Raw genomic sequence first — 106426 nt, forward strand, 5'->3', positions numbered from 1 at the left:
GGTCAGGCGAGACACGCAACTGGAACCCTATCGGGACGGTGTATCTGAACCCTGAAAGGGAGCTGACCGTGGTAATAAAAGTCGCGTAGCACGACGGTGGACGCGACAACTAACTTGAAAAACGCCGCGCTCTTGATCTTGCTCTTGATCTGCTTTTGATCTTAGGCGCCCCGTTAAACCACGCTGGCCGAACACAGGCTTGAATTCGTGGGTAACCCGGCAGGACGCCGGGTTAGCCGCCCCGCGCCAGGGATGGCGCGTGGCGGCGGCCCACGGATTCAAGACTGTGTTCGGGCACACCGAGCCCTAGCGAGGTGCCGAGTGGTGGGGCAAGAGCCCTTTTGGTTACTTTTGGGGCTCTTTTCCAAAAGTGACCCGCTGTAAAAGCGGAACCCTAAGTGGCCGTTACCGCAGGAATGGATATGTACTCGGTATAACAGTGTCGACTGTGAGGGCGCCTTCGCGAGCAAGCCCGCTCCCACAGTTGGATCGTGGGGTGTCAGGTAGATAGGCGCTGGCTGTCAGGCCGTCTTCGCAGGCAAGCCAGCTCCCACATGGCTTCCATGCTCAGCTGAAAATGTGCCGAGGGCATGAGCTGATTCGACCCTCCCACCCCGTCATCCAACCGTCACATCCATCTGCTGTGCTGGCGCCCATTACTCATTTGCCCAAGGACCCGTGGTCATGTTTTCCGTGCTCAAACCCCACCGCTGGAAACTCGCGTTGCTACTGATCGCCGCCAACCTCGGGCTGATCCTGCACCTGGCCTGCGGCGAGCTCAAGAGCGTCAGCGAATGGGTATGGCTGGATATCGTCGGCGAAGGCGGTTCGGCGCTGCTCGCGCTGATCTGGTTGGGCCTGGTGTTGAAAAGTCGCCCCGCCGGACGGGTCACCCAATACCTGGCGCTGGGGCTGTCGTGCATCTTTTTTTCCTGGTGGATCGACAGCCTAGACGAATTCATCCGCCTGCCTGACAGCGTGTCCTGGGATCACTGGCTGGAGTCCGGGCCAATGCCGGTGGGCATGATCCTGCTAACGATTGGCATATATCACTGGCACCACGAACAACTGGCGATCAGCGCGCAGATGGAAAAACGCGAGCGGTTGTTTCGCGAGCACCGGCTATTCGACAAACTCACGCCCCTGGCCGGCGCCGACTACCTCAAGCGCCAACTCGCCGACAGCCTGCGCGACAGCCAAGCGCAGCAACAACCACTGTCGTTGCTGGCCCTGGACCTGGATAGTTTCGCCACCGTCAACCAGGCCTACGGGCATGCCGAGGGCGATGCGGTGCTACAGGCGGTCAGCCATGTGCTGTTGCTCAACCTGCGCCGCCAGGACCTGTTGTGCCGCCTGGCGGGCGATCGTTTTGTGGTGCTGCTGCCCAACACCGGCGAGCGCCAGGCCCAGGGCCTGGCGCTGGAGTTGCAACACGCGGTGCAGAGCCTCGCCCACAAGACCCGGCAACAGGGCGAACGCCTGCAACTGGCGGCGACCACGGCGGTGGTGATGGCCTTGCAGGAGTCACCCCACGAGTTGCTCAAGCGGCTGAATATGGGCCTGGCCCGGGCCAAGCAACCCCTTGCGAAAAGTGCCTGAAATGGCCGTGAAAACCAGCTGGTATGAAAACGACAGCCGCTTCATTCCCGGTCACTATCAACCCGCCACGTTGATCGACCTGGGCTTGTCCCGGGACATCGACAGCCATCGCCTGCTGCGCGGCACCGGCCTGTTCCACGAAGACATCCTGGCCGGCAACGCGCGGTTGAGCCCGCAACAGTTCCTGGGCTTGATCGGCAACAGCCGCAAACTACTGGATGCCGATGACAGCAGTTTCCTGTTTGGCCAACGCTTGCTGCCCGGCTACTACGGCGCCGCCAGTCATGCCCTGGGGCATGCACAGAATCTTCATCAGGCCCTGGATATCCTGATCCAGCAACAAGTGCTGCTCAGCCCGCTGGCCACGCTGCAACTGGAGCTGGATGAGCACCACGCTTACTTGTATTGGTTGGACAGCTGCGGCGCCGGCGAACACTGGCGCTTTCTGCTCGAAGCCAGCATGACTTCGCTGGTTGCCATGAGCCAATGGCTCAGCGGCCAGCGCTTGCCGTGGGTATGCAGCTTCAGCCATGCAGAACCTCGGTATGTCGAGCAATACTGGGTACATCTGGGCGAACACACGCGCTTCGAACGTCCGCTGGACATGATGTGCCTCCCCCGTGAATACCTCACCCACATCTGGCCGGGCGCTTCGGCCACGGCGGGCCAGGTCGCGCGCCAGCAAGCCCTTGAACAAATCGAGCAACTGGGCTTTGCCACAAGTTTTCTGGACTGCCTCTATGCCTACCTGCGCGAACACGTGCGCCAGCCACCAAGCCTGGAACAGGCCGCGCACACCTTCGCCATGAGCCCGGCCACGCTAAAGCGCAAGTTGCAACGGCACGACACCGGTTTTCAGCAACAGGTCGACCGGGTGCGCAAGCATGTGGCGTTGCACCTGTACCAGGCCAAGGGGTTGAGTAACGAGCAAGTGGCGGCGTACCTGAACTTCAACGATGCGGCGAATTTTCGGCGCTCGTTCAAGCGGTGGACGGGCAGCACGCCCAACCTGATCCGCCAACTATTCAGCAGCCGCTAGCCAGGCGTTCGCGCAGGAACTCCACCAGCGCTTGCACCGGGCGTGAACTCTGCCGGTGCTGCGGGTACACCGCCGACAGGGTCAATGCCTCAGGGGCGAAGTCTTCCAATACCTTGACCAAGCGACCGTCCTTCAAGGCATCGCTGACAATGAACGTCGGTAGGTAGGTAACGCCCAGACCGGCAATCGCGGTATCGCGCAGCAGGTCACCGTTATTGACGCGCATGCGTCCGCTGACGCTCAAAGCTTGCAACTTGCCTTTGAAACGCCATTGCACCTGGCGCCCGTGCCCGTAGGGCAGGCAGTCGTGCGCCGTTAAGTCCTCGGGTTTCAGCGGCGTCCCCCGCAGCGCCAGGTAGTCGGGGCTGGCGCAATACACCCTTTCGATAGCGGCGATCCGTCGGGCGATCAGGGTGGAATCTTCCAGGGTGCCGATGCGCAGCACCAGGTCGTAGCCTTCGCCGATCAAGTCCACCGGGCGGTCACTCAGGTCGACTTCAACGCAGACCTGTGGATGCTGGCGCAGGAACAACGGCAACAGGCAACCCAGGTGCGCCATGGCGAACGACAAGGGTGCACTGAGGCGAATGGTGCCTCGCGGCTCGCTGTTTTGGCCGGCGATGCCCTGCTCCACTTGTTCCACCTCACCGAGCAGGCGCAAGGCCGACTCGTAGTAACTCTGGCCCAGCGGCGTGACGTCCAGGCGCCGTGTGGAGCGGTTGAGCAAGCGTACGCCCAGGCGCTCTTCCAGTTGGATCAGGCGGCGGCTGACGAATTGCTTGGACAAGCCCAATTGCTCGGCGGCGGCGGTAAAACTGCCGGACTCCATGACCTGGCAGAACAGGCGCATGTCTTCGAAGGGGTTCATTGTCGCTTCTCGGGGGACGATGGGCTGTTTTATAGCCTGTCAGTGGTCACACCACAAACCAAAATGTGAACACCATTAAATGTGGGAGAGGACTTGCCCTAATGCCCTCTGTAGGAGCGAGCTTGCTCGCGAAAACCCCATAGACGCCGCGTTTATTCAGGAAACACGCGTTATCGTTGACGTTTTTCGCGAGCAAGCTCGCTCCTACAGAGCAGGTTACTTGGCAGCGAACGCCGAGTAGCTGTTCATCAGGTTGCGGTAGTTGGGAATGCGCGGCGAGAGCAGGTTGGCCAGGCCTTCCATGTCGTTGCGCCAGTCCACTTGCAGCTCGCAGGCCACCGAGAACCAGTTGACCAGTTGCGCACCAGCGGCGGTCATACGCGCCCAGGCGGCTTGTTGCACGGTTTCGTTGAAGGTGCCGGAAGCGTCGGTGACCACGAAGACCTCGAAGCCTTCGTCAAGGGCACACAGGGTCGGGAATGCCACGCACACGTCGGTCACCACACCGGCAATGATGATCTGCTTGCGGCCGGTCGCCTTGACGGCCTTGACGAAATCTTCGTTGTCCCACGCGTTGATCTGGCCAGGGCGCGGAATGTACGGCGCGTCGGGGAACAGCTCTTTGAGCTCAGGCACCAATGGGCCGTTGGGGCCGCTTTCAAAGCTGGTGGTGAGGATGGTCGGCAGGTTGAAGAACTTCGCCACGTCGGCCAGGGCCAGCACGTTGTTCTTGAACTCGTTGGGGGAGAAATCCTGCACCAGGGAGATCAGGCCGGTCTGGTGATCAACCAACAAAACAACAGCATCGTCTTTGTTCAAGCGCTTGTAAGTCATGGGTAACTCCTTTAGGGATGGGGTGTTCTTCAAAAGGCAAAGCAGGAGCAGCCGAACGCACCCCAGAAACCCTGGAAGTCGCTGACCGGCACGCTGGAAAGGCGCGCTTTTTCATGGCTGTGGGCATGCACGCCACAAGGGCCGCTGCACTGGTGAACCTGGGCCTGCATCGGCGACGTCGGGCGCCAGTGCCCCGGCACCTTGACCACCGGCGACCAGTCGGGCAGCACCGGCACCCGTGGCGGTGCGAAATCTTCGAAGTCGCCAGCGCCGTACACGACCTTGCCGCCAACCACCGTCAGCACCGATTCAATCCACTTGATGGCTTCTTCCTCGACACTGAAAAAGTCCGCCGACAACGCGGCGACATCCGCCAGTTGACCGACCTTGATCTGGCCTTTCTTGCCCTGCTCGGAGGAGAACCAGGCGCTGCCGTGGGTGAACAGTTCCAACGCGGTAAGGCGCGGCAAGCCCTCGGCGTGCAGCGCCAGGCCGCCGACGGTACGGCCGCTGACCATCCAGTACAGCGAGGTCCAGGGGTTATAGCTCGACACGCGGGTGGCATCGGTGCCCGCCCCTACCGGCACGCCTTCGGCCAGCATGCGCTTGATCGGCGGTGTGGCTTCGGCGGCCTTGGCGCCGTAGCGCTCGACAAAGTATTCGCCCTGGAACGCCATGCGATCCTGGATCGCAATACCGCCACCGAGAGCACGCACGCGTTCGATGTTTTTCGGGGTGATGGTTTCGGCGTGATCGAAGAACCACGGCAAGCCATTGAACGGAATATCGCGGTTGACCTTCTCGAACACGTCGAGCATGCGCGAGATGGACTCGTCGTAAGTGGCGTGCAGACGGAACGGCCAGCGCTGTTCCACCAGGTGGCGCACCACCGGTTCCAGCTCCTGTTCCATGGTCAGCGACAGGTCCGGGCGGGGTTCGAGGAAGTCTTCGAAATCCGCCGCCGAGAACACCAGCATCTCGCCGGCCCCGTTATGACGCAGGTAGTCATCGCCCTGATGCAGGGTGACGCTGCCGGTCCAGTTCTTGAAGTCGCTGAGCTCTTCCTTGGGCTTCTGGGTGAACAGGTTGTAGGCGATGCGCACCGTCAACTGTTGATCCTTGGCCAGTTGCTCGATCACCGCGTAGTCATCGGGGTAGTTCTGGAAGCCGCCGCCGGCATCGATGGCGCTGGTCAGGCCCAGGCGGTTGAGTTCACGCATGAACTGGCGGGTGGAGTTGACCTGGTATTCCAGGGGCAGTTTCGGGCCCTTGGCCAAGGTCGCATACAGGATCATCGCGTTAGGCCGCGCCACCAACATGCCGGTGGGGTTGCCGTTGCTGTCACGCACGATCTCGCCGCCCGGCGGGTTCGGCGTGTCCTTGGTGTAGCCCGCCACCCGCAGCGCTGCGCGGTTGAGCAAAGCGCGGTCGTACAGGTGCAGCACGAACACCGGGGTGTCCGGGGCGGCCTGGTTGAGTTCTTCCAGGGTGGGCATGCGCTTTTCAGCGAACTGGAATTCGTTCCAGCCGCCCACCACGCGCACCCATTGCGGCGTGGGCGTGCGGTCGGCCTGGTCCTTGAGCATGCGCAAGGCATCAGCCAGGGACGGCACGCCTTCCCAACGCAGTTCAAGGTTGTAGTTCAACCCGCCACGAATCAGGTGCAAGTGCGAGTCGTTGAGGCCGGGAATCACGGTGCGGCCCTTGAGATCGATGACCTGGGTGCCGCTGCCGCGCAGGGCCATGGCTTCGCCGTCGGTACCCACGGCGACAAAGCGCCCTTGGTGAATGGCCACGGCGGTGGCGCGTGGGTTTTCCCGGTCCACGGTGTGGAACTGGCCATTGAACAGAATCAGATCGGCGTTCATAGGGTTTCCTTTACAGAGGCTTCAAGCCAGGGAGCGAACAGGCGGGTGGCCGCCGGCATCAGCAGGTACACCACCAGCAACACGATGGTCAGGGTGACCAGGAAGGTGGAGACCACGTAATTGGACAAAAACGGGTGCAACCGCAGGATCGGCCCCCAGATAAACGGCAGCAGCAGGGTTTGCGGCAGGATCACAAACAGGCTGACCACCGCCTGCTTCCAGCGCGGCGGCTTGGCAACGCCCTCGGCCTGGGGCGCGAACCAGAATTCATTGGCCGCGCCGATTTCCGTCTGGTCGCCGTCCGCCAGCATGGGCGCGGCTTCGTCGATCAAGGCCTGGCGTTGCGGGGAGCCGAGCCACAGCTCAAGGGCGCTGGTGGAGCGATAGCGCAGCACGCAAGTGAACAGCGCCATGCCGCTTTGCTGGCTGCGCACCACGTCAACACCAAGGTGCCCAGGGCGTTCGCCCGCGATGCGCACGATGCGGCGCAGCCAGGCTTCGTACTTGACTTCAAAGCCGGGTTTGACCCGGTGCTTGACGACCAGGGTGACGACTTCGTCGGGGCTGGTGTTGGCGGTTGAATCCATGGCTGAGTGCTTCCCCGGGGTATTGAGCGATGGGGAGAGTCTGGCGGCTTGGCGGCTGGGGAGAATTGGATGTATGTGCTGTTTGGCTTTCAGTGAGCGCTGGCACGCCACAAGGGCCTGAAAACAAAACAGTAGCGGCCTCCCCCAGTACCGCCGGTGACCACGTGCGCCCTACCAACAGGCGGACAGGTCGCGGGGCGAATTTTTATTCGGTTGGCATTTGGGTTTTCCCCAGTGCAAGGTTTACCGATAGCCACCCATTCACGGCCGTCTCTCCGGCCTCGGCGAACACGTGCTCCAGTAACTTCACTTGCTCGCGACGCAATGACTGTTCCAGACGCAGCCCAGCATCGGTCAGTTCGAGCAACCGTTTACGCTTGTCGCTCTGCGACTCGACACTGTTTACCAGGCGCATTTCGATCACCTGGCGCAATGGCGTGTTCAGCGCTTGCTTGGTCACTCCGAGCAATGCGAGCAACTCCTTGACGCTCAAGTTCGGATAGCGGGAGATAAAAAACACAATGCGCTGGTGCACGCGACTCAAGCCGCGGCGCTCAAGCATACCGTCGGCCTTGGCAGTAAAGGCGCGGTAGCCGAAGAAGAACGCTTCCATTGCCTGCTGCTGGGAATCGCGATTTTTAAGGTCAATCATATTGACTTATCCTTTCAAGTCGTCGTAGTTTCGGTCAAGCAGTTTGACTAATTCTAATAAACCTTGCCAGCGGTGACCCTCATGGCTTTTTCCGAACGTGTTTCGCGCCTTAAAAGTTCTTTGATCCGTGAAATCCTTGCCGCTGCCCAGCGTCCGGAAGTGATGTCGTTCGCGGGAGGTCTTCCGGCTGAGGTCATGTTGCCAAAAGTCGAGTGGGCTCAGATGCCCGTCTCGATGGGCCAGTATGGTATGAGTGAAGGTGAGCCAGCTTTGCGTGAAAGGTTGGCCACTCAAGCGCGAGCGCTAGGGGTGCCATGCGAGGCAAGTCAGGTCTTGGTCGTCAGTGGTTCCCAGCAAACTCTCGATCTGGCTGCAAAGCTCTATCTCGACAAGGGCACCGAGATTCTGCTCGAAGCGCCAACCTACTTGGCCGCGCTCCAGATTTTTCAGCTATTCGGTGCTGATTGCATCACCGTCCCGCTGGAGGCTGATGGTCCGAATCTTGAGACACTGCGCGCCCGTCTGGAAAAACACCGACCGGCATTTATCTACTTGATCCCGACTTTTCAGAACCCGTCTGCCGTACGCTACAGTGAGACTAAACGTAACGCCGTGGCGACTTTGCTTGATGAATTTGGTGTGACGCTGATCGAAGATGAACCCTACCGGGACCTGACTTTCGACGGCGGCAGTGCCACGCCGATTGTAGGTCGCTTGAAAAAGGCCAGCTGGATTTACACCGGTACTGTATCGAAAACACTGTTGCCTGGTTTGCGGGTCGGTTACCTGATTGCCAGCCCTGATCTATTCCCGCATTTGCTACGGCTCAAACAGTCGGCCGACCTGCACACCAACCGCGTGGGACAATGGCAAGCGTTGCAATGGATCGGAACGGAACGGCTTGCGCACCACTTGGCTGAATTACGAGACTTCTACCGGCTTCGACGGAACGCTTTTCAGATAGCACTGGAAACCCATTTTTCTGATCTGGCCGATTGGAATGTGCCACAGGGCGGACTGTTTTTCTGGCTGACCTTAAAGCGGCCCCTGGATACTCGCACGCTGCTCAAGGCCGCGCTTGCAGCGGACGTGGCGTTCATGCCAGGCGAACCATTCTTTCCAGATCCGGACAATAATCCAGGGTATCTGCGGCTGAACTTCAGTCACATCGATCCAGCACGACTGGACGAAGGCCTCAAACGCCTGGCAGCTGTGGTGCACAACGCCCAGCAAGAGCACACACAACGCGCATAGCTGTATCGACTACACCTTATAAAAATGTAATGGATAGCCCACAGCTCGCTAGAGCACTCTAGCGCTGTGAGCGCGTTGGCTGGCAGGCCGCCGCCGGAGGAAGCTCTCCCGCCATATGCTCCGCAATCCTGCCCCTCAGCCACCGCTCCGCTGGGTCGTTGTCATGCACTCCGCTCCACACCATCGACAACTCCGCTGCATCAATCGCAAACGGCGGGTCCTCGGCGCGCAGGCGTGTGCCTTCGGTCAACGCGCACGCGGCGTAATCGGGCACGGTCGCGATAATCTGCGTCCCCGCCAGCAACGCCCGTAACCCGCTGAACTGCGGCACCGCCAGTACCACCCGGCGCGAGCGGCCGATGCGGGCCAGGTCCAGGTCGATATTGCCGCTCAGGTCGCCGGAGAACGACACCATTGCATGGGGCCTGGCGCAGTAATCATCCAGGGTCAGCGGCGCCTCGCCGTCATCGCCGCGCAGGACCTTGCAGGGGATATCCCGCAGCTTCTTGCGCTTGGCATTGGCCGGCAGGTCGGTGGTGTAGCTGACCCCCACGGAAATTTCACCGCTGGCCAGCAGCGAAGGCATCAACAGGTAATTGGCGCGGCGCACCACCACGATGATGCCCGGCGCTTCTTCGCGCAGGCGGCTGAGTAACGACGGAAACAGCCCGAACTCCGCATCATCGGACAGGCCGATGCGAAACACCGCGCAGCTGGTGGAGGGGTCGAAATCCTTGGCGCGGCTGACGGCGCCCGAGATGGTGTCCATGGCCGGTTGCAGCTCCTTGAGTATCGCCAGTGCACGTGCCGTGGGTTCCATGGCACGGCCGTTGCGCAGCAGCAACGGGTCGTCGAACAAATCACGCAAGCGGCCCAATGCGGCGCTCACTGCCGGTTGGCCGATAAACAGTTTTTCGGCGACTCGGGTCAGGTTTTTCTCGAACATCAAGGCTTCGAAAATCACCAGCAGGTTCATATCGACGCGGCGCAGGTCGTTGCGGTTCATGGGCGCTATCCAAACGTTTTCCAAAGGGGCCAGGGAAGCATGCACTGCACGCCTGGGATTGCATAGCTGTGCTGTCTTTTCCAGCACCGCACCTGGCGAAATTAACAACGATTAACTCGTCAGCCAGGCGCTCCGGCAACAAGATGAAGCCTGTCTACACTGCACCCATCCACCGGGAACGTTCCCATCGACTGCGGATATTTGTCATGGCCCGACTCGAGCAATATGCCCCTCGGTTGCCCGCCACCGGTGGCCTGTGCCCCCGGCGTGAGCGCATCGCCAAGCAACTGATCCTCGCCAACCTCGGCGAAAGCCTGGCGATCGCCGACCTGGCCCAGGCCTGCGCCTTGTCGCGCAGCCATTTTTCCCGCGCCTTCAAATGCACCACCGGGCTGTCGCCCCAGGAATGGATTCGCCAGCAACGCATCCAGCGCGCCAAGGAGTTGATTACCGGCTCGTCCCTGAGCCTCACCCAGATCAGCCTGGAATGTGGCTTTTGCGACCAGGCGCACTTCTGCCATATGTTCACCCGCAGCGAAGGTGTCAACCCGATGACCTGGCGAAATCACCACTCGCGCAGCAAACCTGATGTGATCGCTGCCTAGTGGTCTGCACGTACCTGGAATATGCTGGCCGTTCCCTTCCTCCAGAACCTGGGCAGCCATGAATGACTTGAGCGACCAAGCCGTGCATTTCGGCCCCTACCGCATCCACCCGCGCCAGCGCCTGGTGCTGGAGGCCGGTCGCCCGTTGCGCCTGGGGCGGCGGGCGGTGGACATTCTGCTGATCCTGCTGGAGCACGCCGGCAATGTGGTGAGCAAACAGGAGTTGATCGCAAGGGTCTGGCCCAAAAGCGTGGTGGAAGACGGCAACCTGCGGGTGCACATGGCTGCGTTGCGCAAGGCGCTGGGCGACGGCCAGGCCGGGCAGCGCTATATCGTCACGGTCGCCCAGCGCGGCTACAGTTTTGTTGCGCCACTGAGCATCGAACCCATGACGCTGCCCACCGACGGTGCTCCCCAACGCCCCAGCCATAACCTGCCCCTGCGGCGCACGCGCATGATCGGCCGCCAAGCGCTGATCGACGCCCTGGTACAACAACTGCCGCAGCAACGCTTCATCACCCTGACCGGCGCCGGTGGCATCGGCAAGACCACCGTCGCCCTGCGCGTCGCGGAATTGCTGATCGGGCATTACCGCGACGGTATTCACCTGCTGGACCTGGCGCCGCTCAGTGCCGCGTCCATGATCCTGCCCAACCTGGCCGCCCTGCTCGGCCTGACACCGGGCGAGAATGCGTCCCTGGCCAGCCTCGCCCGCAGCCTGCAGGCACGCCAGATGCTGCTGGTGATCGACAACTGCGAGCACCTGCTCGACGACATCGCCCTGATCAGTGAAACCCTGCTGCGCCATGCACCGCACCTACACATCCTCACCACCAGCCGCGAAGCCCTGCGCGCCGAGGGTGAATATGTGCAGCGCCTTGAACCGCTGGCCTGCCCGCCCGCCACCGGCAACCGCGCCCAGGCCCTGGGTTACCCGGCCATGCAATTGCTGATCGAGCGCGCCATGTCCCACCAGGAGAGCTTTGCCCTCAGCGACGCTGAACTGCCCCTGGCGATTGATATCTGCCAGCGCCTGGACGGCATTCCCCTGGCGATCGAACTGGTGGCCGCGCAAATCGAACGGTTTGGCTTGCCGGGCCTGCTGGTGCAGATGGAAGACAACTTTCGCCTGCTGACCCGCGGCCGACGTAGTGCCCTGCCCCGCCAGCAGACCCTGCGCGCCACGCTCGACTGGAGCTTTGACCTGCTCACCGCGTGCGAACAAATCTGCCTGCGCCGCCTGGCGGTCTTCCGTGGCGGCTTCAGCCTGGTCAGCGCAGCGGCGGTGATCGCAGGTGAACAAGTGGCCCCCGCCGAAGTGCTGGGCTCCATCACGCAACTGGTGGCCAAGTCGTTGTTGAATGTGGAAGCCAGCGATGACGAGATGGTCTATCGCCTGCTGGACATCACCCGCACCTACGCCCTGGAAAAGCTCAGCCAGGCCTGCGAACTGGATGCCACGCGAGAGCGCCACGCTGCACGCTGCCTGGCGCTGATGGAACAGGCCCAGGGCGACTGGGATTTGATCGCCACCCAGCCGTGGATCGACCGCTATGCGCCGCTGCGCGAAGACGTGCGTGCCGCCCTCGACTGGGGCTTTGCTGACGGCGGTGCGCAGTTGCTGGCTATCCGCCTGACGGTCAGCGCGATGCCACTGTGGCAAGAACTGTCGTTGCTGCGTGAGCACGGCGGCTATGTGGACCAGGCGCTGGCGCTGATCGACCGGGTCACCGCGCCCTGCACGCAATTGACCCTGCAACTGCAATTGGCCCTGGGCAGCCTCTCCTACCACGCCATGGGCGCCGCACCTCGGACCATTGCGGCATTCGAGGGGGCCGCACGTCTGGCCGAGGCAAACCAGGACCTTGGCGGCCAGTTGCGGGCAGTGTCCGGGCTGATGGCGGTGAACCTGTGCGCCGGGCGCTACGGCCCAGCGCAGGCGCTGAGTGTGCAGTTCGAACGCCTCGACCCACGCACCGAGCCGTTGCTGGACCTTAGCGCTCAGCGGCTGCGTGCGCTGGGCCAGCATTACACCGGGAACCAGACGCTCGCCCGGCACCACGCCGAGCAGGTGCTGCAGCGCATGTCCCAAAGCGGTCACGTGAACCGCTTTGCCCTCGGGGTTGGCGTGCAATACGACCAGGGCGTCGCCTCCTTGACCGTGCTGGCGCGAATCCTGTGGTTGCAGGGCTTTCCCGAGCGCGCCTGGCGCACCGCCAGCCAGGCACTGGAGTTGGCGCTGCAGATCAACCACGGCACCTCGATCTGCTACACCCTGGCCCTGGCTGGGGTGGTGATCGCCCGCTACAACGGCGCCGAAGACAACGCCCAAGCCCTGCAACGGCTGCTGCTGGAGCAGTCGCACAAGCACTCGGTGCAGTTGTTCCAGACCTGGGCCGGGCATTACGCCGGTATTCTTGGCCACCCGGATTGGCAAGGCCTGGGCCTGATCCAGGACACCTTGATCACCTTCGGCACCCATGCCGTGGATGCACCAACCCTGGAACGCGCGCGCAGTGGCGCGGCCGGCTGGTGCGCCCCGGAGATTCTGCGGGTGTACGCCTTGCAGCTAGACGATGAGCACGCCGCGCAAACCCTGCTGCTGGAGGCGCTGGGCCTGGCGCACCAGCAAGGCGCCCTGGCCTGGGAGCTGCGCTGCGGCGCATCCCTGGCGCAACTGTGGCAACAGCAGGGGCGCATTCAGCTCGCCAGGGACGTGCTCGGTTCAATCCATGCACGTTTCAGCGAAGGCTTCGCCACGCAGGACCTACTGCACGTGCGCTGCCTGCTCGATGAGTTGCAGGACAAACGGCCGGCCTGAGAACGCGCCCAGGCAAGGTACGTAGCTTTGCTGCAAACGCGCGACCTGGCGCGGGTCGCGCAGTTGCCCCAGGGCGTAGCTGCGCACACAGTTGAGCAGCCGATAACGCGCCGGGCCCAGGCCGGGCTCGACGCTCAGCAGCGAGACGTTGACCAGGCGCGCCAGCAGGTAAGACAGGTCGGCATGTTCGAGCTCGGTACCGGTCACCAGGTCACTCAGGGTGGGTAAGGTGACTGCCATCTTGAACAGACTCAATTGCAGAAACAGCCAGCACTCCGGCAGGCTCAAGCGCTCGTAGCTCCAATCCAGGGCCGCGGTCAGTGAGCGATGGCGCTCCACTGCCGTGCGGCGCCCACGGGCCAGCACTTGCAAGCCTGTGCGTACTTGCATCTGCACACCGCCAATGCCCAACGCATCCACCTGGGCGGCCGCCAATTCCAGGGCCAACGGCAGGCCGTCCAGGCGCCGACACAGGTCGCGCAGCGGCGCCAGGTCCTGGGGGCGCAAATAAAACCCCTGCTGATTGGCGCGCGCGCGCGCCACGAACAGTTGCACCGCAGGACAGGCCATCGCCTGCTCGACATTGGCCAACGCCTTTGGCGACGGCACTGCCAGCCGAGGCACGCGCACTACCCACTCGCCAGGGGCCAGCAAGGCTTCGCGGCTGGTGATCAGCATACTGATACCAGGCGCCGTCTCGCGCAGCGCACGCATCAGTTGTCGACACGCGCCCAGCATCAGGTCAGCGCCGTCGAGTACCAGCAACACGTGGCGCGAGGCCAGGCGCCGGCCCAGTTCGTTGAGGCTGGCGGGCGTCGAAGGCAACTGCAACACCCTGGCCAGGCTACCGAGCAGTTCGCTCGGGGTTTGCACAACGGCCATGTCGACCCACCATACGCCGTCGCGATAACGCGGCAATACCCGCTCGGCCAGGGCCAGGGCCAGCGTGCTCTTGCCAATGCCGGCCACGCCGGTGAGGGTCAACAACCGCTGCGCAGACAAACGCCGCGCCAGCACGCCCACCAGCTCATCACGCCCCCACACCGGGCTGAGCCGCGCTGCCAGGTTGTGCTGAGGCAGCAGCGTCGGCAGCGCGTCCTGCGCAGGCGCAGCGAAGCAGTAACCGCGCTGGGGGTGATTGAGGATCCAGCGTTGCCCGTCCAGGGCACGACGCAGCGCGGCGATATGCACGCGCAGGTTGCTGTCTTCAACGACGCTGTTGGGCCACACCCGTTCGATCAAGGTCGCCTTGCTGATGAAGTGCCCGGGCGCTTCGAGCAGTACCGCGAGAATATCCAAGGCTCGCCCGCCCAGTGGCACCGGCCAGCCCGCCTTGCTGACCAGGCGCTGCTGCCGATGAAAGGTGTAGGGGCCAAAGCTCACCGCCGTACCATTTTGCATGTCCGTCACAGCGCTGAAACACCCGTGCTTGAGTGCCTGCGCATCCTTTTTCCATGGGCTCGACGCTATCTTGCCAGTTGGCGATGACAGGACAATGCTGGCACGGGGAGCGATACGGACAATCGGGTGCCTGAGACGGACATTGTGTCGCTAACTGAACTGTTGTCGGTATTGGGTAGGGTTCAGCCCGAGCTTTTCGCTGAACAGAAAGCGCATATGCCGCACGCTGCCAAAGCCTGCGTGGAAGGCCACGGTCTTGAGCGGCAGGTCGGTGGTTTCCAGCAGGTGGCGGGCCCGGTCGATGCGCGCGCCTTGCAGGAACGCCATGGGCGTCATCAGCACGTCCTTGGCGAACAGCCGCGCGAAGTGGCGCGCGCTCATTCCGGCCAACTCAGCCATGGACTCGATGGTAAAGGGTTGATCCAGATGCGCCAGCACGTGGTTCTGCACGCGGGTGATCGGGGTTTCCTGGGGCGCCACGGCCGCGGTCATCGGGCTGAACTGGGCCTGGCCGCCCTGGCGTTTCATCACCACCAGCAGCACCTTGGCCACGTCCACCGCCACTTGCTTGCCGTGGTCCTGGGCAACGACCGACAGGGCCAGGTCGATACCCGCAGTGACGCCGCCAGAGGTGATCAGGCGCCCATCCTGCAAATAGATGCGGTCGGTCTCGACGATGGCGTTGGGGAATGCCTTGATCAACCGCTCGGTATAGTGCCAGTGGGTGGTCACGCGGTGCCCGTCGAGCAAGCCTGCGTGGCCGAGCACAAAAGCGCCGGTGCAGATCGAGCCAAAACGCCGAGCCCGGGGCGCCGCAGCTTTGAGCCAGGGCAACAGCGCGGGGTGGCATTCGTTATAGGCGCCGGGGCCGCCCGGCACCAACAGCAGGTCATAAGCCGCCTGGGCCTGTTCCAACAGCAGGTCGGTCTGCACGCTCACGCCATTGGAGGCCTGCAACGGGCCGGGCTCGGTTCCGATGGTCAGGATCTGGTAGTGATCGGCCGCTGGCAGGTAGCGGTTGGCAATCGAAAACACTTCCAGCGGCCCGGCCATGTCGAGCAGCAGGAAGTCCGGGAACAGCGCCATGGCCACGGTTTTCATAAGCGGGAAATGTCCATCGAGAAGGAGTGCGACGGGCATTATGGCACGACTTTTACTGTCAACTTGAACGAGACAGTTATTCTATTTTCATCTTCTTAATCAATCATTCGTTAACCATTAACCTTCTTCTCAACGCAAGCGCTCTGCATATCGCAGCCCGCGCTCACTTGAGGACTGGACCATGCTGACCCTTCGCAAAGCTTCCGAACGCGGCGCCGCCAATCACGGTTGGTTGAAGTCGTTCCACACCTTCTCTTTCGCCAACTACTGGAACCCCAAGGAACAGGGTTTTTCCGACCTGCTGGTGATCAACGATGACCGCGTCGCCGCAGGCAAAGGCTTCGGCCAGCACCCGCACCGCGACATGGAGATCTTCTCCTACGTGCTCGAAGGCGCGCTGGAACACAAGGACACCCTGGGCACCGGCTCGGTGATCCGCCCCGGCGATGTGCAACTGATGAGCGCGGGCAGCGGCGTAGCCCACAGTGAGTTCAACCACAGCCAGCGGCTTGGCGTGCACTTCCTGCAAATCTGGATCGTGCCCAACGAAGCCGGCGCCAAACCGCGCTATCAGCAGGAGCATTTCACACAAGCGCAAAAACGTGGGCGCTTGCAGTTGATCATCTCGCCGGAGGGCGCCAACGGTTCGCTGACAGTGCGCCAGGACGCACGGGTGTATGCCGGGCTGTTCGACGCTGACGAAAGTGCCCGCCTGGAGCTGGCACCGGATCGCTACGCCTACATCCATGTGGCGCGCGGCAGCGTTGAACTCAACGGCCAGCGCTTGCAGGAAGGCGACGGTGTACGCGTACGGGACGAACGCCAGATCCGCCTGAGCCACGGCGAAGACGCCGAAGTACTGGTGTTTGACCTGCGCCCCAACGAACTGCCGCAAATGCCATGACGGCCGCAGTGATGGTCCCGCCAGCGGGACCATCGTTGGCATCGATAGTCACCATCAGCGCAATGAAGTTCTCTAAAAAAATGCAACGCGTAACATCAAACCCATGCCAAACGGCACCCAACTAAAACACTCGGAGCACATCATCATGAAACGCCAACTCTTGCTTAGCCTCGCTTTCTCGGTACTCGCTGCAAACGCTTTTGCCCACCCGGTTGTCGCTGAAGGCGGCGCGGATCGCCTGATAGAAACCCGTGTCGCCGAAGGTGGCGCGGATCGTCTGCAAGAACGTGGTTTGGCTGAAGGCGGTGCTGATCGCCTGCAGGAACGTGGCCTGGCTGAAGGCGGTGCCGATCGTCTGCAGGAACGTGGCCTGGCTGAAGGCGGTGCCGATCGCCTGCAGGAACGTGGCCTGGCTGAAGGTGGTGCCGAGCGTCTGCTGAGCACCCACGTATAACCCCGCACTGTTGGCGGGACACCCCAAACCGGCCTGATCAGCCGGTTTTTTTTCGTCTTCGATTTGCCTGGGTATCCACACAATGTCGACTGAAGCGATAAGCCGTGCCTCAACCCGGCAGCGGGATCACTCGCAGCGGCCGCACCGACTTGTAGGAAAAACTCGAATAGATCTCCTTGACGCAAGGCAAGGTCTGCAAGACCTCTCGGGCAAACTCACCGAACGATTCCAGGTCCTTGGCCACCACTTCCAGCAAAAAATCATAGCGCCCAGAGACGTTATGGCACGCCACAATTTCTGGAATGGCCAACAGTCGTTGCTCGAACGCCCGGGCAATTTCCTGGGTGTGGCTTTCCATCATGATGCTGACAAACGCGGTCACCCCGTAGCCCAGTGCCTTGGGCGAGAGAATCGCCTGGTAGCCACTGATCACCCCACTTTCTTCCAAGGTGCGCACCCGACGCCAGCACGGTGAAGTGGTAAGAGCCACCCGCTCGGCCAACTCGGCCACGGTCAGGCGGGCATTGCCCTGCAACGCGTTCAAAAGGGCTTTATCGGTGCGGTCCAGTTTGATGGGCATAACGTGCCTCTAATCGTTATTTTTATCGGTGTTTGATCCACAAACGCGGGTTTTTCCGGGCTTTTTTGCAAGGTTCATCTGTGGTTATGAGCATAGCATTGTAGGAAATAAGGAGCGCCCGACATGCACAATAAACACACCACATTCGGCTTTTCCACCCGAGCCATACACCACGGCTATAACCCCCAGGACCACCACGGCGCACTCGTCCCGCCGATCTATCTGTCGGCCACCTTCGCCTTTCCCACCGTCGAATACGGCGCCGCCTGCTTTGCCGGCGAAGCCAGCGGCCACTTCTACACGCGCATTTCCAACCCGACCCTGGCCCTGCTGGAGTCACGCATGGCCAGCCTGGAAAACGGCGAGGCCGCCGTAGCGTTCAGCTCCGGCATGGGCGCGATTGCCGCGACGTTCTGGACCCTGTTGCGCCCGGGCGACGAGATCATCGTCAGCCAGACGCTCTATGGTTGTACCTTCGCCCTGCTGCACCACGGCCTGAGCGAATTCGGCATCAAGGTGCGGCATGTCGACCTGACCGACCTCACCGCCCTGCAAGCAGCGTTCTCCCCGGCCACCCGCATGCTCTACTGCGAGACCCCGGCCAACCCCAACCTGCGCCTGATCGACATCGCCGCCGTGGCCGAGTTGGCTCATCAGCAACCCAATATCACCGTGGTGGTCGATAACACTTATTGCACCCCCTATCTGCAACGTCCCCTGGAACTGGGCGCCGATGTGGTGGTGCACTCGGCCACCAAATACCTCAGTGGCCACGGCGACATCACCGCAGGTATCGCGGTGAGCAACCAGGCCCTGGCGCAGCGCATTCGCCTGCAAGGGCTCAAGGACCTGACCGGCGCGGTGATGTCGCCCCAGGACGCCGCGTTGCTGATGCGCGGCCTCAAGACCCTGGGCCTGCGCATGGACCGCCATTGCAGCAACGCCCAAGCGGTGGCTGAGGCGTTGCAGGCGCACCCTGCGGTGCAGTGGGTAACCTACCCCGGTCTGCGTTCTTTCCCACAATACGAACTGGCAAACCGGCAAATGAAACTGCCCGGCGGCATGATCGCCTTTGAACTCAAGGGCGGCATCGAAACCGGCCAGCGCTTCATGAACGCACTGCAACTGTTCACCCGCGCAGTCAGCCTGGGGGATGCCGAATCACTGGCCCAACACCCGGCGAGCATGACCCACTCCACCTACACCCCCGAGCAACGGGCGCAGCACGGTATCAGCGAGGGTCTGGTGCGTTTGTCGGTGGGACTTGAAGACGTCGCCGACCTGCTGGCCGATATCCAACAGGCCCTGGCCAAGTGCAGCGCGGCCGACCTGCGGCCCATTGCGACAGCGGCGTATGCGATGAAATAGCGTCCAACCCCATGGGTTATGCGGTGCCTGGGCGGCGGTCGGAAGGATCCGACTGCCGCTCTGCCTGTTTAATGTTTTTTTCGCAGATTGGATCCCCCTCCTTTAGCCAGCCTGTACTAGCATGTCAGCGGCGGGACGCACTATCACTGCAGGTTATTCACATTAGTTACCTTCTTAACCCCCGTCGCTATAAGGCCCAATACCTGCACGAAACTCATGGACGATATGATGAACTCACACCTGTTCCCACAGATAGGCAAGGTCATCGCCAGCACCGGCAGCCGCCATTTCCCACGCATGCTGCATGACCTGATCCTCACCCAATTGGCAGTAGACGCCACTCATATCACCCAATTGCAAGTCAGCCGCGAAGGCCTTGGCCGTCGCAAGATCAGCCCGGTGTACACCGATTCGGTGGCGGCCCTGGGCAGCGAGCAACTCGCCGCACAACTGCACCTCACGCGCCGCAAGGACGATGTGCGCTATGTACTGTCGGTGTATCGCTCGCACCCGTCCGACAGCTTTTCCGCGCAAGAACGCAGCATGCTCCAGGACTTCTCCACGCTGTTGCTGCCCATGGTGGAAAAACACATCACCGCGCTGCAGCCATCGCTCCCGGACAGCCCGTGCGCAGTGCCTCAACACCAGGGCATCGACACCTTGCGCCGACGCATCCAGGAGCGCCTGCTGCAATCGGGGCTGACCTTGTCCAACCGTGAACTGGAGGTGTGCGTAGGCCTGCTGGCCGGGCGCACCGCGCCGGAGTTGGCCGAGCAACTGGCGTTGAAGGTCAACACCATCGAGAGCTACCTCAAGCGTGCGGCGATCAAGTTGGGGATCAGCGGGCGGCATTCGTTGTTGCGGTGGATGTACTCGACCGAGTCTGACACGGCCCTGTAAGCCAAGCAAAAATGCCCTGTGGGAGCCGGCTTGCCAGCTCCCACAGATCAGTCCCGGGCCAATGCCTCTATCGGGTCCAACCGCGCCGCATTCCGCGCCGGTACAAAACCAAACACAATGCCGATCAACGTCGAACAGGCAAACGCGGTAATGATCGAGCCCACCGAAAACACCATCTCCCACTCCTTCACAAACAGCGAAAACAGGTAGCCAATGGCGTAGGACAACGAGATCCCGATGATCCCGCCGATCAGGCACACCATCACCGCCTCCACCAGAAACTGCTGACGAATATCCGATTGCCGCGCCCCCACCGCCATGCGAATCCCGATTTCACGGGTGCGCTCGGTGACCGACACCAGCATGATATTCATCACGCCAATGCCGCCCACCAGCAAGGAAATCACCGCAATCAACGACAGCAGCAGCGCCAGGGAGCGGCTGGTTTTCTGCACCGTCTGCATGATGCTGTCGAGGTTATTGGTGAAGAAATCCTTGGTGCCGTGGCGTTGCAGCATGAGCTTATTGACGTTGTCTTCCACCACCTTGCTCGGCTGGCCGTCCTTGATGCGCACGGTGATGCTGTCCAGATGACGCTGGCCCAGCAGACGGCCCGCCGCGGTTTCGTACGGCACCCACACGTTCAGGGCCTTGCTGGCGGCGAACATGTTTTTATTGTCCGCCGTCACGCCGATCACCGTGCACGGCAGGTTGCCTATCAGGATCACCTGGCCCAGCGGGTCGATGTTGGGCCCGAACAGGCGCTGGCGGGTATTGTGGTCGATCACCACCACCTGGGCCTGGCGCCGTGCATCGCTTTCGCTGAAGGCAATGCCGGCTTCAAGCTTGAGGCCCTTGACCTTGAAGTAGCGATCGCTGACGCCATTGACCTGGGCATCCAGGTCGATATTGCCGTAGCGCAACAACAGGTTGCGCCCCACCACCGGCGTGGCGCTGTCGACGTAATACAGCTGGTTCAGCGCCTCCACATCCGACGGCATCAAGGTCTCGATGGCCGAGGCACGGCTGTCGCCAAAACTGGTGCCGGAAAAGATATCGATGGTGTTGCTGCCGATCGCCTGGATGTCCTTGAGCACATAGCGCTTGGCGCCTTCGCCGATGGCCGAGATCGACACCACCGAGGTGATGCCGATGACAATCCCGAGCATGGTCAGCAAGGTACGCATGCGGTGGGAGATCAGCGCCACCCACGCCATGTTGAATGCTTCCTTGAACAACCCCAGGTTCGCCACCAGGCGCCGCGCCCCGCTGCGTCGGGGCTCGACCGGCGCCTCGACGGGCAATTCCAGGCCGACGCTGTCGTTGGCCTTGTCGCTGATGATCTCGCCATCACACACCTCGACAATGCGCTGGGCGTTCGCCGCGACCTTGGGGTCGTGGGTGACGATAATCACCGTGTGCCCCGCCGCATGCAGCTCGGCGAGGATGCGCATCACCTCCTTGCCGCTGTGGGTGTCGAGGGCGCCGGTGGGTTCATCGGCCAGGATCACTTCACCGCCATTCATCAAGGCCCGCGCAATACTCACCCGCTGCTGTTGCCCGCCAGACAGTTGGCTGGGCCGATGGCTGGTGTGGCCCGACAGGCCCAGGCGTGCCAGCAGTTCCCCGGCGCGGCTATGGCGCTGGCTTTGCGGGGTGCCGGCGTAGATCGCCGGCATTTCCACGTTGTGCAAAGCGCTCAAGTGCGCGAGCAAATGGTAACGCTGGAAGATAAACCCGAAGTAATCGCGCCGCAGCTCTGCCAGTTGCTCATCGCCCAGGGAGCGGGTTTCGATGCCATTGATCTTGTAGCTGCCGGCGGTGGCGTAATCCAGGCCACCGAGGATGTTCATCAGGGTCGATTTACCCGAACCGGAGGCGCCGATAATCGCCAGCATTTCCCCGGCATGGATGGTCAGGTCGATGCCCTTGAGCGCGATGAATTCACGCTCGCCGGCCATGAAGCTGCGGGTGATGCCCTTGAGTTCCAACAGAGGCTGGGTCATGACTCAACTCCCCGCCACGGCAGGTGTAGCATCGCCGATCACCACGGTGTCGCCCTCGGCCAGGCCGTCAAGGATCTGCACCTTGACGTTGTTATTGATACCGGTCTTCACCGTGCGGGCGACCGCCTTGCCCTTGGCATCCAGCACCCGCACTTCGTAGCGGCCATCGGCATTGCGCACGCCCAGCGCCGCCACGGGCACCATCAGCGCGGCCTGGGCGGTGTCGAGCACGATGCGCACCTGGGCGGTCATGGCGATGCGCAGGCGGTGGTCGGGGTTGGGTACGTCGAACAACGCGTTGTAAAACACCGCGGTGTTTTGCTTCGGCGTGCCGGCGGTCTGGGTTTCCAGGAAGTTCTGCGGCGCCGGCTCGGTGCCGCGCAGCTTGGCGTAATAGCGCTTGTCCGCCTCGCCAAGGATGGTGAAGTACACCTGCTGGCCGGGGCTGATATGAATCACATCCGCTTCCGACACTTGGGCCTTGACGGTCATGGTGTCCAGGTCTGCCAGCTTGAGCAGCACGGGCGCCAACTGGCTGGCGATCACGGTCTGGCCTTCCTGGGTGACAATGCCCACCACGTCGCCGTCGATGGGCGCGTTGATGCGGGTATAGGCCAGGTTGACCTTGGCGGTGTCGATCTGGATGTGCGCGCTTTTGATCTGCGCGTCCAGGGACAGCAGGTTGGCCTGCTGCACCTGGTAGGTCGACTCGGCGTCTTCGAAATCCTGGCGTGACACCGACTCATCGGCCTGCAAACCCTTGTAGCGCTCATACACGGACTTGGCCTGCTTGAGCTGCGCGGCTGTCGCCCGGCGTTGGGCCTGGAGGTTTTCTTCATCGACCTGGGCTTTGCGCAGGGTGTTCTGCAGGATCAAGGGGTCGATTTCGGCCAGCCATTGGCCCTTCTTTACCTTGTCACCGACTTTGACTTTCAGCGACTTGAGCTGGCCAGAGACCTGGGCGCCGACGTCGACTTGTTTGACGCCTTCGAGCAGGCCGGTGGCCAATACCGCGTTTTCGATATCGCCGCGTTCGGCGGTAGCGGTGAGGTATTGGGGGGCGTCGGCGGGGGCGTTTACGGTGTAGATGGCCAGGCCGATTACGACGGCCACTGAAGCCAGAATGCCGATTTTGCGGAATTTAGACGTTTGCATGGTTGGCTTCTTGATTGAGTACAAATATGGTTGCGCGCTGACGCTGGCCTGGGTAAAGACCTGACAGCCGACCCCTATCTACCTGACGCTCCTCGGTCCAAATGTGGGAGCTGGCTTGCCTGCGATGGCGACCTTCTGGTCGACCATTTAGTTGGGTTGGAATGAGTACATATCCATTCCTGCGGCAACGGCCGCCTATGGTTCCGCTCTTACAGCGGCTCACTTTTGAAAAGCGCAAAAGTAAGCAAAACGCTCTTGCCCCACCACTCGGCACCTCGCTTGGGCTCGGTGTGCCCGTAATCCGCCAGTGATTTGGGGGGCCGCCGCCACGCGCCATCCATGGCGCGGGGCGGCTAAACCGGCATCCCTGCCGGTTTACCCCCCAAATCCCTGTCGAATTCCGGCCAGCGTGGTTTAACGGGGCGCTTAAGATCAAAGGCAGATCAAGATCAAGAGCCGCTCGCTTCGCATCGTGGTTACGGGGGGCAGGTTTGCCCCCAAATATCTTACTGAGCTCACCCTCAAAAACCGGTCGGCTATAAGGCCGTCGCGCTCTGCTTTTGATCTGAAATCGCCCCGTTAAACCACGCTGGCCGAACGCAGGTTTTGCAGCGTGGTGGGGCGAAGGCCTTTTGGTTACTTTTGGGCCTTTCCAAAAGTGACCCGCTGTAAGAGCGGAACCATAAGTGGCCGTTACCGCAGGAATGGATATGTACGCAGACAGACCGCTATCGCAGCATAGGTATCTACACAACTTGGGTGCGACGCTGGACCTGTGGTGAGGGAGCTTGCTCCCGTGACGGACTGACAGCCGCCCCCTATCTACCTGACGCTCCTCGGTCCAAATGTGGGAGCTGGCTTGCCTGCGATGGCGGCCCGACAGCCGCCCCCCCTCTACCGGACACCCCGCGATCAAACTGTGGGAGCGGGCTTGCTCGCGAAGACGGCCTTCTGGTCGACCATTTAGTTGGGTTGGAATGAGTACATATCCATTCCTGCGGCAACGGCCGCCTATGGTTCCGCTCTTACAGCGGCTCACTTTTGAAAAGCGCAAAAGTAAGCAAAACGCTCTTGCCCCACCACTCGGCACCTCGCCCAGGCTCGGTGTGCCCGTAATCCGCCAGTGATTTGGGGGGCCGCCGCCACGCGCCATCCATGGCGCGGGGCGGCTAAACCGGCATCCCTGCCGGTTTACCCCCCAAATCCCTGTCGAATTCCGGCCAGCGTGGTTTAACGGGGCGCCTAAGATCAAAAGCAGAGCAAGAGCGGCTCGCTTCGCATCGTGGTTACCGGGGGCATGCCTGCCCCCACATTCATCTCCGAGCCCGATCGCACCACCCGGTCGGCTATAAGGCCGCCGCGCTCTGCTTTTGATCTGAAATCGCCCCGTTAAACCACGCTGGCCGAACGCAGGTTTTGCAGCGTGGGTAACCCGGCAGGACGCCGGGTTAGCCGCACTGGGCCAGGGATGGCCCATTGCGGCGGCCCACGCTGCAAAGCCTGCGTTCGGGCACACCGAGCCTAGGCGAGGTGCCGAGTGGTGGGGCGAAGGCCTTTTGGTTACTTTTGGGCCTTTCCAAAAGTGACCCGCTGTAAGAGCGGAACCATAAGTGGCCGTTACCGCAGCAATGGATATGTACGCAGACAGACTGCTATCGCAAGCAAGCCAGCTCCCACACTTGGATCGGTGCCCCCCCCTCAAGACACCACCTCCCCAACGCCAACGACTTCCAACCACCACCTCGCCAACCCCAAAACATTCGGCGCCTTGAGCAACGTAAAGTGATTCCCTGCGCCATACCAAACCTCCAACCCACCTCCCTGCCCTCGCCACCCCTCGATCATCACCCCATGCTCACGCTGGTTCCCCGCCGCATCCAACGCCGGATCCTGCGCCAACACCAAGCGCACCACTCCCTGATACCGCCCTTGCGGCTGATAAACCGTGCGCAACGCCGCCGCGTAAGTGCGCGCCGGCCCATCCATCGCCTCCACCGCCGCACGCGTCGGCAACAACCCCACACTCACCATCCCCCCATGCAACGCTTGCCGCTGCGCCACCTCATCGCGCCCGGCAAAGTCCGCAGGATCAATCCCCAGCGACTTCCCAGCCGCCAACTGCATCGCCTCGATCAACCGCAACAACGCCGCCGTCGAGGTATAAGCCTTGCCCGCACGCCCCGGCGACTCGCTGTCGATCACCGTCAACGACCCCACCTCACGCCCCATTGCCTGCAAGCGCAGCGCCATTTCCAGTGCCACCCAGCCACCGAACGAATGCCCCACCAGATGCACCGGCCCTTCGGGGCACTCCTGTTCCAGCGCCGTCAGGTAACACTGGGCCGCCGCTTCCACCTGGCTATGGGGCACCGCCTCACCATCCAGCCCCCGCGGCTGCAAGCCATACAGCGGCCAGTCGCGCCCCAGCGCTTCGCTCAAACCCACAAAGCCGGTGACGCTGTCTCCCGCGCCTGGCACGCAGAACACCGGCGCATAACCGGCGCGCCCGCTCTGGATACGCAGCAAGGGTGAGTGCGCCGCGCAACTCACCGGAGTGCTCGCCGCCAGTGCTTTGCTCATGGCCTGGCCAAGGCTCTGGATATGCGGCGCCTGCATCATGCTCTGGTGATCCCCCGAGACCTGCACCTGGCGCAGTTGCCCAGGCGCCAGGGCGGTGTCCCAACCCAGCGCGGCACTGCGCCGCGACAGTTCGGTAGGCCGCTGCTCGGCGCTGAACAAGTGAACCGGGATCGGCAACGGGAACAGGCTGTAGTGGGCCAGGGCATGCCCATGGCCGACTTCCCGTTGCAAAAAGCTCAGCAGGTCGGCGTCCGTCGCCGCTGCCATTTGCGCGTATAGCAAACCTTGATCGCGACAGCGTTGCAGCAGAGCCGCAATGTCCAGCTGTCCAAGGCCTGCCTCCAGTTGTTCCAGGCTCGCCAGCTCATCCACACCTCCCTGTGCCTTCCAATAGGCCGTGCACTGCAACAACAAATGCCGCTTGAGGGCGTCCGGCCCGCTCCAGCGCGCCTTGCCCTGGTCGGTCATGCGCGGCACGTAGCTGTCGATCAAGCCGAGAAACGCCACGGCCTCATCCTGCCCCAGCAACTGCATGGCAACTTCATAGGCCAGCACGCCACCAAAGGACCACCCCGCCAGCCGGTAAGGGCCGTGGGGCTGGATCTGGCGAATCAATCCGACCATGCGCGCAGCCAAGCCTTCCATGCTGTCCAGATGCGCCTCGCCCAGGGCCAGGCCCGGCAGGCCATATATCGGGTAGTCGCCAGGCAGGTGCTGGCCCAGCGCCGGGAAGTACACGTCCATGCCACTGAACTCATGCACCAGGAATAACGGTGCCTGCGACCCACGGCTGCGCACCGTGATCACCGCCGTCTCAGGCAGCACATCGTCACCGCGCAGGCGCAGCAGCGCCGCGACCGAGGCCACGCTGGCATGCTCGAACAGCTCGGCCAGCGACACCGGCAACCCGGCCTCGTCCAGCCGATTGACCAGGCGAATTGCCAACAAGGAATGCCCGCCCAGTTCGAAGAAACTGTCATGGCGCCCCACCTGCTCAAGCTTCAACACCTCAGCCCACAGCTGGGCCAAGGTCTGTTCCAGTGCATCAGTTGGCGCTTCGAATGTGCCGCTGGCCGAGGCGTCCCACACCGGCACCGGCAAGGCTTTGCGATCGACCTTGCCGTTGGCCGTCAACGGCAAATGCTCCAGTGCCACAAAGGCCGACGGCACCATGTAGGCCGGCAAGTGCGCCTGCAGATAAGCGCGCACCGGCTCGATGCCGACCGGCTCGCCCGTCCAGGTGAAATAGGCCACCAGGCGTTTGTCCCCCGGCACGTCTTCGCGGGCCAGCACCACCCCCTCGCGGATTCCGGCGAATGTCGCCAAGCGTGCTTCGATCTCACCCAGCTCAATGCGAAAGCCACGGATCTTCACTTGATCGTCATTGCGCCCGATGCACTCCAGCAGGCCGTCTGCGGTCCAGCGTCCGAGGTCGCCGGTGCGGTACAACAAGGCGCCTGGATTGAACGGGTTTTGCACGAACTTTTCCGCCGTCAGTTCAGGGCGGTTCAGGTAGCCCTGGGCGACACCGTCGCCGCCGATGCAGACTTCGCCGGTCGCCCCCAGGGGCAGCAGGTGCAACTGGGCATCCAGCACGTAGACCTGCGTGTTGGAAATGGGCCGGCCTACCGGCACGCTGTCGGCGTCAGCGGCAATGGCGCGCACTTCAAAAGTGGTGGCGTAGGTGGTGGTTTCCGTCGGCCCGTAGCAATGCACCAGGCGCAACCCCGGGGCCAGCGCCAGCAGGTTACGGAACGCTGCCGGGTCGGCACGCTCGCCGCCGCACAACAAAATACGCAAGCCGGCCAGGGCCTGGGGAATCAGCTGCACATACTGGTTGAACAGCGCCGTGGTGACGAACAGCACCGTCACTTTCTCAAGTGCCGCGCCGAACGCCAGCGGGTCAAGCAAAGTCGCGTGGTCGATCACCTGCACCTGGCCGCCGTTGAGCAATGGCCCCCATACGTCCATGGTGCTGGCATCGAACGCCGGGTTCGACGCAAACGCCACACGGTCATTGGGATTGAAATCGGCGTAGCCGTTGTTGAGCACCAGGCGCGTGATGCCACGGTGAGGCACCAATACGCCTTTGGGCATGCCGGTGGAGCCGGAGGTGTACATGATGTACGCCACGCTGTGCGAAGACTGCAGCAGGCCCGGGTTGTGATCGGGGTGCGAGTCGAGGGCCAGGGTGTCCAGGTCCAGGCGCTGCGCCGCGCTCTCCACGCTGCAGTCGCTGTGGGTCAACAGCCAGACCGCGCCGCTGTCTTGCAGCATGAAGCCCTGGCGTTCGGCCGGCGCGTTGATGTCCAACGGCACATAGGCGGCGGCGCATTTGAGAATCGCCAGTTGGCTGACCAGCAACGCCACCGAGCGTGGCAGCAGGATCGCCAGGTTATCGCCGGGGCGCACACCCAGGCCGAGCAGGCGATGGGCCAGGCGGTTGGCGCGGCGGTTGAGTTCGCCATAGCTTATCCGTTGTTCGCCGTGCAGCACCGCCACCGCGTCGGGGCGCGCCTGCGCCTGGGCTTCGAACACCTGCTGCACGCTGTGTTCACGGGGGAACGCACGAGCCGTGGCGTTGAAGCCCTCAAGCAATTGCTGGCGTTCAGCCTGGGGCAGGATCGGCAAGCAACTGAGGGCGATGTCGCTGCGCTCTTCCAGTGCCTGCACCACCTGCGCCAAGGCGTTATGCAGGTAGTCGCCCAAGCGTCGGGCCCCCTGCCCCATGGCCGTGAGGCTGAAACCTTCACCCAGGTCATCCACGCTCACCGACACGCCGTAGTGGGTGTGTTCCTCGGTCTTGAGCACCTCGATCCCCTGCCACGCCTCGGCCACGCCTCCGGCCTGGGGCGCACTGTGGCGGTAGTTGAACAGCACGCTGAACAACGGCGTGGCCATGGGTACGCCGCTGCAACGCTGGGCCAGCGCCAAGGGCGCGTGTTCATGGCTGAGCAGTTGGGTCAGGCGCCCATGGGTGGCGCGCAGCGCGGTCAGTACCGAGTGCCCACCCAGGTCGACCCGCAGCGGCAAGGTATTGATAAACACGCCCATGGCGCGCTCGGCGCCTTCGCCGCCTTGCAGGCGGCCGAGCATTACCGTGCCGAACACCACCTGCTCACGGGCGCAGACCGTGCCCAGCACATGGGCCCAGGCCAGGTGCATGAGGCTGGCGGCACTGACCCCCGCTTGACGCGCCTGATGGCGCAGGCGCCGACTCAACCCCAGGTCGAGGCTCACATGCGCATGCTCCTCGGCGCCCAGGTGCGGTACCTCGGTGGGCTCGTCGACCTGCGCGAGCATCTCGCGGAAAAACGTCTCGTGGTCCTCAACACCCAGACGGGTCTGGGCCACGTAGTTGCGGTACGGCACGGGCGCGGCCAAGGTGTCTTGCGTGCCCAACAGGAAGGCCTGCATTTCGTGCTGCAGGATGTCCAACGCGATGTGGTCCATCACCAGATGGTGGAACAGTAACGTCGCCACCACCCGTTGCGACTCCTCGGCATACACCAGGCGCATCAAGGGTGCCTGGGCGAGGTCCAGGCGTGGCGGCACCGGGCCATTTTCAACACGTAATGAGGCGGTGCGCCACACCACCTGCACCGGCTCCTCCAGCCCGTCCCAGTGGAAGGATGAACGCAGGATGTCATGGCGCTGGATCACCGCCTGCAAGGCATGGGCAAAGGCGTCCAGGCGCAGGCGGCTGTCGAAGGCAAACTGCGCCTGCAGCACATAGGCATCGTCACCTTGCACGGCGCGATGCTGATACAGGATGCCGGCCTGCAAGGGTGCCAGCGGATAAATATCCTGCACATTCGCCGCGCCGCCGGGGATGCTGGCGACGATGCGCTCGATGGCAGCGGGGTCCAGGGTGATCAGCGCAAGCATGTCCGGCGTAATCCGGGTGCAATCGGCCGCAATGCGATTGGCCGGCACCGCCACTTCACGCCCACCGCCCAAGGCCGCAGCCAGGGCGGACAAGGTCGGTTGGCCGAACAGCACTTTCACATCCGCCGACAAGCCCAGGCGGCGCATGCGCCCCATCAGGCTGACTGCCAGCAATGAGTGGCCACCCAATTCAAAGAAATTGTCATGCCGGCCCACGCGCTCCACGTTGAGCATTTCGGCCCACAGTGCCGCCAGGGTAATTTCCGTATCACCCACGGGCGCTTCATAGTCGCGCACACTCAACGCGTCCAGGCCCGGCGCCGGCAGCGCGTTGCGGTCGAGCTTGCCGTTGGGGCTAAGCGGCAGCGCCTGAAGGTGCATAAAGCTCGTCGGCAGCATGAATTCCGGCAGGTGTTGCAGCAGGTGGGCGCGCAGGCTTTCGACCTCGCTCGGCACGCCGGTGTAGTAGGCGATCAGGCGCTGCTCGCGGGCAATCACGGCGGCTTCCTGCACCGCTGGATGCTCGGTCAGGCGCGCCTGGATTTCCCCCAGTTCGATGCGCAGGCCACGAATCTTCACCTGGTCATCATTGCGCCCCAGATACTCGAGAGTGCCGTCGGGCAAGTAGCGACCCACGTCACCGGTGCGGTACATGCGCCCCGGGGTGAACGGGTCGTCGAGGAAGCGTTCGGCGGTCAGCTCGGGACGGTTGAGGTAACCCCGCGCCACCTGCACGCCGGCGATGAACAATTCACCGACCACCCCCAACGGCACCGGCTGCAACTGCTCGTCCAGTACATACAGGCGCGTATTGGCAATCGGCTTGCCGATGGGGGTGTTATCCGGCACCACGGCGCTTGCGCAGTCCCACGCGGTGACATCCACCGCCGCTTCGGTGGGGCCATACAGGTTGTACAAGCCAACCCCCGGCAATTGCTGTTTGAAGCGCCGTACCAGGCTGCCTGGCAGGGCTTCGCCACTGCACATCACCCGCACCAGCCCGGCGGCCTGGCTGACATCGCCATGGGCCAGGAACACGTCGAGCATCGACGGCACAAAATGCAGCGTCGTGACCCCCTCGGCCTCGATCACCTGGCACAGGTAGTCAGGGTCTTTATGCCCGCCAGGGCGCGCCATGACCAGGCGTGCGCCAGTGAACAGCGGCCAGAAGAACTCCCACACCGACACGTCGAAGCTGAACGGGGTTTTCTGCAAGACCGTATCGCTGGCGGTCAACGCGTATTCGTCTTGCATCCACAGCAGGCGGTTGACCACTCCAGGGTGTTCGTTGATCACACCCTTGGGCTGGCCGGTGGAACCGGAGGTGTAGATCACGTAGGCCGCCACGCTGGCCGCCTGGGGGTTATGGGTGGGCTGGTGCTGCCAGGTGGGCGAATCCAGGTTTACCACCGGCACCTCGCCCAGCAACGAAAGTGTGATGGCCTGGGCCAGCACCACCGTCGGCGCGCTGTCATGCAACATGTAGGCGATGCGTTCCAACGGGTAGGCCGGGTCCAGCGGCACATAGGCGGCGCCGGCCTTGAGGATCGCGTACAGGCCGATGACCATGTCCAGGCCACGCTCCACGCAGATCGCCACCCGCGCCTGGGGCTGCACACCCAGGGCTTGCAGGTGATGGGCCAGTTGGTTGGCGCGCGCGTTCAGTTCGGCATAGGTCAGTTGCTGCGCGCCCGCCTTCAGGGCAATGGCGTGGGGTGTACGCAGTACCTGGGCTTCAAACAGGCCGTGCAGGGTCTGGTCGAGGTTGTACTCAACGGCGGTGGCGTTGAAATCCACCAGCAGTTGCCGACGCTCGCGCGCATCCACCAGCGGCACCTGCGCCAGCACCGCCTGGTCGTTATCGACCATGGCCTGCAACACGCGGGTGAAATAGCCGACGTAACGCCGCATCGTCGACTCGTCAAACAGGGCCACGGCATATTCCAGAGCACCGAGGATGCTGCCCTGCACTTCCCCCAGGTTCAACGACAGGTCGAACTTGGCGAAATGGCTGTTCTCGACAATGCTTTCCAGGGCCAGGTCGCCCAGGGCCAGGGTCGGCGCGCTGCTGTCCTGCCAACTCAGCAAGGTCTGGAACAGCGGGCTATGGGCCAGGCTGCGCGGCGGCCGGGTGATTTCCACCACCTGCTCGAAGGGCAAGTCCTGATGGGCCTGGGCTTGCAGCGTCAGCGCCTTGACCCGCGCCAGCAACGCCTCGGTGCTCAGCTCGCCCGAGGTGTCGATACGCAGCGCCAGGGTGTTGACGAACAGGCCAATCAGCCCTTCGACTTCGGTGCGCATGCGGTTGGCCACCGGCGTGCCGATCACCAACTCGGGCTGCCCGGACAGACGCGCCAACAGCGAAGCCCAGGCGCTCATCAAGGTCATGTACAAGGTGGTGCCATGGCGCTGGCTCAAAGCCTTGAGCCCGGCAGTGAGGCGTTCATCCAGGCGCACTTCGACACTGCTGCCAGCGTAGTCCTGCTGTGCCGGGCGCGGGCGGTCGGTGGGCAAGGTCAGCAACGCCGGCGCACCGGCCAACGCCTGTTGCCAGTAGCTGCTTTGGCGCTGCAGCACCTCGCCGCTCAGCCACAGGCGTTGCCACACGGCAAAGTCGGCGTACTGGATCGGCAAGGGCGGCAGCGGGTCGGCGTGGCCGTGGCTGAAAGCCTGGTACAGCGCCATCAGCTCGCGGGTCAGCACGCCCATGGACCAGCCGTCGGAGACGATATGGTGCAGGGTCAGCAAGAGTACATGGTGATCATCGGCCATCACCACCAGGCGCCCGCGCAGCAACGGGCCGCGCTCAAGGTCGAACGGTGCCGAAGCTTCGCCGTGGATCAGCGCGTCCAGGGCCTGTTGCGGCTGCGGATGGCGACGCAGGTCCTGCACTTGCAGCGCCAACACCTCTTCGGCCGGCACGACCAGCACCTGGGCCTCGTCACCCTGCTGGGCGAAGCGGCTGCGCAGGGTTTCATGCCGCGCCACAATGCGCGCCAAGGCCCGTTGCAACGCTTGCACATGCAACTGCCCGCGCAACCGCAGCCCGATGGGAATGTTGTAGGCGGTGTTGGCCCCTTCCATCAAGGCCAGGAACCACAGGCGTTGCTGGGCGAAGGACAGCGGCAGGTCCTCATCACGGTTGGCCGGCAAGATATCCGGCAAGGTGCTGCGACCGGCCTGGGCCAGCACCTCGGCGACCGCCGCCAGTTCGGCGTTGGCAAACAGGTCGCCCAGCGCCAATTCGACGCCCAGCCGCTGGCGCACCTGGGACACCATGCGCATGGCCAGCAGCGAATGCCCGCCCAGCTCAAAAAAATGGTCATAACGCCCCACGCGCTGCACCTGCAACACATCGGCCCAGATCTGCGCCAGCACGGTTTCGATTTCGCCCAGGGGCGCGGCGTACTCGCGGGTAAATACTGCGGCCATGTCCGGCGCCGGTAGAGCCTTGCGGTCAAGCTTGCCATTGGCAGTCAGTGGCAGTGCGTCGAGCTTCATGAACGCGACGGGCACCATGTAGTCCGGTAGATGCGCCACCAGGTGGGCGCGAATCCGGGCCACCGTCAGCGGGTCCAGTTGTGGGTTTTCGGTAAAGTAGGCCACCAGCCGTTCTTCACGCACCACCGCCACCGCTTCCAGGATGCCGGGCAATTGATTGAGCTGGGTCTCGATTTCGCCCAGTTCGATGCGCACGCCACGGATCTTCACCTGGTCATCGTTGCGCCCCAGGTAGTCGAGCGTGCCGTCTGGCAACCAGCGCACCAGGTCGCCGGTGCGGTACATGCGCCCGGGGCTGAACGGGTCGCGCAGAAAACGCTCGGCGGTCAGCTCCGGGCGGTTGAGGTAACCGCGTGCCACGCCCTTGCCACCCACGTACAACTCCCCCGCCACTCCCAGCGGGACTGGGCGCTGGTGTGGGTCGAGTACGTAGACCTTGGCATTGGCGATGGGCTTGCCGATATGCAACGGCTGGCCCGCCTCGACCTTGCCGGAAGTGGCCACCACCGTGGCTTCGGTAGGCCCGTAGTTGTTGATCAGCTCAAAGCGCTGCGCCCGCCCGAACTGGCGCAGGCGGTCGCCACCGACCAGCAAGGTGCGCAAGGTCGGGTGCTCGATGTTCTGGCTGAAGGCGTATTCCGCCACCGGCGTCGGCAGAAAGCTCACGTCCAGTGGCTGTACGCACCACCAGGCCAGCAGTGCGTCAATATCTTCGCCGCCTTCATGGGCCGGTGGCAGGTGCAAGGTGGCGCCCACACAAAGCGCCGGCCACACTTCCCAGGCCATCGCGTCAAAGCCGAAACCGGCAACACTGGCGGTATGCCGCCCGGCGCGCAGGTCGAAGGCGCTGCAATGCCAGTCCACCAGGTTGGCGACGCTGTGGTGTTCCACCATCACCCCCTTGGGCAAGCCGGTGGAGCCGGAGGTGTAGATCACATAAGCCAGGTTCGTCGGGCCGACGGCGATTGTGGGGTTGCTCGCGCAGTGGTGCTGCCAGGTGAAGCGGTCCAGGTTGATCACCGGCACTTCCAGCACCGGCAGGCGCGTCAGCAACGCATGCTGGGTGAGGACCACCACTGGCGCGCTGTCACTGAGCAAATAGTGGAGGCGCTCGGCCGGGTGGGAGGGGTCCACCGGCACATAACCTGCACCGGCCTTGAGAATTGCCAGCAACCCGGCCAGGGTGTCGAGGCCGCGCCGCGCGACAATGGCCACGCGGTCGTCGGGCTTGACCCCCAGTGCCAACAGATGATGCGCCAACAGGTTGGCTTGCTGGTTCAGTTCGGCATAGGTCAGTTGCCGGCCCTGATGCACAGCGGCGATGGCGTGCGGCGTGAGCGCGGCCTGGGCTTCGACGCGGCCATGCAGGGTGGTGCCCTGGGGGAAGACAGTCTGGGTGGTGTTGAACTGTTCCAACAGCAAGCGCTGTTCGGCGGCGGGCACCACCGAGAGTTGATCAAGCGCGGTATGGGGGGCCTGCTCCAGTGCGCTCACCAGGTTTTCCAGCGCGGTGTGCAGGTAGGCGCAGACGCGCTGAGGGTCAACCAGGGTGCTGGCCAGCAAACTCAGGCCGAAGCCCTCACCCAGGTCGTCCACGCTCAGGGTCAGCGGGTAGTTGGTGCGCTCCTCGGCGCGCAGTGCGGTGATGCCGTGCCAGGCCGACACCGCCTCGGCGCTGGCGGCGGGCGCGCTGTGGCGATAGTTGAGCAGCGCGCTGAACAGCGGCGTCGGCGCGAGCACGCCACTGCAACGCTGGGCCAGGGCCAACGCCGCGTGCTCATGGCGCAGCAAGGTGGTCAGGCGTGCGTGGGTGGCCTTGACTGCGGTGCGCACGTCCTGGGCGTCTACGTCCACGCGAAACGGCAAGGTATTGATGAAAATGCCCAGGGCGCGGTCGGTGTCATGGCTGCCCTGCATGCGCCCCATCAATACGGTGCCGAACACCACCTGGGCCTTGCCGGCCAATACCCCCAGCACCTGGGCCCAACCCAGGTGAAACAGGCTGGCGGCGCTCACGCCCAGTTGGCGCGCCTGCCCGCGCAAGCGCAGGGCCAGTGCCGGCGCCAATGGCAGGCTGACTTCAGCGATACCACGCGCATCGCCTTGCACGTCCTGCAAACCGAACGGCAAGGTGGGTTCGCTGATATCGCCGAGCATCTGCCGGAAGAAACGTTCGTGCTCCTGCTCACTGATCCCCAGCCGCGCCTGCGCCACGTAGTTGCGAAACGGTACGGCCTGGCCCAGGGCCGCGCCTTGGCCCAACAGGCACGCCTGCATTTCGTGGCACACCACTTCCAGGGCGCTGTGGTCGAGCGCCATGTGATGGAACAACAGGGTGGCGACGATGCGCTGGTTGGCCGGGTCTTCAGCGCGCACCAAGCGCAGCAACGGCGCCTGGGTGACGTCGAGGCGATAGTGGCGGGCATCAAACAGGTCATGCAGTTGCGCGGCGATATCGCCGTCGGCCGGGTCCAGCATCAAGGCTTGCACCGGCAGGCGTGCCTGGCGCCACACCACTTGCGAGGGTTGCGCCAGGCCATCCCAGACCACCCCGGTACGCAGGATGTCGTGACGGTCCATCACCCGTTGCAGCGCCTGGGCAAACGCATCGAAACGCGCAAGGTTGTCAAAGGCGAACTGCGACTGCATCACATAGGGGTCGCCCTGCTCGGCACTGACATGGTGGAACAGGATGCCTTCCTGCAACGGTGCCAGCGGGTAGATGTCCTGGATATTCGCCACGCCGCCCTGCACCGTGGCGACAATGCGCTCGATCTCGTCCTGGCTCAGGGTCGACAGGGTCAGCATCTGGGGAGTGATGCGCTCGGCATTGGCCGGGATGCCATTGGCCGGTACCTGCACCTCACCGGCCTTGGTCGCGGTGTATTCACCGGCCTTGATCAGTTCGATCAGCGCCGGCTTGTGTTCACGCAAGGCGGCCAATATCGCCGGGTCGCTCAAGGCTTGCTTGTTGCCGTTCACCGACAATTGCTCGCCCTTGAGCGCCAGTTGCACATCCTTGGTTTTCAGGGTTGCCAGCAGCTCGAGGATGTTCACAGGACGATCTCCATTCGTTCGGTCATTGCGGCGTAGCCAGCCAGGGTCGGTTGTTCGAACAAGCCCCGCACATCGGCTTCCATGCCTTCCTGGCGCAGGCGCCCGATCAAGCTCACGGCCAGCAGCGAGTGCCCGCCCAGTTCAAAGAAGTTGTCGTGGCGCCCTACCCGCTCCACCTTGAGCAGCTCGGCCCAGAGTTGGGCCAGGAGGATCTCGGTGTCGCCTTCGGGCGCCGCGTACTCACGTACCTGCAACGCGTCCATCCCCGGTGCAGGCAGGGCCTTGCGGTCGAGCTTGCCGTTGGGGCTCAGGGGCAAGGCGTCCAGGTGCATGAACAGCGCCGGCACCATAAAGTCAGGCAGGTGCTGCAACAGCTGGGCGCGCAGGCTTTCGATGTCGGTGGGCGCGCCGGTGTAATACGCGACCAGGCGCTGGTCCCGGGCGACGGCCACGGCGTCCTTGACCGCCGGATGCTCGATCAGGCGCGCCTGGATTTCCCCCAGTTCGATGCGCAGGCCACGGATCTTCACCTGATCGTCGTTGCGCCCCAGGTACTCGAGCGTGCCGTCGGGCAAGTAGCGGCCCAGGTCACCGGTGCGGTACATGCGCCCCGGAGTGAACGGGTCGTCGAGGAAGCGTTCGGCGGTCAGCTCAGGACGGTTCAGGTAACCCCGCGCCACTTGCACGCCGGCGATGAACAACTCACCGACCACGCCCAACGGCACCGGCTGTAACTGCCCATCGAGTACATACAGGCGGGTGTTGGCAATCGGCTTGCCGATCGGGGTGTTGTCCGGCACGTCAGGGCGGGCACAGTTCCACGCCGTGACGTCCACTGCCGCTTCAGTGGGGCCATACAGGTTGTACAAACCAATCCCCGGCAACTGCTGCTTGAAACGCCGCACCAGGCTGCCCGGCAAGGCCTCGCCGCTGCACATCACCCGCACCAATCCCGCCGCCTGGCTGACATCGCCGTGGGCCAGGAATACATCGAGCATCGACGGCACAAAGTGCAAGGTGGTGATCTGCTCCGCCGCGATCACCTCGCACAGGTACGCCGGGTCCTTGTGCCCTTCAGGGCGTGCCATCACCAGGCGTGCGCCGGTGAACAGTGGCCAGAAGAACTCCCACACCGACACGTCGAAGCTGAACGGGGTTTTCTGCAACACCGCATCGTGGGCCTTGAGGCCATAGGCGTCCTGCATCCACAACAGGCGGTTGACCACCCCGGCATGTTCGTTGATCACGCCCTTGGGTTGGCCGGTGGAACCGGAGGTGTAGATCACATAGGCCGCGTGCCGGGCAATGAGGCCGGGTACTTGCGGGTTGGTGACGGGTTGGTGCGGCCAGGTGCTGTGGTCGAGGTCGACTACCGCCACGTCCCCCAGCAGGGTGCGGGTGGCGCTTTGGGCCAGCACCACCACCGGCGCGCTGTCGTGCAGCATGTAGGCGATGCGCTCTGGCGGGTATGCCGGGTCCAGCGGCACATAGGCACCGCCGGCCTTGAGGATGGCGAACAGGCCGACGACCATGTCCAGGCCGCGCTCGACGCAGATGCCCACCCGTGCATCCGGGCGCACACCGCTATCACGCAGGTGATGGGCCAGGCGGTTGGCGCGCTCATTGAGTTGCTGGTAGCTCAAGGTGTGCGCGCCGGCCTTCACCGCCACGGCCTGCGGGGTACGTCTGACCTGGGCTTCAAACATCCCGTGCAGGGTCTGGTCGAGGTTGTAGTTCACCTCGGTGGCGTTGAACTGCACCAGCAGCTGTTGCCGCTCTTGCAGCCCCAGCACCGGCAGGCGGTTCAGCGCCTGGTGCGGGGCCTGCTCAAGGGCTTCGACCAGACCGCTCAACGCGTTATGCATATAGCCGCACACCCGTTGCGCATCCATCTGGGCCAGGGCGGTGAACGCATAGCCATCGCCCAGGTCATCCACGTTCAAGGTCAGCGGGTAATTGGTGCGCCCGTCATTGACCAAGGTCTGCATGCCTTCCCATGCCAACTGCGCATCCGCCGAGCGGGTGGCGGCGCCGCGATGGCGATAGTTGAGCATCGAGCTGAACAAGGGCGCCGGGGCCGCTACGCCACTGCAACGCTGGGCCAAGGCCAGGGAGGCGTGTTCATGGCCGAGCAATTCGGTCAGCCGCGCATGGGTGGCCCGCACAGCGGCGCGGGCGCCCTGGTCGTCGATATCCAGGCGCAGCGGCAAGGTGTTGATAAACACGCCCAGGGCGCGGTCGGCGCCCTCGCCGCCTTGCAGGCGGCCCACCAGCACCGTGCCGAACACCACTGTGTGGCGCGCCGATACCGCGGCCAGCACCTGCGCCCAGGCCAGGTGGAACAGGCTGGCAGCGCTGACCCCCAGCAGCCGCGCCTGGCTGCGCAGGCGGCGGTTGAGCTGGCTGTCCAGTTGCAGGGTATGTTCGTCGATGGCATTGCCGTCGCCGCGCACGTCCTGCCAGCCGAACGGCAGCGTTGGCTCATCGACATCGCCCAGCATCTGGCGGAAGAACTGCTCATGCTCCTGTTCGCTGACACCCAGACGGGCCTGGGCCACATAGTTGCGATACGGCATTGGCGCGGCGGTGGGCGCTGCGTGGCCCAACAGGTGGCCCTGCATTTCGCGCAACACCACATCGAAGGCGGTGTGGTCCAGCACGATATGGTGATAGAGCAACACCGCCACCACGCGCTGGTTGGCCGGGTCCTGGGCGTACATCAGGCGGATCAACGGCGCCTGGCTGATCTCCAGGCGATACCGTCGCGCATCAAACCGCTCGTGCAGGCCGGCGAGTACATCGCCTTGCAGGTTAAGCTCCTGCACGCACAGCTGCGCCTGGCGCCACACCACTTGCAGCGGTTGCGCCAGGCCCTCCCACACTACCCCGGTGCGCAGAATGTCGTGGCGGTCGATCACCTGTTGCAATGCGCCCATAAAAGCGCGCAGGCGCTCGACACTGTCAAACGCCAAGTGCGATTGCAGCAGGTAAGGATCGCCCTGCCCAGCTGTCAGGTAGTGATAGAAAATCCCTTCCTGCAACGGCGCCAGCGGGTAGATGTCCTGCACGTTGGCAGCGCCGCCAGGCACCTGGGCCACCACCTGGTCGATCGCCGACTGGTCGAGGTTCACCAGGGCCAGCATGTCCGGAGTGATGCGCTGGCAACCGGCACTGATGCGATTGGCCGGCACCTGCACTTCGCGGCCACTGCCCACAGCGGCGGCCAGCGCGGCCAGGGTTGGCTGGCTGAACAGCACGCGCACATCAGCGCTGAGGCCGGCCTGGCGCATGCGCTCGATCAGGCTGACGGCCAGCAATGAATGGCCGCCCAGTTCGAAGAAGTGGTCATGGCGACCCACTTGCTCCACCTGCAACACCTCGGCCCACAGCCGCGCCAGGGTGGTTTCGACGTCACCTTGGGGCGCTTGGTATTCACGGCTGAGCAAGGCGCACTGGTCTGGCTCTGGCAATGCCTTGCGGTCCAGTTTGCCATTGGCGGTCAGGGGCAACTGGTCAAGCCGCATATAGGCGACCGGTACCAGCGCCTCGGGAAGCAGGGCTTGCAGGTGCGCACGCAAGGTCTCGATCTGCAGCGGGCGCTGTTCGGTGAACCAGGCCAACAGGCGGCCTTCGCGCACCAGCACCACGGCCTCGCGGATGCCGTCCAGTGTCGCCAGGCGGCTTTCGATTTCACCCAGTTCCACCCGCACGCCACGCAGTTTTACCTGGTCGTCGTTACGGCCCAGGTATTCAAGGTTGCCATCGGGCAGCCACCGCACCAGGTCACCGGTGCGGTACATGCGTCCTGGGCTGAACGGGTCTTGCAGGAAGCGTTCGGCTGCCAGCTCGGGACGGTTCAGGTAACCCCGCGCCACGCCGCTGCCGCCCACATAGAGTTCACCGGCCACGCCCACCGGTACCGGGCGCAGGTACGCGTCCAACACATAGCTGGTGGCATTAGCGACAGGCCGGCCGATATGCAACACCTGCCCGGCCCGCACGCGGCCGGAGGTGGCCACCACCGTAGCTTCGGTGGGGCCGTAGTTGTTGACCACCGCAAAGCGCCGCTCCTGGGTGAACTGACGCAGGCGGTCACCGCCGATCAGCAGGATGCGCAAGGTGGGGTGCTGCTGGGGCAGGCTGAACGCGTACTCGGCCACCGGGGTCGGCAGGAAACTCACGTCCAACGGCTGTACCAGCCACCAGGCCAGCAGTTCATCGATGTTTTCGTTGCCGATGTCGGCGGGTGGCAGGTGCAGGGTCGCGCCGACGCACAGGGCCGGCCAGACTTCCCAGGCCATGGCATCAAACCCCATGCCGGCCACGCTGCTGGTGTGGCTTACCGCTGTCAGACCAAAGGCCTCACAGTGCCAATGCACCAGGTTTTCCACGGTGCGGTGTTCCACCATCACGCCCTTGGGCTGGCCGGTGGAGCCGGAGGTGTAGATCACATACGCCAGGTGCGCGGGCGTCAGGGCGGGTAGTTGCGGATTGCTGACGGCGTGACGCTGCCAACTGGGGTCCTGCAGATCGACCAGGGCGACGGGCCCCAGCAGCTCCCGCGTGCTGGTCTCGGCCAGCACCGCCACGGGCACGCTGTCTTGCAACAAGTAGGCGATACGCTCGGCGGGGTACGCCGGGTCAATCGGCACATAGCCCGCGCCGGCCTTGAGAATGCCCAGCAGCCCCACCAGCATCTGCGGGCCGCGACGGCAGCACAGCGCCACGCGGTCATCGGCTTGCACGCCGAGTTCCAGCAAGTGATGAGCCAACTGGTTGGCCCGTTGATTGAGCTGCTGATACGTCAGCGCCTCGCTGCCTTGCTGCACGGCAATGCGATGGGGTTGACGCTCGGCCTGCACCTCAAACGCACCGTGCACAGTCTGGCCACGGGGGAAGTCGTGGGCAGTGGCGTTGAACTCGCGCAGCACCGTGTCGCGCTCTGCGGCGGGCAGAATCGATAACTGGCGCAGCGCGCTGTGGGGCGCCGCCTCAAGGGTGGCAACCAGTTGCTCCACGGCGCTGAGCATGTAGTCGCACAGGCGTTGCGCGCCGATCTGCGGCACGGCCAGCACGCTCAGGCCAAAGCCTGCGCCAAGGTCATCCACGCTCAGGGTCAGCGGGTAGTTGCTGCGTTCTTCACCGCCCAGCAGTTGCACGCCTTCCCAGATGCCGTGGCCGTCGCGGGCCATTTCGCCTGGGTTGCTGTGGCGGTAATTGAGCAAGGCGCTGAACAGCGGCGTGCTGGTCGGCACGCCGCTGCAACGCTGGGCCAGGGCCAGTGACGCATGCTCATGCCCGAGCAAGGCGCTCAAGCGAGCATGGGTCGCTTTGACCGCCTGCGTGGCGCCGGCTGCAACATCGACCCGCAGCGGCAAGGTGTTGATAAACATCCCCAGCGCACGGTCTGCGCCCTCGCCGGCTTGCATGCGGCCCATCAGCACCGTGCCGAACACCACCTCATCACGGCCCGAGACCAGGCCCAACACCTGGGCCCAGGCCAGGTGCATCAGGCTGGCGGCGCTGACGCCCAGTTGGCGCGCCTGCTGACGTACGCGCTGGGCCAGGCCCGCTTCCAGGTGTACCTCGGCTTCTTCGATTGCGCGGCCATCGCCCTGCACATCCTGCAGGCCAAACGGCAAGGTAGGCTCGTCGACCTCGGCGAGCATGTCGCGGAAAAATTGCTCATGCTGCGCCACACTGACGCCCAGTCGCGCCTGGGCCACATAGTTGCGAAACGGCGCGGCGGCGGGCAAGTCCTGCGCCTGGTTGAACATAAAGGCACGCATTTCCTGGCCCACCACTTCCATGGCGGTGTGGTCCAGCGCCAGGTGGTGGAACAGCAGGATCGCCGCGACCCGGTTGTGCGCCGGGTCCTGGGCGTAGACCATGCGCAGCAACGGCGCCTGGGTAATGTCCAGGCGGTAGTGACGCGCATCGAAACGCCCATGCAGTTGCGCCATCACATCGCCGTGTGCCGGGTCGAGCATCACCTCGTGCACCCCCAACTGGGCGGTGCGCCACACCACTTGCACCGGGCTGTCTAGCCCTTCCCACACCACAGCGGTACGCAGGATGTCGTGGCGCGCCACCACCTGTTGCAGCGCGCCCATAAAGCCGTACAGACGCTCGGCAGTGTCAAAGGCCATGCGCGATTGCAGCAGGTACGGGTCGCCCTGCTCGGCGCTGATGTGGTGGTAGAGAATGCCTTCCTGTAGCGGCGCCAGCGGGTAGATATCCTGGATATTCGCTGCACCACCCGGCACGCTGGCGACAATGTGCGCGATGGCCTGCGGGGTGAGTTGCACCAGGCTCAGCATCGACGGTGTGATCTGTGTGCAGCCGGCGGGGATGCCATTGGCGGGTACCACGATTTCTCTGCCGCTGCCCACGGCTGCCGCCAGAGCGGCCAGGCTTGGCTGGCTGAACAACACGCGCACATCGGCGCTCAGGCCCACTTGGCGCATGCGTTCGATCAGGCTGACCGCCAGCAACGAATGCCCGCCCAATTCGAAGAAATGATCATGGCGCCCTACGCGTTCAAGCTTGAGCACGTCCTGCCAGATCTGCGCCAGCAGGCTTTCCACCTCGCCTTGCGGGGCTTCGTAGCCACGGCTGATCAAGGCGGCCTGGTCGGGTGCCGGCAATGCCTTGCGGTCGAGCTTGCCGTTGTTGGTCAACGGCAGGCTGGCCAGCGGCATATAGGCCGACGGCAGCATGTAGTCTGGCAGTTGGCCTTGCAGGTGGGCGTGTACCTGGTCAATGCCCAGGTCTGTGCCGGCCCAGGTGAAATAGGCCACCAGGCGCTTGTCCCCCGGTACGTCTTCACGGGCGAGCACGGCAACGTCCTGAATGCCCGCATAGCTGGCCAGGCGTGCCTCGATCTCGCCCAGCTCGATACGGAAACCGCGGATTTTCACTTGGTCGTCATTGCGCCCCAGGCACTCCAGCAGGCCATCTTCCGACCAGCGCCCCAGGTCGCCGGTGCGATACATCAAGGCGCCCGGCTGATCGACAAAGGGGTTGTCCACGAATTTCTCGGCGGTCAACTGCGCACGGTTCAAGTAGCCCTTGGCGACGCCCGCCCCGCCAATGCAGATTTCACCGGTGATGCCCAGCGGAACCGGCTGCAACTGGGCGTCCAGCACATAGATCTGCGTGTTGGAAATGGGCCGCCCCACCGGCACGCTGTCGGCATCTGAGGCCAGAGCGCGCACTTCATAGGTGGTGGCGTAAGTGGTGGTTTCGGTCGGCCCGTAGCAATGCACCAGTCGCAACGCCGGAGCCTGCGCCAACAGGCTGCGAAAGGCCGCCGGGTCGGCACGTTCGCCGCCGCACAGCAAAATGCGCAGGCCGGCCAGCGCCTCTGGAATCAGTTGCACATACTGGTTGAACAACGCGGTGGTGACGAACAGCACCGTAGCGCCTTTGAGTTCAGCGCCAAACACCAGCGGGTCGAGCAAAGTGGCGTGGTCGATCACCTGGACCTGGCCGCCGTTGAGCAGCGCGCCCCACACATCCATGGTGCTGGCGTCGAACGCCGGGTTCGAGGCAAACGCGATGCGGTCCTGGGGGTTGAAGTCGGCGTAGCCGTTATTGATCACCAGCCGGCTAATGCCGCGATGGGTCACCAACACGCCTTTGGGTGTTCCGGTGGAGCCGGAGGTGTACATGATGTACGCCACGCTGTCCGAGCTCTGGGCCACAGCGGGATTGCTCGCCGGCAATGCGTCCAGGTTCAGCTCGGCCAGGTTGTCCAGCCGCTGGCGGGCGCCGCTGTCCTGCACCATGAAGGCTTGGCGTTCAGGCGGCGCGTTGACGTCCAGCGGTACGTAGACCGCCGCGCATTTGAGTACAGCCAATTGGCTGACGATCAGGTCGATTGAGCGCGGCAGCGCCAGGGCGACCGGCTCACCCGGCTGTACGCCCTGGTTGAGCAAATAATGGGCGAGCCGGTTGGCACGGCGGTTGAGGTCGCGGTAGCTCAGGGCGCGTTCGCCATGCACCACTGCCGTGGCTTCCGGCCGGGCCAGCGCCTGGGCTTCAAACAGTTGCGCGACAGTGAGCTGCGACGGGTATTCACGGGCGCTGGCATTGAAGTCCAGCAGCAGTTTGCGCCGCTCCGCCGGCGGCACGATCGACACGCTGTGCAACGCGGTGGTCGGCGCCTGTTGTAGCGCAGTCACCAGGTGGCGCAGCGCAGTGAGCATGTAGTTGCCCACCCGTTGCACATCCAGTTCGGCCACGCCTTGTACGGTCAAGCGCATGCCCGTGCCGAGGTCATCAACGTTGAGCACCAGCGGATAGTTGCTGCGTTCTTCGGAGCTGAGAATCTCGATACCGGAAGCGGCAAAGGGGTTGTCCCCCGGCGCTTCATCGGCTGCGCTGTGCCGGTAGTTGAGCAAGGTGCTGAACAACGGCAGCGAGCCCGGCACACCGCTGCAACGCTGGGCCAAGGACAACGAGGCATGTTCGTGCCCGAGCAACTGCGCCAGGCGGGCATGGGTGGCGCGCACGCCGGCCTGCACGCCGACGCTGCCAAGGCTGACCCGCAGCGGCAAGGTGTTGATAAACATCCCCAGCGCCCGGTCCGCGCCCTCACCGCCCTGCATACGGCCCAGCAACACGGTGCCGAATACCACCTCCTGCTGGCCAGACACCTGGCCCAGCACCTGCGCCCACGCCAGGTGTACCAGGCTCGCGGTGCTCACGCCCAGTTGCCGCGCCTGTTCGCGCAAGCCCAGGTTGAGCGCAGGCTCCAGCGGCAGGCGCGCTTCATGGATGCCGCTGCCGTCACCATTCACGTCCTGCAAGCCGAAGGCCAAGGTCGGCTCGTCGATGTCGCCAAGCATCTGGCTGAAGAAGGCTTCATGCTGGGCCTGGGTGACACCGAGGCGGGCCTGGGCCACGTAGTTGCGATACTGCACAGCATCAGGCAATTGCGCGCTGTGGCCATGCAGGCTGGCACTCATCTCTTCGACCAGCACATGCAGGGCCGTGTGGTCGAGGAGGATATGGTGCAGCAGCAAAATGCCGACCAAGCCGTGGCTGTCCTGCGCATACGCCAGGCGCATCAGCGAGGCGCGTGACAGGTCCAGGCGATAGTGGCGTGGGTCGAAACGCTGCTGCAGGTGCACCCGTGCATCACTGCCCAGGGCACCCAGGCGTTCGATCACCAAGGGGGCCTGGCGCAACACCACTTGCACCGGCTCCTCCAGGCCCTCCCAGAGGATGGCGGTGCGCAGGATATCGTTGCGCTCGATCACCGTGTGCAGCGCGTTGACAAACCCGTCGACGGCGTCCTGGTCGTTAAAACGCAACTGCACCTGCAACACGTAGGGGTCGCCCTCGGTGGTCGCCAGGTGGTGGTAGAGAATGCCGGCCTGCAGCGGTGCCAGGCCGTAGATGTCCTGCACGTTGGCAACGCCACCGGGCACGGCCTCAAGGATATGGTCGATAGCGGCCTGATCCAGCTCGATCAGGGGCAGCATGTCCGGGGTGATGGCCTGCGTGCCTGCTTGAATGGGATTGGCCGGCACCTGCACGGTCTGCTGGCCGCCCACCGCCGCAGCGAGCGCCGCCAAGGTCGGTTGGCCGAACAGCACGCGCACATCGGCGCTGAGGTCGACCTGGCGCATGCGTTCGATCAGTTTGACCGCCAGCAGCGAATGGCCGCCGAGTTCGAAAAAGTTGTCTTCGCGTCCGACACGGTCGACGTTGAGCAGGTCTTGCCAGAGCAGGGCGAGGGTGGTTTCCACCGGGCCCTGGGGCGCCGCATACTCGCGCCGGGCCAAGGCGTCGGCATCAGGTGCGGGCAAGGCCTTGCGGTCGAGTTTGCCGTTGGTGGTCAGCGGCAGCGTGTCCAGGCGCACGAAGGCGCTAGGCACCATGTGTTCGGCCAGGCTCAGCAGCAGATGGTCACGCAGGGCGGCCACGTTGAGCTCGCCGTCGCTGAGCACATAGGCTACCAGGCGTTTGTCGCCCGGCTGATCTTCACGGGCGATCACCACCGCATCGTGCACGCCGCTGGCAGTGGCCAGGTGCGCCTGGACTTCACCCAGTTCGATACGGAAACCACGGATCTTGACCTGGTCATCGTTACGCCCCAGGTACTCGACACTGCCGTCGGCCAACAGGCGGCCGAGGTCGCCGGTCTTGTACATGCGCAAGCCGGTGGCCGGGTCGGCAAGGAAGCGTTCGGCATTCAGCGCTTGGCGGTTGAGGTAGCCACGCGCCACCCCGGCACCGCCCACGTACAACTCGCCCACCACACCCTGGGGCAAGGGCTCACGGCGTTCATCCAGCACATACAACTGCAAATCGGGAATACGCACGCCAATCGGGCTCACGCCGACCAAGTGCGCGTCGGCCGCTTCCAGCGCACGGTAGGTCACATGCACGGTGGTTTCAGTGATGCCGTACATGTTCACCAGTTGCGTACCGGCATTCACCGCCCGTGCGTACCACGGCTTGAGCATGCCCGGTTCCAGGGCTTCGCCGCCGAAAATCACCTGGCGCAGGGAATGGGACTGGGCACTGTTACCCTGGGCCGCGATCAACTGGCGGAACGCACTCGGCGTCTGGTTGAGGATGCTCACCTGGGCGTCGCACAGCAGCGCGTAGCACTCATCCGGCGAGCGGCTGACCAGTTGCGGCACGATCAGCAACTGGCCGCCGTGCATCAGCGCGCCCCAGATTTCCCACACGGAAAAGTCGAACGCGAACGAATGGAACAGCGCCCACACATCGTGCGGGTTGAACCCGAACCAGTGGTGGGTGGCGCTGAACAAGCGCGCGACCTGGCGATGCTCAATCATCACGCCCTTGGGCTGGCCGGTGGAGCCAGAGGTGTAGATGACGTAGGCCAGGTTGGCCGGGCTCAGGTGCAACCCAGGGTTGGTGATGGGCAACGGGCCCAGGTGATCGAGGTCGATCCGGGCCAGTGCGCCGACCCGCTGCGCCGTGTTGGCCTGCACCAGCACCGCCACCGGCTGGCTGTCGGCCAGGGTGTAGGCGATGCGCTCCTGGGGATAGGCCGGGTCGATGGGCACGTAGCCGGCGCCGGCCTTGAGGATGCCAAGCAGGCCGATGATCATCTGTGGGCCGCGCTCCACGCAGATCGCCACGCGCGCGTCGGGGCGCACGCCGTGGGCCAGGAGCGCGTGGGCGACCTGGTTGGCACGTTCGTTGAGTTGGCGGTAGGTCAGGGCTTGTTGCTCGAAGCGCAACGCAATGGCATCGGGCTGGGCGGCGGCGTGGGTTTCGACTTGCTGGTGGATCAGCTGGGTGTCGGCGTAATGCGTGGGGCAATGGTTCAAGGTGTGCAGCAGGTGGTGGCGTTCAGCGTCAGGCAGGATGTTCAGGCCGCAGAGCGGCATTTGCGGTCGTTGTTCGAGGGCGTCGGCCAGGCTTTCCAACGCGGTGTGCAGGTAGCTCGCGACCCGCTGCGCGCCAATGGAGGCATCGACCATCACGGTCAGGGCGAAGTCTTCCCCCAGGTCATCGACGTTAACCGTCAGCGGGTAGTTGGTGCGCTCCTCGGCGCCCAACACCTGGATGCCGTCGGCGACTTCGATCACCGCCGCCATGTCGCTGGCGGCGCTGTGACGGTAGTTGAGTATCGCGCTGAACAACGGCGTAGGCGCCGCCACGCCGCTGCACCGTTGTGCCAGCGCCAGGGACGCATGTTCGTGGTCGAGCAAGCGCGTGAGGCGCTCATGGGTGACCTTGACCGCAGCGCGCACGCCCTGCTTCCCCACATCCACCCGCAGTGGCAAGGTGTTGATGAACATGCCCAAGGCCCGCTCACCGCCCTCGCCTGCGCCCATGCGCCCGAGCATCACGGTGCCAAATACCACCGCCTCCCGACCGGAGACTGCCCCCAGCACCCGCGCCAAGGCCAGGTGCATCAGGCTCGCCACACTCACCCCCAGCGGGCGCGCCATGCTGCGCAGGCGGCGGCTCAGAGCGCTGTCGACCGGAATGCGCACTTCGTCGATCCCCTGGCCATCGCCCTGCACATCTTGCAGGCCGAACGGCAGCGTCGGTTCATCGATATCCGCCAGCATGTCGCAGAAAAAAGCCTCATGAGCCTGCTCGCTGACGCCATGGCGCACCTGGGCGATATAACTGCGAAACGCTACCGGTGCAGGGGCCTGGGCTTGCTGCCCGGCCAGGTACAGCTGGATTTCATGCCGCACGCCATCCAGGGCCGTGTGATCAAGGATGGTGTGGTGGAACAGCAGCATCGCCACCACCCGCTGGTTGGCCGGGTCGTCAACGAACACCAGGCGCAGCAGCGGCGCCTGGCCCAGGTCCATGCGATAGGCGCGGGCATCATAGCGAGCGAGCAATCGAGCCAGGCGGTCAGCACCGTCCAGATGCGCCTCTTCGCAGGCCAGCACAGCCTTGCGCCACACCACTTGCAGCGGCTCGTCCAGGCGCTCCCAGACCATCGAGGTACGCAAAATGTCGTGACGGTCGATGACCCATTGCAGCGCTTCGGCAAAGGCGTCAAGGCGCGCGCGGCTGTCGAACACGAACTGCGCGTGCAGCACGTAGGGGTCACCCTTTTGCGCCGAAAGATGGTGATAGAGCATGCCTTCCTGGAGCGGCGCCAGGGGGTAGATATCCTGCACATTCGCCGCACCGCCGGGGATCGCCGCGACGATGCGGTCGATCGCCGGCTGGTCCAGGTTGACCAGTGCCAGCATGTCCGGGGTGATGCGGTAGGCCGGGCTCAGCCAGTCACCGCCATGTTCGGCGACCAACTGCAACAGCTGGGGTTTGTGCGCGATCAATTGATCCCACAGCGCGTCGTCCAACGCTTCGTCATCGCCCAGGACGATCAGGTCGCCTTCTTCCGTTTGCAGACGGATCGCGTGAGTGGAGATCGCTGCCAGTAAGTCGCTGAACTGCATGGGTAACCTGCCTGATAAGTCACGGTTGACGAGAATGTCCGTATTCAGTTTTGCCGCTTGGATCGGCAGTGCCGGGCGCCCGGGAAAAAATAGCGGGCGCAGCCGGGGCCTGGAGTGGGCATCCGGCAGGCTTGGAAAATTAAGGGATTTGCGCGGTGGGGGGTGACATGGGAAGCGGGGACAAGTGCCCGGCTGGATGGTTCCAGTCTTAACCGGATGCTGGCGGTGCCCCGTTCCTGTGGCGCCGATGCGTTTTTCAAGGCGGGCTTGCTGCCCAATGCAGTGGATGCCAAGGCGGTCCAGACCTGGCAGCCTTAGGGTAAACATGGTGCGCGGGACATGGTAAAACAGGAACCTTGCCCCTTTACCGGAGACCGCCGCCATGACGTCCAAACTTGAACAACTCAAGCAATTCACCACCGTGGTCTGCGACACCGGCGACCTGGAAGCCATCAGCCGTCTGCGGCCCGTGGACGCCACCACCAACCCGTCGCTGTTGCTCAAGGCCGCCGCCATCCCGGAATACGCCGAGCTGTTGCGCACTGCCGTGAGCCTGTCCAAGGGCGATGTGGGCCTGGCCTGCGACCATTTCGCGGTGTCGGTGGGCGCGGGCATTCTCAAGGTGATTCCGGGGCGCATCTCCACCGAGGTCGACGCACGCCTGTCCTTCGATGAAGACGCACTCTGGGCCAAGGCCAACCAGTTGATCGCCCTGTACGATCAGGCCGGCGTTGGCCGCGACCGCGTGCTGATCAAGCTGGCGTCTACCTGGGAAGGCATCCGCACCGCCGAACGTTTGGAAAAGGCCGGCATCCAGACCAACCTGACCTTGCTGTTCTCCTTCGCTCAGGCCGTGGCCTGCGCTGATGCCGGGGTGTTTCTGATCTCGCCATTCGTGGGCCGTATCTATGACTGGTACCGCAAAAATACCGGCTTGGACTATACGGGTGCGGATGATCCAGGCGTGCAGTCGGTGACGCGTATCTACAACTATTACAAGGCCAACCAAATCCCCACCGTGGTCATGGGCGCCAGTTTTCGCACCTTGAGCCAGATCGAGCAACTGGCCGGCTGCGATCGCCTGACTATCAGCCCGGACCTGCTGCAAAAACTTGCGGACGATAACGGCCCACTGGAGCGCAAGCTGGTACCCGGTACCGACGGTGAAGCTCGCCAGGCACTGACCGAAGCGCAATTTCGCTGGGCCTCCAATGAAGATGCGATGGCGACCGAGAAGCTGGCCGAAGGGATCCGGCAGTTTGCGCGGGATCAGGAAAAACTGGAAAAGCTGCTGGCCAGCGCATGATTGCACTCTCTGCTTTGGCCCAACCACGCACGTTGGTGTTCCTGACCTACCCGCACATGGGCTTGCTCGACCTGACTGGCGCCCAGACGGTGTTCTGGGCCGCGACCAAGGCCATGGCCGAGCGCGGTTTGCAAGGTTATGTGTTGCACAACGCCAGCCTCGCGGGCGGACTTATGCCGACCGCCGAGGGCTTGAGCGTCGACACCGTCGCCTTGGCACAGTTTGACCCCGCTGCCATCGACACCCTGGTGGTACCCGGCGCGCCGGCCATTGAGCAAGCCATGCTGGAAAATACCGCGCTGGTGGACTGGTTGCGCAACGCCTCCGACCAGGCGCGACGGACCGCCTCGGTGTGCAGCGGCACCTTTTTGCTGGCGCTGGCGGGCCTGCTGGAGGGGCGCCGCGCGGCAACGCATTGGGCCATGTGCGCGCTGCTCAAGCAACGCTTCCCGACCATCGAGGTGGACGTGGACGCGATCTTCGTACAGCAAGACCGGGTGTGGACCTCGGCGGGCGTCAGCGCCGGGATCGACCTGGCGCTCGCGCTGGTGGAGGCCGATTGCGGGCGCGACGTGGCGCTGCAAGTGGCACGCGAATTGGTGGTATTCCTCAAGCGCCCCGGTGGCCAGGCGCAGTTCAGCCAGGTGCTGCAAGCGCAAACCGCCGACAGCGCCAGCTTTGATGCGCTGCATGCCTGGATCAGCGACAACCTGCGCGACAGCGACCTCAGCGTCGAGCGCCTGGCCGCGCAGAGCCATATGAGCCCACGCAACTTTGCCCGGGTCTATAAGCAAAAAACCGGTCGCACCCCGGCCAAGGCCATCGAACTGTTTCGCATGGAAGCGGCGCGCCGCATGCTCGAAGACTCCCAGCGCAGCATCGACCAGATCGCCGGGCTTTGCGGGTTTGGCGATGAGGAACGCATGCGCTGCACGTTCCACCGCCACCTGGCCATCTCACCCCGCGACTACCGCGAGCGCTTTTCCCGCTAGGCCGGCGGAGCTGGCAGTCATTCAGGGTTATATGTCCTTTCGGACAGACCCTGCTGCTTTTACAGTGACCCGGCAATGCCTTGCGGCTTACCTGGTCTCTGGAGCAACCCCATGAAACAACACATTCTGATCATTGGCGCCGGGTTCGGTGGCGTGTGGAGCGCCTTGAGCGCGGCTCGGCTGCTGGACAAACACGACCGCAACGATGTACGCATCAGCCTGCTCGCCCCCCAAGCAGAGCTGCGTATTCGCCCGCGGTTCTACGAGCCCGATGTGCATACCATGCTGGCCCCGCTTGATGCGCTGTTCGACGCCGTGGGCGTGACCTTTGTGCAAGGCGCCGCCGACAGCATCGACGCCACTATTAAGCAAGTGACCTACCGCAACGCGGCCGGCATCCCGGCCACCCTCGCCTACGACCGCCTGGTAGTGGCCGCCGGCAGTCGCTTGAATCGCCTCGGCATGGACGGCATCGAGCACGTGTTCGATGTGGATCAGATCGAAGACGCCGCGCACCTTGAAGCCCATATCAACGCCCTGAAAAACCTGCCCGACAGCCCCGCCCGCAATACCGTGGTGGTGGCCGGCGGCGGCTTTACCGGTATCGAGACCGCCACCGAAATGCCGGCGCGCCTGCGTGCGGCACTGGGTGAGACGGCCAACATCCGTGTGATCGTGGTCGACCGCGGGCCGCAGATTGCCGCGTCGATGGGCGATGGCATACGCCCCTCGATCATCGAAGCCAGCCAGGCACTGGGGCTTGAATGGGTACTGAACACCTCGGTCGCCTCGGTGGATGCCGGTGGCGTGACCCTGGCGGACGGGCAGCGGATTGAATCGAGCACCGTGATCTGGACCATCGGCTTTCGCGCCAACCCGCTGACCGAACAGGTCGAGGGCACCCGGGATCCCCAGGGCCGCCTGCACGTGGACGCCAACCTCAAGGTCAAGGGCCAGGCTGCCATCTTCGCCGCTGGCGACATGGCCTACGCCGCTACAGACGAGGTGGGCAACTTCGCTGCCATGTCCTGCCAGCACGCCATCGCCCTGGGCCGCTACGCCGGCAACAACGTCGCCGCCGATCTGATCGGCGTGGCCCCCATGGCCTACAGCCAACCCAAATACGTCACCTGCCTGGACCTCGGCGCCTGGGGCGCGGTGTACACCGAAGGCTGGGACCGTCAGCTCAAGCTGGTGGGCCAGGAAGCCAAGGAACTCAAACAGCAGATCAATAGCGTGTGGATCTACCCACCGGCGGCGGACAGAGCGGTGGCGCTGGCGGCGGCGGATCCGTTGATTCCGGTGGCGTAGGATCGAAGGCAAGCCCCAGTGCCAGTCAGTTAAGCGAACGCAATGCTCAAGGCAGTGAAGATCAAATGTGGGAGCTGGCTTGCCTGTGAAAGCGCTAGTGCAGCAACAGATGCAGTGACTGATACACCGCCTTCGCGAGCAAGCCCGCTCCCACAGTTTGATCGCGGAGCGTCAGGTGGGTATGTGTCGTTTATCGGGCCGCCATCGCAGCATAGGTATCTACACAACTCTGTAGCGCTCAACGGTAACCACGATGCGAAGCGAGCCGCTCTTGATCTTGATCTGCTTTTGATCTTAGGCGCCCCGTTAAACCACGCTGGCCGGAATTCGACAGGGATTTGGGGGGTAAACCGGCAGGGATGCCGGTTTAGCCGCCCCGCGCCATGGATGGCGCGTGGCGGCGGCCCCCAAAATCACTGGCGGATTACGGGCACACCGAGCCTAGGCGAGGTGCCGAGTGGTGGGGCAAGAGCGTTTTGCTTACTTTTGCGCTTTTCAAAAGTGAGCCGCCGTCAGGGCGGAACCCTAAGTGGCCGTTACCTAAATAACGGATATGTACGCGCTCTGATCCAACATCCCAGTTGGCTGCCAGGCCGCCTTCGCAGCGATGCGGCGACCCGACAAGCCAGCTCCCACATTTGGACCGCCGTATGGGTCGGCTGCCAGGCCGTTATCGGGGGCCAACACCCTGCCCAAACCGCCGAATCGCCAGGCAATACCCCACCAACGCCAACCCCGCCAGCAAACCACCCGCCGCGCCGATCCAGGCGAAGCCGAAGTGGCTGCCCACCCAACTGCCCATCAACGCGCCGCCGCCGATGCCGATGTTGTAGATCCCGGAAAACATCGCCATGGCCACATCCGTGGCATCCGGTGCCAGCACCAGCACCTTGGACTGCATGGCCAGGCCGAAGCCCATGATCGCCATGCCCCAGAAAATGCTCAGCCCCACCAGGTAAGATTCGGCGCCGCTCAACGGCAGCATCAGCGCCAGGCACGCGGCGAGGATAGACACCGCGCCGATCACGAACAGGTGGGGATTGAAGCGATGCACCAGGCTGAACAACAACGAGCCGATGATGCCAGCACCACCGAACACCAGCAGGATCAGGGTCACGGCACTGCCGCCCAGGCCGGCGACGCCTTCGACGAAGGGTTCGATGTAGCTGTAGGCGGTGAATTGCGCGGTGACGGTCATCGCGGTCAGCACGTAGAGCGCCACCAACGCCGGACGCTTGAACAGCAGCGGCAGGCTGCGCAGGGAGCCGGAGTTCTGGCTGGGCAGCAGCGGCAAGGTGCGCCCCAGCCAGAACACCAGGGCGGCGGCGAAGGCGGCGATCACCAGGAAGGTGGTACGCCAGCCCATGGCCTCGCCCAACAGACGGCCCAACGGAATGCCCAACACCATCGCCAGGGACGTGCCGGTGGCCAGCAAGCCAAGGGCCTGCACCTGCTTGCCCTCTGGCGCCAGGCGCACAGCCAGTGAAGCCGTGATCGACCAGAACAACGCATGGGCCAGGGCGATGCCGACCCGACTGACCATCAGCAAGCCGAAGCTGGTGGCCACGCTGGAAAGGATATGGCTGACGATAAACAGACCGAACAGCACGATCAGCAATTTGCGCCGTTCGACGTTGCGGGTCAGCAGCATCACCGGCAGCGAGGTCAGCGACACGATCCACGCGTAAATGGTGAGCATCAGGCCGACGCTGGCCACGGGCATGTCAAAGCTGGCGCCAATGGCGCTGAGCAGCCCGACGGGGACAAATTCGGTGGTATTGAACACAAACGCGGCCAGCGCCAGGGCGATGACCGGTTGCCAATTGGCTTGGGGGGTTGCGGCTGAAAGGCTCATTGACGGGCGCGGTACTCTGACAGTGATCAAACGGCCACGCGGAACACGCGAAGCCGTTGAGCATTCTATAGGTTTCTCGCTGCGCTGTTGGCGCCGATCGGGCCCAGTTATCGCCCGACGGTTCAGGGCGAGGTCAGGGTAATCACATAGGCGCCCGATTGGATCGGCTTGCCCAGGTTATCGACGAGCACATACTGCTGGTCGTAATAACGCCCGTTGCGGACCTGCGACACCAGACGTGCGCTGGCTGCATCGACACCCGACGCCGTGGCGACGTTGCGCACATGGATGGATGTGTCGCGCGCGGCGGTCGTACATCCGGTCAAGGCCATCGCCGAACTGCTGCGCGCATTTGTCGCACAGGGTGCCTCGACAATGCTGCCGGTGAACTGGATCACACCCTGGGATGCCGCCATGCACGCCCCCGTCCAAAGCGCAACGAATCCTGTCACCAGTGATAAACGTTTTACGTTCATGTCGACGCTCCTTCTGGGTTAGTTAGAAGGAAATCGTCATCCGCACTGGGAACTTGAGATATTTCTGCGCTCTTTTAAGAAACTTCTGACAGGCGCGACTGATTAAACATGCTCAGCAATGCTCTGGCCGGCCCGCCTCCAGGCCACTGCAACGGGCTGCAAACGATGCGCCCCCGAGTCTCGGCACGCCACATCGCCAGGCGACACGCAGGCACGTCATAGATCAATACGTGCACACTTGAGGGAAGGTGCTGCAAAAAGTTGCGCGCATCGAAAGACGCCTCAATCAACAACCGAGCGTTGATCAACAGCAGATCGAAACCACGCTCGCCATACCTGATCAGGTCCAGCGTCTGTTCCAGGCTCGGTATTGGCGCAATGGCGTAATAACCTTGATGATTGAAATCCCGCTCCAGACGCAGCCGGCGAACATGCTGGGCGTCGGCGATCATGATGCGCAGCGCTTTATTGATCACAGGTCGTCACCCTTGAACTGACCGCAAGGTGCGCCACGCTGCAGCCAGTGCAGTAAATCAGCCCCTTTCATCGGTCGTGCATACCAATAACCCTGGCCTTGGCTGCATCCCAACTCCAGCAGCGCCCGGTGTTGCTCATGCGTTTCGATACCTTCAACCACCACGGACATGCCCAACGTCTTTCCCAGGGCCAGGGTGCTGCCGATGACCGCCCGGCAGCGTGGCTCGTGCAGCAAGCCACGGACAAATTCGCCGTCAAGCTTGATCTCGTTGAAAGGCAGTTGGCACAGGCGCTGCAACGAGGAGAATCCGGCACCGAAGTCATCAATGGACAGACGACACCCCATCATGCGCAGACGCACCAGGTTTTCCAGGGACACGGCAGGCACCTCCAGCAAGCCGCTTTCAGTGAGTTCGAAGGTAATGCCAAAACCCAAAGCCTGATAAGCCGACAAGATATCTTTGATTAGAAGCGTTAAACCCGCATCGGCTAATTGGCCAGCCTGCAGGTTGAACGCCAGGTCCAGACTCCCCCCCATCCCTTTGACCTGCCGCTGCAGCGTCAACGCCTGCTGCATCAGGGCCAGCAGTAACGCGTCCATCAGGCCGGCGCGCTCGATCGCCGGCAGAAATACCCCAGGCGATAGAACCCCTTTGAAGGGATGGTTCCACCGCGCAAGCACTTCCACGCCTTGAAGAGCGCCGGTTTGCAAGTCGAACTTGGGCTGATAATACGCCTCCAGTTGCTGGTCAGTGATGGCGCTGCGCATCTGTCGTTCGGTGGCGATATCCTGGCCCGTCGCGGGTTCGCCTGGCACTGGGCCCTCTCTCAACGCGAGCTCAAGCAACGGTTGCAGCGTCTGCTTGAGCAGCGGCTTACCGACGTCTCCCAGCATGTTTACTCCCAGCAACTCCCCCATCTGTCGTACCGCGAGGCGCACATCGCCAGGCAAGCCACTGCTGATGATGATCGCACCCACCTGCCCGGCGGCACTGATGCTCTGGATGAACGCCAACCCGTCCATGCCCTCCATCTGCAGATCGCATACCACGACGTCCACGTAACCCACACGTTGAAGGACGGCCAGGGCCTCGCTTCCGTTGGAAGCCTCCAGCACCTCCCGACACCCCAACTGCCTGAGCAGGCTGACGGCCATGGAACGTTGAAAAAGATGGTCTTCAAGCACCAGTACCCGAAGCGGCAGAAAGGTCATGGCAGGCTCTCAGTAATAATCAATGGTGAACGTGGCCGTGGCGTTTGCAGGGCCGGCGCTGATGCTGTCTTCGGTCTGGATATAACGCGCCTTGAGCGGAATGGAGTAACTGGCACCCTCCTCGGCCCGAGGGGTAATGCCGCTGGCGCGCAACGTGGCCAATGGCAAAGGGGTGCCACTGTTGTCGGCGATTTGCACACCCACGCCAGCGGCAGACGGTGCATCGCCCACCGCACTGGCATTGAGTTTGAAAATGCCCTGCGCCGGATTGATGGCCGCCACGGTCGGATCTATACGCACGCGCAAGGTATTGTTCTTGCGCGACTCCAGGTTGTTCGAACCACCGTCGCTCAGCCAGCGAGGACCGGTGCCCTGGTAATAACCGTTGAAGGCAGGACAGTTGTTCAGCGCGATGGAAAAATCCTTCCAGGGGGTAAAGGTGTTCTTGCCGCTGAACTCGTTCGTCAGATGCGTCCCCATGGGCACAGTGACATCCGGCGTCGAACAGGTGCGCGACACAATGTTGATGTTGCCGGAATAGTTAACCTGCTGAAACTCGACGGTGTTGGAGGTAATGAAGCTTTGCACCACGGTCGGTAATAAAGCGCCTTGAATCGTACCCGCGCTTACCTCTCCGATCTTGATGAATGAAAGGTCAAACGCCAATGTCGGTTGGAGTGTCCATCTACAAGGGTTAATTCCATTGCCACAGTTGGTTCCTAAGTTTGAAATCGGCATGGCACTGCCGGCATACCAGAGCGCAACGCCAATGCCCTTGACGCCGGTCTCATAGACTTTCCCGCCATAGGGGCTGCCGGTCCAATTGGCCAGGGGCAACGGCATGGACGACAGTGAGCGCTTGGTCTCAATGCTGTAATTGCCTACTGAGCACAACACTTGCACCGCACTGACAGGGGTGAACGTTTGCCGATAGATTTCCGCCCCCAGCGGCACATCACGCCCGACGGTCAGATTCCCGCCCAACAGCGGTTGGGTACGCACCATCTTCATCGAGCCGGCGTCGATATTGCAGTCGGCGAACGCTGCCCCCGCCGCCAGCCATAACCCTGCCGCGAGGGCACCTGTTTTCAACCGTTGCATGGTTTTCATCACAGTGTCTCCTGTGCGCTGTTCACAGAAGCAACGCGTTTATCGAATTGAACCATCGAGCACACGACGTCCACTTGTCGCAGCTGTTTGCCATCACTTTTCCCAGGCGGCAACGCCAAGGCACATTGCTGCCCAACCTGGGTGCCCCAACTGATCAACAGCCGACGTGCGTCGTCCTTGACCCGTGCATAGAGCTGACCGCCCTGCCCGACCACGCCGACCGATACGCCACGATCATCGTCGACCGTCGCGCCAAACGGCAGCGCACCGCCATCGGCCAAGGTCACGTTGAGTAACACGGCCTGGCCGTTGCTGGTGCCGTACTTGAGCGCCACCACCGCCCCGGCGCGTGGCGCGACCTGCTGGCTGGTTTCAGTCAGTTCGACATCCAACGAGGTACCCAATGGATCGATCGCCACCTCGTTCAACTCATAAGGGCGCAAATAAGGCACGACGGCATTACCGCGACCGTCGAGTTTCAAACCAGGAAAACCGACCACCTTGGCCCCCTCGGCGCCCGGCGCGCTCACGACCGCCAGGGTTTCACCGCGATAAGGCGTGAAGGTCACGCCCGCCGGATGGGCAACCACGCTGCCGCTGGCATTCACAGACAGGCTGTCATAGCCTTCGCCGCGACTGAGCGTGGCGCCGACGACGGCCTTTGGCCCGATGTACTGGCCGTTGACCGAGGTGCTGTTTGATCCGCTGGCGCCCTCATGGCCACCGGTCAGACTGTATTGATACTGACGGTCCTCGCCTGCGGTACCGCTGAGGGTGGCTTGCTCGCTGTATTGTCCTCGGGCATCGCGCAGGACACGCGCCGACAACTGTGGCTGGTTGGACGATTTACCGAACTCCAACGGCATACTCACCGTGAACAACAAGCTGTTGTCCATCTCGCCCAGGCCCACGCGGCTGCGATTGGCACTGAGGCCGTAACTGACCTGGCGCACTTGTTTGTTGTAGCTGAACTGGTACTGCACGTCCCGCCCGGGCTGGTTCCAGTAGTTCTGGGTGAAGCCGCTGAACGCCACTTGTCCCCAATCGCCAAGGCTCTGGTTGGCAGTCAGCGACAGACGACTGCGCGGACGCCCATACAATGCGGTGTCGAGCCCGTTGCGTTCGGCATCGAGCAGTTGCATGGCGTTGCTGAAATCCAGGTAGTCCTGGGTGGAAAAGCGAGTGGCGGCCACGGCAAAGTTGCTGCCGGTGCTGAGGATGTTTTTGCTGTAGGTGACACGGGCGCTCTGACCATTGGCCTGGCCACTCTTGAGCTGGGTCTGTGCCTGAGTCAGGTCAACGGCCACGGCGCCCACTGGGGTGCTGAAAGCCAGGCCACCCAGTACGGAACGGTAATCGTCGCTGCCCTGAACACCACCGTAGCCGGTAAAAATATTGGTCAGCCCCAACTGGTAAGTGCCCTGCACGAGCCTGGCCTGACGGTCGAGATAGTTATTGCGGGTTTCGCCCGCCGTCACGCTGAAACGCGAAGTACCCGGGCGCAGCAGTTGAGCGGTTGCCGCATAAGGCACGATAAAGCGCTGCTCGCTGCCGTCTGCTTCGTACACGGTGATCTCAAGGTCACCGCCATAACCGGTGGAATACAAGTCGTCGATCACGAAAGCGCCCGGCGCCACCGTGGTTTCGTATAACAGATTGCCAGCCTGGCGCACCGCAACCCTGGCCCCGGTCCGGGCGATGCCGCGGATCACCGGCGCGTAACCACGCTGGGATTGCGGCAACATGCGGTCGTCGGTACCCAGTTGCACACCCCGGTAGGCCAAGGTGTCAAAGATTTCGCCGCTGGTGTTCGCTTCGCCCACGGTCAGCTGACTTTTCAGGCTGGTCACATCACGCTGGGCATAGGTATTGAGCGTCTGGTAAACCTGACCCGTATCCTTCTGCCAGTTCAGCGAACCGTTATGGCGCAAGCGCCAGTCGCCCAGGTTCAAGCCGGCGTTGAGGCCCAGGTAGGCCGAGTCGTAATTGCCGAAATCGGTTTTGTTGTGGTTGGCATTGAAGGTGTAGCTCAGCGTTGCGGCAGACACGCCTCGGTCCCACAGCTCGGGGCTGACATAGCCCCTGGCGTCACGACGCAAGGCGATCTGCGGGAGGCTGATGTCCAACTGTTGGTTGGCCGGAGAAAATGTCGCCGTAGCCCCTTCGATCAGTTGGTCAAGCGCCAGGCACGTAGCGTCGCTTTCCAATGCAGACGTGGCTTGTGCCGATAGTTTGTGCATGTCCACACCGACCAACTCAAGCAAGCCGCGGGTGATACACACCACAGGATGGCTGCCGTCCGACTCGGCGTTGATGCGAATGTCCTGACGACTGGTCAGCGTGCCGTTAACCGCCACGTCCGCACGATACTGACCCGGCAACACCGGGTTGCCCTTCTCGTATTGGGTCAAATCAAGGCTGCGCGAATCCTCTGGCAGGAAGGCGTCGTTAAATTGCACGTCTTCGGCCCATACAGAGGGCGCTGTCAACACAGCGGGCAGCAAAGCCAGGGCCTTGAGCATCAGCGCCGTTACAGAATTCAAGGCAAAGCGAGGGCTAGCCTGGCAGCCGTGGCCCAGGCGGTGGAAAGTCGTCATAAGTTACTCGTGCGCAGGCGCGTTCGCGTGAAGGTCAGGGCTTGAGCGGTTGCTTGATCGGCATCAAAGCGCCGTAATCATTGATGGCGTTGAACTCCACCTGAGCAGAAGCGGACGGCGGCGACTGGAGTGTCGGCAGAGCAAACACTTTGCTTTCACCTGGACCGACCATGCCGTTTTCACTGTCGTAACGCTGGTTGCCGCTCGCCAGTGCCAGCTCTACCTGGGAAACGTGGTAGGCCGTCGGGTTGAACGCTTGCAACGCGTAGCCCTGGCCTTGCTTGATCACCGTCCACTGCACCAGGGCCGGGGCGTCAATCGGCGCACCGGGCAAGCCGTCGGGGCGGTAAAAAATCTTGATGCGCGAGCGAAATGCCATTTGCAACACATTAAGGTCCGACGCGCCTTCGGCCTTCGGCGGAATTTCCAGCACGTTGAGCCAGTACACCGATTCTTTGTTACCCGGCAGCGGCGCCCCGGTGAACATCAGGCGCAGGCTCTGGCCCTTGCTCGGATCGATCCGCGACACGGGCGGAGAAAGTACGAAAGGCGCTTTGGAGCTGGTCGGGCTGGACTTCAGGTCACCGGTATCGACCCAGGCTTGTACGAGTGCGGGCTTCATGCCGTTGTTATTGAGCTTGACGGTGATTTCTTTCTGGTTCGCCGGGTACACCAAGCGGGTGCCGGTAATTACCACCCCGGCCATTGCCTGGGAACAGGCCAATGCAGCAAGCGCCAGCGACGCGCCACGACGAAAGTTTTTGAAACAGGACATAACTCACCTCATCAGCCGAATATCGGCGCGCCGGAACTCGGCGCGCTGACAAGCGAACGGCTTACTGATAGTCGACGTTGTAGGTCACGGAACTGATCACAGTGCCTGGCGTGGTAGCGCCGGTGGCCAGGTACTGCACGGCATACGGCATGTTGGCTGCGCCCGTACCGTCAATGGTGTTGCGGGTAGTCTGGGTACGCTGGTTGGTGTTGCCGGCCTGAATCACCGCGCCGCCCTGCGCATCCACCAATTGCAACTGTACGTTGGTGGCAGTGCCGGTCATGTTGTTCAGATTGCCGGTCACTGGGTCTACAGTGGCACCGGAGTTGAAGAAAGCGGCGGCGGTAGTGGCGGTTCCCACGCAGTTGCTCAGCTGGATATTGAAGCCCGTGCGGCCTTCAGCCTGGCCCGCCGTCGTCAGCAGGCCAGTAGAAATGGTCGGCAGTGTCACGGTGGCCACGGCCGGCGTAACCACCCCGTCCACAGCGATGGTGCAGGTCTGGTTGACCAGTTCACCGTTGAAGTTGATGGTGCCGTCGGCGGCGCTGGCAAACTGGGCAGCGGTGACGCTGAAGAGGGCGACGAGGGTAAGTGCTTGAACTTTCATGATGCAGCTCCAAAGGATAGGTGATGAACACTGTCGCCAAGCCTCGTTGGACTGCCAGACGCCGTAGCGGCTGTGCAACAAACTCAACGGTTGTCTTGTTCGACAGGACGCATCTTCCGCCTACCGGCATGCCCAACCTGTAGTATCGATCCCTCCAAAACGTAGGAAATTTCCCACGAAGATTTCATCCTCAGCGCCTGCCGACACATAAAAAAACCGCATCGTAGATGCGGTTTTTTCGTCCGGGCCTGTGCTATCAGTCGAGGTAGTTATCCAAGCGCTGTTCCAACCGCTCCATGGCCTGCTGCAAGGCATCCACCGCCTCCGTCAGCACGGCAGAATTCAAGCCCTCGCAGGCCACTTCCAGTTCCTCACAGCAATCGACCAACCATTGCGCCTGGATAATCCTCGCTCCCCCCTTGACCCGATGAGCCAAGTCGCTCAGGCCGGTCAGGTCATGCTGAGTGAACAGCTGAAGCAATCGCGCCATATCCTGAGCGTTACTGGTTGCCAAATCCTGGAGTAGGCTGCGCACGGCGCCAGCGTCACCACGGCTCAGTTGTTCGAGACTGGTCAAGTCAACGCCCTCGATAACCGTAGAAAAATCCTGCTCTACTAGCACCGCCGCGACAGGCACCAGCGACATCAATCGTGCGTTAAGGTCATCAAGGCTGATCGGTTTGAACAGGCAATCATCCATGCCGGCGGCCAGGCAACGGTCCTTTTCTTCAGGTTGAGCGTTGGCGGTCAACCCGAGAATCATCGCCGGGGCAATCCTCCTGCTACGCTCTTCATCACGAATCGCCCGGGCCAGTTCATAGCCATTCATGAGCGGCATGCTGCAATCGGTAATCACCACATCAAAATGCTGGTGACGCCAGGCTCTGAGGCCATGGGCACCGTCTTGAGCATCGCTGACGCGATGCCCCAGGTAGTTCAACTGCTGGGACAGGAGCAACCGATTAGCCGGGTAATCATCAATCACCAATATGTTCAACATCTGGGTGGGCTGGGGCAGCAACGCGACAGGGGACGAAGGTTCTTCCAGCGGCTCCAGGGTCGGCAGACCGACACGCACCTCCACTTGGGTACCTTGCGTCAGCTCACTGCTCAAGGTCAGGCTGCCTCCCATCATCTCGCAGAGCGTACGGCTGATCATCAGGCCCAGGCCCGAGCCACTGCGGGCTGACTGCCCCTGGTTCGAGGCCTGGCTGAACGGATTGAACAAGCGCTGCTGGTCTTCGATGGAAATGCCGCAGCCCGTGTCCTCCACCCGCAGGCACAGCGCGACACGCTCAGCATTGGGCCCGGGCTCGGCACTGACTTGTAAACGCACATACCCCCGTGCAGTAAACTTGATCGCGTTGCTCAACAGGTTCGAGACGATCTGCTTGAACCGCAGCGGGTCTATCAGTACCTGACGGTTAAGTGTGGCGTCCAGATCGAGGATCAGGCGCAGTTGCTTTTGCCGCGCCAACCCCTCAAAGATGCGTGCTACCGATTCCACCAACTCCAGCAGGTTGGCGCGCTCCGGAGCCAGCGACAGGCGCCCTGATTCGATACGGGCAATGTCGAGGATATCGCCGATCAGGTCCAGCAACCCACGCGCAGCGCCGGAGGCGACATCGATGGAGACACGGTCCATATAGCCTTGATCGGCTTTTTTCTGTGCCAGTTCCAACATACCGATGATAGCGTTCATCGGCGTGCGGATCTCATGGCTCATGGTCGCGAGGAACGTCGTCTTGGCGCGGCTCGCATCGTCCGCGTGTTCCTTGGCTTCACGCAGGGCCTGCAGCAACTGCTGGCGCTCGCTGATATCGATCCAGCCGCCGATCATGCCGCTGACCGCGCCATCGCTGCCGCGGTATGGCAACATCCAATGGTAGATGGTCAGTACTTGATCGGTGCCCATGGTCAGGCTCCGGTCCTGTACCCGGGGCATGCCCTCTTCCATGACCTGCAAGTACTCTGCGTGATAAGCCGCCGCTTCGTTAGGGTCGCTGAGGACGCCTTCCACTACGGTCTTGCCGATCACAGCGTCGCGCTCTACATCAAACGCACTCAGATAGCCGCTGTTACACGCTATCAACCGTCCCTGGCGATCACGCACGTAAATAGCATGGGGGGTGCCGTCGATCAGTACGCGCATGAATTCCATCTGGTCATTGAGCGCTATCTCAGCCTGCCTGCGCTTGCCCATCAGCCAGCGTAGATAAACGATCCAACCCACTGCCGCCAGCAACAACAGGGTGGCCACGGCGAACGCCTGCAGTATCACGGTACGGTTACGCAGCCAATAGCTGTCATCTACGGCAATTTCGCTGCGCCACCGGTTGGTAATCTCATCCATTTCTTCAGGCGGGATACTGAGCATGGCCTTCTCCAGTATCGAGTACAGCTCCAATGCGTCGCGAGGGGTGGCGAACGCGGTACGCGCCAATTGCGTACCCACGGTACTGGTGATCCGCAATTGGTCGCGATATTGCCGGGAAATCATGTAGCGGGAGATGATCAGCGAGTTGACCGCAGCCTCGGCTTTTCCTTCGGCCACCAATGCCATTGCATCCTGGGCATTGCGCGCCTCCACCAGCACCACCTTGGGGTATTGCTCGATGAGCATGTCGCGAACAGGGTTGCCGTGGATCACCGCCAGCCGTTTGCCCGCCATGTCATCCAGGGTGCCGGGGCTTGAGGGGTTATCGGCACTGACCAGTACGTAAGGTGTATTCAGATACGGTCGCGTAAAACGCAGCAGGCCCTCACGCTCGGTACTCGGCGTCAGGGTGATCAGCAGGTCCGCGTCACGGTCACGGATGCTGTTGAGCATGTTTTCCACCGAGTACGCCCGCTGTACTTCAAACTTCAAACCGGTGCGCAGCGAGACCTTGGCCAGTACATCTGCGCTGATTCCGCGAAACTCGCCCTCCTCATTGAAAAACGACAGCGGTAAATAGCTGTCGTCCACCACGACGCGTAACACCGGGTGGGCGCCCATCCAACGTTGCTCGCTCGCACTGAAATGCAGTGCCGTACGCCCTGGCATGCTGGCGCCACCGGCACTCCAGCGGCGCAGGATATTCATGCGCTCACTGACCGGAATCACCGCCAGCGCGCGATTGAGGATGTGCAGCAAGCGCGTGCCTCCCTCGGGCACGGCAAACGCAAAGTTCCTGGCCTCAATCTGGGAAAAGTCCGCCAATTGCACATTGTTGAGATAGTTCTTGTTGATCAGGAAATCAGCACTGATGGCATCGCCCAGATACACATCGGCGCTTCCGAAAGCCACTGCACCAATGGCGCTCAAGGTTGACGGAAACAACTGCAAGGTGGCCTTGGGATAAAACGCTTTGACCACCTCAGGCGACAGGTAGTGATACAACATGGCGATCTTCTTGCCCGCAAGGTCTGGGGCCAGCGTGCTGCTGTCACCCAGCCGCGTGACCAATGCCGGCATGTCCTCGGCATAGGCAGTCGACAACAGCAGCCCGGCATCGGCGGCTTCATAGCCGTTGGCTACTCCTAGGAAATCCACTTCGCCACGCTTGAGCGCGTCGATCACCTCAACGCGCGAGGCAAACCGGCGCACCTGCACCCGAACGCGTAACAGTTCGCTCAACAACTGCGCGTAGTCGGCCGTCATGCCTTCATAATCGCGATCATTGTTGGCCATACCCAGAGGCGCATAGTCGGGCGCGGAGTCACCCAGCACCAGCACGTCCTTGCTGCGCAGCCAACTCCACTGATCCTCGGTAAGCATGGCCCTGTAACCATCGACGTGGGAGCGTCCCAGCACATGGAAAGTATTTGCCTGCGAGTCCGCCAGTACACTACCGTTGAGGGTCATGCCAAAGGCCAGTGCCGCGATCCATGTACGCAAGTCAGTGCTCATCAAACCAAATTATTACGTTTGGCAAAATCAGCGAGGTACACCACCGATTTCACGTTGAGCTTTTCGATCAAGCGTGTTTTGTAAGTGCTGACAGTCTTGTTACTGAGCAGCATCGAATCGCCGATTTCCTTGTTGCTCAATCCCAGGGACAGACGCTGCAGAATGGTCAGCTCGCGGTCAGAGAGGCTTTGGATCAGCTCCAGATCAGTGGCTTCACTATCACTGCGCCGCACTGAACTGCCTGCCAGGTTCGGAAAGAACGTGTACCCGCCCATCACTGCTTTGATCGCTTTGGTCAATTCATCCAGGTCGTTGGTCTTGGAGATGTATCCAGCGGCGCCGGCTTTCATACACCGCATCGAGTAGAACAGCGGCGACTGTGAGGTCAACACCAGGATTTTGCACTTGAGCCCCAGCGCGCAGAGCCGGGTGATGACTTCCAACCCATCCAGCTTGGGCATGGCAATATCCAGCACGATCAGATCCGGCTCAAACTCACGCGCCATCTGTACCGCATCCACCCCATTGTCCGCTTCTGCTACGACGTCGAAATGTTCCTGCTGCAGCAACATTTTGACCGATGAGCGAATGAACGGATGGTCATCCACAACTAACGCTTTAAACATATCCACCTCTGGAAGACACACCGGCGAAGCCGATGACTCACATGTCAGTCGCGTAAGACTGTGGGGACACAGTTCGGGAATACGCTGCTCAAAATACACGAGCGTGACACAAGTGTAGGAAGTATCTAAGAAATATCAGGACAATTCGTGGCTATTTTCTGCCCGGCGAAATGTGCTTCAAGCCACGGTATCAGCCGATACCCTGCCATCGGTCGTGCCAGGTAAAACCCTTGCCCGATCTCGCACCCTAACGCCAGCACCCCTTCATGGCTACGTTGAGTGCCAATACCCTCGATCACCAGGCTCATATCCAGTGAACGAGCGAGCGCCAAGGTGCTGGCAACCATGGCCTGATTCTGCGGGTCGTCGACATGGCGTACGAACACTCCATCAAGCTTGAGCTGGTTGAAAGGCAACTGACAAAGCAATTTGAGTGATGAAAAACCCGTACCAAAATCATCGATGGACAAACCGCAGCCCAGCAAGCGCAGACGCAGCAGGTTCTCCTGTATACGCGGTGAGAGGTCCAGCAAGCCGTTTTCCGCTAGTTCAAACAACAATGTGGTACCGGGAAACCCATGGCGCAGCAAGGACTGCTGAATATGTAGCAGCAATTCGTCGTCGAGCAATTGCGATGCATGCAGGTTGAACGCCAATTCGAGCTGGATGTGCTGACGTCGTAACATGCCAAGCAGATTGAGGCCTTGCTCCAAGAGTTGCTTGAATATCGGGTCAATCAGATCGTACGCCAGTACCGCAGCCAGAAACTGCGCCGGTAGCAGCACGCCCCTTGTAGGATGCTCCCAGCGCACCAAGGCTTCCACGCCGGCCAGGCACCCGGTGCCTAACATGAATTTGGGCTGGTACCAGGCACGAAACTCCCCCAATGCCAGGCCCTGATGAATCTCGTGCTCATGGGGCAAGGCTGCCGGCGCTGGGGCCAGTGCCGACGGCAGGCGCCGCCGCCAATAGCTGTGCAGTAAATGCCGCAGGGCACGCAATTGCAGGGGTTGGCTCAACACGCCAAGCATTTGCAGCCCAGAGAGCGAGCGCATCTGAGCCAGCGCCCGTCGTAATTCAGGACGCAGCTCACTGCACAGGGCGACCGCCTGCACGAGCCCAGCCTGGCTGGCACCACGCAGGAATTCCAGGCAGTCCAGACTCCTGTCGGCCAGGTCACAGAGCACAATGTCCACTCCCCCGCACGCTTGCAGCTGCGCCATGGCTTGTTCGGTGCTACTGGCCTGGCGTACCTCCTGCAACCCCAGCCGATCAAGCATCTTAATCAACACGCTGCGTTGAAACCGTTGGTTTTCCAGAACCAGCACGCGGAGATGAGCCATTGTTAATCAACCACCTAGCAGGAGCAAAGGCGGTCATAGTGGTATCGAACTGTCTGAATCAGTAACGGAATCGTCCTTGCGACACGTAGGAAATTTCCTAGAGAGATCCTTGGCGCCGACTCAAGGATCCACTTGCCCCATCAACTCGGGGATGCTTTCTGGCCGCTGGGCATAGCGTTGGGCCAACGCCGCGCAGACCATCAACTGGATCTGGTGAAACAGCATCAATGGCAGGATCAACACGCCCATGCTCGCCCCGGCAAACAGCACCTGCGCCATCGGCACGCCGGTGGCCAGGCTTTTCTTCGAGCCGCAGAACAGGATGGTGATGCGGTCTTCCTGGTTAAAGCCAAACGCCTTGCCCAGCAGCGTGGACGCCACCAGCACCAGGGCCAGCAGCACGCAGCAGGCCACCACCAGACCGCCCAGTTGCCATAGCGGAATCTGGTGCCAGATGCCCTCATTGACCGCTTCGCTGAAGGCGCCGTAGACCACCAACAGAATCGAGCCCTGGTCGACGAATTTCAGCCAGGCTTTGTTACGCCCGACCCAGCCACCGATCCAGCGGCTGGCGACTTGCCCGGCAATGAACGGCAGCAACAACTGCACGCTGATTTTGACAATCGCATCGACTGTGGAGCCGCCATCACCGTGCACGTTGAGCAGCAGCGCTACCAGCAGCGGCGTCAGGAAAATACCGAACAGGCTGGACGCCGCCGCGCTGCAAATGGCCGCCGGGATATTGCCGCGGGCCAGGGAGGTAAAGGCAATCGCCGATTGCACAGTGGCCGGCAAGGCGCAGAGGTAGAGCATGCCCATGTACAGCTCGTTGCCGATCAACGGCGACAGCAGCGGCTTGAGTGCCAGGCCCAGCAGCGGGAACAGTACGAAGGTCAGGCTGAACACCAGCAAATGCAAACGCCAGTGGCCGGCACCGGCGACGATGGCCTTGCGCGACAGCTTGGCGCCGTGCAGGAAAAACAGCAGCGCGATGGCCAGGTTGGTGACCCAGCCGAAGGCCACGGCGGTCTGGCCGCTGGCGGGCAGCAATGAGGCGAGGATCACCGTGGCGATCAGGGTGAGGGTAAAGTTGTCGGGGAGAAACCGGGGCCGGGTCATAAGCAATTCTTCCAGGGGTTGCCAAGAGCTTCGTGACGACTCTAACGTAACCGCCTGTTACCGACTAACGCCAATGAGCCAGTAAATGCCGCCTAAAGGACATGAGAAAGCCGTGCGCCGCAGTGTACCTGGGCTTTCCAGCCTGCCGAGGCCGGTGTACGGGCGTACTGAATCCTTGCCCAACCGGGCGCTGACACGACGCCACAGCCACCCGTGGGTGCAGTTGTCCTACGCGATTTCCGGGGTGCTGGAGATCCAGACCAGCGTCGGTCGTTTCGTCGCGCCACCGCAGCGCGCGGTGTGGATTCCGGCCGGCATGCCCCATCGGGTGTTCAGTTCGCCCCATACGGAAATGCGCAGCTTGTACCTCGATTGCAGCGTCACCGCCTGGGCCGCCGAGCGTTGCCAAGTGCTGGAGGTGAGCAGTTTGCTACGCGAGCTGATCCGCAACTTCAGCCAATTGCCGGTGGAATATACCGAGGACGGGCCGGACGGGCGCCTGGCTCAGGTATTGCTCGATCAGCTCGCCGCCGCACCCCAGGTGGATTTGATGTTGCCACTGCCTCACGACCCACGGCTGCGGCAGATCTACCGCAGCCTGAACCTACACCCCGAGCAACAGACCACCTTGGGTGAGTGGAGCCGCAAACTGGGGGTCAGCGAAAAAACCCTCAGTCGGGTGTTCCTGAGCGATACCGGGCTGACGTTTCGCGCATGGCGCCAGCGCCTGCGCCTGTTGAGCGCCCTGCCCGCCCTGGAACAAGGCGAGCGGGTGACGGATGTGGCATTGGGGTGTGGGTACGAGTCGACGTCAGCGTTTATCAATGCGTTTCGCCAGCAGTTTGATTCCACCCCCGGTGAATTCTTCCGCTAACCCTCCCCCACGATGCAAATAATCCCCAAACCCACGCTCGGCTGGTATTGTGCGGCGCTTTGAAACACAGCAACCGACTGCGAGGAAATGGACGTTGAACACTGACGAAAAAATGACCGGGGACCTGTTCGAGGTTGATAAGCGCCTGTCACTCAAGCCCGTGGTGGACTTCAACGCCTACCTGCGTAGCGCCTTTGGCGACGGCCCTTGCACCTGCGTGCGCTGCACGGCCAACGGCGGCGATGAAAGCGGTTATGAGTTCCAACACACCTTCACCTTCGACGCCAAGGCCCTGCACCGCCGCTTCGCTTCGACGGCAGGCAGTGATGTGTTGATGGCGTTGAAGAAGGCATGGTTGTCGTACACCAAGGCCGAGCTGCCGCTCAGTGGTGCGTTGGCGCTGGACACAGTCAAAGAGTTTGTCGAGCCACAGTTGCACAAACGCCTGGCGCCGCTGTTTGTCGCCAGTGGGTTGGTCAAGGATGTCGAAGGCCAATTGCGCATCCAGCCGCAAGCCGCAGCCTGATACAGGCCAATGTGGGAGCTGGCTTGCCTGCGAAAGCGGTAGTGCAGTAACAGATGCAGTGACTGTCACACCGCCATCGCAGCATAGGTATCTACACAACTCTGTAGCGCTCAACGGTAATCACGATGCGAAGCGAGCCGCTCTTGATCTTGATCTGCTTTTGATCTTGATCTCAGGCGCCCCGTTAAACCACGCTGGCCGGAATTCGACAGGGATTTGGGGGGTAAACCGGCAGGGATGCCGGTTGAGCCGCCCCGCGCCATGGATGGCGCGTGGCGGCGGCCCCCCAAATCACTGGCGAATTACGGGCACACCGAGCCTAAGCGAGGTGCCGAGTGGTGGGGCAAGAGCGTTTTGCTTACTTTTGCGCTTTTCAAAAGTGAGCCGCCGTCAGGGCGGAACCCTAAGTGGCCGTTACCTAAATAACGGATATGTACGCGCTCTGATCCAACATCCCAGTTGGCTGCCAGGCCGTCTTCGCAGGCAAGCCAGCTCCCACATTTGGATCGCGGCGCATCAGTTAGATCAGCGTCGGCTGTCAGTCCGTCACGGGAGCAAGCTCCCTCGCCACAGGTCCAGCGTCGCCTCGAAGTTGTGTAGATACCGATGGCCATCGCAGGCAAGCCAGCTCCCACATTTTTCCGGGTATTGGCTCAGAAGCCGGGAACGCCCTGTATACGCAACTCAGGGGTCAGTTCGCCCACCGGTTCAGTGAGCGGCCGGTCGTCTCCCCCCGGCAGCAGGATCACCTTGCGACACTCCTCCTCAGCTTTATCAAACAGTTCATAACCCCGCGCCGCCTGCTCCAAGGGCAGCCTGTGCGTGATGATCGCCTCCGGGTGCAGATGCCCCAGCTCGATATGCTCCAATAACTCCGGTAAGAACCGCTGCACATGGGTCTGGCCCATCTTGAAGGTCAGGCCCTTGTCGAAGGCATCGCCAAACATGAAGCCATGGATAAACCCGGCATACACCCCGGCGACGCTGACCACACCACCGCGGCGTACGGCGGCGATGCACTGGCGCAGGGCCTTGCCGCTGCTGCCCTCGATCTTGAGGGTGGTGAGCAGGGTTTCCGTGGTGCTGCCCTTGGCTTCGAAACCCACCGCGTCCACCACGCCATCGACGCCGCGCATGCCGGCCGTCTGACGGATGATGGTGTCAGCCGGGTCATCATCCTCTTCAAAATTGATCGGGATCACCCCGTAGGTTTTCTGCGCATAGGCCAAACGATACGGGTGGTCGTCGACCATGAAAATCTGCTCGGCGCCCAGCATGTGCGCGCAGGCTGCACTGAGCAGGCCCACGGGCCCGGCACCATAAATCGCCACGCTGGAGCCTTTGCCGATGCCGGCGTTGGTCACTGCCTGCCAGGCGGTGGGCAGGATATCGGAGAGGAACAGCACCTTCTCATCTGCCAGGGTGCCGGGCACCTTGAACGGCCCGGCATTGGCCTTGGGCACCCGCACCCACTCCGCCTGGCCGCCAGGTATACCGCCATACAGACGGCTGTAGCCAAATAGCGCGGCACCCGGCGGGATCGCTTTTTTATTCAGGATCGCGCCGCGCCCATCGTTGGTGGTTTCGCAGGCGGCGAATTGCTGGAGCTGGCAGAAAAAGCAATCGCCACAGGCAATCACGAACGGAATCACCACGCGGTCGCCGGGTTGCACAGCGGTAACTGCCGGGCCGGTTTCTTCGACGACACCCATGAACTCATGGCCGAAGATATCGCCGTGCTCCACGGTCGGGATCTTGCCACGGTACAGGTGCAGGTCCGAGCCACAGATCGCGGTGGCGGTGACCCGCAGAATGATGTCGTCGGGTTGTTCAATGATCGGATCGGGCACGGTATCGACCTGCACCTTGTGCGCGCCCTGGTAAGTCATCGCTCGCATGCTCTGCGCTCCTGCCGTTGAGGGGTTACTAGTTAAGGGCCGAGCAGCCCCATCAGTGTTCCATCAACGTTGATCGACACCCGATCAATGGTCGCCGCGACTCTGGGCCAACAGCTGGTCGACTACCAGGTGCAAGCTGCCAAGCGCATCGGCACCGCTGGCCTGGGCCTGGGCATGCCAGCGCAACTGCTCGGCCGCACTGTTGCCGCGTCGCAGCAAGGCCTCCAGGGTATCGAACAGCAGCGGCTCGCCCATGGCCTCTGCCGTGGCGGCAAAGGTCTGCCGGGCGCATTGCAGCCATTGCTCAGCGCTGCCCAGGCTGCCTGCGTCGTCTAACGCGAAGGTGCCAGCGGCCCCATAACGCTTGGCCTGCCAGCGATTTTCCTTGAGCAGCCAGCGCGCCTCGGCACTGAACCTGGCGCCAGGGCGCTGCATCGCGCAGGCATGGGTGACCATCACCCGAAACAGCGTGGCGAGGGCCAAGGCGTCCGTCAGCCGTGGGCAGGCGTCGGTCATGCGCAGTTCCAGGGTGGGATAACGTGCCGCTGGGCGAATGCCCCACCAGCCATTGCCATCGGCCTTGATCGCGCCGATGCGCTGTAACATGGCCAGGTAGCGCTGGTACTCGGCCCAATCGCTGAAATGTTCCGGCACACCCATGCGGGGCCACTCGTCGCAAGCGGCCTGGCGGTAGCTCATGAAGCCGCTGGGCGCGCCGTCCCAGAAAGGCGATGAGCAACTGAGCAGCAGCAACAACGGCAGCCACGGCGACACCTGATTCATCACCGCGATGCGGTCCAACGCCTGCGGCACCTGCACATGCACATGCAGCCCGCACAACACACTGCGCCGCGCTACATACTGAATATCGTCGAACAGTTGCCGGAAATGCGCCTGATCGGTCGGCCGTTGCCCGCGCCAATCGGCCAGGGGATGGCTGCCGACGCACACCACACCGAGGCCGAGCTCAGCCAGGGATTGCGCCAGGTTGCCGCGCACTGCCCGCAAGTAATCCGCCGCTTCGCCGCTTGAAGTAAACACCGGTGAGGCCGCTTCGATCTGCCCTTGGAACATCTCAAAAGAGAAGCCCGCACCAATTGCTTCGCGGCAGGCCGCCAGCACCGCCGCCGAGGGCTCGCCGACCATCTGGCGGGTGTGCAGGTCAGTGATGAAGTATTCCTCTTCAATACCAAAGGTGAGCATCGGCATTCAGCGCAGCCGGGTGACGGTCAGCGCGACCACGGCGATGCGCTCCACCTGCTCATAGCCTGGTTTTTCCAGCTCCTCACCGAAAACGTCCGGGTCCAGTTCGCGGTAGGTCCAGCCGTAGGCATCGCTGCCCAGCAATGGCTTGACCGCCTCGAGGAAAGGATCGCTGCCCGCCACCATCGCGACCCCGGTATACAGCAGCAGGCTACCGCCCAGGGCCAGGCGCCCGATGGATTCACTGACGATGCGCAGCGACAACTGCTCCCCCAGGGCGCCGCCGCCATGGCGATAGGCGCGCTGGCGGTCATCTTTCATGTACGGCGGGTTGGCGACGATCAGGTCGAATTCGCCCTCCACACTGGCCAGCACGTCACTGTGGTACACGCTGACGTTATTCAGCGCGGCCAGCTCGGCATTCACCGCCGTCATGCGCAGGGCACGGGGGTTGATATCCACCGCCAGCACCTGGGCGTCATGCCGGGCTTTGGCAATCACCAGCGCGCCGACGCCGGCGCCACAGCCGATGTCCACAGCGCGCTTGAGCGGCTCGAAACGCTGTTGCAGATAGGCTTCGATCACGTGGGCAAAGCGGTAGCTGTCGGGGCCGAAAAACACCGCGTCCGCCTGGTCGGTGGGATAAGGCGAATGGGTGAACAGCAGCTCATCGAGGCTCGACCAACGCACCGTGCTGCGCCATAGCGCGCCGTGTTTTTCGATCACATCCGCTTGCTGCAACTCTTCACGCAAGGCCTCGGGCAGCAGGCCTTGATCGAACGGCATCGACCAACCGAACACATCGCGCAGCGTCATTGCCAGAGGCGTTGCCAGCCGCCGATAGACACGCTCGTGGGTCAAGGGCGTCGGTGTGATAAAGCGATAACCGCCCTCCTTCAACCCCCGGCCCAGGTTCAACAAGGCACGATCAGCCAGTTGTTGCGCAGACATAGGCACATTCCTTAGCGCAGGCGCGCACGCAGTTGGATAAAGCGGCGAGTGGCATACAGCCCGGCAGGCGTGCAATGACGGCGTGCCGACAGCCACGGGATCAACGCATTGAGCTGTTGCACATCGGGCAAGTTGCACAACGATTCCGCCAGGGCCTGGGTATCAGGATCCGCTGGACGATGCTGCTCGCGGGAAAACCGGCTGCCGCGTCCTGGCCGCACGGGCGGCACGCGTCCGCTGGCAACCCATTCACCGGCGATCCAGTCATGGATCAGTTGTTTCTCATAACCGCTGAACACCCCGAACATCGCCGCGCCAGCGCCCTCGATCAATTGCCAGAAGCGGCTGTTGGCGGGGTCCTGGTTATGCTTGATCCAGCCCTTGTCTTCCAGGGCCTTGAGGAATGCGCCGATCTGCCCAGGCTGGGCCAGCCATTGGTTGACAGTCTGGCCTTCGAAGCGGCAATAGTCCGAATGCATGTGCTGGCCGAAGGCGCGCTTGCGTTCGAGCATCGCCACCACCTCGTCGTGCAGGTTGAACTGCTTGATCACAGACGTAGTACCCGGCCCCAGATCGTTCAGGCGGTAGCCAGCGGCCACCCGGCGATAGAAGTCTGCCCTGCCCTCGCCCAGCGGCAACAGGTTCAGCACCGATTGCGCCGCCTTGCTGGCGTGGCCACTGCTGGCGTTGTCGATGGTGACATGCAGCGTGAAGTAATAAGGGTCGATGCCCAGCTCACTGAGTTCATAAGCGGTGATCAACAGGTGCAGCGGCAGTTGCTCGTAACCCAGGTTGAAGCCAATGACCTCCGGCAGGAACTCGTCGGCGCACACACCAAGCGCCAGTTGCAGGGCGCCTTGCAGGTAATGGTCATCCTCAAGGCCGGCTTCGCTGTCGGCATCGTGCTCGCTGAGCAACTTGCGGTAGATCACCACATGGTTCTGCGCGGCTTCACCGTCGCCCAATTCCTCCAGGTAAGTGGTGAGCAGGCCGTCGAAGCGCTGGTCTTGCCAATAGCGCAGCAAGCCGTAGAGCCAGGCGCCGTCGACCTGTTTGGTTGGCGCAACGCACTGCAGGAAATACAACGCATGGGCCTTGCTCTGGAAATACCGCCGCGGCCCCCCTTGCCGGCGCTGTTCAAGGTAGTCGGCATAGGCCTGGGCCACCTCGGCGCAGCGCTGCTCGACCCAGGCCATCAGCTGTTCGGGCGCCTCTGGCAAGTCGCAGGCGGTTGCCTCTACCAGGGCCAAGTGATCGTGCAGGTATTCACGGGCAAGTTCGGTGGCGTCTCGGGTTTCGCCATGCAACTGTTGGTACATCCGTTGATGGCGGCCCTGTGCCGAGTCGGTGAGGGAGGCCGGCTGGCCTGATAGCGCTGTAAGGAGTGTCATGATGGCAGTTTCCGCAAAGTCCGTTACAACGGGCCTCCCACAAGGTGGCCCCGCAAGAGCGCTCAACATCACGCGCTTCTAAAATGCAGAGCCTCGGGGTGTGCAGAAAATTCAAACGAGGTTGGGTTGTGGGGGATAAGCGGTCGTTTTTAAGGGCTCACAAAACCAAAATACCTGTAGGAGCGAGCTTGCTCGCGAAAAACTCGCAGACGCCGCGTTTATTCAGGAAGCACGCGTTATCGTTGACGTTTTTCGCGAGCAAGCTCGCTCCTACAGGGGTTGAGGTGGCGCTATTACTTACGTGCAGCCTCCCACTGCTTGAGCAGGTCGTTGTAGTTCACGGTTTCGCCCTGGGGCTTCTCGTTGGCCAGTTTCGGCTTCGGCGCACCCGGCTGGTCGAACCAGTATTGCGCGTCACGCTCGGGGTTCATTTTCGGGCCGCACACCGGTTGCACCTTGGAGCGTTCCAGGCGCGTCATGATCGCATCCTGCTCCTTGGCCAGGTTGTCCAGTGCCTGTTGCGGGGTTTTCTCGCCGCTGGCCGCTGCGGCAATATTGCTCCACCACAGCTGCGCCAGGCGCGGGTAGTCCGGCACGTTGGTGCCCGTCGGGGACCACTCGGTGCGGGCCGGGCTGCGGTAGAACTCCACCAGCCCCCCGAGTTTGGGCGCCATGTCGGTCATGGCCTGGGAGTTGATATCGGACTCACGAATCGGCGTCAGGCCAACGATGGTTTTCTTCAGCGACACCGTTTTTGAGGTCACAAACTGCGCGTAGAGCCAGGCCGCGAGTTTCTGCTTTTCGGGCGTGGACTTGAGGAAGGTCCAGGAACCTACGTCCTGATAGCCCTTCTTCATGCCCTTTTCCCAATACGGCCCGACTGGGGAAGGTGCCATGCGCCATTTCGGCGTACCGTCTGCATTTACCACCGGCAAGCCCGGCTTGACCATGTCGGCGGTAAACGCGGTGTACCAGAAGATCTGCTGGGCGATGTTGCCCTGGGACGGCACCGGGCCGGATTCGGAGAAGGTCATGCCCGCCGCTTCCGGTGGTGCGTAGGCTTTCATCCAGTCCACGTATTTCTGCGTGGCGAATACCGCCGCCGGGCCGTTGGTGTCGCCGCCACGGGTGACGCTGGAGCCCACCGGGTGGCAGTCCTCCACACGAATGCCCCACTCGTCCACCGGCAAGCCGTTGGGCAAGCCCTTGTCACCGCCGCCGGCCATGGAGAACCAGGCGTCAGTGAAGCGCCAGCCCAGGGACGGGTCTTTCTTGCCGTAGTCCATGTGCCCATAGATGCGCTTGCCGTCGATTTCCTTGACGTCTTCGCTGAAGAACTTGGCGATGTCCTCATAAGCCGACCAGTTCACCGGCACACCCAGGTCGTAGCCGTATTTCTCCTTGAACTTGGCCTTCAGCTCAGGCCGCTCGAACCAGTCGGCGCGGAACCAGTAGAGGTTGGCGAACTGCTGGTCGGGCAACTGGTAGATCTTGCCGTCCGGCGCGGTGGTGAAAGACAGACCGATAAAGTCCTTGAGGTCCAGGGTGGGCGAGGTGAAATCCTTGCCTTCGTTGGCCATCAGGTCGGTGATGGATTCGGTCTTGCCGTAGCGAAAGTGCGTACCGATCAAGTCGGAATCGTTGACCCAGCCGTCATAGATGTTCTTGTCGGACTGCATCTGGGTTTGCAGCTTCTCCACCACGTCGCCTTCCTGCAGCAGGTCATGGGTCAGCTTGATACCGGTGATTTCACTGAAGGCCTTGGCCAGCACCTTGGATTCGTACTCGTGGGTGGTGAGGGTTTCCGACACCACGTTGATCTTCATCCCACGGAACGGCTCCGACGCCTTGATAAACCACTTCAACTCCTCCAGCTGTTGGGCTTCGGTAAGGGTCGAAGGTTTGAACTCGCTGCCGATCCATTTTTTCGCGGCATCTTCATACGCATCGGCCCAGGCCGAAGCGCTCAAACCACTGAGGGCCAGTACGGCGGCCAATGAAATGCTATGTCGCAGCTTATTGTTTTTATTCAACATAGAGACCTCCAGGTTAATTTCAAACGGGGCTTGTAGGAGCGAGGGGGACGCCTAGTTCTTGCTCGCGAAAAACTCAAAGACACCGCGGGCTACCAGGAGCACTGCGTTATCGTTGACGATTTTCGCGAGCAAGCTCGCTCCTACAGGGTCGTAAAGACCTAGCCCCAACGCATCACACTCAACAGCCATACCAGGGAGAGCGCGGACGCCACCCAGATGCTCCAGTCGGTAACGCCAATGACCAGCAAATGCAGGTAGGCGCTGCCGAGAAGACCGATAAACAAGCGATCGCCACGGGTGGTGCTGATCGGCAGCCAACCGCGCCGCGGGATACTCGGCGAACGCAATTCCCAAGTGGTCATGCCCGCCAGAATCAGGGCGATACCGCCAAAGAACAACGCTGTGGGGGTGGTCCAGGCCATCCATTCCATCATCGACTCCTCTAGACCCGGCCCAGGGCAAAGCCCTTGGCCACGTGGTTGCGAACAAACCAGATCACCAGCATGCCCGGCAGGATGGTCAACACCCCCGCCGCTGCCAGCACGCCCCAGTCAATGCCGGAGGCTGACACCGTGCGGGTCATCACCGCTGCGATGGGTTTGGCGTTGACCGAGGTGAGCGTGCGCGCCAGCAGCAGTTCGACCCAGGAAAACATGAAACAGAAAAACGCCGTGACGCCGATACCGGAGCCGATCAGCGGGATAAAAATCTTCACGAAGAACTTGGGAAAACTATAGCCGTCGATGTAGGCGGTTTCGTCGATTTCCTTGGGCACACCGGACATGAAGCCTTCCAGGATCCATACCGCCAACGGCACGTTGAACAGGCAATGGGCCAGCGCCACGGCGATGTGCGTATCGAACAAGCCAATGGATGAATACAGCTGGAAAAACGGCAGCAGGAACACCGCCGGCGGCGCCATGCGGTTGGTCAGCAGCCAGAAGAACAGGTGCTTGTCACCCAGGAAGCGATAGCGCGAGAACGCATACGCCGCTGGTAGCGCCACGCTCAGGGAGATCACCGTGTTCAGGCTCACGTAGTACAGCGAGTTGAGGTAGCCGGTGTACCAGCTCGGGTCGGTGAAGATCACCTTGTAGTTGGCCAGGGTGAAATCCTGGGGAAACAGGGTCAGGCCGCCGAGGATTTCGGTGTTGCTCTTGAAGGACATGTTCAACAGCCAGTAGATCGGCACCAGCAGGAACAGGATGTAAATAAGTAACGGGATTAGCTTGCGTTTGCTCATGTTGGCGGCCTCAGCGGTTGGCGTCGGAATGGGTCATGGCGGTGTAGAACAGCCAGGACACCAACAGGATGATCAGGAAGTACACCAGGGAAAACGCCGCCGCCGGGCCCAGGTCGAATTGGCCGACGGCCATCTGGGTAAGCGTCTGACTCAGAAAGGTGGTGGCATTACCCGGCCCGCCGCCGGTGAGCACGAAGGGTTCGGTGTAGATCATGAAGCTGTCCATGAAGCGCAGCATCACCGCGATCAGCAGCACGCTTTTCATCTTCGGCAACTGGATATGTCGGAACACCGCCCAGGCCGATGCACGATCAATCCGTGCGGCCTGGTAGTACACGTCCGGAATGGCCCTTAAACCTGAGTAGCACAGCAGTGCTACCAGCGAGGTCCAATGCCACACATCCATGACCAGCACGGTGACCCAGGCGTCCATGGTGTTGGCAGCGTAGTTGTAGCTGATGCCCAGGGCGTTGAGGGTCGAGCCCAGCAGGCCGATGTCGGCACGGCCAAAAATCTGCCAGATAGTGCCGACCACGTTCCACGGAATCAGCAAGGGAATGGCGAGGATGATCAGCACCAGCGAGGACCAGCGGCCCTTGGTGGGCATGGTCAGGGCGATGGCGATGCCCAGCGGGATTTCAATCAGCAGCACGCAGGCCGAGTAGATGAACTGGCGCAGCAGCGAGTCGTGCAGGCGCGGGTCGAGCAGCACCTGCTTGTACCAGTCGGCCCCGACGAAATAGCGGCTGGATTGGTCGAAAATGTCCTGCACCGAATAGTTGACCACGGTCATCATCGGGATCACCGCACTGAACGCCACCAGCAGGAACACCGGCAACACCAGCCACCAGGCCTTGTTGTTCTGCACCTTGTTCATGGCGCCACCTCCAGCAGGTAATCGTCGGCGTAGAGCATCAGCCATTGCGCGGGGAAGCTGATGGAGGCCTTCCCTTCCGGCACCGGCTTGTCCTCGGCCAGGCGCACCTTGAGCGTGGCGCCATCAAGGTTGAGGGTCATGATCTTGTAGGTGCCGAGGTCTTCCACATGTACGACGTCGGCTTGCAGGGCGTCAGGGTTGTACTCGTCCCACACGTGGATAAATTCCGGACGAATGCCGACCTGGAGCTTTTTGTAGTCGGTGGTGTTGAGACGTTGCTGCATCGCTTCGGACAGCGGCAACAGGGTATTGGCGAACCCTACACCGCCAGCTCTGACCTGCACCTCAATCAGATTCATCCCAGGGCTACCGATGAAGTAACCGACAAAGGTGTGGCTGGGCCGCTCGAACAATTCACGCGGCGTACCGAACTGCACGATTTGCCCGCCATACATCACCGCGATCTTGTCGGCGAACGTGGAGGCTTCCAACTGATCGTGGGTGACGTAGACCATGGTGATATTGAATTGCTCGTGAATCTGCTTGAGCTTGCGCCGCAGTTTCCACTTCAGGTGCGGGTCGATCACTGTCAGCGGCTCATCGAACAGAATGGCCGACACGTCATCGCGCACCAGGCCACGGCCCATGGAGACTTTCTGTTTTTCATCGGCGGTGAGGTTGCGGGCTTTTTTGCTCAGCAGGTTTTGCAGGTCGAGGACTTCGGCGATCTCCTGCACCTTGCTGTGAATTTTCGCCTCAGCCATGCCCTGGTTGCGCAGCGGGAACGCCAGGTTGTCGAACACCGTCATGGTGTCGTACACCACCGGGAACTGGAACACCTGGGCGATATTGCGTTTTTCCGGAGTGAGCTCGTTGACCACTTGGGTATCGAACAGCACCTGGCCTTCGGACGGGCTGAGCAGACCGGAAATGATATTGAGCAGCGTGGACTTGCCGCAGCCTGACGGCCCGAGCAAGGCGTAGGCACCGCCCTGCTCCCACACGTGGTTCATTTCCCGAATGGCGTAGTCTTCTGGCCCTGTGGGCGTAGGGCTGTAGCTATGGGCCAGGTTGCGCAAATGGATCTCGGCCATCAGGCAACCCTCGCGACACGGCGTCCGGGGGCCTGGACCAAGCGGCCCTGACCATCGAACACAAACAGTTTATGGGTGGGGATATACACGCGGATCGGCGCGTCGACATCGTACTCATGCACCCCCGGCAGGTGCAGCACCAGCAGGAAATGCTCACTGCGCACATGCAGGAAGGTTTCCGAGCCGCTGATTTCGGCGACTTCCACGGTCACCGCCAGCTCCAGGTCATCATCGTTACTGGGCACCAGGCTGATATGGCTGGGGCGCACGCCAAAGCGGAATTCGCCTTCGCCGATAGGACGCAGGTCAACATTGAGTGGGAAATGTACGAAATTGGCGAAGCTCACTTCGTTACCGCTGATGCGCCCTGGCATCAGGTTGATCGGCGGCTCGGAGAACAGCTCAGCGGCGAGCACGGTTTGCGGCTGGTGATAGACCTCGGCAGCCTTGCCGCTCTGGATCACCCGCCCCTCGTGAAGAATGGTAGTGGTGCCACCCAAGGCCAGGGCTTCGTTGGGCTCGGTGGTGGCATAAATGGCGATGGTGTGGCGCGCCTTGAACAGTTCGCGCATTTCCTGGCGCAGCTCTTCGCGCAGTTTGTAGTCCAGGTTGACCAGCGGCTCATCGAACAGAATCAGTTCGGCGTCTTTCACCAGGGCGCGGGCCATGGCGGTGCGTTGCTGCTGGCCACCGGATAGCTCCAAGGGGTGGCGCTGCAGGAATTTCTCGATGCGCAGCATCTTGGCGGTTTCCAGCACCTTGCTCTGGATCACCTCCTGGGACACACCGGCCTGGCGCAACGGCGAGGCGATGTTCTCGAACACGGTCATGGTCGGGTAGTTGATGAACTGCTGGTAGACCATCGAGACGTTGCGCAGGCGCACCGGCTTTTGCGTGACATCCACGCCGTTCATCAGGATGCGGCCGCTGTCGGGCTTGTCCAGGCCGGCCATCAGGCGCATCAGGCTGGTCTTGCCAGACAGGGTGCGACCGAGCAGGACGTTGAAAGAACCGGCTTCGAACCGCAGGTTGGCGTCGTCGATCCAGGTTTGGCCGTCGACAACGCGGGAGACATGTTCCAGGGTCAATGACATGACACGACCTTTTTTATTATTGGAATGAATCGGGTCCGTTGTCAGAGCGAGTTTCGTGCCAAAACCGCAAGCGCTTGATGTGTAAGGAGATGGGTGAATCATGATGTTCAGGAGTGAACAATCCGGCTGAACAACTGAACACTGCCGGGGTTGACAATGAACAGTTGTGAACAACACTCTCATGACCAACACAGGAACCAGTGTGGGAGGGGGCTTGCCCCCTCCCACATTGATCGAGTTACATTCGTTAGATTGTGCACGCCCAATAACAATAAAAATGAAGGTCGCACCATGGCCGAACCACTGGCTCACGACACTCTTATCCAGGAATCCTGGCGCCGTTGCCGCGCCTATGGCCTGGACCACCAAAGCGCCCCCAGCTTTGACCAACTGCCCGCCGAGGGCATTCGCCAACTCCTGGAAAGCCAGCATTCCCTGGTGCAGACCACCCATCAGGAAGTGTTGCCCTACTACGAGAACATTCTCAGCAATTCCAATTGCCTCATCATGCTGGCCGACAATCAGGGCCAGGTGCTGACCTCGTGGGGCACCCAGCGGTTTATCGAACCCACGCTGGCCCGTGGCTTCAGCCCCGGCGCCAGCTGGATGGAACGCGCCAGTGGCACCAACGCCATCGGCACCGCGCTGGCCTGCGCCCAGGCCGTGCATATTGAGCACGATGAACACTTCCTCAAGGCCAACCGCTTCATGACCGGTTCCGCGGCGCCGATTTTCGATGCCCAGCGCGAAATCATCGCGGTGCTGGACGTGTCCAGCGACAGCTACCTGCCGCCCTCCCACACCCTGGGCATGGTCAAGATGATGAGCCAGACCGTGGAGAACCGGCTGATCCTCAACCTGTTTCGCGGCGAACATTTCCAACTGACGTTCAACACCGGCTTGAGCAACCTCGACAGCCAATGGGCCGGCCTGCTGATCTTTGATGAAAGCGGCCAGGTGCTGTCGGCCAATCGGCGTGCGGATAACCTGCTGGGCATCAGCCTCTCGCGGGTGATGATCGACAGTCTGTTCAAGGTGTCGCTGCTGGAGCTGCTCAACCAGCCGGAAGGGCTGCCCTTTGCCTTGCAAGCGGCGGGACGCAATCGGTTCCAGTGCCTGTTGAAGCGGCCCAAGCAGATGCCGGTGCAGGCGCGGGTGTTCAGCCACCCGCCGCCGCCAGCGCCGACCCCGATCAACCTCAAGACCCTGCATTTTGGCGATGTGCGCGTGGAAAAAGCCGTGCGCCAGGCCGAACGCCTGCTGGAAAAGGACATTCCGTTGTTGATTCACGGCGAGACCGGCGTGGGCAAAGAGGTGTTCGTCAAAGCCCTGCACCAGGCCAGTTCCCGCAGCCGGCAGGCGTTGATCGCAGTGAATTGTGCGGCGATTCCCGCAGAACTGGTGGAGTCGGAACTGTTCGGCTACGAAAAAGGCGCCTTCACCGGCGCCAACCAGAAAGGCAGCATCGGCCTGATCCGCAAGGCCGACAAGGGCACGCTGTTTCTCGACGAAATCGGCGATATGCCGCTGCCCACCCAGGCCCGCCTGTTACGGGTATTGCAGGAGCGCTGTGTGCAGCCGGTGGGCAGCAGCGAGGTGTTCCCGGTGGACTTGCGCATCATCTCGGCGACCAACCGCGCCTTGCGCGAGCTGGTGCAGGCCGGGCGCTTTCGCGAGGACTTGTACTACCGCATCGGCGGCCTGACCCTGGAATTGCCACCGTTGCGCGAGCGTACCGACAAGCAGGCGCTGTTCCAGCAACTGTGGCAGCAACACCGCGAGCCGACTCAATGGGCCGGGCTGAGCGCCGAGGTGCTGAGGCTATTCGAGCAACACCCGTGGCCGGGGAATTTACGCCAGGTGAGCAGCGTGTTGCAGGTGGCGCTGGCAATGGCCGAGGAGCAGCCGATCCGCGCAGAGCACCTGCCCGATGATTTTTTTGTGGATTTGCAGGCGACAGTACCGCTGTCTAAACCTGAACACTTGGATGAAAGTCTCGACCTGAGCCAACGCTTGGAAGCCGTGGGCGGGAATATTTCCCACCTGGCGCGAGAGCTGGGGGTGAGTCGCAACACCCTGTACAAGCGCCTGCGCCAGCACGAAGGCTGATTTAACGCCAACTCCAGGAGACGCCGGTGTAGATACCACGCCCATCAGCGGGGGTGGAACGTGCAGCGTCCATACCTTTGTCGTCGTAGCCCGGGGTGACGGTGTTGGCGTAACGGCGGTTGGTGAGGTTGCGCAGGTCGACCCAGGCTTGCCAGTCCTGCTTGGGCGCGTCGTAGCCGAAGGTCGCGCCGAGGGTGGTGTAGGCCGCCGCGTAGTAGGAATTGGCGTAGTCCACCGCCACCCGTGATGCATGCTCGGTGTTAAGGCTGGTGTAGAAACCCGTCGGGTGGCTGTAGCGCAGTTGCGCCTGATAGTAGTGCTTGGGAATGCCAGGCAAGGTGTTGTCGCCGAAACGCTCGTCGTCGCGGTAGCGGAAGTCGCTGAAGGTGTAGGCCTGGCGCAGGTCGAGCTTACCGCTGCCGCCGCCGTCCCACAGCGCGCTGAGCAGGCTCAGTTCCACACCCTGGTGCACGGTGGGGCTGGCGTTGGACTCGGCGATGATGGCATTGCTGGTGGCGGTCTGGGCCTGGGTCTCCACGGAAAGCAGCTCGTGGCGAACTTGCGAGCGATAGAGCGCCAGGTCCCATTGGCCGAGCCAGGCTTCACCGCGCCCGCCGATTTCCAGGGTGGTAGCGGTCTGATTGCGCAGCTTCACGCCTTCGCGCTGTAACCCCGTGGCCGCCCCACTGCCCGGGCCAAAGTATTTGTTCGAACCCCAGATCATCGACCACGCATGCGGCGGCTCTACCGAGCGGCTCAGGTTGCCATAGACCTGCAACTGCGGGGTGAAGTCGTAACGCAGGCCGATGCGCGGTGCGTAGTCCCAGTCATGCTGACTGAGCGGTGCCTGGCCGTCGGGATACGTGACCTGGGTTTCGCGGCGCGTGTAAATGGCGGCAAGGCCGGTGGTCAGCCACAGATCCTCCACCAGTTCCAGCTTGTTGCCTACATGCAGCACGGTATCGGAGCCCAGGTAGCTGTAGTCGCGGGTTTTGGTGGCGGCGGCATAGATAGCGGTGTTGCCCGCAGGGATGCGGACGTATTCCGACGCGCCATTGTTCGGCATCGCCTGGGTGGTACGCAGGCCGAGGGTGGTGGTGCTGGCGTGGCCGAACAGGCTGTCCTGGCGGATGTAATTCAGGGTGCCGCTGATATCGGTGTAGGCGACTTTGAGGCGATTGGTGCCTTCGCGCAGGTCCATGGGGTAATCGTGATAGGCCAGCCCGACCTCCACCCGCGCGTTATCGTCCAACCGCAAGGTGGTCTTGTTGGCGATCCAGGTGGAGCCCGGTTGCAAGCGCTTTGAATCGCGGGCGGCATTGAGGCTGTTGGCGGCACGCGGATCATGGCTTATCTGGTCACGCGTGAGCCTGCCGGGAGAATCGTTGGTGGTTTCGCGATAACGCAAGTAGAAGCGCGTTTCCAGGTCCGGGTTAAAGCGATAGCCGAAATTGGCAGCGATGCCCTTGCCGCTGCCGGCGCTTTGGTGCTGATAACCGTCGGACTCCGAATCGGTGAGGCTGATGTAATAGTCGGCGTCCCCCAGCACTTGCCCGGAACTGACTTCGCGCTGGGCATAGCCGCGACTGCCGACCTCATAGCGCACTTGCAGCTTGGGCGCGTCCAAGCCGGTGCGGGTGACGTAATTGACCGCACCGCCCAAGGCCAATGCACCGTGATCGAACCCGTTGGCGCCACGCAGCACTTCCACCCGGCTTTGCCACAGCGGGTCCTTGAGCTCATAGGGCGTGCCGCCTGGCCCGGTAAGCGGCAGACCGTCGAACATTTCATACAGGCCGGAGGCATGGGCACCGGGGGCACGGTTCAGGCCCGAGCCACGAATGGACACCTTCACCCCTTCGTTATTGGCCGCCTTGGCGTACACACCGGCCTGGTACTTGAAGACATCCTCGTTGGTGCTGACCCGTCCCTGTTGCACGCTGTCCATATCGATGTAATTGGTGCCACCGGGCACGCTTTTGAGCTGTGCCTGGGCGATTTCTGCGGCGCTGGCCTCAGCCGTGGTGACTTCAACCGGCGCCAATTGCAGGCCTTCAGCCTGTACCAGCGAACTGAGGGTCAAGGCGGCAAAAACAAACGGGGGGTGGCGCAGCAGCATCGGGGCAGGTCCTTGGAATCCGGGAACGTGCCGGGCCAAGCCCACCACGCGAACAGTGATGGGAAGGCAGGCACGCCCGTCAGGTCACTCCTTAATGACGGACAGGGGCGTTTTAAAAACAGGGGTGAATCAGGTTTGGCCGTCAGGCGTTGCCAATGCCCGCATCAGATCATCGGCATCCGACCCCGGCGGAAAGCGAAAGCCATACATTTGGTCAGTGGCGAGGATCTCCCCCAGAGTGTCACGCAACTGGGCCTCCGTGGGCGAGTCACGCAATAACTTGTGCGCCGGCAGCAATAACTCGGCAGGCACGCCCTGGGCCGTCGCGGCGTCGATCACCGCATAGAGAATAAACCGCAAACGAATTTCGCGATCCGTGGGCCAAACCGTTTTTCGTTTACCCAAGGTAGGGCCTCGTGTTTAAGAAAAATCCGAGGCTATTGCCCGCAGGCAAGCGTTTCAAGCAGTTGGAGGCAAGATAGGCTGCTTCCTACAACGGAAAGGGAAACACCGCACCGATTGGTCGATGCGATGGCCTCACTGTACCGGCAGGAAATTCATCAGCAACAAGCTTTGTGCGTAATTGAGGCCAATGCGCCGGTAACGCTCATCGAGGATTTGGGTGAGCAAGTCCAGCCGCGCGACGATCTTGCCGAACTCAACGGCAAAACTGAGGTTACTGCCCTCCTCCGATATCTCGTTGGAAAACAACAGCAACACGCCATTGGCATCCTGACGCTGACTGAGCAGCCAGGTGGCCTTTTCGATATTGCGCGCGGCATTGCTGACAAACTGCGGGTTGATCGAGTCGGTCACATAAAACTGCGTGCGACCGCCGTGAGCAGTCACGAGCATGCTGCCAATCGCATAGATGAACGCGCCGACGCGGTCGCCGCGAAAGTCAGGGCTCAAGGAATAACTCAGGGCTGCCAGGTCACGCCGGTCTCCCAGTGCGGGCAAGGGTTGGCGGTTTTCGATGGCCTGGCGGATTTGCCGGGCGGCGGTCACCGCATCCGGATACCCCGATTGACGCCATTGGCTGGGGTTGCGCAGGTAGAGCTTGCTCATCAGCAGGTAGAGGCTTTGCAGGTTCTCACGCATGCCCAGGGTGGCCATGCGGTCGACACTGGTCTGGAAGAATTCATCGGGCTTGCCCTCGCTGAACTGTCTGGCGATATCGCGGCCCTCTTGTTGGCTGCAACCTGTTGCGCAGAGCGCGAAAACCGCAGCAAGCAGCAGCGGCCATCGGGAGGTAAAAACAGTTGACGTTCGATCCATCGGCACCGGGTCTGATTCTGTTGGCCACCCGTGTGGGTCGGATGGCTGGGACAGGGTAGATCAGCAGAATGGAAAAAAGTGCAGCGGTGCAGGCCAGATAAGCATCGAACTACAGATGCTGATCTGACCCGGCACTTGATTCCCCGGGGTGTTAGAGCACTACCGTCGCAAACATCCCCAAGGCGCCCAGGCAGAACCCGATCAACGCGCCGCGCCCTGGAGCTTCATGAAACAGCGCCCAGACCACCACAGGCTCCAGAAGCAATAACGAAGTGACCGAGACTACCGTGACAATCCAGATATCACCGACAGCCACGTACCCCAGCCAATAGGCGCCCAGCAGGCAAAGACCGGCAAAACACATCAAGACCACGGGAAGTACAAAGGCCTCCCAGGAACCACTGCCGGTTTGGGCCAACTTGGCGGTCACCACCTCGCTGTAGATTGCACAAAACTCACCGATCACCATCAACCCTAGAGCAAAAACTCCGAGTAATTCTTTGGACATATCAAAAACTCCTTCGTATTCAGCGCACTGTTTTTCAGCTCCCAGTCGGCGGTGCTGCAGCCGTCGTGAGAGTCGTTGCCTTGATACGAAGTGGTTTTGAAAAGGCCTGAATTACCGAAGTGCTTGTCCATGCTCATGTCCTTCAAAGTGTTGAGGCTCAGCGATCCAATACAGTGCGTGCTGATCATAGAGGCATCGTGAAGCCATTCACAATTAGGTGATGGCAATATTGAAGGATCCCGGATGTTCAAGTGAGCCGAAAGCCTCAATAAAAACCCGGCGCTGGGCCGGGTTCATTGATCGGGAGGTCTTCAGGTACCGGGGTGCTCACTGGCCACGGAATCCGCCGCGTCTACATCCGACATGTCCTCCTCGATCGGAGCCTCGTCATCCGGGGGCAGCGGGATATTGTCCTCATCGCGCCTTGGGTCATGCCCCGTCTCATTATCGGTGTTACGAGTAACCGCTTGCTGGGAAGTGTTGCCTGGGGCTTTCTCGTTGATTTCCATGCTGGCTCTCCGTGTATCGCTCGGGATATCCGTGCTTGAGATTGAGAGGTAGCAACGGATGGAGAGTGCCGGACGTTAGACGAATGGTGGTTCGTCGTTGAAAGGTATGAATGCGACAAACAGCATTTGTTTGATTATCAGCACACCCAAACCCCAGAAACGCAAAAGCCCCGCTTTCGCGAGGCTTTCGTGTAAATCTTGGCGGGAAACCAGGGATTCGAACCCTGGAGACGCTATTAACGTCCGCCGGTTTTCAAGACCGGTGCATTCAACCACTCTGCCAATTTCCCTTGTGCATCACGGGATTATAGTAGCCCATCCCGTGTCAGCGGGCGCCATAATACCCGAATGAAACACACTGTCAAACTCTCTGCATCGCTTGTTACAAGGCGTCTGTTATGATCTTTGCGACTGAACGTTTCAAAACTGAAGGAGTGTCGCCATGCGCGAACAGAATTACGCAGTGAATGGCAACGCGCAGGCTGAGCAGCTTGAAGTCAGCCGCGTGTTGCGCAACACCTACGGCTTGCTCGCCCTGACCCTCGCATTCAGCGGCGTGATGGCTTACGTGGCCCAGCAGATGCGCGTCGGTTACCCGAATATCTTTGTCGTGCTGATCGGTTTCTATGGTCTGTTCTTCCTGACCAACAAGCTGCGCGACTCAGCCTGGGGCCTGGTTTCGGCGTTTGCCTTGACCGGTTTCATGGGCTTTATCCTCGGCCCGATCCTCAACCGCTACCTGGGCATGGCCGGCGGTGCCGAAGTGGTCAGTTCAGCGTTTGCCATGACGGCCCTGGTGTTTGGTGGTCTGTCGGCCTACGTGCTGATCAGCCGTAAGGACATGAGCTTCCTGGGTGGCTTCATCACCGCAGGTTTCTTCGTGTTGCTGGCGGCGGTGGTGGCCAGCATGTTCTTCCAGATCAGCGGCCTGCAACTGGCGATCAGCGCGGGTTTTGTGCTGTTTTCCTCGGTGTGCATCCTGTTCCAGACCAGCGCCATCATCCACGGCGGTGAGCGTAACTACATCATGGCAACCATCAGCCTGTATGTGTCGATCTACAACCTGTTCATCAGCCTGTTGCAGATCTTCGGCATCATGAGCCGCGATGACTGATCAATCGCAGCAATAAAAAATGCCCTGTATCGCGAGATACGGGGCATTTTCATTTCCAGGACTGATAAAGCTCAGTACTGATTGGGTTCCATTTCCAGCTCGACCTTGAAGCGCTTGAAGATATCCTGCTGGATACGTAGCGCCAGGTTGGCAATCTCGCGCCCTGTGGCCGCGCCGTAGTTGACCAGCACCAACGCTTGCAGCTTGTGCACGCCCGCATCGCCCTCCCGGAAACCCTTCCAACCGGCCTTGTCGATCAGCCAGCCGGCGGCGAGTTTCATTTGGCCGTCGGCCTGAGGGTAGGCCACCAAGTCCGGATACTGGCTTTGCAGTTCAACCGCCAGGGCCTGGGACACCAGTGGGTTCTTGAAGAAGCTGCCCGCATTGCCCAGCTCTGCCGGGTCTGGCAGTTTCTCGCGGCGAATGCTGCAGATCGCACGGCTCACATCGCTTGGCGTGGCGTGGTTGATGCCCTGCGCGACCAGACGCTGTTGCACCGGGCCGTAGTCGAGTTTCAGTTGACTGGCGCGGCTGAGGGAAAAGCGTACCCGCAAGATCAGCCACCGCCCGACTTCGTGCTTGAACAGGCTGTCACGGTAGGCGAACTTGCATTCGTCGAGGCTGAAGTCCCGCAGTTCGCCCGTCTGTCGATCCAGCGCAGTGAGGCCGGCGAAGACATCCTTGATCTCTACACCATAGGCGCCGATGTTCTGCATCGGCGCGGCGCCGACAGTGCCGGGGATCAGGCTGAGGTTTTCCAGGCCGTAAAAGCCGTGCTCAAGCGTCCACAAGACGAACGGGTGCCAGGCTTCGCCCGCTTCGGCTTCGACCACCACGTGCGTGCCATCGTCGCTCAGCACACGAATGCCTTGGGTCGCCATACGCAACACCAACGCCGGAACATCCTGGGTCAACAGCAAATTGCTGCCGCCACCGATCACCAGCAACGGCACCGCGTGTGCGGCGGCATAGGCGATGGCCTCGCGCACGTCAGCATCACTGTGGGCCTCGGCAAATAATTGCGCGCTCACATCAATGCCAAAGCTGTTGAATGGCTTGAGCGATACCTGCGCACGCACTTGCAAGGTCATAACCGCCCCTTCAATTCGATCACCAATAAGTCACAGGCGCGCTCGATCAGGTCCAGGACCCGTTCGAAACCTTGCTCACCTTCATAGTAAGGGTCTGGCACCTCGTCCACTTCGCCATCAAAGCGACGCAGGAACAAATCCAGCTCCGCCTTGCCCTGCCCTGGCTGCATGGCTTTGAGGTTGCGCAGGTTACTGTTGTCCATGGCCAGGATCAGGTCATAGCGGGCAAAGTCAGCGCGGGAAACCTGCTGGGCACGCTGGCCCGACAAGTCATAGCCGCGCGCCAGCGCCGCACGCTGGCTGCGCTGGTCCGGCGGGTTGCCGATATGCCATTCTCCGGTGCCAGCAGACGCCACCTCAACCTGGCCAGCCAAGCCTGCTTCACGCAACTTACGGCGCAAGATGCCTTCAGCGGTTGGCGAGCGGCAGATATTGCCCAGGCATACAAACAGAACTTCCATCAGGCGCCCAGCAGGCGACGGACGCGTTCGAGGTCTTCCTGGGTATCGACACCGGCTGGCGGTGCTTCCAACGCATCGCCCACGTGGATACGCACGCCGTGCCAGAGGGCACGCAGTTGTTCCAGGGACTCGGTATTCTCGAGCCAGCACGGGCCCCAACTGACGAAGTCGTGCAGGAAACCGGCGCGGTAGGCATAGATGCCGATATGGCGGCGATATGGCACGCCCTCCGGCAACACGTCGCGATTCTTGGCAAAGGCATCCCGCGCCCACGGCAAGGTGGAGCGACTGAACGTCAGTGCCAGGCCGTTGATGTCGCTGACCACTTTCACCACGTTCGGGTTGAACAGCGTCTCGATGTCTTCGATCGGTTCGGCCAGGGTCGCCATACGCGCCTCGCCATGGGCCGCGAGGTTGGCAGCGACCTGGTCGATGACACCCGGCGGTATCAATGGCTCGTCACCCTGCACGTTCACTACGATCGCGTCGGGTGCCAGACCCAGCTGAGTGGCGACTTCGGCCAGGCGATCAGTGCCGGAGTTATGGTCTTCGCGGGTCAGGACCGCTTCGGCACCAAAGCCTTTGCACGCCTCGATGATACGCGGGTCATCGGTGGCCACCACCACCCGTTCGGCGCTGCTCTTGCACGCTTGTTCCCACACCAGCTGGATCATCGGCTTGGTGCCGATCATTTGCAGCGGCTTGCCCGGCAGGCGGGTCGAGGCATAGCGCGAGGGAATGACAACGGTAAAGGCGGTGGTCATTTATCCAGGCGCTCATCGGTGGTCAGGGTGCGGGCTTCGCTTTCGAGCATGACCGGGATGCCGTCACGGATAGGGTAAGCCAGGCCGGCACCTTTGCTGATCAGCTCGGTTTTGTCGGCGCTGAGCTTGAGCGGGCCTTTGCAGATCGGGCAAGCGAGGATATCGAGCAGTTTGGTGTCCATGAGTGTTTCCTGGAAAAAAGCGTTTTAAGGCAAGAGACGGTTGGGCAGCAGACGCATCAGCTGCGTGTCGAACCAGGCGACGAACGCCGGCGACGGTACCGCATCCACCGCAAGGTACCACCAGTCGGGCTGGGCAAAGGCGCGGCACTTCACCGCGTCCTTTTCGGTCATGACCAGCGGCAATGACGGGGTGAAATTCAAGACCTCGGCGCTGTAGGGCGCGTGATCGGCGAAAGCATGGGGTAGCGCCTGCCAGTGTAGCGTTTCAAGGGTATTGAAGAAACGTTGCGGATTGCCTATGCCGGCCACCGCATGCACCTGCTGGCCCTGCGGAAAATAGGTGACCGGCTGGCGCTCGCCGCTGCCCAGGTTAACCAGTGCTGTGGGCTGCAGGCGGAAGGCAAAGCCATCTTCACGGTCTGTAACGGCACCGTTATAAAGCACCCCGTCCACACTCTGCAGGCGCTCCACCGGTTCGCGCAACGGCCCGGCAGGCAGGCACCGATGGTTGCCGAGACCACGGGCGGCATCGATCAGCACCAGTTCAAGATCGCGGGCCAGGCGGTAGTGCTGCAGGCCGTCATCGGAGAGGATCAGGTCCAGGGGCTCGCTGGCCAGCAGGGCCTTTACCGCACGACTGCGGTCAGGATCTATCATCAACGGTACACCGCTGCGCTGCACGATCAACAAGGGTTCATCACCGGCCACCTCGGCACTGTGGCCAGCCTCGACCCGCCACGGCAACTGCGGCGGCTTGGCACCGTAGCCTCGACTGACCACGCCTACGCGCAAGCCGTTGCGTCGGCAGTGCTCGATCAACCATAGGATCAACGGCGTCTTGCCGGTGCCTCCCACCGTGATATTGCCCACCACGATCACTGGCACAGGCGACTGATAAATCTCGCCCTCGCCCGCCACGAAGCGCGCACGCTTACGTTGAACCACACGGCGATACAGCGATTCCAGCGGTCGCAGCAACACTAGTGCTGGATGACCTTCGTACCATGCCTTGAGTAAACGGTCGGAGATGGCCATCAGGGCGGGCTCGCCGCCTCGACGGTGGTCATGCGCAAATGGCTGAAACCGAGCTTGCCGGCAGCGTCCATGGCGGTGATCACGGCCTGGTGCGGGGTTTTGCCATCGGCGCTGATGGACAGCGGTAACTGGGTGTCGCCACCAGATTCCTTCTGCAACGCCTCCATCAGGCTGGCAAGGTCATTTTTCTCCAGCAACTGGTTATTCACCGAAAACACCCCTTCGGCGCTGATAGCGATGTCCAGTTGCTTGACTTGCTGGTCTTCGGCAGGCGAGCCACTCACCGCTTCGGGCAGGTCGACACGCAACTGGGTTTCCCGAGTGAAGGTGGTGGTCACGACAAAAAACAGCAGCAGGATGAACACCACATCGATCAACGACGCGAGGTTGATATCAACATTTTCCCGTTGCTTGCGGCGAAATTTCACGCTTTGCCCTCGACCAGGTCTACATCACGGTCGCCCTGCACCACCTCCACCAGCTTGATGGCTTCCTGCTCCATGCCGACCACCAGCTCATCAATGCGACGCAGCAGGAAGCGGTGGAAGAACACCGAAGGGATACCCACCATCAGGCCGGCTGCGGTGGTGATCAACGCCTTGGAGATCCCCCCGGCCAGGACCGCTGCGTTGGTGGTCATGCCCGAGCCTGTGAACGAGCTGAAGATATCGATCATGCCGAGTACTGTGCCGAGCAAACCGAGCAACGGCGCCATGGCGGCGATAGTGCCAAGGGCGTTGATGTAGCGCTCCAGTTCATGGATGACCCGGGCGGCCGCCTCTTCGATGCACTCCTTCATGATCTCGCGACCATGCTTGGAGTTGGCCAGACCGGCGGCGAGGATTTCACCCAGCGGCGAATTGGCGCGCAGCTCCTTGAGTTTTTGCTTGTCGAGCTGCTTGTTCTTGATCCAGCCCCAGACCTGCCCCAGCAGATGCTCGGGGGTGACGCGACTGGCGCGCAGGGTCCACAGGCGTTCGGCAACGATACCGAGTGCAGCGATGGAACTCAGAATGATCGGCAACATCATCCAGCCGCCGGATTTGACCAATTCCCACACAGTGAATGCCCCCTCGAAAAAGTGCGCCACTTTAACATATAGGTTCGACAGCGGGGTTCGTCGGCTACACACCCGCCTGTTGCGGCTCGAGTCTTTGGTAACACGCGATTACGGTAACGGTTCGCGCCAGAAACGGCGTTGACTGCGCGCAACCATCGGTGGCAGAAACGCCCCCAGGCGCAGGCGTACGGCACCCTGCTCGGCACTGTCGTACACCCGGCTGCCCAACACTTGGTAGCGCTCCAGGACCTGCGGATGAGGATGACCGAACGTATTGCTGCGCCCGCGGGAAATCAACACCGATGTGGGCGCCAGCCGCTGCAGGAACGGCCAGGACGACGAACTGCGGCTGCCATGGTGCGGGGCTTGCAGCCAGTCGGTCTGGACCGCCAGCGAAGAGGCCAGAAAAGCCTGTTCGGCGGCGCGATCAATGTCACCGGTGAGCAGCAGGCGTTCTCCATTGGCCTCGACCTGCAACACACAAGACCTCGGATTGCCATCAAGCCCATCAGCCCACTGCCACAATTGAAATGACACCCCATCCCATTCCCACCGCTCGCCGCTGGTGCAGGGCTGGGTGGCGAGAAAGTCTGGCAAGCCCTCGGTTTCGCCGCCCACCACGCGCTTGACGGACAACCCCCGCGCCACCGCCGCCGCACCCCCTGCGTGATCGGCATCGGCATGGCTGAGCAGCATCATGTCCAACTGGCCTATCCCGAGCTTTTTCAACGACGGCAACACGACGCGCGCGCCCAGGTCGACAGGCCCCGAGCGCGGCCCGGCATCGTAGAGCAACGTATGATGACGGGTGCGCAGGATCAGTGCCTGCCCCTGGCCGACGTCCAGTTGCACCACATCTACCTGCCCGTGGGGCACCCACTCCCTGGGCGCAAATACAGCCATCAACAGCATGGGCCAGCCCAGCACCCGGAACGGCAACCCCTTGGGCAGCAGCAAAATCACCGCGCCAACCAGGCTAACCAACCAATACCCCAAAGGTACCTCGGCGGGTACCCAGGCCGGTAATTGCGCGGCCAGCAGCCCCAGGCTTTTGAACAATCCGCCCAGCGCACCACCGGCCAGCCACAGCAACCCCTCCCCAGCCAGCGGCACCCACAGCAACGCCGTGCCCAGCAGCGCCAAAGGCAGCACTACCAGGCTGATCCAAGGCACGGCAAGGAGATTGGCCACAGGTGCGCTGAGGCTGATGGGCAAACCCAGCACCAACAACACTGGAAACAAACCAATGGCAATCAACCACTGGGGCCGGGTCCACACCTGCCAGGCGCTCCACGGCCCCAGGCGCCCGCCGAACGCCAACAGCAATACCGCAACCGCCGCAAACGACAACCAGAACCCCACCTGCAGGCTGGCCAAGGGCTCCAGTACCAGCACGCCGTTCAGTGCCAGCAGCAACGGCCACCACACGCCCAAATGGCGGAAACGCAGACGCCACAGCAGCACCAGGCCGACCATCATGCAGGCCCGTTGCACCGGCACGCCGAACCCGGCCAGCAGCCCATAACCCAACGCCGCGCCAAATGCCAGACCGCACGCCCACGGCAGCCACGGCCAGGTTCGGGACCAGCAACCATAGCGCGCCAGCATCGCGACCAATCCGTAGATCAACCCCGCCAGCAAGCCGATGTGCTGCCCGGAAATCACCAGCAGATGCACCGTGCCCGTGTCCTGCAACACCTGCCAATCCTCAGGCGCCAGGCCGGAACCGTCGCCCAATACCAGCGCCGCCAAGCCCGCCTCGCGGCCCTGGGCGTCCACCGCCATCAGGCGCTGGCGAACAGCATCGCGCCAGGCATTGCGGGCCGGTGCGAGACGCTCACCGTCTTTTACCGTTGCCGTGGCACCGATACGCTGGGCCAGCAGCCAGGCTTCATAGTCGACCCCATGGAAATTGAGCAGGCCCGCAGGCCGCTTGAGTGTCAACGCCAGACGCCAGCGTTCACCGCTGTTCACCACTGGCCCGCCGTGCCAGGACACGCGGATACGTTTGGGCAGCCGAACCTTGCGCGACCGGCCGTCGGCCAGTTCAAAGCGCACGCCCGTACCCGTCTGCTGAGGCAAGCCCACCACACGCCCCTCCACCCAGCGAGTCTGCCCGTCCAGGGCCGGCTGCAGCCGATCATCCAGCGCCCGCTGCGCGCTGAGACAAGCCCAACTCAAGCCCACCAGAAAGAACGCCACGGGATAGGACCGAAAAGGCAACAGCATCAAGGCCAGCACCAGCATGGCCAACAACCCGGCGCCAGGCGGCAACACCGGCAACCAACGCAACGCCAGCAACCCCAGCGCCAACGCCAACATCCCTGTCTTCATGGATCATCCTTTTCCAGTGATCCACTCAGTCTTAGCCGGCTGAACGACAGCGCCTATGATGTTTTGTCACAAAGTCTGAATTTTCTGTTTATAGAATCCGGGCATACTTGCCCCTCGAATTGACCTGGACCCCTTATGCCCCGGCGCTTATTCAAACGGTACATGCCCGACCCCAGCAGTATCAGGGAACACAAGTCATTACAGTTTCTTGGCACGCTGCTGCATGACCCCAACCTCTGGCACCTGAACCGGCACTCAGTGGCTCGCGCCATGGCGGTGGGTTTATTTGCGGCGTTTATCCCGATTCCGTTGCAGATGTTGCTTGCCGCGGTCCTGGCGATTTCGGTGCGCGGCAATATGCCTATCGCCATCAGCCTGGTGTGGTTGACCAACCCCATCACCATGCCGGTGGTGTTCATCTGTACCTATATGACCGGCGCCTGGCTGATGAATGTGCCGCCACGCAGCTTGCCCGATAACCTTACGTGGGAATGGATCAGCGGCCAGCTGAGCACACTTTGGCAGCCATTCCTGCTGGGTTCGGTGGTATTGGGGGTGGTATTGGGCGCCTTGGCTTATTGCCTGACCATGGCGTACTGGCGCTGGTGGGTGGCGCACCAGTGGAAAAAACGCAAACTGCGCCGGCGCTGAGCGCTAACGGGCCAGCAAACGCAAATGCACCCGCAGACCCTGCCCGGTATTTTCCGCCCATAAGCGACCGCCCTGGCGCTGCACGGCGTTGCGGGCAATGCTCAGCCCCAGGCCGAAACCGCCATCGCCGGGCCGCGAGCCGTCCAGGCGGGTAAAGGGCGCGAAGATGCGCTCCAGATCATCCTCAGCAATCCCTGCCCCCTGGTCCTGCAGCCAGATATGCCAATAGTCCCCCTCCCGACATCCGTCGAGTTGCACGTAGCCGCCCTTGGGCGAGTGGCGTATGGCGTTGCGCAGGATATTTTCCAAAGCCTGGGCCAGTGCATTGAGGTTGCCACGCACCCAACTGTCGGCGGGTAACAGGCACGGCAAGCGCGATGCGGGCCAACCGCTTTCAAAACAAGCATTCTCGCGCAATATGTCCCACAAGGCCTGGAGCTGAATGTCTTCCTGGGGCAACGGCGTAGTTTCGCTGTCGAGCCAGGCCAGTTGCAGGCTGTCTTCCACCAGGCGCTGCATGGCGTCGATTTCCCGACCCAGGCGCTCGCGCAGTCGGGCCAGGTCTTGCTCGCTGTCGCAGGCTACCCGCAGGCGGCTCAAGGGTGTGCGCAGTTCATGGGACATATCGCGCAGCAACTGCTGCTGCAAACGCACCGTGCCCTGCAAGCGTTCGGACATATGGTCAAAGGCGCGACCCAGCTCGCCCAGTTCATCCTGGCGGCTGGTGGCATCAAGGGACATCCGCGTATTGAGTTGGTCCGCACGCCAGGCATTGGCCTGCTCGCGCAATTGATTGAGGGGCATGATCAACAACCGGTAAAGGCCGATGCACAGCAACAGGGTAAACAGACCTGGTATCACACCATTGGTAACCACCCGCCAGAACAGTTGATAGCGCCCAGGCATAAAGCGCTGCGGCAGCTCGATCACCAGCGACCCCGCGCCAGGGTCGACCGGAAACGGTACTTTCATCCAGGGCAAACCGATGACATGCCGGCTGACCGGCCAATCCAATCCACGCAAAAACGTCAGGCGCTGGCTTTCCTTGTCATTCAAGGGCGTGCTGCCCAGGGACTGCAGGTCGTTACCGATCACCCCTACCCAAGTGCTTTCGCGCTCGGCCATCCGCTGCAGCCAGGCATCTACGCCCGCGCTGCCTTGTGTGCTCCACGCCAGTTCGGCACCCGCGGCATAGCCATTGAGAATCTCCCGCGACTTGTCGGACAGGTACGCACTCTGCTGCTCCATGTAGCGGCCCCACGACCAACTGAGCCAAATCATCAGCAAACAGAAGGCGATCAACAGGCAGGCCAGCTTCCAGAACAACGAGTGCTTGCCGGGCAGTCGCTCAAAGCCCTTCATCGTGACCGCTCAGCACATAGCCCTTGCCCCATACGGTGCGTACTTCACGCTCGATGTAACCGATGGCCTTGAGCTTGCGGCGGATCTGGCTGACATGCATGTCGAGGCTGCGGTCATGGGGCGCATAACCGCGCTGCAACACCTGCTGATACAGGAAGGCTTTGCTGAGGACTTCTTCGGTATTGCGGTGCAGGGTTTCCAGCAGGCGGTATTCGCTGCGCGTGAGCGCGGCCCACTGGTCCTGGCAGGACACATCGCAGCGCTCATCATCAAAGTGCAGCACCCGGGCATCTTCAAGTGTCGGGGCGCGCGTCGGCTCGGGCCGGCGATCCAGGGCAACGCGGCGCAGGATCGCTTCAATACGCACGCACAGTTCAACCATGCTGAACGGCTTGGGCAAATAGTCGTCCGCGCCCAGGCGAAAACCGCTGATACGGTCGGCTTCAGCGCCCAGGGCCGACATCAGGATCACGGGCATGGCGTGGCTCTGGCGCAAATGAGTGAGGATCGACAAACCGTCCAGCCCCGGCAGCAGAATATCCATCAGCACCAGGTCGAAGGCCTGGGCGCGGGCCAGTTGCAGGCCCTGCTGGCCGTTCTGGCACCAGGTCACTTGGAAACCGCTGCGGCCCAGTTGCTCGTGCACGTAGGCGCCCAACACAGGGTCATCTTCGATGGTCAGGATACTGGGTAGGCCAACTGCTGCGGGAGTCATTAGCGTCTGCAAGTCATTCTCAATCACTGATTATTCAAGATTAAACGTTCACAGGCAATCGCCACCCGGCGCCGAATGGCCCGAAGATTGCCGCATGTCATTAATTTGCAAGATTCCAGGCCGCGCAAATGGCTACACTGCGCAGGTGGCGCTGGCCGGATGCCGGCGTGGATGATTGATAACAACGTGGTAGCAGGAGAGTGGCGTGCTTAGAAGAATGGGGATAAAAGGCCGCGTACTGTTGCTGACCTTATTACCGACCAGCCTGATGGCGCTATTGCTGGGCGGCTATTTCACCTGGATGCAGCTGTCGGAGTTGCAGACCCAGCTACTGCAACGCGGCGAAATGATCGCCGAGCAATTGGCACCGCTGGTGGCCCCAGCCATGGGCCACAAGGACACCGACCTGCTGGAGCGTATCGCCACCCAGTCCCTGGAACAGCCGGATGTGCGCGCCGTGTCGTTCCTGGCGCCAGACCGCTCGTCCCTGGCCCACGCCGGCCCGACCATGCTCAACCAGCCGCCCACCGGCAACAGCTCGCACCTGTTACAGCGTTCCGGCAACGACGCCACCCGCTATCTACTGCCGGTGTTTGGCCGCCATCGCAACCTGGCGGGCGAGTTGATTCCCGATGAGGCCGACCGTCTGCTGGGTTGGGTCGAAGTGGAGCTGTCCCACAATGGCATGCTGTTGCGCGGCTATCGCAGCCTGTTCGCCAGCCTTCTGCTGATCGCCATCGGCCTGATGTGCACCGCCGCCCTCGCCCTGCGTATCAGCCGTACCATCAATTCGCCGATTGGCCAGATCAAGCAAGCGGTGGCCCAGCTCAAGGACGGCAACCTGGAAACACGCCTGCCACCCTTGGGCAGCCAGGAATTGGACCAGCTCGCATCTGGCATCAACCGCATGGCCGAAACCCTGCAAAATGCCCAGGAAGAGCTGCAACACAGCATCGACCAGGCCACCGAAGACGTGCGCCAGAACCTGGAAACCATCGAAATCCAGAACATCGAGCTGGACCTGGCACGCAAGGAAGCCCTGGAAGCCAGCCGTATCAAGTCGGAGTTCCTGGCCAACATGAGCCATGAGATCCGCACACCGCTCAACGGCATCCTCGGTTTTACTCACTTGCTGCAAAAAAGCGAATTGTCGCCGCGCCAGCTGGATTACCTGGGCACTATCGAAAAATCTGCGGATAACCTGCTGGGCATCATCAACGAAATCCTCGATTTCTCGAAGATTGAAGCCGGCAAACTGGTGCTCGACAGCGTGCCTTTCAACCTGCGCGACTTGCTGCAAGACACCTTGACCATCCTCGCCCCCGCCGCCCATGCCAAGCAGCTCGAACTGGTGAGCCTGGTGTACCGCGACACGCCCCTGGCATTGGTGGGCGACCCGCTGCGGCTCAAGCAGATCCTGACCAACCTGATCAGCAATGCGATCAAGTTCACCCGCGAAGGCACCATTGTGGCCCGGGCAATGATCGAGGACGAGCAGGAAGACAGCGTGCAATTGCGCATCAGTGTGCAAGACACCGGCATTGGCCTGTCCAACCAGGATGTGCGCGCCCTGTTCCAGGCATTCAGCCAGGCCGACAACTCGCTGTCACGCCAGCCCGGCGGCACCGGTTTGGGCCTGGTGATATCCAAGCGATTGATCGAGCAGATGGGCGGCGAAATCGGTGTCGACAGCACACCGGGTGAAGGTTCGGAATTCTGGATCAGCCTGAACCTGCCCAAGACCCGTGACGACGTCGAAGACCTGCCCGCCGCGCCGCTATTGGGGCGTCGTGTGGCCGTGCTGGAAAACCACGAACTGGCGCGCCAGGCCCTGCAACATCAATTGGAAGACTGCGGCCTGGAAGTCACGCCTTTCAATACCCTGGAAAGCCTGACCAACGGCATCACCAGTGCCCACCAGACCGAACAGGCCATCAGCCTGGCGGTGCTCGGTGTCACCGCCAATGACATTCCGCCCGAACGCCTCAATCAACACCTGTGGGACCTGGAACACCTGGGCTGCAAGGTGCTGGTGCTGTGCCCGACCACCGAGCAGATGCTGTTCAACCAGTCGGTGCCCAACCCCAACAGCCAATTGCAGGCCAAGCCTGCCTGTACCCGCAAGCTGCGCCGCTCCCTGGCCGACCTGATCAGCCCGCGCCCTTCACGCAGCGAACCCGGTGAACCGTTGTCCAGCCGTGCCCCTCGGGTACTGTGCGTGGACGACAACCCGGCCAATCTATTGCTGGTGCAAACCCTGTTGGAAGACATGGGCGCCAAGGTGCAGGCAGTGGAAAGCGGTTACGCGGCCGTCGACGCCGTGAAGCAGGAAACTTTCGATTTGGTGCTGATGGACGTGCAAATGCCTGGCATGGATGGCCGCCAGAGCACCGAGGCGATCCGCCAGTGGGAAAGCGAGCGCCACGGCACGCCGCTGCCGGTGGTGGCCCTCACGGCCCACGCGATGGCCAACGAAAAACGCGCCCTGCTGCAAAGCGGCATGGACGACTACCTGACCAAACCCATCAGCGAACGGCAATTGGCCCAGGTGGTATTGAAATGGACAGGCCTGGCGCTGCGTAACCAAGGCCCGGAGCGCACCCACGAAAGCGCGGCCCAGGGCGTGCAACTCTTGGTACTCGATCACGAAGAAGGCCTGCGCCTGGCTGCCAACAAGGCCGACCTGGCCGCCGATATGCTCGCCATGCTGCTGGCCTCCCTGGAGGCTGATCGCCTGGCAATTACCCACGCCCGCGAAGCCAATGACAACCACGCCTTGATCGAGCGCGTGCACCGTTTGCACGGCGCCACCCGCTACTGTGGCGTTCCGCAATTACGAGCAGCCTGCCAACGCGCCGAAACCCTGCTCAAGCAGGATGACGCCAAGGCCATGGCCGCGCTGGACGAACTGGACATGGCGATTGCGCGGCTGGCCAGCGAAGCCAGGGTCAGCGCCTGACCCTGTTCTCATGGGCAACGAATCAACAATGTGGGAGGGGGCTTGCCCCCGATAGCAGTGTGTCAGTAGACGAATCCATCGCTGATGTACCGCTATCGGGGGCAAGCCCCCTCCCACATTCAGTCAGTATTCCAATGTGTAAATTGCAGGGAGCCTTCTTAATGCGCGTCATTCTCTTCAGCAGCCAAACCTACGACCGCGAGAGTTTCCTCGGCGAACCGCTGCCGGCTGGCCTGGAACTGCAATTGCAACCCGCCCGTCTCAACCTCGATACCGTGGCCCTGGCCGAACACCACGAGGTGGTCTGCGCCTTTATCAACGACGACCTCAGCGCCCCCGTGCTGGAGCAACTGGCCAAGGGCGGCACACGCCTGATTGCCCTGCGCTCGGCGGGCTACAACCATGTCGACTTACCCGCCGCCCAGCGCCTGGGCCTGACTATCGTACGCGTGCCCGCCTATTCGCCCCACGCAGTGGCCGAGCACGCCGTCGCCCTGATTCTGGCCCTCAACCGTCGCCTGCACCGTGCCTACAACCGCACCCGCGACGGTGATTTCAGCCTGCACGGGCTCACCGGTTTCGACTTGGTCGGCAAAACGGTCGGCGTGGTCGGCACCGGGCAGATCGGCGCGACCTTCGCCAAGATCATGGCTGGGTTCGGCTGCCAACTGCTGGCCTACGACCCCTTCCCCAACCCGCAGGTGCGGGACCTTGGCGCCCGCTACGTGAGCCTGCCTGAACTGTTGGCCGAAGCGCAGATCATCAGCCTGCACTGCCCGTTGACCGCCGACAGCAAACACCTGATCAATGCCCGCTCGCTCGCGCAGATGCAACCCGGCGCGATGCTGATCAATACCGGGCGCGGTGGCCTGGTCGATACACCGGCACTGATTGAAGCGCTCAAGCTGGGCCAGTTGGGCTATCTGGGGCTGGACGTCTACGAAGAAGAAGCCCAATTGTTTTTCGAGGACCGCTCGGACCTGCCCCTGCAGGATGACGTGCTCGCCCGCCTGCTGACCTTCCCCAACGTGATCATCACCGCGCACCAGGCCTTCCTCACCCGTGAAGCCCTGGCGGCGATTGCCGGCACCACATTGGCCAACATTGCCGCGTGGGCCGATGGTCGCGCACAGAACCTGGTGGAGGGATGATCAGTGGTCACATACCAGGCTCATGATAGGCCGACACCCGTGATAGGATGCCGCGCCTATTTGGAGGATCCATGGCCGAACACGATTTCCGCTTCAGCTTGCTGAGCCCGCAACACACCCTGATCGAATGCCGTGCCCTGGTGCCGGGCCGTTACCAGGTCACCGGCAACGGTGGTTCGATCAAACATGGCGACGTCCTGATCGTCAGCCTGCGCGGCAGTAAAACCCTGTCGATGCGCCTGACGGTCGAAGGTGACGCGCGCTACTCCATCCGCCCGGCGGGCCAGTGGGTCGCCATGGCCCAAGGGCCGAAGTTCGGCGAACTGGAGATTCACACCTGGAAGGTCAATTGCGACAGCTGCGACGCCGTGCTGGAGTTTGAATTCGCGGTAGAAACCAAGCTGACCAAGGCACCGCTGCAACCGGCCGCCAACGCGCGTATCAAAGAACTGGGCTGGGCCAGCGAAGGCGATAAGCACCGCTGCCCGAAATGCCAGCAGGCCGCGCAATGAAAGGCCGGCTGCTGCTCGCCGCAATCGGCGTAGGCCTGGCAGGCTGCGCCGCCGATGGCGCCAAGCTCGAGCGCGACCACAGCTATGTAGTGGAATGGATCGGTGAGCGGCCGTTGATGGACTACGCGCACCTTACCGTCACCCTGGGTGCCGATGGCCGCGCCTATGGCAATGGCGGCTGCAACCACTGGTTTGCGCCGTACACTGTCGAAGGCGACAAGCTCAGCTTCGGCCCGGTCGGCAGCACCCGAAAAATGTGCGCCGAGGCCCTGATGGAGCAAGAGCATCGCTTCTTCCAGGCCCTGCAAGGCGTGCAGCGCTGGGACATCTCGCCGATCGAGCAGACGCGGTTCTGGCCAGCCGAGGGCAAGCCGATCCGCTTGTGGCTCGAAGAAGGTTGATATCCAGCCCTTGCCTTAATGGGATCTAAATGTGGGAGGGGGCTTGCCCCCGATGGCGGCGTAACAGTCAACAGATGTATTGACTGACACACTGCTATCGGGGGCAAGCCCCCTCCCACATTTGATTTGAGGTGTTGTTTTAACCGCGCAGCGCCTTGAGCTTGGCCAACACCCCTTCCGCTGTCTGCTCACCCATCAACTGCTCACGCACCTTGCCCTTGTCATCGATGATGTAGGTCACCGGCAATGCCTCGCTGCGCGGAATCTCGAAGATCCCGTCCGGGTTCTGGGCCAGCACCGTGAACTTGATCCCCAGCTTGTCGCTGGCGGCCTTCAGTTCCTCACCCTGCACATTGTCGAAGTTGACGCCGAACACCCCGACATTCTGGCCTTTCAACTGTTCTGCCAGGGCATTGAGCTCGGGGATTTCCGTGCGGCACGGGCCACACCATTCAGCCCAGTAGTTGACCACCAGCCACTGTTTGTCCAGGCGTTCGGCCGCCACTTTCTGACCATATTGATCAACGCCGTAATCGTTGCCGCAGCCGCTGAGCAGCAGGGTTGTGATGATCGCCAATGCACCGATCAGTCGCCTTGTCATGGGGTATTCCTTCGCAAAAATGAACGTTGGCTGCGGCCTATCGCCTCTTACGGTTTAAGGACAGGCGCCAGCGCAGGTAGAATACCCGCCACCTTACGCAAGATGCGACCCGCACATGACCGATCTGACGCTTTATCACAACCCGCGCTGCTCGAAATCCCGCGGTGCGCTGGAACTGCTGGAAGCCCGCGGCCTCACCCCGACCGTCGTGCGCTACCTGGAAACCCCGCTGGATGCCGCGCAAATCAAGGCCCTGCTGCAAAAGCTGGGCCTCAGCGCACGCCAACTGCTGCGCACCGGCGAAGACGAATACAAAACCCTGAACCTGGCCGACGCCAGCCTCAGCGACACCCAACTGATCGCCGCCATCGCAGCCCATCCCAAACTGATGGAACGCCCGATCCTGGCAACGGCCGACAAAGCCATCATTGGCCGCCCGCCCGAGAACGTGCTGGAGATCCTGCCGTGACTACGCCCTATGTGCTGGTGTTGTATTACAGCCGTAACGGCTCGGTGAGCGAGATGGCCCGGCAGATTGCCCGGGGCATCGAGCAAGGCGGCATGGAAGCGCGGCTGCGCACCGTGCCGGCGATTTCCACCGAGTGCGAAGCGGTGGCGCCGAGCATTCCCGACGAAGGCGCGCTGTATGCCAGCCTGGACGACCTGAAGCACTGCTCGGGCCTGGCCCTGGGCAGCCCGACCCGGTTCGGCAACATGGCCGCGCCGCTCAAGTATTTCCTTGATGGCACCAGCAACCTGTGGCTCACCGGCGCTTTGGTCGGCAAGCCGGCCGGCGTGTTCACCTCCACCGCCAGCCTGCACGGCGGCCAGGAAACCACGCTGATGTCGATGCTGCTGCCGCTGCTGCACCACGGCATGCTGATCACCGGCCTGCCCTACAGCGAACAGGCCCTGCTCGACACCCAGGGCGGCGGCACGCCGTATGGCGCCAGCCACCATTCCGGGCCAGACGGCAAGCGCATGCTCGATCAACATGAAATCACCCTGTGCCGGGCCTTGGGCCTGCGCCTGGCCAAGACTGCCACGCTGCTGGAGAACGGTCGTGGCCAGGAAGCCTAAGGTCCTGCCGCCACGGGAGTGGCTGGAGCCGCGGGTCAAGGTGGCACGCGTGCTGAGCCTGCTGGCGTTTTTGGGCCTGGTGGGCTTGTTGTGCGTGTACTACCTGTTTGTCGCCGACCTGCATGGGGCGCGACCGTGGGTCATCCTGCTGATCGAGCTGGTGCCGCTGCTGATACTTGCGCCAGGCATGCTGATGGGCAGCGCACGCGGGCATTCGTGGATGTGCTTTGTGGTGAACCTGTATTTCATCAAGGGCGCGCTGGCGGCATATGACCCGAACCGCCAGTGGTTTGGTGTGCTGGAAATGCTCGCGAGCCTGGCGGTGTTTTGCACGGCGTTATTGTATGTGCGCTGGCGGCATCAGTTGAATCGGCGACTGGCCGAAGCCCCGGGCGCCTGAAAGTCAGTCTTCGCGAGCAAGCCCGCTCCCACAGGTGGAATGCGTTCCCCTGTGGGAGCGGGCTTGCTCGCGAAGGCATCACCGCGGTCTCAATGGTTGACGGTATAGGCCAACATCATCGACAACTGACACATCGGCCGCCCACTCTCGGCGTGCCACTGGTTGAAGGCGCCCTGCACCGTCGCCAGGTCGCGCA

The 106426-nt window shown here is 62.2% G+C and carries 75 protein-coding genes, 1 tRNA gene and 1 pseudogene; 24 read left to right on the forward strand and 53 right to left on the reverse strand.

Features of this window, described 5'->3' with window-relative positions; genetic code table 11:
* Window positions 1-684 precede the first annotated feature (684 nt).
* Window positions 685-1599: a GGDEF domain-containing protein gene (locus BUE92_RS23060; RefSeq protein WP_073526483.1), complete on the forward strand. Its 915-nt coding sequence runs from the start codon at window positions 685-687 to the stop codon at window positions 1597-1599.
* 1 nt (window position 1600) lies between these two features.
* Window positions 1601-2638 (forward strand): AraC family transcriptional regulator, encoded by a 1038-nt coding sequence (locus tag BUE92_RS23065; RefSeq protein WP_073526484.1) that lies wholly within the window; start codon window positions 1601-1603, stop codon window positions 2636-2638.
* Here BUE92_RS23065 and BUE92_RS23070 read toward each other — a convergent pair.
* The 5 genes from BUE92_RS23070 to BUE92_RS23090 form a co-directional block, all read right to left on the reverse strand.
* Entirely contained in the window at window positions 2625-3506 is an 882-nt protein-coding gene (locus tag BUE92_RS23070; RefSeq protein WP_073526485.1) for a LysR family transcriptional regulator, read from the reverse strand. The genes BUE92_RS23065 and BUE92_RS23070 overlap by 14 nt on opposite strands.
* Before the next feature lie 216 nt (window positions 3507-3722).
* Window positions 3723-4340 (reverse strand): isochorismate family cysteine hydrolase YcaC, encoded by a 618-nt coding sequence (ycaC, locus tag BUE92_RS23075; RefSeq protein WP_003191905.1) that lies wholly within the window; start codon window positions 4338-4340, stop codon window positions 3723-3725.
* 29 nt (window positions 4341-4369) lie between these two features.
* On the reverse strand, window positions 4370-6208 hold the full coding sequence (locus BUE92_RS23080) for an amidohydrolase (protein ID WP_073526486.1): 1839 nt from the start codon (window positions 6206-6208) through the stop codon (window positions 4370-4372).
* Entirely contained in the window at window positions 6205-6795 is a 591-nt protein-coding gene (locus BUE92_RS23085) for an antibiotic biosynthesis monooxygenase (RefSeq protein ID WP_073526487.1), read from the reverse strand. The genes BUE92_RS23080 and BUE92_RS23085 overlap by 4 nt, the downstream gene beginning before the upstream one ends.
* 205 nt (window positions 6796-7000) lie before the next feature.
* The gene (locus BUE92_RS23090) at window positions 7001-7447 is read right to left on the reverse strand and encodes a MarR family winged helix-turn-helix transcriptional regulator (protein ID WP_073526488.1); all 447 of its coding nucleotides are present in this window, start codon (window positions 7445-7447) and stop codon (window positions 7001-7003) included.
* A gap of 81 nt (window positions 7448-7528) precedes the next feature.
* Here BUE92_RS23090 and BUE92_RS23095 point away from each other — a divergent pair, with 81 nt between their 5' ends.
* The gene (locus BUE92_RS23095; protein WP_073526491.1) at window positions 7529-8701 is read left to right on the forward strand and encodes an aminotransferase-like domain-containing protein; all 1173 of its coding nucleotides are present in this window, start codon (window positions 7529-7531) and stop codon (window positions 8699-8701) included.
* Between the two features lie 58 nt (window positions 8702-8759).
* Here BUE92_RS23095 and BUE92_RS23100 read toward each other — a convergent pair whose 3' ends face one another.
* Entirely contained in the window at window positions 8760-9707 is a 948-nt protein-coding gene (locus tag BUE92_RS23100; RefSeq protein ID WP_050499506.1) for a LysR family transcriptional regulator, read from the reverse strand.
* Between the two features lie 206 nt (window positions 9708-9913).
* Here BUE92_RS23100 and BUE92_RS23105 point away from each other — a divergent pair, with 206 nt between their 5' ends.
* Window positions 9914-10312 carry a helix-turn-helix domain-containing protein gene (locus BUE92_RS23105; RefSeq protein ID WP_003191911.1) on the forward strand — a complete coding sequence of 133 codons (399 nt, stop codon included), beginning with the start codon at window positions 9914-9916 and terminating at the stop codon, window positions 10310-10312.
* Window positions 10313-10370: 58 nt separating this feature from the next.
* A complete protein-coding gene (locus BUE92_RS23110; RefSeq protein WP_073526493.1) occupies window positions 10371-13133 on the forward strand; it encodes an ATP-binding protein in 2763 nt (920 codons plus the stop codon).
* Here BUE92_RS23110 and BUE92_RS23115 read toward each other — a convergent pair.
* Window positions 13080-14534: a winged helix-turn-helix domain-containing protein gene (locus BUE92_RS23115; protein ID WP_073526496.1), complete on the reverse strand. Its 1455-nt coding sequence runs from the start codon at window positions 14532-14534 to the stop codon at window positions 13080-13082. The two genes, BUE92_RS23110 and BUE92_RS23115, sit on opposite strands and share 54 nt — an antisense overlap.
* Before the next feature lie 150 nt (window positions 14535-14684).
* On the reverse strand, window positions 14685-15635 hold the full coding sequence (locus BUE92_RS23120; protein ID WP_073526499.1) for a GlxA family transcriptional regulator: 951 nt from the start codon (window positions 15633-15635) through the stop codon (window positions 14685-14687).
* A 181-nt stretch (window positions 15636-15816) separates the two neighbouring features.
* Between BUE92_RS23120 and BUE92_RS23125 the strand changes: the two genes are divergently transcribed.
* Both BUE92_RS23125 and BUE92_RS23130 read left to right on the forward strand, forming a co-directional pair.
* Window positions 15817-16539 carry a pirin family protein gene (locus tag BUE92_RS23125; RefSeq protein ID WP_073526502.1) on the forward strand — a complete coding sequence of 241 codons (723 nt, stop codon included), beginning with the start codon at window positions 15817-15819 and terminating at the stop codon, window positions 16537-16539.
* Between the two features lie 145 nt (window positions 16540-16684).
* The gene (locus tag BUE92_RS23130; RefSeq protein ID WP_073526504.1) at window positions 16685-16993 is read left to right on the forward strand and encodes a hypothetical protein; all 309 of its coding nucleotides are present in this window, start codon (window positions 16685-16687) and stop codon (window positions 16991-16993) included.
* Between the two features lie 109 nt (window positions 16994-17102).
* Here the strand turns inward: BUE92_RS23130 and BUE92_RS23135 are convergent, their stop codons facing one another.
* Entirely contained in the window at window positions 17103-17573 is a 471-nt protein-coding gene (locus tag BUE92_RS23135; RefSeq protein WP_014718112.1) for an Lrp/AsnC family transcriptional regulator, read from the reverse strand.
* Window positions 17574-17696: 123 nt separating this feature from the next.
* Here BUE92_RS23135 and BUE92_RS23140 point away from each other — a divergent pair, with 123 nt between their 5' ends.
* Together BUE92_RS23140 and BUE92_RS23145 are read left to right on the forward strand one after the other, a co-directional pair.
* Window positions 17697-18941 carry a methionine gamma-lyase gene (locus BUE92_RS23140; RefSeq protein WP_073526506.1) on the forward strand — a complete coding sequence of 415 codons (1245 nt, stop codon included), beginning with the start codon at window positions 17697-17699 and terminating at the stop codon, window positions 18939-18941.
* A 228-nt stretch (window positions 18942-19169) separates the two neighbouring features.
* Window positions 19170-19841, forward strand: a complete 672-nt coding sequence (locus BUE92_RS23145; protein WP_178380744.1) for a helix-turn-helix transcriptional regulator — start codon at window positions 19170-19172, stop codon at window positions 19839-19841.
* 47 nt (window positions 19842-19888) lie between these two features.
* Here the strand turns inward: BUE92_RS23145 and BUE92_RS23150 are convergent, their stop codons facing one another.
* The 4 genes from BUE92_RS23150 to BUE92_RS23175 form a co-directional block, all read right to left on the reverse strand.
* Window positions 19889-21847, reverse strand: a complete 1959-nt coding sequence (locus BUE92_RS23150; protein ID WP_073526510.1) for a MacB family efflux pump subunit — start codon at window positions 21845-21847, stop codon at window positions 19889-19891.
* A 3-nt stretch (window positions 21848-21850) separates the two neighbouring features.
* Window positions 21851-23002 (reverse strand): macrolide transporter subunit MacA, encoded by a 1152-nt coding sequence (gene macA / locus BUE92_RS23155; RefSeq protein ID WP_073526512.1) that lies wholly within the window; start codon window positions 23000-23002, stop codon window positions 21851-21853.
* Between the two features lie 1698 nt (window positions 23003-24700).
* On the reverse strand, window positions 24701-36028 hold the full coding sequence (locus BUE92_RS23170; protein ID WP_073526514.1) for a non-ribosomal peptide synthetase: 11328 nt from the start codon (window positions 36026-36028) through the stop codon (window positions 24701-24703).
* On the reverse strand, window positions 36025-48948 hold the full coding sequence (locus BUE92_RS23175) for a non-ribosomal peptide synthetase (protein ID WP_073526515.1): 12924 nt from the start codon (window positions 48946-48948) through the stop codon (window positions 36025-36027). The genes BUE92_RS23170 and BUE92_RS23175 overlap by 4 nt, the downstream gene beginning before the upstream one ends.
* A 382-nt stretch (window positions 48949-49330) precedes the next feature.
* Between BUE92_RS23175 and tal the strand changes: the two genes are divergently transcribed.
* The 3 genes from tal to BUE92_RS23190 all read left to right on the forward strand — a co-directional run bounded on the left by tal (window position 49331) and on the right by BUE92_RS23190 (window position 52557).
* Entirely contained in the window at window positions 49331-50254 is a 924-nt protein-coding gene (gene tal, locus BUE92_RS23180) for a transaldolase (protein ID WP_073526516.1), read from the forward strand.
* Window positions 50251-51246, forward strand: coding sequence for a GlxA family transcriptional regulator (locus BUE92_RS23185; protein ID WP_073526518.1), 996 nt, complete (start codon window positions 50251-50253; stop codon window positions 51244-51246). The genes tal and BUE92_RS23185 overlap by 4 nt, the downstream gene beginning before the upstream one ends.
* Before the next feature lie 111 nt (window positions 51247-51357).
* Window positions 51358-52557: an NAD(P)/FAD-dependent oxidoreductase gene (locus tag BUE92_RS23190; RefSeq protein ID WP_073526519.1), complete on the forward strand. Its 1200-nt coding sequence runs from the start codon at window positions 51358-51360 to the stop codon at window positions 52555-52557.
* A 670-nt stretch (window positions 52558-53227) separates the two neighbouring features.
* Here the strand turns inward: BUE92_RS23190 and BUE92_RS23200 are convergent.
* From BUE92_RS23200 to BUE92_RS23255, 12 genes are all read right to left on the reverse strand, one after another.
* A complete protein-coding gene (locus BUE92_RS23200) occupies window positions 53228-54412 on the reverse strand; it encodes a sugar transporter (protein ID WP_073526521.1) in 1185 nt (394 codons plus the stop codon).
* 122 nt (window positions 54413-54534) lie between these two features.
* A complete protein-coding gene (locus tag BUE92_RS23205; protein ID WP_073526522.1) occupies window positions 54535-54888 on the reverse strand; it encodes a hypothetical protein in 354 nt (117 codons plus the stop codon).
* Window positions 54889-54962: 74 nt separating this feature from the next.
* Window positions 54963-55364 (reverse strand): hypothetical protein, encoded by a 402-nt coding sequence (locus tag BUE92_RS23210; protein ID WP_073526524.1) that lies wholly within the window; start codon window positions 55362-55364, stop codon window positions 54963-54965.
* Complete coding sequence (locus BUE92_RS23215; RefSeq protein ID WP_073526525.1) at window positions 55361-56578, reverse strand: EAL domain-containing response regulator; 1218 nt, start codon at window positions 56576-56578, stop codon at window positions 55361-55363. The genes BUE92_RS23210 and BUE92_RS23215 overlap by 4 nt, the downstream gene beginning before the upstream one ends.
* A gap of 9 nt (window positions 56579-56587) precedes the next feature.
* Window positions 56588-57688, reverse strand: a complete 1101-nt coding sequence (locus tag BUE92_RS23220) for a fimbrial protein (protein ID WP_073526527.1) — start codon at window positions 57686-57688, stop codon at window positions 56588-56590.
* Window positions 57688-60285, reverse strand: coding sequence for a fimbria/pilus outer membrane usher protein (locus tag BUE92_RS23225; RefSeq protein ID WP_073526529.1), 2598 nt, complete (start codon window positions 60283-60285; stop codon window positions 57688-57690). The genes BUE92_RS23220 and BUE92_RS23225 overlap by 1 nt, the downstream gene beginning before the upstream one ends.
* Window positions 60286-60319: 34 nt before the next feature.
* The gene (locus BUE92_RS23230; RefSeq protein WP_073526531.1) at window positions 60320-61060 is read right to left on the reverse strand and encodes a fimbria/pilus periplasmic chaperone; all 741 of its coding nucleotides are present in this window, start codon (window positions 61058-61060) and stop codon (window positions 60320-60322) included.
* A gap of 61 nt (window positions 61061-61121) precedes the next feature.
* Complete coding sequence (locus tag BUE92_RS23235) at window positions 61122-61667, reverse strand: fimbrial protein (protein ID WP_073526533.1); 546 nt, start codon at window positions 61665-61667, stop codon at window positions 61122-61124.
* A 256-nt stretch (window positions 61668-61923) separates the two neighbouring features.
* Entirely contained in the window at window positions 61924-65559 is a 3636-nt protein-coding gene (locus tag BUE92_RS23240) for a transporter substrate-binding domain-containing protein (protein WP_081372211.1), read from the reverse strand.
* Complete coding sequence (locus BUE92_RS23245; RefSeq protein ID WP_073526535.1) at window positions 65559-66185, reverse strand: response regulator transcription factor; 627 nt, start codon at window positions 66183-66185, stop codon at window positions 65559-65561. Before BUE92_RS23245 ends, BUE92_RS23240 begins: the two co-directional genes overlap by 1 nt.
* 125 nt (window positions 66186-66310) lie before the next feature.
* Window positions 66311-67528, reverse strand: a complete 1218-nt coding sequence (locus BUE92_RS23250) for an EAL domain-containing response regulator (RefSeq protein ID WP_073526537.1) — start codon at window positions 67526-67528, stop codon at window positions 66311-66313.
* Between the two features lie 120 nt (window positions 67529-67648).
* Complete coding sequence (locus BUE92_RS23255) at window positions 67649-68647, reverse strand: bile acid:sodium symporter family protein (RefSeq protein ID WP_073526539.1); 999 nt, start codon at window positions 68645-68647, stop codon at window positions 67649-67651.
* An 85-nt stretch (window positions 68648-68732) separates the two neighbouring features.
* Between BUE92_RS23255 and BUE92_RS23260 the strand changes: the two genes are divergently transcribed.
* Together BUE92_RS23260 and BUE92_RS23265 are read left to right on the forward strand one after the other, a co-directional pair.
* Window positions 68733-69521, forward strand: a complete 789-nt coding sequence (locus BUE92_RS23260; RefSeq protein WP_032896737.1) for an AraC family transcriptional regulator — start codon at window positions 68733-68735, stop codon at window positions 69519-69521.
* A 94-nt stretch (window positions 69522-69615) separates the two neighbouring features.
* Window positions 69616-70047 carry a hypothetical protein gene (locus BUE92_RS23265; RefSeq protein ID WP_073526541.1) on the forward strand — a complete coding sequence of 144 codons (432 nt, stop codon included), beginning with the start codon at window positions 69616-69618 and terminating at the stop codon, window positions 70045-70047.
* Window positions 70048-70700: 653 nt separating this feature from the next.
* Here BUE92_RS23265 and BUE92_RS23275 read toward each other — a convergent pair.
* From BUE92_RS23275 to BUE92_RS23320, 10 genes are all read right to left on the reverse strand, one after another.
* Window positions 70701-71945: a zinc-dependent alcohol dehydrogenase gene (locus BUE92_RS23275; RefSeq protein ID WP_073526545.1), complete on the reverse strand. Its 1245-nt coding sequence runs from the start codon at window positions 71943-71945 to the stop codon at window positions 70701-70703.
* An 84-nt stretch (window positions 71946-72029) separates the two neighbouring features.
* A complete protein-coding gene (locus BUE92_RS23280) occupies window positions 72030-73148 on the reverse strand; it encodes a carboxylate-amine ligase (protein ID WP_073527204.1) in 1119 nt (372 codons plus the stop codon).
* Window positions 73149-73154: 6 nt separating this feature from the next.
* A complete protein-coding gene (locus BUE92_RS23285; RefSeq protein WP_073526546.1) occupies window positions 73155-74099 on the reverse strand; it encodes a N5-glutamine methyltransferase family protein in 945 nt (314 codons plus the stop codon).
* 11 nt (window positions 74100-74110) lie between these two features.
* Window positions 74111-75490: an iron-containing redox enzyme family protein gene (locus BUE92_RS23290; RefSeq protein WP_073526548.1), complete on the reverse strand. Its 1380-nt coding sequence runs from the start codon at window positions 75488-75490 to the stop codon at window positions 74111-74113.
* Window positions 75491-75783: 293 nt separating this feature from the next.
* Window positions 75784-77526, reverse strand: coding sequence for an ABC transporter substrate-binding protein (locus tag BUE92_RS23295; protein WP_073526549.1), 1743 nt, complete (start codon window positions 77524-77526; stop codon window positions 75784-75786).
* Window positions 77527-77684: 158 nt separating this feature from the next.
* Window positions 77685-77957 (reverse strand): DUF2160 domain-containing protein, encoded by a 273-nt coding sequence (locus BUE92_RS23300; RefSeq protein WP_073526550.1) that lies wholly within the window; start codon window positions 77955-77957, stop codon window positions 77685-77687.
* 11 nt (window positions 77958-77968) lie between these two features.
* Window positions 77969-78769 carry a carbohydrate ABC transporter permease gene (locus BUE92_RS23305; protein ID WP_003232361.1) on the reverse strand — a complete coding sequence of 267 codons (801 nt, stop codon included), beginning with the start codon at window positions 78767-78769 and terminating at the stop codon, window positions 77969-77971.
* A 10-nt stretch (window positions 78770-78779) separates the two neighbouring features.
* Entirely contained in the window at window positions 78780-79646 is an 867-nt protein-coding gene (locus tag BUE92_RS23310; RefSeq protein WP_003192014.1) for a carbohydrate ABC transporter permease, read from the reverse strand.
* Window positions 79643-80740: an ABC transporter ATP-binding protein gene (locus BUE92_RS23315; protein ID WP_073526551.1), complete on the reverse strand. Its 1098-nt coding sequence runs from the start codon at window positions 80738-80740 to the stop codon at window positions 79643-79645. The genes BUE92_RS23310 and BUE92_RS23315 overlap by 4 nt, the downstream gene beginning before the upstream one ends.
* Window positions 80740-81834, reverse strand: coding sequence for an ABC transporter ATP-binding protein (locus tag BUE92_RS23320; RefSeq protein ID WP_014718865.1), 1095 nt, complete (start codon window positions 81832-81834; stop codon window positions 80740-80742). Before BUE92_RS23320 ends, BUE92_RS23315 begins: the two co-directional genes overlap by 1 nt.
* A gap of 291 nt (window positions 81835-82125) precedes the next feature.
* Here BUE92_RS23320 and BUE92_RS23325 point away from each other — a divergent pair, with 291 nt between their 5' ends.
* A complete protein-coding gene (locus tag BUE92_RS23325; protein WP_073526552.1) occupies window positions 82126-83943 on the forward strand; it encodes a sigma-54-dependent Fis family transcriptional regulator in 1818 nt (605 codons plus the stop codon).
* Window position 83944: 1 nt separating this feature from the next.
* On the opposite strand, the gene BUE92_RS23330 is transcribed toward BUE92_RS23325, so the two are convergent.
* From BUE92_RS23330 to BUE92_RS23360, 6 genes are all read right to left on the reverse strand, one after another.
* Window positions 83945-86062, reverse strand: coding sequence for a TonB-dependent receptor family protein (locus BUE92_RS23330; protein WP_073526553.1), 2118 nt, complete (start codon window positions 86060-86062; stop codon window positions 83945-83947).
* Window positions 86063-86191: 129 nt separating this feature from the next.
* The gene (locus BUE92_RS23335; RefSeq protein ID WP_073526554.1) at window positions 86192-86467 is read right to left on the reverse strand and encodes a hypothetical protein; all 276 of its coding nucleotides are present in this window, start codon (window positions 86465-86467) and stop codon (window positions 86192-86194) included.
* A 132-nt stretch (window positions 86468-86599) separates the two neighbouring features.
* On the reverse strand, window positions 86600-87340 hold the full coding sequence (locus BUE92_RS23340; protein WP_073526555.1) for a hypothetical protein: 741 nt from the start codon (window positions 87338-87340) through the stop codon (window positions 86600-86602).
* Window positions 87341-87491: 151 nt separating this feature from the next.
* Window positions 87492-87809, reverse strand: coding sequence for a hypothetical protein (locus tag BUE92_RS23345; RefSeq protein WP_073526556.1), 318 nt, complete (start codon window positions 87807-87809; stop codon window positions 87492-87494).
* Window positions 87810-88159: 350 nt separating this feature from the next.
* A complete protein-coding gene (locus BUE92_RS23355) occupies window positions 88160-88357 on the reverse strand; it encodes a hypothetical protein (RefSeq protein WP_073526560.1) in 198 nt (65 codons plus the stop codon).
* A gap of 199 nt (window positions 88358-88556) precedes the next feature.
* Window positions 88557-88647, reverse strand: a tRNA-Ser gene (locus tag BUE92_RS23360).
* A 152-nt stretch (window positions 88648-88799) separates the two neighbouring features.
* Here BUE92_RS23360 and BUE92_RS23365 point away from each other — a divergent pair.
* Window positions 88800-89471 (forward strand): Bax inhibitor-1/YccA family protein, encoded by a 672-nt coding sequence (locus tag BUE92_RS23365; RefSeq protein ID WP_003192030.1) that lies wholly within the window; start codon window positions 88800-88802, stop codon window positions 89469-89471.
* 71 nt (window positions 89472-89542) lie between these two features.
* Here the strand turns inward: BUE92_RS23365 and murB are convergent, their stop codons facing one another.
* The 8 genes from murB to BUE92_RS23405 form a co-directional block, all read right to left on the reverse strand.
* Window positions 89543-90562: a UDP-N-acetylmuramate dehydrogenase gene (gene murB, locus BUE92_RS23370; RefSeq protein WP_073526562.1), complete on the reverse strand. Its 1020-nt coding sequence runs from the start codon at window positions 90560-90562 to the stop codon at window positions 89543-89545.
* Complete coding sequence (locus BUE92_RS23375; protein ID WP_073526564.1) at window positions 90559-91023, reverse strand: low molecular weight protein-tyrosine-phosphatase; 465 nt, start codon at window positions 91021-91023, stop codon at window positions 90559-90561. The genes murB and BUE92_RS23375 overlap by 4 nt, the downstream gene beginning before the upstream one ends.
* A complete protein-coding gene (kdsB, locus tag BUE92_RS23380) occupies window positions 91023-91787 on the reverse strand; it encodes a 3-deoxy-manno-octulosonate cytidylyltransferase (protein ID WP_054898278.1) in 765 nt (254 codons plus the stop codon). The genes BUE92_RS23375 and kdsB overlap by 1 nt, the downstream gene beginning before the upstream one ends.
* Entirely contained in the window at window positions 91784-91969 is a 186-nt protein-coding gene (locus tag BUE92_RS23385; protein ID WP_003174668.1) for a Trm112 family protein, read from the reverse strand. The genes kdsB and BUE92_RS23385 overlap by 4 nt, the downstream gene beginning before the upstream one ends.
* Before the next feature lie 24 nt (window positions 91970-91993).
* Window positions 91994-93004, reverse strand: coding sequence for a tetraacyldisaccharide 4'-kinase (gene lpxK / locus BUE92_RS23390; RefSeq protein WP_073526566.1), 1011 nt, complete (start codon window positions 93002-93004; stop codon window positions 91994-91996).
* Entirely contained in the window at window positions 93004-93432 is a 429-nt protein-coding gene (locus BUE92_RS23395; RefSeq protein ID WP_014718877.1) for an ExbD/TolR family protein, read from the reverse strand. The genes lpxK and BUE92_RS23395 overlap by 1 nt, the downstream gene beginning before the upstream one ends.
* Window positions 93429-94064, reverse strand: coding sequence for a MotA/TolQ/ExbB proton channel family protein (locus tag BUE92_RS23400; RefSeq protein ID WP_034128146.1), 636 nt, complete (start codon window positions 94062-94064; stop codon window positions 93429-93431). The genes BUE92_RS23395 and BUE92_RS23400 overlap by 4 nt, the downstream gene beginning before the upstream one ends.
* A 108-nt stretch (window positions 94065-94172) precedes the next feature.
* Window positions 94173-96398: a DNA internalization-related competence protein ComEC/Rec2 gene (locus BUE92_RS23405; protein ID WP_256673998.1), complete on the reverse strand. Its 2226-nt coding sequence runs from the start codon at window positions 96396-96398 to the stop codon at window positions 94173-94175.
* A gap of 135 nt (window positions 96399-96533) precedes the next feature.
* Here BUE92_RS23405 and BUE92_RS23410 point away from each other — a divergent pair, with 135 nt between their 5' ends.
* Entirely contained in the window at window positions 96534-97049 is a 516-nt protein-coding gene (locus tag BUE92_RS23410; RefSeq protein ID WP_003192045.1) for a DUF2062 domain-containing protein, read from the forward strand.
* 3 nt (window positions 97050-97052) lie between these two features.
* Here the strand turns inward: BUE92_RS23410 and BUE92_RS23415 are convergent, their stop codons facing one another.
* Both BUE92_RS23415 and BUE92_RS23420 read right to left on the reverse strand, forming a co-directional pair.
* Complete coding sequence (locus BUE92_RS23415; protein ID WP_073526571.1) at window positions 97053-98411, reverse strand: sensor histidine kinase; 1359 nt, start codon at window positions 98409-98411, stop codon at window positions 97053-97055.
* Window positions 98398-99126, reverse strand: coding sequence for a response regulator transcription factor (locus tag BUE92_RS23420; RefSeq protein WP_073526573.1), 729 nt, complete (start codon window positions 99124-99126; stop codon window positions 98398-98400). Before BUE92_RS23420 ends, BUE92_RS23415 begins: the two co-directional genes overlap by 14 nt.
* Before the next feature lie 205 nt (window positions 99127-99331).
* Between BUE92_RS23420 and BUE92_RS23425 the strand changes: the two genes are divergently transcribed.
* The 4 genes from BUE92_RS23425 to BUE92_RS23440 all read left to right on the forward strand — a co-directional run bounded on the left by BUE92_RS23425 (window position 99332) and on the right by BUE92_RS23440 (window position 104149).
* The gene (locus BUE92_RS23425) at window positions 99332-102085 is read left to right on the forward strand and encodes a response regulator (protein WP_073526574.1); all 2754 of its coding nucleotides are present in this window, start codon (window positions 99332-99334) and stop codon (window positions 102083-102085) included.
* Window positions 102086-102246: 161 nt separating this feature from the next.
* A complete protein-coding gene (locus BUE92_RS23430) occupies window positions 102247-103236 on the forward strand; it encodes a 2-hydroxyacid dehydrogenase (protein WP_073526575.1) in 990 nt (329 codons plus the stop codon).
* A gap of 71 nt (window positions 103237-103307) precedes the next feature.
* Entirely contained in the window at window positions 103308-103748 is a 441-nt protein-coding gene (locus BUE92_RS23435) for a hypothetical protein (protein WP_003192054.1), read from the forward strand.
* Complete coding sequence (locus tag BUE92_RS23440) at window positions 103745-104149, forward strand: META domain-containing protein (protein WP_073526576.1); 405 nt, start codon at window positions 103745-103747, stop codon at window positions 104147-104149. The genes BUE92_RS23435 and BUE92_RS23440 overlap by 4 nt, the downstream gene beginning before the upstream one ends.
* A 139-nt stretch (window positions 104150-104288) precedes the next feature.
* Here BUE92_RS23440 and BUE92_RS23445 read toward each other — a convergent pair whose 3' ends face one another.
* Window positions 104289-104750 carry a TlpA disulfide reductase family protein gene (locus BUE92_RS23445; protein WP_073526577.1) on the reverse strand — a complete coding sequence of 154 codons (462 nt, stop codon included), beginning with the start codon at window positions 104748-104750 and terminating at the stop codon, window positions 104289-104291.
* A 115-nt stretch (window positions 104751-104865) separates the two neighbouring features.
* Here BUE92_RS23445 and arsC point away from each other — a divergent pair, with 115 nt between their 5' ends.
* The 3 genes from arsC to BUE92_RS23460 are packed head-to-tail and all read left to right on the forward strand — an operon-like array spanning window position 104866 to window position 106230.
* Window positions 104866-105219 (forward strand): arsenate reductase (glutaredoxin), encoded by a 354-nt coding sequence (arsC, locus tag BUE92_RS23450; protein WP_073526578.1) that lies wholly within the window; start codon window positions 104866-104868, stop codon window positions 105217-105219.
* On the forward strand, window positions 105216-105830 hold the full coding sequence (gene wrbA / locus BUE92_RS23455) for an NAD(P)H:quinone oxidoreductase (RefSeq protein WP_014718885.1): 615 nt from the start codon (window positions 105216-105218) through the stop codon (window positions 105828-105830). The genes arsC and wrbA overlap by 4 nt, the downstream gene beginning before the upstream one ends.
* Window positions 105814-106230, forward strand: a complete 417-nt coding sequence (locus BUE92_RS23460) for a DUF2069 domain-containing protein (RefSeq protein WP_073526579.1) — start codon at window positions 105814-105816, stop codon at window positions 106228-106230. Before wrbA ends, BUE92_RS23460 begins: the two co-directional genes overlap by 17 nt.
* An 89-nt stretch (window positions 106231-106319) precedes the next feature.
* Here BUE92_RS23460 and BUE92_RS28270 read toward each other — a convergent pair.
* Window positions 106320-106426: pseudogene (locus BUE92_RS28270) on the reverse strand (DNA-3-methyladenine glycosylase I); the annotation flags it as partial.

It is taken from the genome of Pseudomonas fluorescens, assembly GCF_001902145.1.
Taxonomy (GTDB): Bacteria; Pseudomonadota; Gammaproteobacteria; order Pseudomonadales; family Pseudomonadaceae; genus Aquipseudomonas; species Aquipseudomonas fluorescens_BV.

Excerpts from the sequence above, each read along its gene's own strand:
- BUE92_RS23060 (WP_073526483.1), top strand. The coding sequence starts at position 685 with ATGTTTTCCGTGCTCAAACCCCACCGCTGGAAACTCGCGTTGCTACTG.
- BUE92_RS23065 (WP_073526484.1), top strand. The coding sequence starts at position 1,601 with ATGGCCGTGAAAACCAGCTGGTATGAAAACGACAGCCGCTTCATTCCC.
- BUE92_RS23070 (WP_073526485.1), bottom strand. The coding sequence starts at position 3,506 with ATGAACCCCTTCGAAGACATGCGCCTGTTCTGCCAGGTCATGGAGTCC.
- ycaC (WP_003191905.1), bottom strand. The coding sequence starts at position 4,340 with ATGACTTACAAGCGCTTGAACAAAGACGATGCTGTTGTTTTGTTGGTT.
- BUE92_RS23080 (WP_073526486.1), bottom strand. The coding sequence starts at position 6,208 with ATGAACGCCGATCTGATTCTGTTCAATGGCCAGTTCCACACCGTGGAC.
- BUE92_RS23085 (WP_073526487.1), bottom strand. The coding sequence starts at position 6,795 with ATGGATTCAACCGCCAACACCAGCCCCGACGAAGTCGTCACCCTGGTC.
- BUE92_RS23090 (WP_073526488.1), bottom strand. The coding sequence starts at position 7,447 with ATGATTGACCTTAAAAATCGCGATTCCCAGCAGCAGGCAATGGAAGCG.
- BUE92_RS23095 (WP_073526491.1), top strand. The coding sequence starts at position 7,529 with ATGGCTTTTTCCGAACGTGTTTCGCGCCTTAAAAGTTCTTTGATCCGT.
- BUE92_RS23100 (WP_050499506.1), bottom strand. The coding sequence starts at position 9,707 with ATGAACCGCAACGACCTGCGCCGCGTCGATATGAACCTGCTGGTGATT.
- BUE92_RS23105 (WP_003191911.1), top strand. The coding sequence starts at position 9,914 with ATGGCCCGACTCGAGCAATATGCCCCTCGGTTGCCCGCCACCGGTGGC.
- BUE92_RS23110 (WP_073526493.1), top strand. The coding sequence starts at position 10,371 with ATGAATGACTTGAGCGACCAAGCCGTGCATTTCGGCCCCTACCGCATC.
- BUE92_RS23115 (WP_073526496.1), bottom strand. The coding sequence starts at position 14,534 with ATGCAAAATGGTACGGCGGTGAGCTTTGGCCCCTACACCTTTCATCGG.
- BUE92_RS23120 (WP_073526499.1), bottom strand. The coding sequence starts at position 15,635 with ATGAAAACCGTGGCCATGGCGCTGTTCCCGGACTTCCTGCTGCTCGAC.
- BUE92_RS23125 (WP_073526502.1), top strand. The coding sequence starts at position 15,817 with ATGCTGACCCTTCGCAAAGCTTCCGAACGCGGCGCCGCCAATCACGGT.
- BUE92_RS23130 (WP_073526504.1), top strand. The coding sequence starts at position 16,685 with ATGAAACGCCAACTCTTGCTTAGCCTCGCTTTCTCGGTACTCGCTGCA.
- BUE92_RS23135 (WP_014718112.1), bottom strand. The coding sequence starts at position 17,573 with ATGCCCATCAAACTGGACCGCACCGATAAAGCCCTTTTGAACGCGTTG.
- BUE92_RS23140 (WP_073526506.1), top strand. The coding sequence starts at position 17,697 with ATGCACAATAAACACACCACATTCGGCTTTTCCACCCGAGCCATACAC.
- BUE92_RS23145 (WP_178380744.1), top strand. The coding sequence starts at position 19,170 with ATGAACTCACACCTGTTCCCACAGATAGGCAAGGTCATCGCCAGCACC.
- BUE92_RS23150 (WP_073526510.1), bottom strand. The coding sequence starts at position 21,847 with ATGACCCAGCCTCTGTTGGAACTCAAGGGCATCACCCGCAGCTTCATG.
- macA (WP_073526512.1), bottom strand. The coding sequence starts at position 23,002 with ATGCAAACGTCTAAATTCCGCAAAATCGGCATTCTGGCTTCAGTGGCC.
- BUE92_RS23175 (WP_073526515.1), bottom strand. The coding sequence starts at position 48,948 with ATGCAGTTCAGCGACTTACTGGCAGCGATCTCCACTCACGCGATCCGT.
- tal (WP_073526516.1), top strand. The coding sequence starts at position 49,331 with ATGACGTCCAAACTTGAACAACTCAAGCAATTCACCACCGTGGTCTGC.
- BUE92_RS23185 (WP_073526518.1), top strand. The coding sequence starts at position 50,251 with ATGATTGCACTCTCTGCTTTGGCCCAACCACGCACGTTGGTGTTCCTG.
- BUE92_RS23190 (WP_073526519.1), top strand. The coding sequence starts at position 51,358 with ATGAAACAACACATTCTGATCATTGGCGCCGGGTTCGGTGGCGTGTGG.
- BUE92_RS23200 (WP_073526521.1), bottom strand. The coding sequence starts at position 54,412 with ATGAGCCTTTCAGCCGCAACCCCCCAAGCCAATTGGCAACCGGTCATC.
- BUE92_RS23205 (WP_073526522.1), bottom strand. The coding sequence starts at position 54,888 with ATGAACGTAAAACGTTTATCACTGGTGACAGGATTCGTTGCGCTTTGG.
- BUE92_RS23215 (WP_073526525.1), bottom strand. The coding sequence starts at position 56,578 with ATGACCTTTCTGCCGCTTCGGGTACTGGTGCTTGAAGACCATCTTTTT.
- BUE92_RS23220 (WP_073526527.1), bottom strand. The coding sequence starts at position 57,688 with ATGAAAACCATGCAACGGTTGAAAACAGGTGCCCTCGCGGCAGGGTTA.
- BUE92_RS23225 (WP_073526529.1), bottom strand. The coding sequence starts at position 60,285 with ATGACGACTTTCCACCGCCTGGGCCACGGCTGCCAGGCTAGCCCTCGC.
- BUE92_RS23230 (WP_073526531.1), bottom strand. The coding sequence starts at position 61,060 with ATGTCCTGTTTCAAAAACTTTCGTCGTGGCGCGTCGCTGGCGCTTGCT.
- BUE92_RS23235 (WP_073526533.1), bottom strand. The coding sequence starts at position 61,667 with ATGAAAGTTCAAGCACTTACCCTCGTCGCCCTCTTCAGCGTCACCGCT.
- BUE92_RS23240 (WP_081372211.1), bottom strand. The coding sequence starts at position 65,559 with ATGAGCACTGACTTGCGTACATGGATCGCGGCACTGGCCTTTGGCATG.
- BUE92_RS23245 (WP_073526535.1), bottom strand. The coding sequence starts at position 66,185 with ATGTTTAAAGCGTTAGTTGTGGATGACCATCCGTTCATTCGCTCATCG.
- BUE92_RS23250 (WP_073526537.1), bottom strand. The coding sequence starts at position 67,528 with ATGGCTCATCTCCGCGTGCTGGTTCTGGAAAACCAACGGTTTCAACGC.
- BUE92_RS23255 (WP_073526539.1), bottom strand. The coding sequence starts at position 68,647 with ATGACCCGGCCCCGGTTTCTCCCCGACAACTTTACCCTCACCCTGATC.
- BUE92_RS23260 (WP_032896737.1), top strand. The coding sequence starts at position 68,733 with ATGCCGCCTAAAGGACATGAGAAAGCCGTGCGCCGCAGTGTACCTGGG.
- BUE92_RS23275 (WP_073526545.1), bottom strand. The coding sequence starts at position 71,945 with ATGCGAGCGATGACTTACCAGGGCGCGCACAAGGTGCAGGTCGATACC.
- BUE92_RS23280 (WP_073527204.1), bottom strand. The coding sequence starts at position 73,148 with ATGCTCACCTTTGGTATTGAAGAGGAATACTTCATCACTGACCTGCAC.
- BUE92_RS23285 (WP_073526546.1), bottom strand. The coding sequence starts at position 74,099 with ATGTCTGCGCAACAACTGGCTGATCGTGCCTTGTTGAACCTGGGCCGG.
- BUE92_RS23290 (WP_073526548.1), bottom strand. The coding sequence starts at position 75,490 with ATGACACTCCTTACAGCGCTATCAGGCCAGCCGGCCTCCCTCACCGAC.
- BUE92_RS23295 (WP_073526549.1), bottom strand. The coding sequence starts at position 77,526 with ATGTTGAATAAAAACAATAAGCTGCGACATAGCATTTCATTGGCCGCC.
- BUE92_RS23300 (WP_073526550.1), bottom strand. The coding sequence starts at position 77,957 with ATGGAATGGATGGCCTGGACCACCCCCACAGCGTTGTTCTTTGGCGGT.
- BUE92_RS23305 (WP_003232361.1), bottom strand. The coding sequence starts at position 78,769 with ATGAGCAAACGCAAGCTAATCCCGTTACTTATTTACATCCTGTTCCTG.
- BUE92_RS23310 (WP_003192014.1), bottom strand. The coding sequence starts at position 79,646 with ATGAACAAGGTGCAGAACAACAAGGCCTGGTGGCTGGTGTTGCCGGTG.
- BUE92_RS23315 (WP_073526551.1), bottom strand. The coding sequence starts at position 80,740 with ATGGCCGAGATCCATTTGCGCAACCTGGCCCATAGCTACAGCCCTACG.
- BUE92_RS23320 (WP_014718865.1), bottom strand. The coding sequence starts at position 81,834 with ATGTCATTGACCCTGGAACATGTCTCCCGCGTTGTCGACGGCCAAACC.
- BUE92_RS23325 (WP_073526552.1), top strand. The coding sequence starts at position 82,126 with ATGGCCGAACCACTGGCTCACGACACTCTTATCCAGGAATCCTGGCGC.
- BUE92_RS23330 (WP_073526553.1), bottom strand. The coding sequence starts at position 86,062 with ATGCTGCTGCGCCACCCCCCGTTTGTTTTTGCCGCCTTGACCCTCAGT.
- BUE92_RS23340 (WP_073526555.1), bottom strand. The coding sequence starts at position 87,340 with ATGGATCGAACGTCAACTGTTTTTACCTCCCGATGGCCGCTGCTGCTT.
- BUE92_RS23345 (WP_073526556.1), bottom strand. The coding sequence starts at position 87,809 with ATGGTGATCGGTGAGTTTTGTGCAATCTACAGCGAGGTGGTGACCGCC.
- BUE92_RS23355 (WP_073526560.1), bottom strand. The coding sequence starts at position 88,357 with ATGGAAATCAACGAGAAAGCCCCAGGCAACACTTCCCAGCAAGCGGTT.
- BUE92_RS23365 (WP_003192030.1), top strand. The coding sequence starts at position 88,800 with ATGCGCGAACAGAATTACGCAGTGAATGGCAACGCGCAGGCTGAGCAG.
- murB (WP_073526562.1), bottom strand. The coding sequence starts at position 90,562 with ATGACCTTGCAAGTGCGTGCGCAGGTATCGCTCAAGCCATTCAACAGC.
- BUE92_RS23375 (WP_073526564.1), bottom strand. The coding sequence starts at position 91,023 with ATGGAAGTTCTGTTTGTATGCCTGGGCAATATCTGCCGCTCGCCAACC.
- kdsB (WP_054898278.1), bottom strand. The coding sequence starts at position 91,787 with ATGACCACCGCCTTTACCGTTGTCATTCCCTCGCGCTATGCCTCGACC.
- BUE92_RS23385 (WP_003174668.1), bottom strand. The coding sequence starts at position 91,969 with ATGGACACCAAACTGCTCGATATCCTCGCTTGCCCGATCTGCAAAGGC.
- lpxK (WP_073526566.1), bottom strand. The coding sequence starts at position 93,004 with ATGGCCATCTCCGACCGTTTACTCAAGGCATGGTACGAAGGTCATCCA.
- BUE92_RS23405 (WP_256673998.1), bottom strand. The coding sequence starts at position 96,398 with ATGAAGACAGGGATGTTGGCGTTGGCGCTGGGGTTGCTGGCGTTGCGT.
- BUE92_RS23410 (WP_003192045.1), top strand. The coding sequence starts at position 96,534 with ATGCCCCGGCGCTTATTCAAACGGTACATGCCCGACCCCAGCAGTATC.
- BUE92_RS23415 (WP_073526571.1), bottom strand. The coding sequence starts at position 98,411 with ATGAAGGGCTTTGAGCGACTGCCCGGCAAGCACTCGTTGTTCTGGAAG.
- BUE92_RS23420 (WP_073526573.1), bottom strand. The coding sequence starts at position 99,126 with ATGACTCCCGCAGCAGTTGGCCTACCCAGTATCCTGACCATCGAAGAT.
- BUE92_RS23430 (WP_073526575.1), top strand. The coding sequence starts at position 102,247 with ATGCGCGTCATTCTCTTCAGCAGCCAAACCTACGACCGCGAGAGTTTC.
- BUE92_RS23435 (WP_003192054.1), top strand. The coding sequence starts at position 103,308 with ATGGCCGAACACGATTTCCGCTTCAGCTTGCTGAGCCCGCAACACACC.
- BUE92_RS23440 (WP_073526576.1), top strand. The coding sequence starts at position 103,745 with ATGAAAGGCCGGCTGCTGCTCGCCGCAATCGGCGTAGGCCTGGCAGGC.
- BUE92_RS23445 (WP_073526577.1), bottom strand. The coding sequence starts at position 104,750 with ATGACAAGGCGACTGATCGGTGCATTGGCGATCATCACAACCCTGCTG.
- arsC (WP_073526578.1), top strand. The coding sequence starts at position 104,866 with ATGACCGATCTGACGCTTTATCACAACCCGCGCTGCTCGAAATCCCGC.